Source organism: Mesorhizobium sp. C432A (genome assembly GCF_030323145.1).
GTDB lineage: Bacteria > Pseudomonadota > Alphaproteobacteria > Rhizobiales > Rhizobiaceae > Mesorhizobium.
Window position 1 is genome coordinate 3,774,862 of the sequence record NZ_CP100470.1, and the last position, 109,350, is coordinate 3,884,211.

Here is a 109,350-nt window from a genome sequence, read left to right on the forward strand (position 1 = left end):
GTCTTAACTTCAGTCTTGGTCATGGTGGCGTTCCTTCGCGGGAATCAGGTGACGTGAACAATCACCAGCCTGCCATGACCGCCCTCTCTCAGCGAATTTGCAGAACTCTCAGCACACTACCCCCTTCGCGTCGCACGGTGGACTAAGTACAAGAGGCCATTACGGCGCGTCGCCAAAGCGGAATATACACAAATGTCTTCCGTCTGGATGGCAGCTGCAGAGCAAGTTCGGCCCACGCCCGCAAAGCCAGGCGAACAATGCCTTTACCGGATTAACTTGGCGTATCCGGAAAGCAGGTTCATCCGGAAGGGCAGGGTGTTCTGGAAGGGTGGGTTCACCTGCACGGGTAGGTTCATCAGGAAGCTTAATATCTTGAGCGTCTATGCAATGTCGCTCTCTCAAAACCGGGGAACCGCTTTTGAGCGACACGCATTGGGTGAGCACAGAAAGACGATCGGCTCCGTCACTTCTTCCTGTTTCGGCTCGCAGATGCGGGCAAGCGTGTACTTGTCGACGTTGTTCGCATACGGCTTCGATATCGGCGTAGGTGCCGTGTCACCGTGCCGCGATAAGGGTTCACAGCGGTCGAGTTGACGATAGCGTTCTCAGCGAAGATGTCGGCGGTTCGAGCCCGTCATCGCCCACCATATCCGGCCCGCATATCCCGAATGCCGGGCGCGGCCGCAATGAGCCGCACCCGCCGTTCTTTCCTGGCGCGCTAGTCTATCGCTTGACGTAGCAGTTCTTCTTCACGCGGCGGATGGGATCCTCGCCAAAGGCGTCGACGCTGCATGTGACGCCGTTCCTGAATACGCCCTGGACGTACTGGCCACGCGCCCCGTATCTCACCACTTTGCGGCCACGGAACTCGCAGAACCGCCCCTCCGAGGCGCAGGCCACCCATCTGCCGCGGCCCTGGCCGTAATCATTATCGCCGTAATTGTCATCATTGCCGTAATTGTCGTCGTCGTTGTCACCATAATCATTACTGCTATCGCGCCTCGCAATATAGCAGGCCTTGTCGCGGCCGGGCGCCGGGTCGCCGAAGACGCGATTCGAGCAAGGCACGGAACGACGATCGAAGAAGCGGGAGGTGGTCTGGCCGCGCGCGCCGTAGACCACTTCCGAGGGGTAGGGCAGGCGGCAGATTTCGCCTTCGTCGGCGCATCGCTGCATCCGCTGGGCGGATGCGGTGGCTGGAAAAAGAATAGAGACGGACGAGGCCAGGCCGACCAGGCAGATGAATGTAAACGTCATCCGGATCAAAGCATTGAAGGTTTTTGACACGATTTGTCTCCCGTTCGATTCGACCAGCATGGTACAGCAGCCTTGTTAAATACACGATGAACGAAAGCCCTCCGGGAAGGCAGGACAATGATGGATCATCCAGGGCGCCTGATGCTGCGGTTGCTGTTCGCATTGGCAATCTCTGGTATTGGGCGCTTCGCCTATGCGGGGAATGTGGGCGACGGCGTCGACCAGCCCGCCGCCAAGGCAGCCTTGCTCAAGGCCTATCCCGGCCTTTTCACCATTTCGGGCAATGTCCTGACCTGGACCGACGGCACCACCATGGTGTGGAACGACGGCAAGGCGCGCGACGCCGACGCGTTGCTTGAGAGCCCCGACATCGAAGACATGTTTCGCTACGTCTATCCCAGAGCAGCCGAGGGCGCGCTGGTCCCGGCGGAGGATTTCGATCCCGGCCGTATCCGCAATGAACCTTTCTTCGAGAAGCTCTACGGGGCAAGTGCCGCCGAGGTGGGCAAGCACATCGCCAACGTCAAATGGTTGCCGAAGCTCGGCAAGAAGACCGTGCAGGTCACCAGGATTTTCGGCATCAACGACCGGCTGGGCAAGGTCTCCGCTGCGCTTGAGGCGATGCCCGCGGAACTGAGCCGTTACGGGCTCAAGCCCGGCGGCGGCTTTGTCTGGCGGCCGATCGCCGGCACCGACCGGTTGAGCGTTCACTCGTTCGGAGCGGCCTTCGATATCAATGTCGGCTTCTCCGACTATTGGTACAACAACAGGAACAAAACCAACCCGAAGGCCCACATTCCCTTCAAGAACCGGATTCCGCTGGAAATCGTGGAATTGTTCGAGAAAAACGGCTTCATCTGGGGCGGGCGCTGGTATCACTACGACACCATGCACTTCGAGTACCGGCCTGAGTTGCTGCTGTACAAGAAATCCGGCTGATCACGGCGGCAGCAGCCGGAAATCCTTGCCTTCGGGCAGCAACTGGCCGCCGTCGACGACGATGGTGGTGCCGGTGATGTAGCTGGCATCGTCGGAGGCGAGGAACAGGAAGGCGTTGGCGACGTCGCGCGGACTGCCGAGGCGTCCGAGCGGGATCGAATCCTCCATGTTCTTGATGTAGGCGGCGCCGCGATGCAGCTCGATCGCTTCGGTCAGGATGTTGCCGGGCTCGACGCCGTTGACGGTGATGCCGTAGCCCGAAAATTCCAGCGCCGCCGAGCGGATGAAGCCGTTGATGCCGGCCTTGCTGGCGGCATAGTGGCCGTGGCCGGGGCTGGTGACGTGCGGACCGGTGATCGACGAGGTGTAGAGCATGCGCCCGTAACCTTGCGCCTTCATCGGCGCCAGCGCCGCCAGCGTGGCGTTGAACGTGCCGCGCAGATTGACCGCCATCACCCGGTCCCAGTCGTCCGGGCTGGTGTTTTCGATCAGCTGCCAGGGATAGATGCCGGCATTCTGCACGACGATGTCGAGGCGGCCATGGCGGCTCAGCGCCAGCGCCACCGCAGCTTCTGCATCGGCCATTTGCGAGATGTCGGTGCGAATGAAATCCGCGCCGAGCTCGTCCGCGGTCGCCTGGCCGGCTTCGGCCTCGCTGTCGGCCAGGACCAGCCTTGCGCCTTCTTCGGCAAAGCGCTGGGCGATGCCCTTGCCGATGCCGCGCGCGCTGCCGACGATCAGCGCGACCTTGCTTTCGAGCCGTCCTGTCATGCCAGCCGTCTCCTATGCCAGTCTTTGGCGAATGGTTTGCTTGAAGGCGTCGAGCAGCACGGCGGCGAGCACCAAAAGGCCGTGGATCACCTGGGTGAAATTCGCCGGCAGGCCCATCAGATTGATCGCCGTGTTGATAGAGGAGAGCAGCAGCACGCCGGCATAGACCCCGGGCAAGGTGCCGACGCCGCCTTTCAGGCTGACGCCGCCGATGACGACGGCGGCAAAGGCGTTGAACAACAGCCCGGTCCCGAGATTGGCGGTGGCGCCCGAGGTGCGGATGGCGAGCAGCCAGCCGGCGAGGCCGGCGATGGCGCCAGCCAGCACGAAGGCGATGATCAGGTTGCGGTTGACGCGGATGCCGGCGCGGAAGGTCGCTGTCTCATTGCCGCCGATCATTACGAGGTGGCGGCCGAACGGCGTCTTGGCCATGAGCAGCGAGAACAGGACGAAACAGGCGACGGCGATCCAGGCGGTCAGCGGCAGGCCGGCCATTCGCTGGATGCCGAACCAGCGGATGGCCGGCGCCAGATCCTGTGCCGAGCGGCCGCCGGAAATCACCAGCACCAGGCCGCGCACCCAGATGTAGGACGCCAGCGTAATGATAAAGGCGCTCATCTTCACCTTGACCACGAGATAGCCGTTGAAGGCGCCGATGAGGCCGCCGACGGCCAGCGCAACCAGCAGCGAAACCGGAACCATCAGCCATTGCGGATTGAGCTGTATGCCCATGCCGATGCCCGATGAGCAGAACAGGATGCCGACCGCCATGGCGCTGAGTGCGGCCACCGATTCCACCGACAGGTCCATATGGCCGGCAATGATGACCAGCGACAGGCCGATCGACATCACGCCGAGAACGCTCGAGGCCTCGATGATGTTGGCGAAGATGCCGAGCTGGAAGTAGTTGGGGACGAAGACGGAAAAGACAACCAGCACAAAGATCAGCATGAACCAGACGAGGTTGTCGAGGACGAACTCCAGGGCTTTGCGGCTGCGCGGGTTCATGGGCTGATCCGGTTGGCGCCCCCGAGAAAATCAGGCTGAGAAATCAACTCGATTTCGTCGGGTTCAGGCGCGGTTTAGGTTCGCCACGGTGTCCTGGGACGCGGCGTCGTGAATGGGCAGGCTCCGGGCCGCAATGGCCCGGAGCGCTTCGCTAGGCGACTATTCGACAGACTTGATCGTGTCCGTCGGCGGCTTCTGGTTGCCCCAGAAGGCCGGATTGTCGACGTTTTCCTTGGTGATGGCGGCGCCCGGGATCTTGATGTTGGGGCCCCAGCTCTCCTTGGTCACGGTCGACTTCAAGCCGAGCACGTCATACTCGCCAGGCTTGATTTCCTGCTTGCCGGCGATCTTGTCCATGAACATCGCCACGGCCGCGGCCTGCGCGTAGAGCGGCTGCTCGACTTCGACATTGAGCCAGCCCTTGCGGATCAGGTCGAGACCGACCGGAGCGCCGTTCGAGCTCATCAGCATGACGTCGCCCGGCTTCTTGCCGGCGGCCTCGAGCGAGGCGACGGCTGCGACCGACAGGTGCGCGGCATGGCTGAAGATCAGGTCGATGTCGGGGTTGGCGAGCATCTGGTCGGCAACGATCGTGCCGGCGTTGCTGGCTTCCCATTGCATGGCCGGCAGCGAGATGATCTTGACGTCAGGAAACGCCTTCAACTTCTCCTCGAAACCCTTCTGGATGTCGAGCGTGTAGGGATCGCCGGGATCGCCGAGCACCTGCAGGATCTTGCCCTTCACAGAACCGTTCTTGGCGGTCAGAAGCTTTTGCGCCTGCTCGGCGGCGACGTAGCCGATCTCGACCGTGCCCGCCACCGAGGTGAAATCGGACGGGGTCGAGGTGATCTGGCGGTCGAACTCGACCACCGGGATGCCGGCTGCACGCGCCGCTTCGATGGACGGCTTCAGCGCGTTGAAATCGACGGCGGCCAGGATGATCGCCGCCGGCTTCAGCGCAATGACGTCGTTCATCTGCGATTGCTGCGCGTCGGTCTTGTTGTCGGCGTTGAGTGTTTTCACCTCATAGCCGACCTGCTTGAGGAACAGCTCCAGCGCGCTCACCGAGCCGGTCTGGAATTCATCGAGCAGGGTCGGGACCATATAATAGACGGTTCCCTTGGTCTGGGACATTGCCGGCGTGAGCGAGGCAAGAGCCAGTGCCAGGATACCGAAGACAAGAACCAGTATTCGCTTCATGTCGTTCGCTCCTCTTTTATACCGGACCCCTCTTTTGTCCCTCAACCAGCCGGTCCGGCACCGGCAAGCGTCTCACCGGTGATCATGTTGATCACCGCATCGGGACTTGTTTTGTTGCGTGCGACATCGCCGGCCACGACGCCTTGCCGGATCACCACGATCCGGTCGGCGACCTGGAAGGCCTGTTGCATGATGTGGGTGATGATGACGACGCCGATGCCCTGGTTGGCCACCTGGCGGATCATCTCGAGACCGCGCCGCGTCTGCTCGACGCCGAGGGCCGCGAACGGCTCGTCAAGCAGCACCAGCTTGCCGCCCCAATGGACGAAGCGGTTGAGCTCGATGGCCTGGCGTTGGCCGCCCGAGAGATGCTCGACATTGGTGCGCAGCGACGGGATGCGGGTGCCGGCACTGGCCAGCGCCTTGCCGACGACGGCCTCCATGGCGCGCTCGTCGAGGATGGGGATACCGAGAACCTTGCGGGTGATTTCGCGGCCCATGAAGAAATTGGCGACGACGTCGACATTGGTGCAGAGCGACAGGTCCTGGTAGACGGTCTCGATGCCGGCAGCCTTGGCCTCGGCCGGCGTCTTCGCCAGAAACTCCTTGCCCTCGAACAGCATGCGGCCGGAGCTCGGCTCGAGGCCGCCGGCAATGATCTTGACCAGCGTCGACTTGCCGGCGCCGTTGTCACCGAGCAGCGCCACGACTTCGCCCTTGCCGATCGAGAAGCTGATGCCCCTCAGCGCATGGATGGCGCCGTAATTCTTGGTGACGTTTTCGAGTACCAGCAGCGGTTCGGTCATGCCGCCACTCCCTTGCTGTGCATGAGGTCGGACCGGCGCTCGCGCTCGGCAATGAACATCTGGCCGAAGCGCGGCGACAGCACGCCCGAAACGGCCAATGCGGCAGCGCCGCGCAGCACCGAATGCTTGCCGCCGGTCGCCACCGTCACGCGCGGTGTCTTGCGGTCGCGCCGCGCCGAGACCGAATTGGGAAGCTGTCCCGCCGCGCCGACCAGCTTTTCGAGCAGGTCGGTGGGCGCAAGCCCGCCGAGGATGACGGTTTCCGGGTCGAACACATTCTCGATGGTGACGATGGCGTTGCGGAAGATCGGCGCGATCTCGGCCACCCAGGCGGCGTCGCTGATGTTGCGGCGGCGACGTGCTTCGAGCGAGAGATACCGTTCGAGGCAGCCGCTGTTGCCGCATGGGCAAGGCTCGCCGCCGGGAACGGCAGGGATGTGTCCGATTTCGCCGGCATTGCCCCAGGCGCCGCGCATCACCGCGCCGTCATGCACGATGACGCCGCCGAGGCCGACGCCGAAATAGAGGTAGTAGTATTCGGAATAACCGGAGCCGAGACCGTAAAGCCGTTCGCCCATGGCCGCCGCCGCCATGTCGGTTTCGAAGAAGGCCGGCAGCCCGGTCGACGCCGCCAGCCGTTCCGGCAGCGCGACATCCTTCCAGCCGGCCATGGTCGTCGGGCCGACGAAGCTCATCGACTCCACGCCGAACGGTCCAGGCAGCGCCATGCCGATGCCGAGCACGCGCCCGCCGGGCCGCAGCGCAGTCAACTCGGGCACCATCGCGCCGATCAGCTCGAAGGCATGGTCGGGCGTCGCATGCGGCGCCTCGCGATGCATGCTCTCGATGACATCGCCGCTGAGATTGATGAGCGCCGCGTCGATCCCCAGCGGGGTGAGGTGGACGCCGACGGCGTAGCCGCCCTCGGGGTTGATCCTGAGCGTCGCCGGCGGCAACCCGCGTCCGCGCGGCTCTTCGCGCAGCGACAGCACATAGCCATGCTCTTCGAGTTCGCGAACGATGGTCGATACGGTCTGGACGGTGAGGCCGACCCGGCTGGCAATGTCGCCGCGAGCTATGGGACCGTGAAGGCGGATGGACTCCAGGACGATGCGCCGGTTGTAAGGCCGCCCGAACTCCTGATTGGTCCCCCGTAGTGCCATGTCCGCGCCCCTTAGGAAGGCCAAGACTTGCACAGGCAATTTATTCAGTCAAATGGAATTCAAAAATAATTCGCGACGGTTCCCGGGCGCGGTGCAGGACCTGTCCCATTCGTCGCGCTGGCTGATTGCAGCCGGGCTGAAACCACCGCAATGGTGAATGACGTCAGGCGGGCGTGGGGCTCGCCGGCCAACAATCCAGCAGGAAAACCGATGATCGAATTGCCTTTTGCGCGCGATGAGTACCAGCGGCGGCTCCAGAAGATCCGCGCCGAGATGGCGGCGCGTGGGCTCGAACTGCTGGTCGTCAACGATGTCGCCAACCAGCATTACATCACCGGCTATGACGGCTGGTCGTTCTACACGCCGCAGATCGTGCTTGTCCCGATCGAAAACGAGGCCGAGCCGGTCTGGATCGGCCGCGCCATGGATGCGGCAGGCGGCTTGCTGACGGCCTGGATGAAGCCGGAGAATGTGGTCGGCTTCCCCGAGGACCACGTGCAGCGCGCCGATCGCCATCCGATGGACTGGATAGCGGCCTGCATCGTCGCCAAGGGCTGGGGCGCGAGACATATCGGCATCGAGCTCGAAGCCTATTATTTCTCGCCGAAGGCGCATGCCCGGCTCGTCGCCGGCCTGCCCAATGCGAAATGGCACGACGCCGATCTGCTGGTGAACTGGATCCGCGCCGTCAAATCCGCGCCCGAAATTGCTTATCTGCGCAAGGCGTCGACACTTGCCGAATCGGCGGTTTCGCGGGCCTTCGAAGTCATCGCGCCAGGCGTGCGCGAATGCGATGCGATTGCCGCGATCCAGGCGGCGCAGATTGCCGGCAGTCCAGACTTCGCCGGCGACATCACGGCACTGCCGCCGACCATCCTCGGCGGCGAGAATGCATCGGCTCCGCACATCATGTGGAGCGATCGGCGCTTCGGCAAGGACGAAACGATTGCGCTCGAACTTGCCGGTGTCTGCCGCCGCTATGCCGCAGGCCTCGCCCGAACGATGCAGCTCGGCAAGACGCCGGCCCGTGTCGCCGACACCGCAAAGGCGGTGATCGAAGGCATGGATGCGGTGCTCGACGCGGTCAGGCCGGGGACCACAGCCGAAGCGGTCGAGGCCGCATGGCGCAAGGTTATCCAGCGCTACGGGCTGAAGAAGGAATCGCGCATCGGCTACTCCATCGGCGTCGCTTATCCCCCGGATTGGGGCGAGCACACGATCAGCCTGCGGCCCGGCGACAAGACCGCGCTGCAACCCGGCAACGTCCTGCACTCCATTCTTGGCATGTGGATGGATGGCTGGGGCATCGAGATCAGCGAGACCATTCTGGTGACCGAGACCGGCCATGAGACGCTGACCAAATTCCCGCGAGACATCCATGTCAAATCCTGACCGGTCGGCAGCACCGGGCGGTGCCGCGCCCCCGCATCGATGCCGGAATTCTCGATCGGATGGTCGAGATCCGCCGTCATCTGCACCGCCATCCCGAATTATCGAACCGAAAGATTGGGACGGGAGCTTATCTCAGGCCGATGCTGGCCGGGCACGGGATATCAGACATCCGCGACGTCGCCCGCTACGGCCTGGCCGTCGATATCGTCGGCTCCGCGAGGCCGTCAATCGCAATGTGGCGATAAGGTGATGCATGCCTGCGGCCATGACGCCCATGGCTCGATGGGCTTCGCAGTGGCCGTGCATCTGCCTCAGCCCAGGGACAGTTTTGTCGGCACGGGTCCGCGCTTGGTGCGACCCTGGATCGCGGAACCAGCGGGCAGGGCGCGGCGAAGTTGGGCAGCAACCAGCCTGGCTTGACCCTACAGATACTGCTCGACCTTCTTGCCGACGGTCAGGAAGCGCAGCGGGTCGATGGCCTCGCCATTGTGGCGGACTTCGTAGTGCAGGTGCGGGCCGGTCGAACGGCCGCTGCTGCCGGTTTTGCCAATGATGTCGCCGGCTGCGAGTTTTTGGCCGACGGCAACGTCGATCTCGCTCAGATGGCCGTAGCGCGTGGCAAAGCCGTTGCCGTGATCGACCTCGACCATGCGGCCATAGCCGCCGTTCCAGCCGGCCTTGGTAACGATTCCGGCCGCCGTGACCTTGGCTGCCATGCCGACCGGCGCGCGGAAATCCATGCCCGAGTGCAGGGCAGCGGTGCCGAGGATGGGGTCAGTGCGCACGCCGAACGGGCTGGTGACGGAGTGGCCCGGCGCCGGGTTGGCGAGCGGCAGCCGCCGCGCCTCTTTCTTCAACTGGTCGAGCGTATCCAGCGCCTCGTCCAGTTCCTTGACCTTGCTGTCGAACATCATCGAGCTGTCAAGCGGGATCAGCGGTCCGCCGACATCGCTTTCGTTTTTGCCGAAATCACTGTCGACCGGCAGACCGGCCGCTTCCAGCGCCTGGGTGATGGCATCGGCGTTCTTGTAGGCGTTGTCGGCCAGGGTTTCGATGCGGGTGAGTTGCTGGCTTTCGATAGCCTTCAGTGAATCATTGATCGAGACGAACATTTGTCGGCACGGTCCGCAGCCGTTTCGCTGGGCAGCGGATCGGAACGTGTCGACCACAGCGAGAATGGCCTGGTGTCGCCCGAACCAAGGCTGGCGACCGAATAGGCGAGTGGCTCGCCGCCAGTCAGTTCGGCATGTTCGTCGGGTTTTGTTGTCGCTGCAGCATCAGCGGTTGGCAGCGTCCCGACTTCGTTTCGGCCCGCTCGAGAATCGGGCCGAGGCGGCCATGGCGCTGGCTGAGCTGGCTCTGCCGCTCGATCAATTCGCTGACCTTGGTTTCCATCAGTTTTTGGTCGAGAAGCTGGCGGCTGGTGATGCGGTCGACCTGCGCGCGCAATGCGGAAATGCGATCTTCATAGGCCTGCTGCATGCGCGCCTGCCGGGCCGTGGTGGCGCCGATCAGATCGTCGCGCAGTACGAGATAGGAGGTCGCCAAGAGATAGCCGATGGCGATCGCCGCCAGTGCCGAGCCGAGAAAGGCGACGAGCCACGGCCGGATGGTGAAATGCCGTATTTCATTGCCCCGCGCAATGATGACCGTATGCGGCTCCTTGCGCCTGCCGAAGACCGCTGACTGACCGGTTAGGTTCACGGGACCAAGCTTTCGTTACGACACCAACGAAGCCCGATTACACATTATTAGGGTTAACAAAGTTTTGCCGTCGCGGGCGCTCTAGTGACCAACGGTGTCAGCCAACCGCATATATGTCTTATGCCCCTAATGCACTGCGCGGCGTTGGCCAGATCGGTGGCGCCTCAGAGCGCGCGGACCGCCTCCAGCACTGCTTCGGCATGGCCTTTCACCCGGACCTTGCGCCAGATCCCGGCGATCCGCCCGTCCTTGCCGATCAGGAACGTCGCCCGCTCGACGCCCATATAGTTGCGGCCATACATCGTCTTTTCGACCCACAGATTGTAAGCCTCGATCACCTTGCGCTCCTCGTCGGCAACCAGGTCGACGGTGAGATCGTATTTGGTTTTGAACTTGTCGTGCTTCTTCACGCTGTCCGGCGACAGGCCGATCACCACGGCGCCGGCCTTTTCGAACTCCGGCTTCAGCTGCGAAAAGCTGATCGCCTCATTGGTACAACTTGTGGTGTCGTCCTGCGGATAGAAATAAAGTACAACGGGCTTCCCCCGCATCGAGGCAAGGCTGATCGAGCCGCCGCCGTCGCGCGGAAGATCGAATTGCGGCGCAACGTCGCCAACGTCGAGATCAGCCATATCGATGCCCTTGTTTGAGGTTACGCGGCCCTAAATCAAAGAGATAGAGCATGATGTCTGGACAAACGGAAACCGTTTGTCCGAGAAAACCGCCTCACACTTTTCGGCATCATGCTCTAGCCTGCGTCGTTATAGTGTCGGGCGGGGATTCGTCCACGATCGAATTCGCACAACGGAAAATTGCGTGGATCAGGAAGAACCGCAGCACGAGAAAATCCGGTTCAGGCGTGACGAGATCACCGACCTGGGGGCTTTCCCGTCCGCTTGCCGCGTGCCGCCGCTCGGCAAGGCACGGATCGGCCGCGGCTTTCGCATCCTTGCCCGGCTGTTTGCCGGCATTGGAGCCCTTGTGCTGCTGGCGGCGGCCGCCGTCTACGTCATCGGCGCCACCGGCATCGGCAGCGAACGGCTGCGGTTGGAAGCCGAAACGGCGATCGAGAAACTGGCCGGTTTCGACGTCAAAGTCGCCGTCGGTCCTGCCAGCCTGACACTTGACGGATCGAGCTTCATTGCGCTGCAGGTCAAGGATGTCAGCGTCGAGACGGCCGACGGCAAGCCGATGGCCGATGCCGGGCGCGTCCGCTTCGGCATCCGGCTGGTCCCGCTGCTTTCGGGCGAGGTTCGGCTGACCAGCGCCAGGATTTCCGACGCCCATATCGTCACCGCGGCAATGCCGTCGGGTGGTGACTGGATAGCGCGCCTGCGCAATCAAGACGGTCTCATCGATCCGGAAAAACTGGCCGCCGTCGTCTTCAGTGACGTCAATCGTGCACTCGATGCCGTGCGCGAGGATTCGATGCGCCGCATCGATCTCAAAAATGTCGCGTTCGAGCTGCCCGAGGCCGGATCGGTCAAGCTGGTCACGATCGCCAACGCCACGGTGCTGCAGTCAGGCCCCGGCAGCATGGAGTTCTCGTCCGAGGCGGATGTCGATGGCCGCGCGCTCACCGTCACGGCCACCGCCACCCGCGATACGAGCTCGATGCGCGTTACCGCCTTGAACGCCGCCATCGACATGGCGGATGTCGCGGAGACAACGCCGGCGGCCGGCGGGCGAACCGGCGCGATGGCTTTGAAGCTCACGGGATCCGAAGGCTCGGGCGAGACCGATTCGCGGCTGACGGGCTCGCTGTCGCTAACCGGCTCGGTGCTCGACCTCGGCACACGCGGGCTGTTGCCGGCCGATGTCGATGTCGACGCCGCCCTTGTCTCCGGCTCCAACAAGATCGATGTCGGCAGGCTGGTTCTAAAGACCGGGCGCTCGGCGTTCAATTTCGCCGGCTCGATCGGGCCAAAGCCGTCGACCGGCGCGGCCGGCGAGGAGCCTTCCTATCGTTACGACCTGACCAGCGACGGCTCGACGCTGGCGCCTTCGGAATCGCCCGAGCCGGCGCTGAATTTCTTCGCCCGCATCGCCGGCGTCTATCAGATCAAGAGCCGCAAGCTTGTCGCCGACCAGATCGGCATCAGGTCGGGATCGGGGAGCGAAGTGCTGGGAACCGCTGCGGTTTCCTTCATCGACAACGGACCGCCGGGTATCTCGGTGTCGCTCAACGTCCACGACATGGCGGTCTCGCACGTCAAGCAATTGTGGCCCTGGTTCTCGGCCAAGAACGCGCGGCTGTGGGTGCTGCAGAACCTGTTTGGCGGCCGCGTCGTCGATGCCAGCCTGCAGTTCCAGGTCGTGCCGGGGCGTCTCGGCAACGGCGTGCCGCTTTCGGCCGACGAGGTGTTCGGCCGCTTCCAGGTCGAGGGCTCGCGCTTCGACACCGCCGGCCGCATCCCGCCGATACGCGATGCCGTCGGCGTCGTTTCCTTCCACGGCAACGATGTCGACGTCGCGCTGTCCTCCGGCAGCGTCTATATGCCGAGCGGCCGCACCGTGGCGGCAAGCAATGGCACACTGTCGGTAAAGGCGGCAAACCACCCGCCGGTGATTGGCGCGCTCGACATCGACGTCGCCGGCGAGGCGCCGGCCATCGCCGAACTTGCCTCCTACGAACCGATCAACGCCATGCGCCATGTCGGCATCTTGCCGGACGACCTGTCGGGCACGGTGACCGGCCACGTCAAGGCCGACATTCCGTTGCAATCCGGCGTCGACACGTCGAAGCTCGATTGGCTGGTATCGCTCGACTACAAGGACCTGTCGCTCGCCAAGCCGTTCGAAGGCCAGATGGTGACCGATGCCGACGGCTCGATCGAAGTCGGGCCCGACAAGGCGGTGATCTCTGCCAAGGCGCGGCTGAACGGCATTCCAGCCGAGCTCGATCTGGTCGAGCCGCTCAGGGATGACGGGCCGCCGCGCAGCCGCAAGGTGGCGCTTGTGCTCGACGAAAAGACGCGCGCCATGGCCATGCCTGGCCTGTCGCCGCTGATTTCCGGCACCATCAAGGTGGCAATCGACAAGAGCGGCGAAGGCGGCAGCCAGAACGTCGACGTCGACCTGACGAGCGCCAGGCTGGACATTCCCTGGGCAGGCTGGAGCAAGGGGCCGGGCATTGCCGCCAATGCCACTTTTACCATGACCAAGTCCGGCGATACCACGACGCTGTCCGACTTCGACCTCGACGGAAAGAGCTTTTCGGTCGAAGGCAATGTCGTCCTGGTCAAGGGCGCGCTGTCGTCGGCCCGCTTCAGCAAAGTCGCCTTGAACCGGGGCGACGATGTCGCCGTGACGGTGAAGCGGTCGGGCAAGGGCTTCGCAGTCGATGTCAGCGGCAACGCGCTCGATGCCCGCTCGCTGATCAAGCAGTTCACCTCCGATGTCGATACCGCCACCAAAACCACCGGCACGGACGCGGTTTCGGTTAGCGCCGACGTCAATTCGCTAAGCGGGTTCCATGACGAGGTCCTGTCCAATTTGAAGCTCGACTACAGTGCCGCCGGCTCCAGGGTGAACAGGCTCAAGGTCAGCGCCGCGGCAAGTTCCGGCGCCGCCATCACCATCAGCAATACGGCAGGCAATGGTGCTCGCGCGCTCACCATGAAGTCGGCCGACGCAGGCGCCATATTGCGCTTCCTCAACATCTACGAGCATATGGAAGGCGGATCGATCACGCTGGCGCTCAGCGGCGCAGCCGACGGCCCGATGCGTGGACAGGTCGATTCGAGCAACTTCTTCATCGTCAATGAACCGAAGCTCGCCTCGATCGTCTCGACCACGCCAACCGGCGACAGCCGCAGCCTGAACGAAGCGGTCAAGGGCAAGATCGACACTTCGCGGGTAAAGTTCGAGCGCGGCTTTACCGAGATCGACAAGGGGTCGGGCTATTTGAAATTGGCGAATGGCGTGCTGCGCGGCCCGCGCATCGGCACCACCTTCCAAGGCACGCTCTACGACCAGAACAACAATATGGACATGACCGGAACCTTCATGCCGGCCTATGGCCTCAACCGCATCTTCGGCGAGTTGCCGCTGGTCGGCGCGCTGCTCGGCAATGGCCGCGACCGCGGGCTGATCGGCGTCACCTACCGGCTTAAGGGCAACGCCAACAAGCCGGTGCTGGACATCAACCCGCTATCGGTAATCGCGCCGGGCATTTTCCGCTCGATCTTCGAATATCGCTGAGGATCCCAGAAGACGGGTCAGACCGGCCGCACCAGAACGTGTTTTTTCTTGCCCACTGAAAGCTTTGCGACGTTTTCCGGACTCAAATCCTGAGGCGTCACCATCCGCCGGTCGTCCGCCACCGGCTGGTCGTTGAGGCGCACGGCGCCGCCCTGGATATGCCGGCGCGCCTCGCCGTTCGACCCGGCAAGGCCCGCGGTGACCAGCAGCGACAGGATGCCGATGCCAGCTTCCAGCGCTGCGCCATCCACCTCGACGCTCGGCAGGGTTTCGGCCGTCACGCCTTCCTCGAACGTCTTGCGCGCGGTTTCCTCGGCCGCGAGCGCCGCCTCGCGGCCGTGCACGATGGCCGTGGTTTCTGTGGCCAGCACCTTCTTGGCCTCGTTGATCTCCGAGCCGCCAAGGGCGGCCAACCGCGCGATCTCCGAAAGCGGCAGCCGGGTGAAGATCTTCAGGAAGCGCTCGACGTCGGCATCCTCGGTGTTGCGCCAGTATTGCCAGAAATCATAGGGCGAGAAGAGGTCGCCGTTCAGCCACACCGCGCCCTTGGCCGATTTGCCCATCTTGGCGCCCGACGATGTCGTCAGCAGCGGCGTGGTCAGCGCATAAAGCTGCGGCGTGCCCATGCGGTGGCCGAGATCGACGCCGTTGATGATGTTGCCCCACTGGTCCGAACCGCCCATCTGCAGCCGGCAGTCGTGGCGGCGGCTGAGCTCGACGAAATCATAGCCTTGCAGGATCATGTAGTTGAATTCGAGGAAGGACAGCGACTGTTCGCGCTCGAGCCGCAGCCTGACGCTGTCGAAGGTCAGCATCCGGTTGACCGAAAAGTGGCGGCCGACATCGCGCAGGAACTCGACATAGTTGAGCTTCATCAGCCAGTCGGCATTGTTGACCATGATGGCGTCATTGCCAGTGTCGCCGAAGCGCAGGATGCGGCCAAAAATTCGCTTGATGCCCTCGATGTTGGTGGCGATCGCCTCGGGCGTCAAAAGGCTGCGCTGGTCGTCACGGAAGGACGGGTCGCCGATCATCGAGGTGCCGCCGCCCATCAGTGCGATCGGCCGGTGGCCGGTCTCCTGCATCCAGTAGAGCATGGTCGCCGATATCAGATTGCCGATGTGCAGGCTGGTCGCCGTGGCGTCGTAGCCGACATAGGCGGTCACGGTTTCCTTCGCGAAAAGTTGATCCAGCCCGGTCTCATCCGAAATCTGGTGGATGAAGCCGCGCTCGCTCATGACGCGCAGGAAATCGGACTTGAAGGCGGGCATTGTTTCTTCCTGAAAGCGCCGGGTCCGAACGGCCCGGCATGGCCTGAACGCGGGCGTTTAGCATCCAAGCGCGTCAAGCAAAAGTGGTTTCCGATTTTGCGCCGGCATGGACAGGCTATTCTGCACTGCCGCGCATGCTTGCTTCATCCTGTCGGCTGGCGTAATGAGGCGCCGCGCCAACGGGTTCGATCCGCTGGAACGGCACCGCACGGCATCCACCGAATGCCATATCTTGTGACAGAGCCCGACGCGATATGCCGGACGCATTGATATCCATCGTCATTCCCTGCCGCAACGAGGCGGCGAACCTGCCGCTGCTGATCGACGAGATCGAGGCGGCGATGACCGGGCGCGACTTCGAAATCATCGTCGTCAATGACGGTTCGACTGACGACACCGCTTCGGTGCTTGCCGCTGAAGCCGCCACACGGCCGTTTCCGCTTCGGCAGCTTCGGCACGAAAAATCCGCCGGCCAGTCGCTTTCGGTGCGCTCGGGCGCCTGGGCGGCGCGCGGCTCGATAATCGCCACCATCGACGGCGACGGCCAGAACGACCCGCAATATATCCCCGTGCTGGTCGATGCGCTGCGTCGGGCAGGGCCCGATTTCGGCGCCGCGCAGGGGCAGCGGTTGAAGCGCCGCGACAGCAAGATCAAGCAATTGGCATCGCGTTTCGCCAACTGGCTGCGCGGCGCGATCCTGCATGACGACACCCGCGACACTGGCTGCGGCTTAAAGGCGATCCACACCGATATCTTGCGCAAACTGCCGTTTTTCGACGGTACGCATCGTTTCGTTCCGGCGCTTGTCATCCAGGAAGGCTACCGCGTCGTCCATTGCGACGTCGTCGACCGCTCCCGCCGCCACGGCAAGTCGAATTACGGCATCTTCGATCGCGGCCTGCAGGGCGCGCTCGATCTCGCCGGCGTCTGGTGGCTTCGGCGCCGGCGCCGCAGAATGCCAAAGGTAGAGGAAATCACGCATGGCTAACGTGTTTCAGGAATTGGCGACCTGGCTGCACCAGGTTTTCGTCAAGCAGTTCGACGCCTGGGTTCTGCTCGGCTTCGTTGCCCAGTTCTTCTTCACCATGCGCTTCCTGGTGCAGTGGATCGCTTCGGAAAAGGCCAAGCGCAGCGTCGTGCCGATCGCTTTCTGGTTCTTCTCGCTGTTCGGCGGCGGGCTGCTGCTGGTCTACGCCATCCAGCGTGAGGATCCGGTGTTCATCGCCGGCCAGGCCATGGGCATGGTGATCTATGTCAGAAATTTATGGCTCATCGCCAATGAGCGCAAGGCGGCGATGACCAAGGTCGACTGAGCCACCAGTCCCGCCAAATCCAGTCTGTCCGGTGTCGAAATGAGCAGGAACTACATCTTTCTCTTCCTGTTCAGCCTGATGATGACGGCGTCGGGACTGGCCTCTTTGCCGCCGCTCGACCGCGACGAGCCGCGCTTCGTCCAGGCGACCAAGCAGATGAGGGAGACCGGCGACTATGTCGACATCCGCTTCCAGGACGCGTCGCGCTACCAAAAGCCGATCGGCATCTACTGGCTGCAATCGGCGGCGGTGACGCTGAGCGGCGAGGGGGCACAGGCGCCGATCTGGATCTACCGGCTGATCTCGGCGCTGGGCATCGCCATCGCCGTCGTCGCAATCGACTGGACCGGGGCCAATCTGTTCGGCGCCAATGCCGGTCTTGCCGCCGGCCTGGTCATGGCGGCGATTTTCGCCACCGCCTTCGAAGGCCGCGACGCCAAGACCGACGCGATGCTGCTTGCCTGCTGCGTTCTGGCGCAAGGCGCGCTGGCGCAGATTTATCTGGCATCGCGCCGCGACGAGCCGGTCGCCGGCCATCTGCCGTGGATTTTCTGGGCGGCGCAGGGGGCGGCGATCCTCATCAAGGGGCCGATTGCACCGCTGCTGTCGGCGCTGACGGTGCTCACGCTGGTTGCCTTCGAGCGCGATTGGTGCTGGCTGACAAAGCTGAAAGCGGCGCGAGGGCTGGCTCTGGTTCTGCTCATCGTGCTGCCTTGGCTCGCCCTCATCACCTGGAAGAGCAACGGCGCCTTCCTGCAGCAGGCCGTCGGCAAGGATATGCTCGGCAAGGTCGCGCAAGGCGAGGAGTCGCACGGCGTTCCGCCGGGCTTCTACGTGCTGACCTATTGCCTGTTCATGTGGCCGTTCGGCCTTGTGGCGCTCGGCGCTGGACTGCAGGCGCTCAACCGATTGCGCGACGATCCGCGCCTGCGTTTCTGCCTCGCCTGGTACGTTCCGTTCTGGCTCGTCTTCGAATTGATCCCGACGAAACTGCCGCATTATGTGCTGCCGGCCTATCCCGGCATGGCCCTGCTCATCGGCTGGCTTTTGACGCTGACGCCGCAAGAGGCAAATGCGCCGCTCAGGCGCTGGCAGACATGGCTGTGGTGGGCGACCGCATTCGGCACCGTTCTGGTGACAGTCGGTCTCGCCGTGCTTTGCGTCGGTGCGCCGATCTATCTCATGAAGACATTTTTATGGTGGAGCGTTCCGGCCGCCGCGGCAGCATTGGGCGCCGGCTACCTCGCTGTTTCGCGCCAGACGCTGGTGCCGCTGGTCCGCATCGGCGGGGCTGCGGTTTGCGCCGGTATAACCTACGCCCTGCTGTTCGGTGTCATCGTGCCGTCACTGAAACCGATTTGGATGAGCCGGGAAATCGAGGCGGCGGTTCGCGCCGATCGTCCCTGTGAGATGAGCGTGCTCGCCTCCGCGCAATATCACGAACCGAGCCTGGTATTTCTGGTGGGTACAAAGACGGTACTGACCGATGTCGATGGGGTTGCGCAACATCTGCTTGGCGATCCGGCCTGCGCTTTGGGCCTGGCGCCGGTCGGCGATGAAAAACGGCTGGATGACCTGCTGGCAGGGCAAGGCAAGAAGGCCAGCCGCGTCGCCGAGATCGACGGCATCAACTATTCGTCAGGTGATAAATTGTCGCTCGGCCTGTACCGTGTGGCGAACTGATATCTCTTCGATGATCGCTTCGAGCTCCGCATGTTGACGAAGTCGCCATCACCGGCGCGTGCCGCTATGCCTGCCATGCTCCGGCAGTCTGTCGATAATTTCCGCGATACTTTCGGGATTGTACGGCATCGCCTGGCGACGCGCCCGGCGCGCTACCCGAAAATCCTGTGGTCGGTCTGGGTCGTGGCCTGGCTTTTGCTGACGATCGCGGTGTCGCTCCGTTTCGACCATCTTGCGGGCACCATGGCGAGGCAGTGGGCTTTAGGCTCGACCAATGTCTTCCGCATCGCCGAGTTTTTTACCTTCTTCGGCCTAGGCGGCTGGTATCTTGTCCCGTCGGTACTGGTGCTGATTGCTGCGAATCTGACGGATTGGCGCAGCCTTTCCCGGCGCGCGCGGATGACCTTCTACAACTGGACCTGCTTTGCTTTCATGGTGCTGGGTTCGATCGTACTCTCGGCCATGGTCGTCAACGTGCTGAAATATGGCGTGGGCAGAGCCAGGCCAATGAATTTCGACAAGCTCGGCGATCTGTCGCTGCATCCTTTTTCCATGGAGGCGCGCTTTGCCAGCTTCCCATCCGGCCATGCCACGACCATGGGTGTCATTTTCGGCATTGCGCTGCTGTTGTTGCCCCAGCGCAGATGGGTGCTGCTGGCTGCAACCTTGTCGGTCGCATCGACCCGAATCTTTATCGGCGCGCACTATCCGAGCGACACTGTCGCCGGATTCGGCCTTGGCTGTGCTGTTGCCATCGTCTGCGCGATGGTGCTTGGCCGGCTGGGATGTATCTTCCGCTACACGGCGTCGGGGTTGCCGGTGGCAAAAACTACGTTCCGCCTATTCCGTCGGGCTCGCAAACCAAACCAAAACGATGCGCCGAGACAGACGAATTTCCGCATTGGAGCAGCGCCGGCAGGCAACTGAATTGCTGACGCCTTTGGAACCATCTAAGACCACCCCAGCTAGCTGTCGATGCCACCCCAGCTCCGCACCAGCCGAGCCATGTCGGGCGCGCCGGCGCCGTCCTTCTCCAGCCCTTCGGCGACACCGACGCGGTCGGCGACAGGCCGGTTCTGGCTGACTTTCCACTTGCCGCTGATTTCGGCGATCTCGATCTCAAGCCCGACAATGCCCTTGATCTGCGACTGGATGAAGGTCGGCGGCGCATCGGTCACCGCCCAGGGTGCCTCGCGGGCGCCTTCCTGTGACAGCGTCAACTCGGTGATCTGCTGTGCGATCCAGGCGGAATCCTCGATCACTCTGACGGTTCCTCGCACCTGGACAATGGCGTAGTTCCAGGTCGGCACGACCTTGCCGGTCTCGCGCTTGGTCTCGTACCAGGACGGCGTCACGTAGGCGTCGGCGCCCTGGAAGACGACCAGCACCGGCGATGTCGGATCGTCGGCCAGCTGACGCCATTGCGGGTTGGCCCTGGCCAGATGGGCGCGCAGCCGGCCATTCGGCCCAACCTCGGCATCAAGCAGGAAGGGAATGGCATTAGCGACCGGGCCATCGGCGCCGTTGGAGATCAGCAACCCCAGCGGATGCGTCCGGATCAGCCCGTGCAGGACGTCCGGCCGCGTTTCCTGGAAATGGGGAGGCTGGTACATGATCGGTCATGCTCTTCCGCTGGCTGAACCGGCATTGTGCACCGTTCAGCCGAGCCGCGCCACATGTCAGGCTGGCTTCACCGTTTGGATCAGCCGAAATGGCACAGTCGCGCCCATGATGGGCACGACTGTGCACGGCATCGGACCGGGAGTTTTTGTTTTGACGCAATTCCGGACGGAAAACCCGTTTACACTTTTCCTGGAATGCTCTTAGCGCAGCCGCTTCGGCCGCGGATCGGACAATTCGCCGGCCAGCCGCCGGTCGAGATAGTCGGCGCATTCCTCGAGCAGCAGATCGGCGTCGTTGGCGAAGAAGTGGTTGGCGCCTGGCAAGGTCTTCTGCGTGATGGTGATGCCCTTTTGCGTGTGCAGCTTGTCGACCAGGCCCTGCACATCCTTGGGCGGCGCCACTTTGTCGGCATCGCCATGGATGATCAGACCCGATGACGGGCAGGGCGCCAGGAACGAGAAATCATAGGTGTTTGGCTGCGGCGCGATCGAGATGAAGCCCTCGATCTCGGGCCGGCGCATCAGAAGCTGCATGCCGATCCAGGAGCCGAAGGAATAACCGGCCACCCAGCAGCTCTTGGAATCCGGATGCAGCGACTGCACCCAGTCGAGCGCTGCGGCGGCATCCGACAATTCGCCGGTGCCGTGGTCGAATTCGCCCTGGCTGCGGCCGATGCCGCGGAAGTTGAAGCGAAGAGTGGTGAAATCGCGCTTCTGGAACATGTAGAAGAGGTCATAGACGATCTTGTTGTTCATCGTGCCGCCGAATTGCGGGTGCGGATGCAACACGATGGCAATCGGCGCGCTCTTTTCCTTGGAAGGCTGGTAGCGGCCCTCCAGGCGGCCAGCCGGACCGGTGAAAATGACCTCAGGCATGAAATACTCCAAATGGCATACGAATGCGCGGCGCCCGGAACAACTCTTTACTCCAGCCCCAGCCCTTCCGGGCCTTGACGCAGGGCAAGCGTCTTCTTAGAAGCTAGTTTAGAATTGTTCAAAACTGGATAGCCAGCCGTGACGGCCCGGCCATCCTCGCCGCAAGCCGCGTAAATAGGACGTCTTGCCTTGCAATTTCAAGGAAATAACGCGCTATCCTTGCGGAAAGGGTCTTGACGGGATCGATTGGGTGAAAATGGCCGCAGCACGCGCCTATCTCGACTACAATGCCAGCGCGCCGCTCATTGCCGAGGCGCGCGAGGCGATGATTGCCGCGCTCGATCTCGTCGCCAATCCGTCGTCGGTGCATGCCGAGGGGCGCGCGGCGCGGCGCCTGATCGACACTGCCCGGCGCGATGTGGCGGCACTTGTCGGCGCCAAGGCCGAGCATGTCGTCTTCACCTCCGGCGCGACGGAAGCCGCATCGACGCTGCTGACGCCGGATTGGCGGATGGGCCGTGGCACGGTGCGCATGAGCCGGCTCTATGTCTGCGAGGCCGACCACCCTTGCCTGTTGAACGGCGGCCGCTTCCCGGCAACACAGGTTTCGCGGATCGGCGTCGACGCCGATGGCATCGCCGACCTCGCTCAGCTCACAGCCGCTCTGGCCGCGCATGACAAGGCCGAAGGCCTGCCGTTGGTCGCGATCCATGCGGCCAACAACGAGACCGGCGTCATCCAGCCCATTGAAGCCATCGCCGCGATCGTCAAGGCGGCGGGCGGCATTCTGGTGGTCGACGCGGTGCAGGCTGCGGGCCGTGTTCCCATCGATATGTCAGCGGCTTACGCCGACTATTTGATTCTGTCTTCGCACAAGATCGGCGGCCCCAAGGGTGTCGGCGCCGTCGTTGCGGCAGCCGATCTGATGATGCCGAAGCCGCTGATCAATGGCGGCGGCCAGGAAAAGGGCCATCGCGGCGGCACCGAAAACCTGGCGGCCATCGCCGGCTTTGGCGCCGCGGCGCGGCAGGCTTTGGCGGGACTGAAAGACGTCGAAGCGATCGCGCAACGCCGCGGCGAGGTCGAGAAAACACTCAAAACGCTGGTGCCGGACGCAGAAATCTTCGGAACCGGCGCGCCAAGGCTTGCCAATACGACATTCTTCGCTATTCCCGGCATCAAGGCCGAGACGGCGCAGATCGCGTTCGATCTGGCTGGCGCGGCGCTGTCGGCGGGATCGGCCTGTTCGTCGGGCAAGGTCGGGCCGAGCCATGTGCTGAAAGCCATGGGTTACGGCGACAGCCTGGGCGCTTTGCGCGTGTCCATCGGCCACGCAACGAGTGCCGGGGATATCGAACTGTTCCGTGCTGCGCTGGCCGGAATTGCCCAGCGCCGGGCGGGCAGGGAACAAGCCGCCTGAGGCGGCGACAAAGATTCAGGCCTCGCGGCCTGGTAGAGCCGTGCGTTTGCAAGTGGCCGGGTGAATTCCCGGCCGAGACGCACTATATGAAACTTACGCCGCCTTCGGCGCCTCATGGGCAGCCCTCGGCGATGCCATAGTTTGAAAACTGTCGGGCCTTGACCCCGGCGTGGATGGAGAACGCTTATGCCTGCTGTGCAGGACACGATCGATCGGGTCCGAAAGATCGACGTCGACCAGTACAAATACGGATTCCAGACAGAGATCGCGATGGACAAGGCCCCCAAGGGCCTGAGCGAAGACATTATTCGCTTCATCTCGGCCAAGAAGGATGAACCGTCCTGGATGCTGGAATGGCGTCTGGAAGCCTATCGGCGCTGGCTGACCCTGGAAGAGCCGACCTGGGCGCGCGTCCATTATCCGAAGATCGACTTTCAGGACCTCTATTACTACGCGGCGCCCAAGAGCACGCCCGGCCCGACCTCGCTGAGCGACGTCGATCCCGAGCTGTTGAAGGTCTACGAGAAGCTCGGCATTCCGCTGAGGGAACAAGAAATCCTCGCCGGCGTGCAGAAAACCGACGTCTCCGATCTCGAGGAGCCCAGCGACAACGTCTACAAATCGGGCCGTGTCGCCGTCGACGCGGTGTTTGATTCCGTTTCCGTCGTCACCACGTTTAAGAAGGAGCTGGCGCAGGCCGGCGTCATCTTCTGCTCGATCTCGGAGGCCATCCGCGAGCATCCGGAGCTGGTGCAGAAATATCTCGGCTCGGTCGTGCCGACCTCCGATAATTTCTACGCCACGCTGAATTCGGCTGTCTTCACCGACGGCTCGTTCGTCTTCGTGCCCAAGGGCGTGCGCTGCCCGATGGAGCTGTCGACCTATTTCCGCATGAACGAGAAGAACACCGGCCAGTTCGAGCGCACGCTGATCATCGCCGAGGAGGGGGCTTACGTCTCCTATCTCGAAGGCTGCACGGCGCCGCAGCGCGACGAGAACCAGCTGCATGCCGCCGTCGTCGAACTGGTGGCGCTCGACGATGCCGAGATCAAATATTCGACGGTGCAGAACTGGTACCCCGGCGATGCCGAGGGCAAGGGCGGCATCTACAATTTCGTCACCAAGCGCGGCGACTGCCGCGGCCACCGTTCGAAGATCTCGTGGACACAGGTCGAGACCGGTTCGGCGATCACCTGGAAATATCCGAGCTGCATCCTGCGCGGCGACGATTCCTCCGGCGAGTTCTATTCGATCGCCGTGTCGAACGGCTACCAGCAGGTCGACAGCGGCACCAAGATGATCCATCTCGGCAAGAACACGTCGAGCCGCATCATCTCCAAGGGCATCGCCGCCGGCTTCTCGCAGAACACCTATCGCGGCCAGGTTTCGGCGCACCGCAAGGCGACCAACGCCCGCAACTTCACCAATTGCGATAGTCTCCTGATCGGCGACCAGTGCGGCGCGCACACCGTGCCCTACATGGAAGCCAAGAATTCGACGGCGCAGTTCGAGCACGAAGCGACGACGTCGAAGATTTCCGAGGACCAGAAATTCTACGTCATGCAGCGCGGCATTCCCGAGGAAGAGGCGATCGCGCTGATCGTCAACGGCTTCGTCAAGGATGTCATCCAGCAGCTGCCGATGGAGTTCGCGGTCGAAGCGCAGAAGCTTATCGGCATCAGCCTCGAGGGCTCGGTCGGCTGACCGGACAATATATATCCAGGAAAGAAAAAATGCTTGAGATCAAGAATCTGCATGCCCGCATCGTCGATGACGGCACCGAGATCATCCGCGGCCTGAACCTGACGGTGAAAAACGGCGAGGTCGCCGCCATCATGGGCCCGAACGGCTCGGGCAAATCGACGCTGTCCTACATCCTCGCCGGCCGCGAGGACTATGAGGTCACCGAAGGCGACATCCTCTATAACGGCCAGTCGATCCTCGAAATGGACCCGGCCGAGCGCGCCACCGCGGGCATCTTCCTCGCCTTCCAGTATCCGATGGAGATACCGGGTGTCGCGACCATGGAATTCCTGAAGGTGGCGATGAACGAGCAGCGCAAGGCGCGCGGCGAGGAGCCGCTAAAAATTCCGGAATTTTTGAAGCGGGTGAAAGAGGCGGCAGCCTCGCTCTCGATGGAGATGGCGATGCTGAAGCGGCCGCTCAATGTCGGCTTTTCCGGCGGCGAGAAGAAGCGCGCCGAGATCCTGCAGATGAAGCTGCTGGAGCCAAAACTTTGCGTGCTCGACGAGACCGATTCCGGCCTCGACATCGACGCGCTGAAGATCGTCTCTGACGGCGTCAACGCGGTGCGTTCGCCCGACCGTGCCATCATCGTCATCACCCACTACCAGCGCCTGCTCGAGCACATCGTGCCCGATAGCGTGCACGTCCTATACAAGGGCCAGGTGATCAAGTCCGGCGACAAGTCGCTGGCGCTCGATCTCGAAGCCAATGGCTATGCCGGCGTGATCGGCGAAGCCGCGTGAGATGCCAGGTCATTTTGTACCAAAAGACAGGGCCAAGCTTATGAACATGCATTCGACACCCCAGCGCACCCAGGCTGAAACGGCGTTGATCGACGCTTTCGGCGAGCGGCTGTCGCTGCTGCCGGGCGACGGTGCGGTGATGCTGAAGCGCGACGACGCCATCGAGGCGATCAAGCACGGCCTGCCGACGCGGCGCATCGAATCCTGGCATTACACTGACCTGCGCCGGCTGTTGACCGCGGTGCCGGCGTTCGATCCGACAGCCGCCGCCAAGGGGCTGGCGCCCATCGTCGAAGGTTCCGCCGTGCTGGCGGTTCTGAACGGCGTCTCGAGTGCGAAATTCCCCGCGATCGAGGGCGTGACGATCCAGCGCCTGTCGGAAAAGCTGACCGACGGCTCGATTGCACCCGGCCTCGACCCCTATGGCAGCGATGACGCCATCGGCGCGCTGAACACTGCTTTCGTCGCCGACGGCTATTTCGTCGACATCGCCGATGGCGCAGCACTGGAAAAGCCGATCGAATTGCAGAACCTGCAAGCCGGCGGACAGACCCATGTGCGCTTTCCCGTGCGTGTCGGCGCCGGCGCCAAGGCTGCGATCGTCGAGCGTCAGGCGGGCGAGGGCGCGGCTCTGGCCAGCTCCGTCAGCCAGCTGGTGCTGGACGAAGGCGCCGAGGTGACCTGGCTGATCATTCAGGAACAGCCGGAGACGGCCACCCATCTGGCGCAGTTCAAGGCGCATCTCGGCAAGAATTCGAAACTGACACTGTTTTTCATGAATGCCGGCGGCAAGCTTGTGCGCCAGGAGATCGTGGTGAAGACCACGGGCGAAGGCGCCGACTTCAAATTGCGCGGCATCAACCTGCTCGCCGGCGACACCCATACCGACGTGACAATGGTGCTCGACCATGCCGTGCCGCATACGACGTCGACGGAAGTAATCCGCAATGTCGTGACCGGCAAGGCGCGCGGCGTCTTCCAGGGCCGCATCAACGTCCACCAATACGCGCAGAAGACCAACGCCAAGATGGCCTGCAACACGCTGCTTCTGTCGGATGATGGCGAGTTCTCGACCAAGCCGGAGCTCGAAATCTTCGCCGATGACGTCATCTGTGGCCATGGCGCGACCGTCACCGAGATCGACCACAACCATCTGTTCTATCTGATGGCGCGCGGCATCGACGAGAAGAGCGCCCGCGGCCTGCTGGTCAAGGCGTTCGTCGCCGAAGTGATCGAGGAACTGGACGACGAAACCATCGTCGAGGCCCTGGAAACAAGGCTCGACGACTGGTTTGTGGCGCACGGGTAAGCGCCTCTTTCCCTTCTCCCCTTGTGGGGTCCGAAGGACGGGCGAGGCAAGTGACTCGCCCCGGGCGATGGCCGAGCGAAGCTCGGTCGGATGAGGGGTGCGTGACGAAGTGAGGCGGTGCCTCAAGAGAGCTTGTAATGGACCAGAAGATCGAAACCACCCCATACGACGTCGAGGCGATCCGCCGCGACTTCCCGATCCTGTCGCGCGAAGTCTACGGCAAACCGCTGGTCTATCTCGACAATGGCGCCTCGGCTCAGAAGCCGCAGGTGGTGCTGGATACGATCCAGCACGCCTATTCCCAGGAATACGCCAACGTCCATCGCGGCCTGCATTTCCTGTCCAATGCCGCGACCGACGCGTACGAAAAGGCGCGTGAGACGGTGCGCCGCTTCCTCAACGCGCCGAGCACCGACAACATCATCTTCACGTCGAACACGACAGCCGCGATCAACACGGTTGCTTACGGCTATGGCATGCCCAACATCGGCGAGGGCGACGAGATCGTGCTGTCGATCATGGAGCATCACTCCAACATCGTGCCGTGGCATTTCATCCGCGAGCGGCAGGGCGCCAAGCTGGTGTGGGTGCCGGTCGACGATCTCGGTGTCTTCCACATCGAGGACTTCGAAAAGCGCCTGACCGACAAGACCAAGCTCGTCGCCATCACCCAGATGTCGAATGCGCTGGGCACGGTGACGCCGATCAAGGAAATCGTGCGCATCGCCCATGCACGCGGCATTCCGGTGCTGGTCGACGGCAGCCAGAGCGCCGTGCACATGCCGATCGACGTCCAGGACCTCGACTGCGATTTCTTCGTCTTCACCGGTCACAAGGTTTACGGGCCGTCCGGCATCGGCGTGCTTTACGGCAAGAAGGATATTCTCTCGGCCATGCGCCCTTTCATGGGCGGCGGCGAGATGATCGAGGAAGTGGCGGAAGACGTCGTCACCTACAACGAGCCGCCGCACCGCTTCGAGGCCGGCACGCCGCCGATCGTCCAGGCGATCGGGCTGGGCGCAGCATTGGAATACATGGAAAAGATCGGCCGCGAGCGCATCGCCGCGCACGAGGCCGACCTCAAGACCTACGCGCACGAGCGGCTGCGCGCCATCAACTCGCTGCGCATCTTCGGCGACGCGCCGGACAAGGGCGCCATCATTTCCTTCGAGTTGCAGGGCATTCATGCCCATGACGTGTCGATGGTGATAGACAGGCAAGGTGTTGCCGTCCGCGCGGGCACCCATTGCGCCCAGCCGCTGTTGAAACGCTTTGGCGTAACCTCCACATGCAGGGCATCGTTCGGCATGTATAATACCAGGGCCGAAGTCGACGCTTTGGCCGATGCGCTGGAAAAAGCGCGCAAGTTCTTCGGGTGACAGGTTCTTTGGATGACGACCATGGATGATGCGAGCCACACCACCGCGCCGGAAGCAGCCATCAATCCGCTGGTTTCCGCCTCGGCCATTCCCGCCGACGAACTGGCGCGGCTGACCGACGACATCGTCTCGGCGCTGAAGACGGTCTATGACCCGGAAATACCGGCCGACATCTATGAGCTCGGCCTCATCTACAAGATCGACATCGAGGACAACCGCGCGGTCAAGATCGACATGACGCTGACCGCGCCCGGCTGTCCGGTGGCCGGCGAAATGCCCGGCTGGGTGGAAAACGCCGTCGGCGCCGTCGAAGGCGTCTCCGGCGTCGAGGTCAACATGACCTTCGACCCGCCCTGGTCGCCCGACCGCATGTCGGAAGAGGCGCAGGTGGCGGTGGGCTGGTACTAGGTTGACTGAGGTTGGTGCACTTGCACCAGTGGTAAAACTTCACCATTTTAGGTGAGGAATCATTCGGCAGGCCTTGAACCTGCATGGAATGGAAGAGGAAAAAGAATGGGACGCTTCGCCGTCATCACGATGACCGAAAAGGCAGCCGACCGGGTGCGCGAGATCGTCGCTACGCGCGACAATGCGCATGGCATTCGCCTCGGCATCAAGAAGGGCGGCTGCGCCGGCATGGAATACACGGTCGACCTGGTGACCGAGCCCAACACCAAGGACGACCATATCGAGCGCGACGGCGCGCATGTCTATGTCGCGCCCGAGGCTGCGCTTTTCCTGTTCGGCACCGAGATGGATTTCGAGCAGACGACGCTGCGCACCGGCTTCACCTTCCACAACCCGAACCAGAGTTCGGCCTGCGGCTGCGGCGAATCCGTCGAACTCAAGCCCGCCGACCTGAAGGCGCTGGCTGAGGCGCGCGCTTCCGCCTGATCTTCCTTCTCCCCGTTCACGGGGAGGTGAGGAATGGTCCGCGCAGCGGGCGAAAAGCCAATTGGTTGGCTTTTCGAATGACGAACGGCCCGAAGGGCCGGGTGAGGGGCAGCGCTAACCATCGGAAGTCGCGCTCCGAGCCCTCACTTCACCCACATCTTCGTCCGCTTGTGCCAGTCGGCGATCGATTCCTCGGGATAGACGTCGAACGCCTTGTCCTTTTTGCCGATCACCGGCTCGACCCAACTCGCCTTGTATTTCAACATCAGATGCACCTTCTCCGGCGGCTTCGGCAGCTCGCTGTCGATTGCCGAGGCGAAGGGGTGGACCAGGTCCGGCCATGTCGGATCGTAGAGCCAGAGCGCCGAACCGCACTTCTTGCAGAAATTGCGCTCGCCCGTCGAAATCTCACACTTTGGATGCTCGTCGTCCGCGATCTCTGCCTGGTAGACGCCGAGATTGCGCTTGCCCTTGATTTTCAGCGTCTTGTAATCGGCGCCGAGATTGATGGCGAAGCCGCCGCCGCCCTGCTGCTTGCGGCAGATCGAGCAGTAGCACAGCATGAACGGCACCGGCGTGTTGCTCTCCACCTCGAAATGGACGGCATCGCAGCGGCAGGATCCCTTGAGCAGCAGCGGCATGACAAAACTCCGACGGATGGCTCTCAACTTGCCAGCATGGTTTTTGGTTGCAGCCATGGCAAGCCCGGTGACATGATTGCGGCATGGACAATGAACGCATCGAAGAACTGTTCGAAGGCCTCGGCCCGGTCAGTATCCGAAAACTGTTCGGCGGCAAGGGTATCTATTTCGACGGCGTCATCGTCGCCATCGTGCTGCGCGGCGAATTGCTGCTCAAGGCTGACGAGCAAAGCGCGCCCGACTTCGAAGCCGCCGGCTGCAAGCAATGGACCTATACCGGCACCCGCCACGGCAAGCTGGTTGCGATGCCGTACTGGAGCATTCCCGACGACGCGTTTGATGATCCTGACGAGATGAGGGTGTGGGCGCGCCGGGCTTATGAGGCGGGACGAAGGGCGGGGAAGTGAACCGGGACCGCCGCGTTTCTTCCCACCCCCCTCTGTCCTGCCGGACATCTCCCCCGCAAGGGGGGAGATCAGTTGTCACATTGGCCTTCGCCAATCACCAACGTTGAAAATGGGAGCCTGCGGCTAAGCTGTTAATCTCCCTCCTTGCGGGGGAGATGGCCGGCAGGCCAGAGGGGGTGCTGTCCCGCCGACGTAGGCGATCCTACAGCGCCTTCGCAATCCTCGCCGCCAACCGCGCATTGTTCTCGACCAGCGCGATGTTGGTCTTCAAGCTCCGGCCGCCGGTCAGTTCGAGGATTTTGCCCAACAGGAACGGCGTCACCGCCTTACCGGTCACATTCTGCACTTCCGCCGCCTTCTGCACGGCCTCGATATAGCCGGCCATCTCGTCGGCCGGGATTTCATCGTCCTGCGGCACCGGGTTGGCGATCAGCATGCCGCCGACCAGGCCAAGTGCCGCCCTGGTCTTGTAGAAATGCGCGATCTCTTCCGGTCTGTGCAGGGTCAGCGGCGCGCGGAACGGCGAATGCCGCGACCAGAAGGCCGGCATCGTCTCGCAGCCATGGCCAATCACCGGCACGCCGCGCGTCTCCAGCACTTCCAGGGTCTTTTCGATGTCGAGGATCGCCTTGGCGCCGGCCGAGACGACGATGACCGGGGTGCGCGCCAACTCGTCGAGATCGGCCGAGATGTCGAAGCTTTTTTCCGCGCCCTTGTGGACGCCGCCAATGCCGCCGGTGGCGAACACCTTTATCCCGACCATGTCGGCCGCGATCATGGTGGCGGCGACCGTGGTGCCGCCGGTGCGGCCTTGCGCCACCGCAAAGCCGAGATCGGCGCGCGACAGCTTCATGGCGTCGCCGGTCATCGCCAGCGACTCGCGCTCGCCGTCGGAAAGCCCGATCTTGATGCGGCCGGCGACCACGGCGATCGTCGCCGGCACCGCGCCATTGTCCAGGATTATCTTTTCGACATTGGCGGCCATGGCGCCATTGTCGGGGTAAGGCATGCCATGGGTGATGATGGTGCTTTCCAGCGCCACGACGGGGCGGCCAGCGGCGAGCGCCTCGGCCACGGGCGCGTGGAGGTCGATGAAGGGGCGGGCGCTTTGCGGTGTCATGATGGTCTCCGATCCGGAGATCCGCGCGTCCGCTTGGACGTCGCGCTCCGGCAATGGCAATTGGCCGCCCTCATGCCATTTCCTGCGCGTCGGGCACAAGAGCCAGTGCCTCGGTGAAGGTCGCAATCGTGAAGGCCGGAACCGCGTCGGCGCTTTCAATGGCCAGCGTGGCGGCGGCAACGCCCTCGCGCAATGCCTGGCGCAGGGGCAGGCCGCGCAGCAGGGCAGCGATGGTGGCGCCGGCCAGCGCGTCGCCGGCGCCGGTGACGTCGGCGACTTTTCTCGGCGCCGGCGGCAGGATAGAGAAGGCGCCGGCTTCGTCGAATCCCAGCACCGGGCCGTCGCCCGCCGTCACCACGCCACTGGTGAGGCCGCTGCAGCGCAGTCCGTCGACGGTCTCGCGCTCGGTGGCATTGGCATCGACGCCGGCCAGCACCATGGCCTCGCGCCGGTTCATGAAGACCTGCGCGAGTTCCTTCAGCACCGGTATCAGCCGCACCACCTTGGCCGGCGAAATGGCGATGGCGAACACCGGCTTGCCGGCGGCGAGCCCCACCAGCCGCTCCAGCGCCGTTGATGGCAGATTGGCGTCGCAGAGCACCGCATCGGCCTCGGCGACCACCTCGCGCACCTTGGAGCGGCGGATCTGCTTGGGGAACGCCAAATCGTAGAGCGCCATATCGGCAAAGCCGGTGATCAGCTCGCCGTCGCGATCGATCAGCGCCGTGTAGCTCGGCGTCGTGCGGTCGAGGAAAACCGCCGACAGGTCGGCAATGCCGGAGTCGGCGATGGCGCGCGCAACCGTCTCGGCCGAGGCATCGCCGCCGCGCACCGACAAAAGCGAGGCCGAGACGCCGCGCCGCACCAGGCTGCGCAGCGCGTTGAAGACGCCGCCGCCGACATCCTCGCGCATCGTGCCGGGGTTGGACGCCGCGGGCACGTACGTGCCCGACACCTGGCCGCGGCGATCGATATGGGCGCCGCCCACCGCCAGTATCTTTGCTGATTTCACCATGCCGGCGATATGACCTTTGTTATTCGAGCCGCACAAGCGCTACGCTGTGCGGCGGAGCTTCGCAGGCAAGCCGGCGATTCGGCCGATCGAAACAGCCGGCGCGTCTGGCCCAATGGTGGATACATCCGGAAACGAAACCATGAGACAAAAAAAGAACAAATCCGGATAAAGGTTGCTTTTCAGATATTTGACCCCTCTTGCCAAACGAGAACAAAAGTAGTACAAAATGGGCAGGGATTACGGATTGTCCGGCCTTCATTGACGACCAAGGGGTGATGTATCATGGCTCAGAATTCTTTGCGGCTTGTAGAGGACAAAGCGGTGGACAAATCAAAGGCTCTGGACGCGGCGCTGTCGCAAATCGAGCGCGCCTTCGGCAAGGGCTCGATCATGCGGCTTGGCGCCAACGAGCAGGTCGTCGAGATCGAAACCGTGCCGACCGGATCGCTGGGCCTCGACATCGCGCTTGGCGTCGGCGGCCTGCCGCGCGGCCGCATCGTCGAGATCTACGGGCCGGAAAGCTCGGGCAAGACGACACTGGCGCTGCACACAGTTGCCGAAGCCCAGAAGAAAGGCGGTATCTGCGCCTTCGTCGATGCCGAGCACGCACTCGATCCGGTCTATGCCCGCAAGCTCGGCGTCGATCTGGAAAACCTCTTGATCTCGCAGCCGGACACCGGCGAGCAGGCGCTGGAAATATGCGACACGCTGGTGCGTTCAGGCGCCATCGACGTGCTGGTCGTCGATTCGGTGGCGGCGCTGACGCCGCGCGCCGAAATCGAAGGCGAGATGGGCGATTCGCTGCCCGGTCTCCAGGCGCGTCTGATGAGCCAGGCGCTGCGCAAGCTGACCGCCTCGATCTCGCGCTCCAACACCATGGTCATCTTCATCAACCAGATCCGCATGAAGATCGGCGTGATGTTCGGTTCGCCCGAGACCACGACCGGCGGCAACGCGCTGAAATTCTACGCTTCGGTGCGCCTCGACATCCGCCGCATCGGCTCGGTCAAGGACCGCGACGAGGTCGTCGGCAACCAGACCCGCGTCAAGGTGGTCAAGAACAAGCTGGCGCCGCCCTTCAAGGTGGTCGAGTTCGACATCATGTATGGCGAGGGCGTCTCCAAGACCGGCGAACTGGTCGATCTCGGCGTCAAGGCCGGCGTGGTCGAGAAGTCCGGCGCCTGGTTCTCCTACAATTCGCAGCGTCTCGGCCAAGGTCGCGAAAACGCCAAACTGTTCCTGCGCGACAATCCCGACACGGCGCGTGAGATCGAACTTGCGCTGCGGCAGAATGCCGGGCTGATCGCCGAGAAATTTCTTGAAAATGGCGGCCCCGAGCGCGGCGAAAGCGACGACGGCTTCGAGGAAGAATCCGGCGCCATGTAGGGCACGGCCAGAGTTCGGCCATAAAAATCCAGTCTATTATCCGATGCTTAAGTAACCGAGTTCTTTAGTATTGCGTTTCAAACCGCCGGCCTTCGCGCCGGCGGTTTTCGTTTTTGGGCAGCGTGAAGCCGGCTTGGCAGTTGCCGGGATGGCCCAATTCCGTGTTTCTGGACAGGGTGGGGCGTGCCCGCTAAAAGGCCAAGTCGATCTTCTAAAAAGCAGAGACCAGTGTCCGCCGGCCGTGCCGGCGGTTTTCGCGAAAAGGCAGCAGTCATGAGTGGCGTGAACGAGATCCGGTCGACATTCCTCGACTATTTCCGCAAGGAGGGCCACGAGGTCGTGGCCTCGAGCCCGCTGGTGCCGCGCAACGACCCGACGCTGATGTTCACCAATGCCGGCATGGTGCAGTTCAAGAACGTCTTTACCGGCCTGGAGAAGCGGTCCTATTCGCGCGCCACCACCGCGCAGAAAAGCGTCCGCGCCGGCGGCAAGCACAACGACCTCGACAATGTCGGCTACACCGCGCGCCACCTGACTTTTTTCGAAATGCTCGGCAATTTCTCCTTCGGCGACTATTTCAAGGAGCGCGCCATCGAACTGGCCTGGAACCTGATTACCAAGGAGTTCGGGCTGAACAAGGACAAGCTGCTGGTCACCGTCTATCACACCGATGACGAGGCGGCCGGCTTCTGGAAGAAGATCGCCGGTTTCTCCGACGACCGCATCATCCGCATCCCGACCTCCGACAATTTCTGGGCGATGGGCGACACCGGACCGTGCGGGCCGTGCTCGGAAATCTTCATCGACCGTGGCGAGCACATCTGGGGCGGCCCTCCCGGCAGCCCGGAGGAGGACGGCGACCGCTTCCTTGAATTCTGGAACCTGGTGTTCATGCAATATGAGCAGGTCACCAAGGATGAGCGCATCGACCTGCCGCGGCCGTCGATCGACACCGGCATGGGCCTGGAGCGCATGGCCTCCATCCTGCAAGGGGTGGAGAGCGTCTTCGAGACCGACCTGTTCCGTCATCTGATCGATGCGGCCTCGTCAGCGCTCGGGCAGGGCCCGGACAAGGAGACGGTCGCCTCCTTCCGCGTCATTGCCGATCATCTGCGCTCGTCCTCCTTCCTGGTTGCCGACGGCGTGCTGCCGTCGAACGAAGGCCGCGGCTATGTGCTGCGCCGCATCATGCGCCGCGCCATGCGCCATGCGCAGTTGCTCGGCGCCAAGGAGCCGTTGATGTGGAAACTGGTGCCGGCGCTGGTGCGCGAGATGGGCCAGGCCTATCCCGAACTGCTGCGCGGCGAACAGTTGATCACGGAAACGCTGAAGCTCGAGGAGACACGCTTCCGCAAGACGCTGGTGCGCGGCCTCGGCCTGCTCTCGGAGGCGACGGATACGCTGCACGCCGGCGACATGCTGGACGGCGAGACGGCGTTCAAGCTCTATGACACGTACGGCTTCCCGCTCGATCTGACGCAGGACGCACTGCGCCAGCGCAACATCTCGGTCGACCTTGCCGGATTCACCCATGCGATGGAGCAGCAGAAGGCCGAAGCGCGCAAGCATTGGGCTGGCTCCGGCGACGCGGCCACCGAGACCATCTGGTTTTCTATACGCGAGAAGGCCGGCGCCACCGAATTCCTCGGCTACGAGACCGAACAGGCGGAAGGCCTCATCCAGGCGCTGGTCAAGGACGGCAAGACCGTCGATAGCGCCGGCAAGGGCGACGTGGTGGCGGTGGTCGTCAACCAGACGCCGTTCTATGGCGAGTCGGGCGGCCAGATGGGCGACACCGGCATCATCTCCGGCGAAGGTTTCTCGATCGAGGTTTCCGACACGCAGAAAAAGGCCGACGGCCTGTTCGTGCATCTGGGCAAGGTGACGAACGGCACGGTCAAGCCAGGTGCAGCCGTCGAGCTGAAAGTTGACCATGCGCGCCGCACCCGGCTGCGTGCCAACCATTCGGCAACGCATCTGATCCATGAGGCGCTGCGCGAGGTGCTGGGCACCCATGTCGCGCAGAAAGGTTCGCTGGTCGCGCCCGAGCGCCTGCGCTTCGACATCTCGCACAACAAGCCGATCTCGGCCGAAGATCTCGAAGAGGTCGAGCGCATGGCCAACGAAATCGTCGTCCAGAACAGCCCGGTGACGACGCGGCTGATGTCGGTCGACGACGCCATCGCCGAAGGCGCCATGGCGCTGTTCGGCGAAAAATACGGCGACGAGGTGCGTGTCGTCTCGATGGGCACCGGCGTGCATGGCGCCAAGGCCAATAGACCCTATTCCGTAGAACTTTGTGGCGGCACCCATGTCCGGGCGACCGGCGATATCGGCCTGGTGCGTGTCGTCTCCGACAGCGCGGTCGCCGCCGGCGTGCGCCGCATCGAGGCGCTGACCGGCGAAGCCGCACGAAAATATCTCGACGAGCAGGACAGACGCCTGAAGGCAACTGCGGCCGTGCTGAAGATCTCGCCGGCCGACGTGCCGGCGCGTGTCGAGGCGCTGCTCGAGGAACGCAAGAAGCTCGAGAAGGAACTGAGCGAAGCCCGCAAGAAACTGGCGCTGGGCGGTGGTGCTGCGGCCGATGCTCCGGCCACCACCGAAACCGTCGCCGGTATCGGCTTCCTCGGCAAAGCGGTTTCCGGCGTGTCGCCGAAGGATTTGAAGCCGCTGGCCGATGCCGGCAAGACTTCGCTCGGCTCAGGCGTCGTCGTCTTCGTCGGTGCGGGCGAAGACAACAAGGCAAGCGTCGTGGTCGCAGTGACGGACGATCTCGTCGGCCGCTTCAGCGCTGTCGATCTTGTGCGCGTTGCCTCGGCCGCATTGGGCGGGCAGGGCGGTGGCGGACGGCCCGACATGGCGCAAGCCGGCGGCCCGGACGCCTCGAAGGCCAATGATGCGATCGCCGCGGTGAGGGCGGCGCTGGAGGCAGCCTGAAAGCCACCCTATGCCTTATCTGGTTTTGTGTGCGGCTTTCCGGCCTTCGCCGCCGTGCTTGCCATTCTGTGGCTGATAGTGGCAAGCCGGCAATCAGCTCTTAGACGGTCCGTCTAGCTAGTTCTTTTCGCCGCCTTCAGGGCGCGCGTCATTCTGCTGGAATCGCCCCAGGTGGACAGCCAGATCAGCACGTCCGTGGCGATCGAAATCAGCGACCGTAAAAAGTTCAGCGCCGGGCCGGGCGATTTCAGCTGCTCTTCGGCGTGATGGAGATGGGCGAGCTCTTCCTCGCGGATCGCCAGGATGATGCCGTGCAAGTCGTGGTCGCGATTGGCGAGGAAAAACAGCTGATCGTCCAGATGGCGATGCACCGCCGCTTCAACCGCCGCCGTGCAGGCCCAGATGCCTTGCGGACCGAGCAGGGCGGTGACAAAACCCAGCACCCAGCCACCCCAGCTCCAGCATCACCCGGCACGGTCGCGACCGCCGCGCCGGCATGGCGGCGCGGAACGCAGCGCAATGCGTGCGCTCGTGCCCAAGCATCTCCGACAAGGATGGCACGCAATCCGGCCATAAGCGCCTGGCGACAAGAATCTGCGCCGAATAGATCCTGATCGCACCGAACTCACCGGCGTGGTTGACCCTGACAATTCTGGCGACGGTGAGCGCGTCCTGGCGAGATGGGTCAGCCATGGCCGAACCCATATCAGCCTGCCGCCAGGCTCGGACGTTTTGCGATGCCCTCCCACCAGGCCTGGATGTCGGCGAACGCCGCAAGCAGCTTTTGCCCGTCGGCGACCTTGACGAAATAGGCGATGATGGATGCCGCATGCAGGTCGGCCAGCGTCAGCTGGTCCCCGAGCAGCCACGGCCCGGGAGGCTTGAGTGCGGTGAGCACCCGCAGCACCGTTTCCGCCTGGCGCAGCCCGTTGGCGACCAGTGCCTCGTCTGGCGCTTCCTTCTCAAGCCGCTCGACGGCGACGTCCCAGACCATCGATCTGTAGGCATAGGCGTCGAGCATGCCGATGATCTGGTTCATCGTTGCGCGGGTGCGGGCGTCTTTTGGCTGCAGTGCCGGGCCGTCGCACGCCTCGTCGACATAGCGGGCGATTGCGCTGGTTTCGAACAGGCGAAACCCGCCGTGCTCGAAGGCCGGAATGCGGCCGAAAGGGTGATGCTCGAAGTACCAGGCGGGAGTGCCCTCGGCGGCAAAGACATCGACCGGCACAAGGTCGTAGTCGATGCCTTTTTCCGCCAGCACGAGGCGGACGATGCGCACATAGACGCTGTAGTCCGCCCCGTAGACGACCGGCTTGGCCATGGCTGCCGGCTTACGCCATCGCCTTCTGCAAATTCTCGTCGATCTTGTCGAGGAAGCCGGTGGTCGACAGCCATGGTTGGTCGGGACCGATCAAGAGCGACAGGTCCTTGGTCATGAAGCCGCTCTCAACCGTCTGGATGCAGACCTTCTCCAGCGTGTCGGCAAATCGCTTCAACTCGGCATTATCGTCGAGCTTGGCGCGGTGGGCGAGGCCGCGCGTCCAGGCGAAGATCGAGGCGATCGAATTGGTCGAGGTTTCCTCGCCCTTCTGGTGCTGGCGATAGTGGCGCGTCACGGTGCCGTGCGCGGCCTCCGCTTCCACCGTCTTGCCGTCCGGCGTCATCAGCACGGAGGTCATCAGGCCGAGCGAGCCAAAACCTTGCGCCACCGTGTCGGACTGGACGTCGCCGTCATAATTCTTGCAGGCCCAGACATAGCCGCCAGACCATTTCAGGGCGGAGGCCACCATGTCGTCGATCAGCCGGTGCTCGTACCACAGCTTCTTCGCCTTGAACTCGGCCTCGAATTCAGCCTCGTAGACCTCCTGGAAAATGTCCTTGAACCGGCCGTCATAGGCTTTGAGGATGGTGTTCTTGGTCGAGAGATAAACCGGATAATTGCGCAGCAGGCCGTAATTCAGCGAGGCGCGGGCGAATTCGCGGATGGAGTCGTCGAGATTGTACATCGCCATGGCAACACCGGCGCCGGGTGCGTCGTATACGTCGTGCTCGATCACCTTGCCGTCCTCGCCGACGAACTTGATGGTCAGCTTGCCCTTGCCGGGGAAGCGGAAATCGGTGGCGCGATACTGGTCGCCGAAGGCATGACGGCCGACGATGATCGGCTTGGTCCATCCCGGCACCAAACGCGGCACGTTCTTCATGATGATCGGTTCGCGAAAAATCGTGCCGCCGAGAATGTTGCGGATGGTGCCGTTGGGCGACTTCCACATCTTCTTCAGCTTGAATTCCTCTACGCGCTGCTCGTCGGGCGTGATCGTCGCGCATTTCACGCCGACGCCCCATTTCTTGATGGCATTGGCCGAATCGATGGTCACCTGGTCGTTGGTGGCGTCGCGGTGCTCGACGCCGAGGTCGTAATATTCGAGCTTCAGGTCGAGATAAGGGTGGATCAGCTTGTCCTTGATGAACTGCCAGATGATGCGGGTCATCTCGTCGCCGTCGAGCTCGACGACCGGGTTCGCCACCTTGATCTTCGCCATGAAAAGAATGCCTCGCTTTTGGGGAACTAAACGGCCTTGCCCGCATGGCTTCGGCCGGGGATGCGGAGCGTATATCAAAGCCTATTTGGCCGCGCAAACGCCGATCCGTGCAGAATGGGTCGTCTGTGCCGCGACCGGTGTTTTGCAAAAGCTTCATTTTGCCGAGCGGATGTGGCAGGGAACGCTGAAATGCCGCAAACAGCAGTTCATTGAGATCATGTCCGCCGTCGATCATCCTGAAAACGCATCCGCCGCCGGGCCGGCGATCATCCTGGTCGAGCCGCAGCTCGGCGAGAATATCGGCATGGTTGCGCGCGCCATGGCCAATTTCGGCCTTGCCGAACTGAGACTGGTCAACCCGCGTGACGGCTGGCCGAGCGAGAAGGCGCGCGCCGCCGCCAGCCGCGCCGACCATGTCATCGATGCCGTAACAGTGTTCGGCGACCTGGCGTCCGCCGTCGCCGACCTCAATTTTGTCTTCGCCACCACGGCGCGCGAGCGCGACGGCTTCAAACCCGTGCGTGGTCCGGTCGAGGCGGGCAGGGCGCTCAGGGCGCGTCAGATGGCCGGCCTGCGCACCGGCATCTTGTTCGGCCGCGAGCGTTTTGGGCTCTACAATGACGAGGTCGGGCTGGCCGACGAGATCGTCACCTTCCCGGTCGTCCCCGGCTTTTCGTCGCTCAACATCGCCCAGGCCGTGCTGTTGATGTCCTATGAATGGATGAAATCCGGCCTGGAGGACGAGACGGCGACCAATTTCTCCAGTCCTGAAATGAAGCCGGCGAGCAAGGAAGAGTTGCACGGCCTGTTTGCCTATCTCGAAGGCGCGCTCGAAGCGCGCGGTTATTTCCGCCCGGCGCCCAAGAAACCCAAGATGGTCGACAATCTGCGCGCCGTCTTGACGCGCGCCGGTTTCGCCGAGCCGGAACTGAAAGTGCTGCGTGGCATCATCTCGTCGCTCGACCGGTTTTCGCCGGCCATGCCGCGCGGTGACGGCTCGCCGGGAGACGATCCAAGGCGTTTGCCGGCCGCTGCGCGAAAACGCCAGGCAGACAAAGAAGATTAGAAATCGCTAAGCTTCGAACGGCTGAAGTAACCGAATTTTATTTGCCTCTCGTCCATTGTTGTCAAAACGGTGGGGTGGCAAATGTTCACGTCCAAAATCGGCCGTATGCGCTTCTTCTTCTATTCGCTCGGCGTAGCCCTGCTCGAGGCCGTTCTTGCTGTGCTGTGCATCGTTGGCACGGTCGGCTTTGAGGGGCTGGTCAACTCGGCGCCCGGTCCATTGCGGCAAGGGATGGCAGGCGCGGTTCTGGTCGTTTCCCTCCTGGCCGTGGTCATGCGTGCCAACATCGCCTGGCGACGCAGCCGCGACGCCAACGGCAAAGCCTGGATCCTGTGGTCCTACATCGTGTTCTGCGCCATCTACGCCTTTCTGCAGGCAGGCACGCTGCTGGTCATCGATTTCAACAATCCGGAAAGCACGTCCAGCGGTTTGAACCTGCTTGCGCTGTCGATCTTTGGCCTTTGGTGCACGATTCTGGTGGCTAAGCCGGTGGCGGGCATCAATATCGACGAACTGACATCGGTTTTCGATTTCGATGGCGATACGCCCATGCCTGCGGCATCCGGCCGGATGGCCAGCAGCACGGCACAGTCTTCTATGCGCAACGCCACACCGGCCACGCGCTCGGTGCCGTCCGCCCAGCCTCTGGGCCGTCCGCGGCCCGCCGGCTTCGGCAAGCGCGGGCTCTAGAGCAACCGAGGCAAGGTCGTCTTCGCCGGCTTTGCATGGAAGTTGCTAACATTCGCCACTTCAAGGCCATGATGGTTGCAGATAGAACGGCATTGGCCAATGACCGCCAAGCCTTCTGATCCAGCCTCTTTCATGGTCCGTTATCAATGAGCCACCGTCCGATCCTGATGTTCGATTCCGGCGTTGGAGGATTGACCGTGCTGCGCGAAGCGCGCGTGCTGATGCCTGACCGGCGCTTCGTCTACGTCGCCGATGACAAGGCCTTTCCCTACGGCGCCTGGGAAGAGCCGGCGCTGCAGGCCCATATAGTCGAGCTCTTCGCCAAGCTGCTCGACCGTTTTGATCCGGAAATTTCGGTCGTCGCCTGCAATACCGCTTCGACGCTGGTGATCGATGCGTTGCGGGAAAAATTCCCTGGCCATCCCTTTGTCGGCACCGTGCCGGCAATCAAGCCGGCGGCCGAGCGCACCCGGTCCGGGCTGGTCTCGGTGCTGGCGACGCCGGGCACGGTGAAGCGCCAGTACACGCGCGACCTGATCGGCAAATGGGCGCAGAAATGCCATGTGCGGCTGGTCGGCAGCAACAATCTCGCCGGACTGGCCGAGGCCTACATGCGCGAGGGCTTTGTCGACGAGGAGGCCGTGCGTGCCGAGATCGCACCGTGTTTCGTCCAGCATGACGATTTGCGCACGGACATCATCGTGCTCGCCTGCACGCACTATCCGTTCCTGGCCAATCGCATGCGCAAGACCGCGCCCTGGCCGGTCGACTGGATCGACCCGGCCGAGGCGATTGCGCGGCGCGCTCTGTCGCTGCTTCCGGCTGTCGACGGGCCATTGCCGCAAAGCGAGCCCGACATCGCCGTCTTTACCTCGGGAAAGGCGGACTTCGCCATCGGCCGGCTGATGCAGGGTTTTGGATTGAGCGCGCGCTAATGCATGTCGCCCAAAAGTGCGCAGCGGTTTTGGGACAACGACATGCATAAAACGAAAAAACTAAAGCGCGTCGCCGACGCGCTTTAGGCAGGCTCGAAGACAATGACGCGCCGATCCGGATCGGCCGAAACAAGCCTTAGCGTCAGGCCATCGCCCTGCCTGAACCCTGAGGCCTTCACATTCGCAACGACAGGCATGTCCGAGAGCTGAACGCGCACACGCTGATCACCGACGTCGGTGACGACGGCTTTGAATGTTTCACCCATGCGCCCCCTCAGCATCACCGCCTCGGCAAGGTCGATGGCCGCGTGGTTGATCTGCGAGGCGCGGGCGCCTGCGCGGCCCATCACCTTCGGCAGTCTGGAAAACGCCTCGGTAACGGCTTGCGGCACCGGCTGGCCGTTGACGATGGCCAGCACGCAGCGCACGACATAGCGATCGGCCAGCCGCCTCAGGGGCGCGGTGGCGTGGGCATAGGTCGCGGCCATCGCCTCGTGCCAGGGGACAACGCCTTCTTCATAGGGTTGGTAGGAGGCACCGGAGCCGGCGCGGCGGATTTCCAGCATCAGCGCTGCCTGTTGCATGTTCGTCGGATCGAGGGTTCGCTGATAGTCGGACAGGCTGATCGAAGGAGGCCAGGACAGGCCTAAGGCCCGTGCCGCGCTGCGCAGTCTTTGTACTTTGGAAGCATCGGGCGGCGCCATCACCCGGAACAAGCCGGTCCGGTGTGCCAGCATAGCGTCGGCAATCGCCATGTTGGCGGCCAGCGAAAGTGCTGCGTTGTCTTGCTCGGATTGCAGCAGCGGTCTGAACGCAAGCTGGAACGTGCCATCGGCAAGCTGTTCCACCTCCTGCTCGGGCGGGTCGACGCGCGAAGCACCACGACGCTCTTCGGCCGCCGCCATGCGCCGCGCGATTTCGGCGAAGCCGACTGGGACGTCGGCGGCCTGCACGCTGTCATAGGCGAGCTTGGCGCGGCTTTGAATGATTGCCCGCTCCGCGCCATCCAGCCTTACCGCTCCGTCGTCGGCGATCCGGACCGTGAAGATGACAGCCGGACGCGGACCGCCGGGCAGCAAGCTCGCGGCGCCCTCGGCAATCACCCGGGGATAGAGCCCGGCCTTGCCGTCCGGCAAATACAGGGTTTCGCCCCGCGCCCAGGCTTCGCGATCCACCGCGTCGCCGTCCGCGACGAACCAGGCTACGTCGGCAATCGCATAGTGCAACAGAAGGTCGCTACCGCTCGCTTCGATCGAAAACGCTTGGTCAAGATCGGTGGAAGCCGCGGGATCGAGCGTCACGAAGGGCATCGCCGTGCGGTCGGCATGCTGGTCGGGCACGCGCCTGGCCGCCGTTTGTGCCATGGCCATTACATCAGGGGGAAATCCCTCCGGCACATGGAACTCGGTGCGGATTTTCGCGAGGCCGGTAGCGAGTGCCTGCGAGGGATCGTTCAACGATTTCATGGCGCCGTCCTACACCGGCGTTGCGGGCACGGGAAGGTGGTTTTGCCGGCAGTGCCGGCCGACCATGGGCTGGCATGAGCGCGGAACGGAAGTTGACCGCCAGCGCTGGAACCGTCGCCGGAGCGCAACGTTTCTTCCTCTGGCAGCAAAGGAGGAGCCGATATGCCTGCAACCTCAAAAGCACAGCAAAAGGCCGCTGGCGCAGCCCTGTCGGCCAAGCGCGGCGAGACCAGGAAGAGCGAACTTCAAGGCGCGTCGAAGTCGATGTACAATTCGATGAGCGAAAAACAGCTCGAGGAATTCGCAGAGACCAAGCGCAAAGGCCTGCCGGAGAAGAAATCGGCAGACTGAAACCTTGAACCGAGTCGATAAACAAAGCCCGTGGCCGAAACCACGGGCTTCTTCGGTTCAGGCCAAGCCCGAAACCCCTGACGTCACCAGCAGCGCTTCACCTTGTAGCGGATGACCTTCTTGTGGCCATGCCGCCAGATGACCTTCTTCTTCACCACGACATGGCAGGTCTGACGATGCTTGTGGCCCTGCCAATGCTTGGCCATCGCTGGCTCGGGCACGGCGATCGACATCGTCCCGGCCAGGACGGCCGCACCGACCAACGAGAGGAAAAACTTCTTCATGCGACTTCGGGCTCCTTTGGCTCCAGTCCCTTCCTAAATGCCGTCGGCGCAACAACCTCCCGCCGCATCCGGCACGGCACTCAACGCCAAAGACGTGATATGGTTGCCGGGCCCAGCGCCAGCGACGCGCTTGACTCTGCTCAAATCTCCGTTTAACGAGCGCACCAACACCGGGCCGCAATGCCCGGTTGTTTCTTTTGCATGGCAAGCCCGGGGAAGCAGGTTTATCGTTTCCTGGGTTTTGTCTAGACTGACGTGTCCCGTGGGTTTTCCGCCGCGTTGCGTGGGAAAACCCTGTCAGGCCTCGAAAACGGAGGCCAGAGGAGGGCGCGTTTCCTTCACCCGGACCATGAGGCTCCGGGTGGTTTGTTTTGAAAGGGAATGCGATGAGCAAGCGCGAATCCGCGAAGTACAAGATCGACCGCCGTCTCGGCGAAAACATCTGGGGCCGCCCGAAGTCCCCGGTCAACAAGCGTGAATACGGCCCCGGCCAGCACGGCCAGCGCCGCAAGGGCAAGCTTTCCGATTTCGGCCTGCAGCTGCGCGCCAAGCAGAAGCTGAAGGGTCACTATGGTGATGTCTCCGAAAAGCAGTTCCGCAAAGTCTATGAAGAGGCTGATCGCCGCAAGGGCGACACCTCCGAGAACCTGATCGGCCTGCTCGAGTCGCGTCTCGACGCGGTCGTCTACCGCTCCAAGTTCGTGCCCACCATTTTCGCGGCTCGCCAGTTCGTCAACCACGGCCACGTCAACGTCAACGGCAAGCGCGTCAACATCGGCTCGTACCGTTGCAAGCCGGGCGATGTCGTCGAAGTGCGCGAAAAGTCGAAGCAGCTGGTCATCGTGCTGGAAGCGGTCGGCCTCGCCGAGCGCGACGTGCCGGACTATATCGAAGTCGATCACAACAAGATGGTCGCGACCTTCTCGCGCATCCCCGGCCTGGCCGATGTTCCGTTCGCCGTGCAGATGGAGCCGAACCTGGTCGTCGAATTCTATTCGCGCTAAGCGATCGCTTTTCTGCGATACTGGAAAGGGCCGCCCGTCGAGGCGGCCTTTTCTTTGTCGGCCATGTCCGCTAATCCGGCACTCTCGGCTATGGAAAGCGACAAGCCATGAACATGCTGGCAGACATCGAAACAGTTGAACCGATTGCTGAAGGCGGCTTCCATCCGCTGTTTGCCGAAGTGCCGTCTTCCGTCGAGTTCAACAAACTGCGTAAGCGGCTGTTGCGGTTAACCCGTCAGGCGGTCGAGGATTTCGCCATGGCGAGGCCCGGCGACCGCTGGCTGGTGGCCTTGTCCGGCGGCAAGGATTCCTACGGGCTGCTGGCCGTGCTGCTCGATCTCAAATGGCGCGGGCTGCTGCCGGTCGAGCTGCTGGCCTGCAATCTCGACCAGGGCCAGCCGAATTTTCCGAAGCACATTTTGCCCGACTACCTCGATGCGCATGGCATTGCCCATCGCATCGAGTATCAGGACACCTATTCGGTGGTCACCGACAAGCTGCCTCAGGGCAGCACCTATTGTTCGCTGTGCTCGCGGCTGCGGCGCGGCCATCTCTATCGCATCGCGCGCGAGGAGGGCTGTTCGGCGCTGGTGCTCGGCCACCACCGCGAGGACATTCTCGAAACCTTCTTCATGAATCTGTTCCATGGCGGCCGCCTTGCCGCCATGCCGCCAAAGCTGCTCAACGACGACGGCGACGTCATGGTGCTGCGGCCGCTGAGCTACTGCGCCGAGGTCGATCTGGAAAAATTCGCCGCCGCTATGAAATTCCCGATCATTCCCTGCGATCTCTGCGGCAGCCAGGAAGGCCTGCAGCGCAACGCCATGAAGGCGATGCTGGACGATATGGAAAAGCGCATGCCGGGCCGCAAGGATACGATGCTGCGCGCGCTGTCCAACACCAGGCCGTCGCATCTGCTCGACAGAAAGCTGTTCGACTTTGCCGCCCTCAATGGCAGCCTCAGCACAGGACAAGACATTTCCGATGATATTTGACGACCAAGCGATCGACTGGCTGGCCGAGCTTCTCGCCGATGCAGCCAGGGCCGAAATCATGCCACGCTTTCGCCGGCTGGGCGAGGGCGACATCAGACAGAAGACCTCGGCTGCCGACCTGGTGACCGAGGCCGACATCAACGCCGAGCGGCTGATCACGGCCAGGCTGCGCGAGCGCTATCCCACGGCGATGATCGTCGGCGAGGAAGCCTGTTCCGACAATCCGGCGCTGCTTCAGGGGCTCGGCGATGCCGACCTCGCCTTCGTCGTCGACCCGGTCGACGGCACCTTCAACTTCGCCTCCGGCGTGCCGCTCTTCGGCGTCATGCTGAGCGTCGTCGTCAAGGGCGAAACCGTCGCCGGTATCATCCATGACCCCGTAGGCCGGGACTGGCTGATCGGCGCCAAGGGCGCCGGCAGCCATATCCGCCATGCGCATGGCGCGCTGGAGACGGTGCACGTCGCCGATGCCGTGCCGATCTCGCAGATGACCGGCTCCGTCTCCTGGCAATATCTGGCGGAACCGCAACGCTCGCTCCTGGCGCGCAACCAGACCAAGACCCTGTCGCAGTTCGGCTATCGCTGCGCGGCACATGAATACCGTCTTCTGGCCAGCGGCCATGCCCATTTCGTCGTCTACAACAAACTGATGCCGTGGGACCATCTGGTCGGTGTGCTGATCCACGCCGAGGCCGGCGGCTACACCGCGCGGATCGACGGTAGCGCCTATCTGCCCTCGCATATCGACGGCGGCATTCTTGTCGCCCCGGACAAGGAAAGCTGGCAGGAGTTGCGCAGGGAACTCTGGGCGCAATAGTCGGTCCAACTGCCGGTAGACGCTTTCGTCAAGTATATTGGCTCTGTTATAGTGGTCCAATCTCTCGCGAAGCCGGAGCCGCGAAATGAAACATCGGTCCGCAATTGTCGCAACGGCACTTGCACTTGCCCTGGTCGCCTGCGCCACTGAGGCACGATCGCAGGAGCGCGCGTGTCGTAGCCCCGATCCCATCGACACCATCGACGAAATGTTCGACGCGATCTTTGCCTGTTGGCAGCCGCCGCCTGGAAGTGCTGGCCTGACCCTGACGCTGAGTTTTTCAATTCGCAAAAACGGCACGCTGATGGGCAAGCCGCGCGCCACTTTCTCCCATATGGGAGATGATGCCTCGCTCAACCGGGTCTTTGTGTCATCCGTGCTCGAAGCGCTCGACAAGGCTCTGCCGATGCCGCTGTCGGACAGCATGGGTGGCGCCATCGCAGGGCGCCCGCTGTTCCCTCGTTTCACGGCAGTGATTGGCGGCGCATCCTGAAACGCGTCGCATAAAGGTGGATGCGGTTTTGAGACCAACAATCTCAAGGCGCGTCGCTCAATGCAGGTCGGTGACGTGCCCTGAAATGGGTGGGTTGTGCGGCTGGAACATCTTGCCGCGCTCGGCGATCAGGATCATCAGCAGGGCCGCGACCGAGACGCTGCAGAAGCCGGCGGCAAGCGGCGTCACCGTGCCGTTGAAGGCCTGGCCGATCAGCGTGCCGAGGATGCCGCCGAGAAAAGTCTGCATGAAGCCCAGGATGGACGACGCGGTGCCCGCCAGTTGGCCGAGCGGTTCCATCGCGAGCGCGTTGAAATTGGCGCCGAGCGCGCCGAACGGGAGCATCGCACTGGCGAAGAAGGTGATGAACAGCCAGAGTGGCATCTTCATTTGAAGCGAAACGGTGAGCCAGGCAAGGCTGATCACCAGGAACAACAGCAGTGCGCTCTGCGACAGGCGGCGCATGCCGATGCGGCCGACCAGGCGCGAGTTGAGGTAGTTCGAAAAAGCGAGAACGCCGGCGACACCCGCGAAGATGACAGGAAACAATTCGCCGACATGAAAAATGTCGACATAGATCTGCTGTGCGGAGGCGATGAAGCCGAACATGGCGGCGAAAATGAAGGTGCTGGCAAAGGCGTAGCAAAGCGCCATGCGGTTGGTGAGCACGATGCGGAAACCACCGACGACGGATGAGACTGTCAGCGGCCGGCGGTACTCCGGATGCAGCGTCTCCGGCAGCCGCAGCAGCGACCACGCCGACACGATCAGCGCTCCGACGGCCATGGTGACGAAGATCCAGTGCCATGTTGCGAACAGCATGATGAACTGGCCGATCCCAGGCGCGATCACCGGGATGGCCATGAACACCATGAAGATCAGAGACATCACCTCGGCCATGCGCCGACCGTCGAACGTGTCGCGCACGATCGAGACGGCGATGACGCGGGTCGCCGCCGCACCGATGCCTTGCACCAGCCGGCACAGCAGCAGGACGGCGAATGACGGGGCGATGGCGGCAGCTGCCGCCGCCACGACATAAATCGCCAGCCCGGCAACGAGTGGCGCGCGGCGCCCGAACCGGTCCGAGATCGGTCCGAAGAAAAGCTGTCCGCCACCGAAGCCCAATATATAGGCGGTGATCACATACTGGCGGTGGTTTTCATTCTCAACGCCAAGCGTGGCGCCGATTTGCTGCAGTGCCGGCAGCATGATGTCGATGGCCAGCGAGTTCAACGCCATCAGTGCCGCGCAAAGCGCGATGAATTCCCAGCGCGGAATAGGCAATTTGCGTGCCTGTTGCGGCGCTTTTGCTGGCTGGTCCACGGCGGGTCCGATCTTCAAAACGAATATGCGCCGGCATGCCGGCGCATAAGTTCGTCCTCACTCCGATAGGGGGAGGTAACATTTTGCCGGGGCGGGGCTGCCCCGTCTCAACTCAGAATCAGGCTGTCGCTTTGACGCTGACGCCCTTGTCGACGAGCAACGTCTGCAGCTCGCCCGCCTGGAACATTTCGCGGATGATGTCGCAGCCGCCGACGAATTCGCCCTTGACGTAAAGCTGCGGGATCGTCGGCCAGTTCGAATATTCCTTGATGCCTTGGCGCAGTTCGGCCGAGGTCAGCACGTCGACGCCCTTGTAGTCGGCGCCGATGTAATCGAGGATCTGGACGACCTGGCCGGAAAAGCCGCACTGCGGAAAACCGGGCGTGCCCTTCATGAAAAGGACGACGTCGTTGCCCTTCACTTCGCTGTCGATGTAGTCGTTGATGCCGCTCATGAGATATCCTTTCACGCCTGTGGGAGTCAGGCTCGAAGCATAGCCATCAAATAAACCCATAGATGGGCCGAAACAAGATGTTTGCGCCGCCGTCGCGGAAATGGCGCAAAGGATCGCCTGTCTTGGGCCAAGCATCCCTGCCGATTGCAGCCTCCGGGACATGATGAAAAGACGATATGGCGCCGCCCTTCTGATCGCCATCCTGCTGGCCGCGATTGCCGTTGTCTGGTGGCCGAGACGCCCGGAGCCGCCGCCGCTGGTCATTGGCGGTGACCTGCCCGCGCCTTGCCGGAATGTCGCCTTCGAGGCGGTGACCTATGTCGTCTGCACGGTCGACCTGCGGACCTACAACCTCGCTGTCTTTCACGTCGGTGCCGACGGCAAGCCCTTCGGCTCGCTGGAGGCCTTCGGCAAGGCGGTTGCGGGCGAGGGGAGGCCGGTGCTGCTCGCCATGAATGGCGGCATGTATCACGAGGATTTGTCGCCGGTCGGCCTGCTGGTCGAGAACGGCAGCGAAAAGTCGCCGCTCAACCTTGCCGATAGCGAAGGTAATTTCTTCCTGAAGCCGAACGGCGTCTTTCTGGTCGGCAAGGACGGCAAGGCGGCTGTCATGGAAAGCAACGCCTATGCCGCCGCCAAACCCGATGTCGCCTTCGCCACGCAGTCGGGCCCGATGCTGGTGATCGATGGCCAGATTCATCCACGCTTCGAGCCGAACGGAACCTCGCGCTACGTCCGCAACGGCGTCGGCGTGCGCGATGAAAACACCGTTTTGCTGGCGATCTCGCGGTCTGAGGTAAGTTTCGGCAGCTTTGCGCGGCTGTTTCGCGACGCGCTACAATGCCGCAACGCGCTGTTCCTCGACGGCGCGGTCTCCGCGCTGTCGGATGGCGACAGGATGATTGTCGGCGGAAGATATCCGGCAGGGCCGATCATTGCCGTGTTGGCAAGCCAGCCGCCGACGCGCTAGGCCAGCCTGGCGTCAGTCCGGCACACTGGTCTGCAACGCCAGCGCGTGCAGCACGCCGCCCATATTGCCCTTCAGCGCATCATAGACCATCTGGTGCTGCTGGACGCGGCTCTTTCCGCGGAAGCTTTCGGCCACCACTTCGGCTGCATAGTGATCGCCGTCACCGGCGAGGTCGCGGATCGTCACCTTGGCGTCCGGAATGCCGTCCTTGATCAGTTTTTCGATGTCGTGGGCATCCATTGCCATGGCAAAATCCTGTTCTGGGCGGCTAGGCACGAGTGACTCGGACGGCAGCCTAAAGCCTTTCTGGTCCGGGTTGAAGCCGTTCTGTCGGCGACGCAGTGTCTAAGGGCCATCCTGCCGCGGGTGAACCACACCATCTTCTGTAATGTCGTCGCGGGTCGAGAACCCCCGGCCAAGGCTGAACACCAGGACATAGAGCGGGATGTTGAGCGCCAGGGTGATAATCGGGAGATAGCTGGTCATCTGCCACAAGGGCGAAAAGAATGGTTGGCCATAGCCGTCGCAGATCAGCGATGACCCGTATTCCCACAGCGCGCCGGTAATGACCGCAATGGCAAATAGCTTGATGCAGGTGGCGACATGCCTTGCGCGCGCCGGGTTCGGCAAAAGGCGGCTCCACAGCACCAGGCAGACGATGGGGATCGCATAGATCAGACTTTGCAAGGCCAGCATCTGCAGTGTGCCATTGGCCGCCTCAAGGAACTGGTCACGCCTTTCCAGCAGCGGACAGACCTCGCTCGAGGTCGTCGACAGCAGGAAAAAGACGAACGGCCCGAGGAACCAGAAGAAGAACAGCGACGGCCAGAAGACGACTGCGATCAGCGTCCGGGCTGCCAGGCTGGTCAACTGGACTTGTCCATGAAGTTCGGGAACCAGCCTTCGTGGGCAGCGGTCAATTCGCTGACCGGGATCGCCCTGGCATCGCCGAGCTTCACTTCGTTTCCACCGGTCGAGCCGATCCATGGCGCAAAGATGCCGAGCCTGCTCTGTTCGTCGCGGATGGCGTCCCATTCCTTGCTCTGCGGATCGACGGACAGCGTCAGGAGGTAGCGGCCCTGGTCCTCGCCGAACCAGACCGGGATCGGGTCGGTGCCGGCGAGCCCCGGAATGGTGGCGCCGATGCCGGACGCCATCGCCATTTCGGCCAGGGCTATCGCCAGGCCGCCATCGGAAAGGTCATGCGCCGCGGTCACGACGCCCGACGCGATCAGCGCGCGCACGTGGTCGCCGACGCGCTTTTCATGGGCGAGGTCGACGGGTGGCGGCGGCCCGTCGGTCCGACCGTGAATGTCTCTGAAATAGGCGGACTGGCCGAGATGGCTGCCCCAGCTTGGGGGCGCGCCGACCAGCAGGATCATCTGGCCCTCGGCGGCAAAGCCGATACGGGTCATCTTCGACCAGTCGGCAATCAGCCCCACGCCGCCGATGGTCGGCGTCGGCAGGATACCTTGGCCATTGGTTTCGTTGTAGAGCGAGACATTGCCCGACACGATCGGGAAGCCGAGCGCCCGGCAGGCATCGCCAATGCCTTTCACCGCGCCGACCAGTTGGCCCATGATCTCAGGCCGTTCCGGATTGCCGAAATTGAGGTTGTCGGTGGCCGCCAGCGGCAGCGCGCCGGTGGCGGTGAGGTTGCGCCAGCATTCGGCCACCGCCTGCTTGCCGCCTTCGTACGGGTCGGCCTCGCAATAGCGCGGCGTGACGTCGGAGGAGAAGGCGAGCGCCTTGGTCGGATGGCCTTCGACGCGCACCACGCCGGCGTCGCCGCCGGGAAGCTGCAGCGAATTGCCCTGGATCAGCGTGTCGTACTGCTCCCACACCCAGCGGCGCGACGACAGGTTCGGCCCGCCGAGCAGTTTCAACAGCGCATCGGCAACGTCGGCCTTCGGCGCATCGCCGGCTGCGAGCGCCGCCGGCTTCTTCGGCTCGACCCAGGGGCGGTCATATTCCGGCGCCTTGTCGCCAAGGTCCTTGATCGGCAGATTGGCGACCTCGTCGCCCTGATGGATGACGCGGAAACGCAGATCGTCGGTGGTCTTGCCGACGATAGCGAAGTCGAGGCCCCATTTGTGGAAGATCGCCTCGGCTTCCTTTTCCTTCTCGGGGCGCAGCACCATCAGCATGCGCTCCTGACTCTCCGACAGCATCATCTCATAGGCGCTCATGCGCTCTTCGCGCACCGGCACCTGGTCGAGGTGAAGCTCGATGCCGAGGTCGCCCTTGGCGCCCATCTCGACCGCCGAACAGGTGAGGCCGGCCGCACCCATGTCCTGGATGGCGATGACGGCGCCAGACGCCATCAGCTCAAGACAGGCTTCGAGCAGGCATTTTTCGGTGAAGGGATCGCCGACCTGCACGGTCGGGCGCTTCTCGTCGATCTTGTCGTCGAACTCGGCCGAGGCCATCGTGGCGCCGCCGACGCCGTCGCGCCCGGTCTTGGCGCCGAGATAGACGACCGGCAGGCCGACGCCCTTGGCTTCCGACAGGAAGATCGCATCGGTCTTGGCGAGGCCCGCGGCAAAGGCGTTGACCAGGATGTTGCCGTTGTAGCGGGCGTCGAAATTGACCTCGCCGCCGACGGTCGGCACGCCAAAGGCGTTGCCGTATCCTCCGACGCCGGAAACCACGCCGCTGACCAGGTGCCTGGTCTTGGGATGGTCCGGTGCGCCGAAGCGCAAAGCGTTCATCGCCGCAATCGGCCGCGCGCCCATGGTGAAGACGTCGCGCAATATGCCGCCGACGCCGGTCGCCGCACCCTGGTAGGGCTCGATGTAGGAGGGATGGTTGTGGCTCTCCATCTTGAAGACGACGCAGTCGCCGTCGCCGATATCGACCACGCCGGCGTTCTCGCCCGGACCCTGGATGACCTGCGGCCCGGTGGTCGGCAGCGTGCGCAGCCATTTCTTCGAGGATTTGTAGGAGCAGTGCTCATTCCACATCGCCGAGAAGATGCCGAGTTCGGTAAAGCTCGGTTCGCGCCCGACCAGATCGAGGATGCGCTGGTATTCGTCGGGCTTCAGCCCATGCGCGGCTATGAGTTCCGGGGTGATCGGCACGGAATTGGAAATGGTCATGGGCGGCGATTGATGTCCATGGGAGAGGGGAATTTGAGTCCCCTCATATCGCAAGCTTTGGCGTGATACACCCCATTGGATGACGAAAAACGCCGGAAAACCACAGGGCGACGATGGTAGCGGGGAGCCGCTGGGGAACGCTATGGCATCCCGGCCGTTAGGCCTCAAACCAATCAGGAGATTTCGACATGGCCACCAAGCAAGGCAAGAAAGACAATCGCCTCTCCGACAAGGAGGCCATGCATATTGCCGAGACCACCGACGTTTCGCCCAAGCAGGCCAAGGACCTGGCCGAGAAGCACGGCAAGGACAAGGGCGCGAAGGAAGCCAAAAACTTCAAGGCAGAGGGCTGAACCCGAAGATCGGGATACAGGAGGACCCAGTCAGGACGAACTGTCGTAGCCGGCGCGGCCTTCCTCCAGCAGCCGCCGGATCACCGCGACGCCGCCGGTGATGTCCTCGCGCCGCCTTGGCTGCGAGACGCCGAAACGCACGCCGTGAAAAACCTGCTCGGAACGCCCCGCCTTGAACTCGTCCTCGTCGTCGAGGAGCACGCCATTTTCGAGGCATGCGCTCCTGAACGTGCCGGACAGCCAGGGATCGGGCAGCGTCAGCCAGACGAAGGGCACGCTGCCGTGTGACTTGAAGGCGAAACCCGCCAGTGTCTCGCGCACGATGGCGATGCGGGCGGCAATTTCGGCAATGCTGCGTTTGCGGATATCGCCAGCCTGCCCAGACAGCACCAGCCGCGCATTCACCTCCGCTAGCAGGAACGGCATCCCGCCGGTCATCATCTTGTGGGCGACGCGGATGCGATGGCGATAGGCGGGCGGGCAGGAGAGCCAGCCGCCGCGAACACCTGCCGCGACCGATTTCGACAGACCGCCGGCGACAATGGTGCGCTCGGGTGCATATTCGGCGATGAGCGGCGTCGGATCTTCGGTCAGGCCGCCATAGAGATCGTCCTCGATGACGATGACATTGTACGCGCGCGCGACGCGGGCGATCGCCTCGCGGCGCGAAACCGACAGGATCGCCAGCGTCGGGTTCTGCACCGTCGGCATCAGGAAAATCATCTTCGGGTGCTTTTGCGCGCAGACGCGTTCGAAATCCTCGGGATCGAGACCTTCCTCGTCCGATGCGACAAGTGCAATGCGCCGCCCGATCAGCCCGGCGCTGCGGGCGATCTGCGAATAGGTGAGGTGCTCGAAGGCGACATAGTCGCCCGGCGTGGTCAGCGCCGCGATCGCCGCCATCACCGCGGCATGTGTGCCAAGCGTGGGAACGATGGTTTCAGCAGCCGGACGGAACGAATTGCGCGACAGCCAGCGGGCGCCGGCCTCGAACCAGCGCTCCGGAAAATCCCTGGTGTAGCTCGATATTTCGTGCGGGTGATCCTGCACCGTGCGCGAGAGCATGTCGGCGACAATGGCGCCCTGGCCGATGTCGGGCGCGGCAGTGCTGTCGAAACGCAGCTTGCCGGGCGGCGCATCGACATAGCGCGTGCCTTGCACGGCAGGCTCGGCGAATTCGGGTGACGCTTCCGATTGCTGCGCAAGCACATAGGTCCCGCGTCCGACTTCGCCGCTCACCAGCCCGCGTTCGCGCAGCAGCTGATAGGCGCGGCCGATCGTGCCGACCGTCGTGCCAATGTCATAGGCGAGATCGCGCTGCGGCGGCAATTTTGCCCCGGCATCGATAACGCCCTTGTCGATGTCCGACTCAATGCTGTCGGCAAGGCGCTGGTAAAGCGGGCCGGAACCGATGGTGAGGTCAGGGAGCCAATTTGTCATGGTCACAATTCTGTATATTGCACCAGATCGGGTGTCAATGCATATCAGAACCGTACCAAGATGGGTACAATTTGCGAGGTTGGCAGAAGACAATGGATACAATTGAGACAATCCGCTGCGCGGGCATTGAATTGGTCGGGCCGTCCAGCCGGCGAGGCTTTGTCGGCCGGATCGTGCATGTGGTCAGATCGCTGGCGCGATGGATCGAAGCGTTGATCGAGCGCCGTCGCGGCCGCCTGGCCTTGCTGGAAATGACCGACGAGCAGCTCAGGGATATCGGTGTTTCGCGTGGCGACGCCTACCGTGAAGGGATCCGACGGCTCTGGGACTGACCCGGAGCCGGTTCGTCAACGACGGGTGCGCGGAGCCCTGAGGCGTGAGACGCCCTTATCGGCAAGCACAGCGAGGATGCACAGCACCAGGAAAACACCGGTGACGGCCAGCGCCGCAAGGGCGACGTTGGCCGCGCCGTTTTTCGCAACGTCGAGGAACGGGTAGGGCACTTCGCCTGCGATCGGTGCGCGCGCCAGCGCATAGGCGAGATAGGCGATCGGATAGGCCATCCACCAGGAAATGTCGCTCCAGCGTGTCCTGCCGTCAGCGCCTGCAACAAGCCACCACAGCACGAACAGCACCGGCGTCACATAGTGCAGCAGCACGTCACAGAGCAGGAACAGCCCCTGCGGCTGCCAGAGCTGCGCCAGAACTGTCGCGTAGACGATGAAGACCAGGGCGATGGAAGCCGCCACGCCCGCCCGCATCCGCGGCCCGGCAAAGGCCGGCAGCCAGGCGTAGCCCGAAGGCGACAGCAGCGAGACATGGACCAGCACTGCACCGATGTTGGTCAGGATGGTGAAGAAGCTGAACAGAAAGACGATGGAGCCGAGAAAACTGCGGCCGGCTTCCATCGATGCCGGGATGGTGATGCACGCTTGCAGGACAAGCCCGGCCAGACCGATGATCAATCCCGCAAACTGCAGGAAGCGGCCCATGGCGTCAGGCGGCCGCGTTGCAGGAGGGGTTGCCCGTTTGCCAGCGCGCAATGTCGGATCCGATGCGCGCGCCGAGCGGATCGTCCATGAGCGGACCGAACACGTCGACGCGGCTGGAATTGCCTTGCGCCTGGACGACCAGCAGCGGCTTGCCGCCATAATGCTTGGCCGGCACCAGCAGGAAGCGGGGCGTGCCGCTGAACGAATTCAGCTCATTGGCCATCTGATAGGATTTGAAGGCGGGATCCTTGCTGGCGATCCAGCATTTGTGGGCCGATATCGCTACCTGTTCCATGGCCAGCAGCGAAGCGCTCTTGCCCGTGGGGACCGGCGCGCTCTTCGGGCTGGACTGGCAGGACGCCAACGCCAAGCCGGCAGCAGCCAGGGGACCTAGGCGAACAATCGTCAGTCTCATGGTCAACCGCCCCCGCGTTTTGAAAGGAATTCGAAGAGATATCAGGCGGCGATGCCGAGTGCGCCTTCGAACAGCGCCCGGCCGTCACTGCCGCCATGCGCGGCCTCGATCAGGTTTTCCGGATGCGGCATCAGGCCGAGCACATTGCCCTTCTCGCTGATGATGCCGGCAATGTCGTTGATCGAGCCATTGGGATTGGTGCCTTCGGCATAGCGGAACACAACCTGTCCTTCGCCCTCGAGGCGCGCAAGCGTGTCGGCATCGGCGAAATAATTGCCGTCATGATGCGCAACCGGCGTGCGGATGATTTGGCCCGGCTGATAGCGGCGGGTGAACATGGTGTTGGCGTTGGCGATCTGCAGCTTCACCTCACGGCAAACGAATTTCAGCGAAGCATTGCGCATCAGCGCGCCGGGCAGCAGGCCGGCCTCGACCAGAATCTGGAACCCGTTGCAGACGCCAATGACCATGACGCCCTTGGCGGCCTTTTCAGCGACTGCCCGCATCACCGGCATCCGCGCGGCAATCGCGCCGCAGCGCAGATAATCGCCGAAGGAGAAGCCGCCGGGAATGGCGATCAGGTCGACATCGGGGATTTCGGTGTCGGTCTGCCAGACGGTCGCCGGCGCCTGCCCGGAGATCTTGGTCAGCGCCGCAATCATGTCGCGGTCGCGGTTGAGGCCGGGGAGAAGAACGACAGCTGATTTCATATCAAGCGATCTCCACCGCGTAATTCTCGATCACTGTGTTCGCCAGCAGCTTGTCGCACATGGCTTTCAGATCGGCTTCAGCCTTGGCCTTGTCGGTCTCCGAGAGCTCGAGGTCGAAGACCTTGCCCTGCCGCACCTGGCCGACGCCGCCGAACCCCAGTCCGGACAGAGCGTGCTCTATGGCTTTTCCCTGCGGGTCGAGCACGCCGTTCTTGAGGGTGACGGTGATGCGGGCCTTGATCATGCTGGACAGGTTCCTGTTCGAAGACTTAGCAATTCCAGGAAAAGTCTGAAGCGGTTTTTCGTCCGGAATTGCGTCAAGAAATGAAGACTTAGTGCGGCTTGCCTTTGAGGCCATCGGTCGAGGCGACGAGCACCGGGCCGGTCGGGCGCGGCGGCTCGTTCTCGTTCATGATGCCAAGGCGGCGGGCAACTTCCTGATAGGCTTCGACGAGGCCGCCCATATCGCGGCGGAAACGGTCCTTGTCGAGCTTGTCCTGCGTTGCCACGTCCCACAGCCGGCACGAATCCGGCGAGATCTCGTCGGCAACGACGATGCGCATCATGTCGCCCTCGAACAGGCGGCCGCATTCGATCTTGAAATCCACGAGTTGGATGCCGACACCCATGAACAGGCCGGAGAGGAAGTCGTTGACGCGGATGGCCAGCGCCATGACGTCGTCGATCTCCTGCGGGCTTGCCCAGCCGAAAGCGGTGATGTGCTCTTCCGACACCATCGGATCGTCGAGCGCATCGGCCTTATAATAGAATTCGATGATCGAGCGCGGCAGAACGGTGCCTTCCTCGATGCCGAGGCGCTTGGACAGCGAGCCGGCGGCGACATTGCGCACCACCACTTCGAGCGGAATGATCTCGACTTCCTTGATCAACTGCTCGCGCATGTTGAGCCGGCGGATGAAGTGGGTCGGAATGCCCATGCGGTTCAGATGGTTGAAGATGTACTCGGAAATGCGGTTGTTGAGCACACCCTTGCCGTCGATGACCTCATGTTTCTTCTTGTTGAATGCGGTCGCATCATCCTTGAAGAACTGGATAAGTGTGCCCGGTTCCGGTCCCTCATAGAGGATCTTGGCCTTGCCTTCATAAATGCGGCGGCGATTTTTCATCTGATTTTTCTCTGGATTTGCGGGCAGGCGGCAAGCGACCAGTTCCTGTCCGTCTGCCTAAATTGGTGCGGCGACGGGTGGGGTTCAATGCCGGGTCTATCCCAATCACAGCGTTTGCTCAATCGGCAAATCCTTTCCATCGACCGCTTTCAGGAATGAAATGCCGCAGCGCAGCAAGCGATGTAGCATATTGACCGGCCCGCGCCCTTTTGGTTTGTGCTGCGGCAGCACACATATCCATCACCAACGCGAATCGATTTCATCGGAGGGAAGCCATGAGCAGCATGAAAGACCGCGAAGAGGGTTTTGAGCGCAAATTCGCCTTCGACGAAGAACTTCGCTTCAAGGCTTCGGCACGCCGCAACAAGGCGCTTGGCCTGTGGGCAGCCGAAAAGCTGGGCAAGTCCGGCACTGACGCTGACGCCTATGCCAAGGAAGTTGTGGTTTCCGACATCGAGGAAGCTGGCGATCACGACGTATTCCGCAAGATCCGCAAGGATTTCGACGCCGCCGGCGTCGACCAGTCGGATCACCAGATCCGCCGCACCATGGACGAACTGATGGCGCAGGCGATCGAGCAGATCAAGAACACCTAGAGCGAGTAGCGCTGGACCAATCGACCGCCCGGTCCAGCCGGGCGGTTTTTCTTTGCCTTTTCAGCCTTTTCCGGCTGAAACTGTGCGTAGGCCTGTTACAAGGCTCTACCCAACGAGGAAAGCACCCATGTCCCTGAAGTCACGCCTGGCCGCGGATGAAACGCTGTTCACCGCCTGGTCCGGCGTTCCGGACGCTTTGACGGTCGAAATCATCGCCAAGCAGGGTTTTGACGCCGTAACCCTCGATATGCAGCATGGCGGACACCACGAAGACTCGGTCTTGCGCGGCCTGGCGCCGGTGCTGGCCGCCAACAAGCCGGCGCTGGTGCGCATTCCGGTCGGCCGCTTCGACATGGCCAGCCGCGCCCTCGATTTCGGTGCCGAGGCGGTGATTGCACCGATGGTGAATTCGGTGGCCGATGCAAAACTCTTTGCCGCGGCGATGAAATATCCGCCGATGGGCGAGCGCTCCTGGGGCCCGACCTATGCTTTTCCGCGCCATGGCAAAGGCGACCACGCCGAATGGCTGCGCGACACCAATCAACGCACCATGGCCTTTGCCATGGTCGAAACGCGTGCCGCGCTCGATGCGCTGGACGGCATTCTCGATACGCCGGGCATTGACGGCATCTTCCTCGGCCCATCGGATTTCTCCATCGCCTGGTCGAATGGCGCCACCGTCAATTCGACGCTGGAAAGCATGATGGAAACCGTCGCCTCCATCGCCGAGCGGACGCGCAAGGCGGGCAAACATGCGGCGATCTACGTCGTTGAGCCAGTGATTGCCGGCCGCGTGGTGGCGATGGGCTACCGGCTGCTGGCGATGGGCTCGGACCATGCGCTGATTTCGCTCGGCGCAAAGACACTCATCAAAAGCATGAACGATTCGATCAAGGGCTGAGGCGTGGTGCCTTGCCCGGTCAGGCCTTGAGGTCGGTCAGGAACTTGGCGAAGGTCATCGACCCTTCCGGCCACGGGCCGAAGCCGGCATCCTCATTGAGGTGACCGGTTTCGCCGGCATCGATGAACAGCGAACCCCAGGCAGCGGCAATGTCCTCGGCAACCTCGAAGGCGCAGAACGGATCGTTGCGGCTGGCGATAACGATGGACGGGAAGGGCAGCGGTTCGCGCGCATAGGGGCCAAAGGTCATCAGGTGACGCGGCCTTATCTCCGGGTTGGCGACGTCGGGCGGCGCGACAAAAAACGCGCCGGCGACCGGCTTCCTGAACTGCGGAATGGCCTGCACCGCGGCCGCCACGCCCAGGGAATGGGCAACGATCACCACCGGCCGTTCGGCCTCGTTGACAGCGTTCGCCACGCTCGCCGTCCAGTCTTCGCGCACCGGCTTCGACCACTCCGCCTGTTCGACCCGGCGCGCGGTCGACAGTTTCGATTGCCAGCGTGTCTGCCAGTGTTCGGGGCCGGAATTGGTGTAGCCCGGCACGATCAGAATATCTGCGTCTTTGACTTTCATGGCGCTGAGATAGCGAGCGGCCGTGTCTCGTGCAACCCGCGCTGACGCATGCGGTGCATCACAATCGTGAACAACCTGTTCGATTCTTTCCATCTTGTGTGAACGATCAGGATCGACGATTTGAGGCAGGAAGAGATGGACAACAGAATAGACTGGTGGCGCGGCCTGGGATAATGCGCTGAACGGAGAGTTTTATGAGCGAACTGCCTTTTGCCGCGACGACCCCCGTCAGCGTGTCACGCGTGGGCCTGAAGGCGCGCGACGCCGAAGGACTTGCCGATTACTACCGGGCTGTTGTCGGCCTGCAGGAATTGAGCCGCGCCGATGGCGCCATCACGCTGGGCGCTGCCGAGCGCCCGCTGCTGGTCATCGAGCCTGACGCAGCGGCCAAGCCCGACGATCCGCGCAGCGCCGGCCTTTTCCACACCGCTTTCCTTCTGCCCAGCCGCGCCGATCTCGGCCGTTGGATAAACCATGCCGCCGCCAACAAGATCCGCATCGAGGGCGCCTCCGACCATCTGGTCAGCGAGGCTTTGTACCTGACCGACCCCGAAGGCAACGGCATTGAAATCTATAGGGACCGTCTGCCGCAGGAGTGGAAGTGGAACGGCGACAAGATCGCCATGGCGACCGAGCGGCTGAATCTGGCCGCCGTGGTTGGCAGCGTGCCGGCCGGTGACGCCGGCTGGCAGGGCGCGCCGCAAAACAGCATTATCGGCCATGTCCATCTGCGCGTCGGCCGGCCGGAAGATGCCGAGGCCTGGTGGCACGACGAATTTGGCTTCGACACGGTCGCTAAGTATGGAGAGCAGGCGGTGTTCCTGTCGTCGGGAGGCTACCACCATCATATCGGTGGCAATTCGTGGCACAGCGCCGGCGCCGGGCGCCGCGATCCGTCCCGCTCAGGGCTGGCCTGGGTCGAGATGCGCTCGGACAAGACAACCGCTGACATCACACGGGAAGATCCGTGGGGCACGGTGATCCGCACCGTGCCAGGCGCCCCAGGCTGAGCGCCCGCTCGGTTCTTACAAGGAATTGGCGGCGTAGCCCGTCAGCAGCCCATGCGCCCAGCTGTCGAAGCCGGTCGCCGTGGCGCGGCCGGATGCTTCGGTCCAGTCATAATTGACCGTATGATGGCTGAACGACCATTGTGTGTCCTTGCGCGTGGCAAGGGCATAGCGGGCATCCGGACTGCCGGTCACAGCCAAACCTGGGAATGCCGACACTGCCGGGATTGAGGATTGTCCGGTTGTCCGACAAGCGCACAACGCGCGGCGTATGTGTATGGCCGCACAAGGTCAGCCCGGCGCCGGCGCTGCCCAGCTTGTGCCTGATCTGCTTTTCACTGGAGGGGTGGAAGTGGCTGCCTCCGTCTTCCTCGAGCAGGAACACGTCGTCGTCACTGGGGCTGCCATGGCAAAGCAGGATGTCCGGGGCAGGCGACAGGGTGACCGGCAAGGCCGAGAGCCAGGTCAGGGATGTCTCAGAGAGGCGTTGGTGGGTGAAAGCATCGACGTTTTCAACCCGGAAGCAGGCGGCTCGATCAGCACACGGTCGTGATTCCCGCGCACGGTCGGCCAATTCTGCGCCATCAGATATTGCGCGGTTTCTTCAGGCCATAGCGGCCCGGAGAGACAATCGCCCAGATTGACGATGATGTCGGGAGAAGCGTCTTTGATCTGCGCATGAACCGCCTCAAGCGCGCGCAGATTCCCATGGATGTCGGAAAGGACGGCCAGCCGCATCGAAAACCTACCCGAAAACCCGCTTGAAGATCGTGTCGACATGCTTGGTGTGATAGCCCAGGTCGAATTTTTCGCGGATCTCGGCTTCGGGAAGCGCTGCGGTGACTTCCCTGTCGGCCAACAATTCCTCAAGGAAATCAGCGCCATGTTCCCATACCTTCATGGCGTTGCGCTGCACCAGGCGGTAGGCATCCTCGCGGCTGACGCCGGCTTGCGTCAGCGCCAAAAGCACGCGCTGCGAATGCACCAGGCCACGGAACTTGTTCATGTTCTTCAGCATGTTGTCGGGATAGACCAGCAATTTGTCGACGACGCCGGTCAACCGCGACAGCGCGAAATCGAGTGTTACCGTGGCGTCCGGGCCGATCATACGCTCGACCGAGGAATGCGAAATGTCGCGCTCGTGCCAGAGCGCCACATTCTCCATTGCCGGCAAGGCCATGGACCGCACCATGCGGGCAAGGCCGGTGAGGTTTTCGGTCAGCACCGGGTTGCGCTTGTGCGGCATTGCCGACGAGCCCTTCTGGCCCGGCGAAAAATACTCTTCCGCTTCCAGCACCTCAGTGCGCTGCAGATGGCGGATCTCGGTCGCCAGCCGCTCGACCGACGAGGCGATGACCCCGAGCGTGGCAAAGAACATGGCGTGGCGGTCGCGCGGGATGACCTGCGTCGACACCGGCTCCGGCTTCAGCCCAAGCTTTTTCGCCACATGCTCTTCGACATAAGGGTCGATGTTGGCGAAGGTGCCGATCGCGCCCGAGATAGCGCAGGTGGCAATATCCTCTCGCGCGTGCACCAGCCGCTCGCGGCAGCGTGAGAACTCGGCATAGGCCTGCGCCAGCTTGACGCCGAACGTGGTCGGCTCGGCGTGGATGCCGTGGCTGCGGCCGATGGTGACGGTGTCCTTGTGCTCGAAGGCCCGGCGCTTCAGCGCGGCGAGCAGGCCGTCGAGGTCGGCCAGCAGGATATCGCTGGCGCGGCCGAGCTGCACCGCAAGGCAGGTGTCGAGAACATCTGACGAGGTCATGCCCTGGTGGATGAAACGCGCATCCGGCCCGACGAATTCGGCCAGATGGGTGAGGAAGGCGATGACGTCGTGCTTGGTCACGGCCTCGATCTCGTCGATCTTGCCGACGTCAAATTTTGCCGCGTTGCCCTTTTCCCAGATGGTCTTGGCGGCTTCCCTGGGGATGACGCCGAGCTCAGCCAGCGCATCGCAGGCATGGGCCTCGATTTCGAACCAGATGCGGAAGCGGGTTTCCGGCGACCAGATGGCGACCATTTCCGGCCGGGAATAGCGAGGGATCATCCGTCAGTCCTGATATGTCGGTGGTTAAGTGCGCCTCCTATCAGAGGCGGACCGAATGCTCAACGCTGCTGGCGTGCAAACCACACGCTGGCGGCGGCAAGCGCGATGAATCCGAGCGGAAAATAGAGCCTGATACCCAGCACCACGAACTGGTAGAGCGCCGTCAGCGAGGTGAAGACCAGTTCGAACGCCCACCGGGCGGTGAAGGCCTCCGCGTGCCATTCGGCATAATAGGAGCGGTATTGCAGCGCAAACAACCCGCCGGTGAAGGCGAGCGTCGTGGCAAGCAGGCAGACGAAGGCGGCGGCGAACGCCACCTCCCAGTGCCGGTCCAGCGAGACCAGCCGCGCCGCGAACAACCCGACGGGAAAGGCCAATGCCGCGCCGGTCGCAAACAGCAGGGCGACGAAGCGGATCTTTTCCGGGGTCTCCCAATTGTCGAGCCAAAGACCGGTCAGCGCGCTGGCGCCCATGGCCATCGCCCACAGCAAGGCGCCGACAAGCGCCGTGCCCGTCGATGGCATGGCGCGGCTGAGGCGATTTCCGGCGCGCTTGCGCCAACTGGATTGATCGAGCGATGTCACAGGCGTCCGGTCACGGCGATCCAGCGAAAATCCGGCCCTTCGAAGCCGTATTGGCGCACCGCGATCAGCACCGCATAGGCGCTGATGCCGTCCATCGAAAATGTCTGCACCGCGCCGATCCGGTAGCCGTTCGGGCAGCCACGGCTTTTCGGGATCGATTTATCCTCATGCAGCAGATGGGTCTGGCCGCCATCCCTGGCCTCGATCCGCAGCAAGCGAAAACCGTTGACCTCGCCTTGGCTCTGGCAGCTTTCGGTGTCGTTCATGCCGATCTCGTCGAGCCGGAATTCCAGCGGCGGGTCGACCGGCGAAAAGATCGGCCGTGGGTTGACCACCATGCGGAACGGGTCGGCCGACAGTTCGGTCACCGGGTTGAAGCCGGCGGTGATGCCGCGGTTGGCGGTAAGCTCGACCTGGGCAATGATTGCTTCGCCTTTTTGCCTGGCTTGCTGACGGGCCGTCTCGAGCGAGGCGGTCTCATCCTCTAGCCGGACCCGGATTGGCGTGCCCTTCAGGAACGTGTCGTCGGCGGTGTCGATGTAGTAGCGGTTGGCATAGGGAAAGCCCGAACCGTCTGCCACACCATATTCCTCGAAGGCGAAGACGCCGCCATCCTTGCTGAAGCCGAGGATTTCAAGCTCGGCGACATCGCCCGCTCGGGCGGCCATGGCGGATGCCAGATGGACCAGCAGGCAAACGCCAATCAGGACGAGATTTCGCATCGGGGTTCCGCTCCGCCTGCCGTGGTTCGATCGTTCCCTATCACGAGACAGTCAAAACATCGTGCTATTCGAAAGGCGATGCATCCAATTCCGCCTCTGTTTGTTATCGTCGATCGTTTTCAAAAGGAGAACACCCCATGACTGAGGCCAGCAAGATTCGCGAGCATATGGAAGTGGTCGGCGCCGACGGCGTTCACATCGGCACCGTCGACAGGGTCGATGGCGAGCGGATCAAGTTGACCAAGGCCGACAGCGGCGAGGGCGCCCATCAGGGGCATCACCACTACATTCCCTTGAGCCTGCTTGCCGAGGTCGAGGGCCAGAAAGTCTGGCTGTCGGCGAATTCGGATGTCGCGGTCAGCTTCGAGGAAGAGGAGTCCGACCCGACCTGACTGAAAGTCAGCGCGACGACCACACCGGAAACAGATCGCCATCGGCCGGCGTCGCGGCATGGATGCCGCGGCTGATGGCGCGCGCCATGGTGGCGCCGGCGGCGGCAAAGAAATCGATGGCATCGTCGGCGCTGAGTTCTGTGCCGCTCTTCCCCGTCGCCAGCGCGAACACCAGATCGCCGTCAGCCGGCGTGTGCACGGGCCAGATGGCGCGCACGAAACCGTCATGCGCTGAAATGGCCAGCCGCTTGGCTGCCGCCTTGGTCAGCACGGCGTCGGTGGCGATGACGGCGATAGTGGTGTTGCCACCGGCCTCGGCTTGTCCACCGACACGCTTGTCGCGGTGTTTCAACAGGATTCGCCTGGCGTCGTCCGGCATCGGCGAGGGATAGCCGAGGCCTCCGAATTCATCGCCGATCTCGAAGGGTGCTGCCCAGAAATAGCGGGTCCGCGCGATCGTTACCGAGCCGGTCGGGTTGGCGGCGGCCAGTGCGCCGATGGTGACGCCGCTGTCGAGCACAGTCGAGGCAGAGCCAAGGCCGCCCTTCAGCCCGGAACTCAGCGCCCCGGTGCCGGCGCCGATTGTGCCGAGCGGAAAGTCGACTGTTGCCGCCTGGGCGGCTTCGTAGCCGAGGTCGCGGTAGGGAGGATAACGGCCCCAATCCTTGTCGCCGCCATTGCGCAGGTCGAACAGGATCGCCGCCGGCACGATCGGCACGCGAAAGCCGCCAACATCGACGCCAATGCCTTTTTCGCGCAGCGCTGCCTGAACGCCGGAGGCGGCGTCGAGGCCGAAGGCCGAGCCGCCCGACAGCACGACGGCATGAACCGCCTCGATGGAATTGTGCGGTTCGAGCAGGTCGGTCTCGCGCGTGCCCGGCGCGCCGCCGAGGATCTGCACGCCACCGACCGCCGGTTCGTCGCACAATACGGTGGTGACGCCCGATTTCAGCTTGGCGTCCGACGCGTTGCCGACGCGCAGGCCGGCGACATCGGTGATCAGATTGCGCGGCCCGGTGCGAAACATCAGTTCGTCTCCGCCGGCACGAAACGCGTCCCGTCGAAGCGGAAGGCGCGATAGAGGTTTTGGCTCAGATCGCCTTTGTCGTCGAACCGCAGCGGGCCGATCGCGGTGGTGAAATCATGCCCGGTTAGCGCGTCGGCCAGCCCCTTGCCCGAGGTCTCGGGCGCGGCCGAGGCCGCCTTGGCAATCTCCACCGCCGCGTAGGCCGGCAAGGCATAGCCATCCGGCGCGATGCTTTTGGCCGTAAACGCCGCCAGCACCTTGGGATCGGCGACATCGGCCCATTCCGGCGGCGCGATCATCAGCGTGCCGATGGCGTAAGGCACATCGCCGGGTGGCGTGCGCAAATTCTCGCCGCCGGCAAAGACGATGCCGGCCTCGAGCTGGCCGGCGTCGCGGCCCATAATGGCGATGTCGTCGCCGTCGCCACCGGCAAAGACATGCGTCGCGCCTGATTTCTTCAGCCGGCCGATCAGCCCGATCTGGTTGTCGAGCTGGGGCCGGAACGTGTCTGTGAAGACCGGCTTCAGCGCCGCCTGTTCGGACGCTGCGCGCAGCGTCTCGGCGATTTCGCGGCCATAGATGGTCCCGTCATCGACGATGGCGAACAATTCGCTCTGCCACAGCCGGGTCAGGATGCCGGCCACGGCATTGCGCTCGTCGTCGCCGCGTGGCCCCAGCCGGTAGACCGGCCAGCCGGTTTTGGCGCGGCGATCGGTCAGGCTTTCGGTGCGCACGCCAACGGTGATGACCGGTATGTTGGCGTCCTTGAGGATCGGCAGCGCCGCCTGGATCGCCTCGGTGCAGAGGAAGCCGACGACGATATCGACCTTCGCAGCGGCGAATTCCCTGGCGGCGGCAGCCCCGCCATCGGCGGTGCAGGCATCGTCGACCGTCTTGATCTCGGCGCCGTTGGCTTCTGCTGCCAGGGCAGCACCCGCCTCGATCTGCTTGCCCAGGATCGCCGACGGACCGGACAGGGGCGCGGCGACGCCGACAAGCAGCGTCTGCGCGCCGGCGCTTGCCGGCAGCAGCCAGAGCAGTGCCGCTATTACAGCTGTTGGGGGTCGCATTCTGACGACGAATTCCTCCGTGCCGGTCGCATGCTTCCAGCGTCTCTTGTGCCAAGACCTAAAGGCTGCCCGCCCCAGGCGCAACACGGGAATTGCGGATTGGCGTCAACCACTTCGCTTGTGGCCTATTGTGTGCCGCCATATATAACGCTTGGGTTCCCGCTTATGGAAAATCATCGGTGTTGAAGTTGAACGACATAGGGCCTCAGGCCTATCGCGACGCGATGGCGCATTTTGCCGGCCACGTCCATGTGGTGACCACCGACGGGCCCGCCGGCAAACGCGGCACGACGGTGATTGCCGCCTGTTCGGTGTCGGACACGCCGCCGACGGTTCTCGTCTGTCTCAACCGCGAGAATGCCAAGAACGAGCTGTTCGTGCAAAACGGCCGGTTTGCGCTGAACACGCTGGCTTCGCACCAGCAGCCCCTATCGGTGGCGTTTTCAGGCCTGACCGGGCTGTCGGCCGATGAGCGTTTCGCGCTTGGCGAGTGGGATGTCATATCGACGGGCGCGCCTACCCTGAAGGGCGCTCTTGCGGTTTTCGACTGCGAATTGATCGACACCAAGGATCTCGCCACCCATCGTGTGCTTTTTGGCAAGGTGACAGGCCTGCGCATGGGCGATAATTTGCGGCCGCTGATCTACCACGCCCGCGACTACCACGTGCTGCAGAGCGGAGCAGAGGCGGCAACGGAGAAAGAATGACCGAGCTGAAACCGCGCCCCGAGCCGCGGACGATCGACGAAACGCTCGATCTCCTGACCAGCGCGGACTACGTCCCGGACCGCTCGCTGGCAACGGTGCTGTTCCTGTCCCTGCGCATGCAGCGGCCGCTGTTCCTTGAAGGGGAGGCCGGCGTCGGCAAGACCGAGATCGCCAAGGTGCTGGCGCAGGCACTCGGCCGCCGGCTGATCCGCCTGCAATGCTATGAAGGGCTCGACGTCTCGTCCGCTGTCTATGAGTGGAATTACGCCGCGCAGATGATAGAGATCCGCATGGAGGAGGCGGCAGGCTCGGTCGACCGCTCCGACATGGAGCGCAATGTCTTTTCCGAAAAATACCTGATCCGCCGCCCGGTGCTCGATGCGCTGACCGGCATGGCGGGTGCGGCCCCGGTGTTCCTGATCGATGAGCTCGACCGCACCGACGAGGCTTTCGAAGCATTCCTGCTCGAAATCCTGTCCGACTTCCAGGTGACGGTGCCTGAGCTCGGCACCATCAAGGCGGAGGAGCCGCCGATCGTCATCATCACCACCAACCGCACCCGCGAAATCCACGACGCGCTGAAGCGGCGCTGCCTCTATCACTGGGTCGACTATCCCAATGCCGAGCGCGAGCTGGAGATCGTGCGCCGCAAGGTGCCGCAGGCCAACAGCCGACTTTCCGCGGAAGTGGTGTCGTTCATCCAGAAGCTGCGCCGGGTCGAGCTGTTCAAGGCGCCGGGTGTCGCCGAAACCATCGACTGGGCCGGCGCGCTGACCGAACTCGACAAGGTGGCGCTCGATCCCGAAACCGTCTCCGACACGATCGGCGTTTTGTTGAAATACCAGGACGACATTGCCCGCATCGGCGCGGGCGAGGGCCGGCGCATCCTCGATGAGGTCAAGGCCGAACTGGCGGCTGCGGAGTAGGGCAGTGAAGGCGCCGGGTGCTTACCCCAAAGAGACCGACCCCAGAGAGGCGACGGAAGACGGGCGCATCGCCGACAACATCGTCTATTTCGCCCGCACCTTGCGCAAATCCGGCATGCGGGTCGGGCCGGCTTCGGTCAAGGATGGGATCGAGGCGGTGCTGGCAGCCGGCATCGGTTCGCGCGACGATTTCTACTGGACGCTGCATGCCGTGCTGGTGTCGCGGCACGAGGATCACCCTGTTTTCGACGAAGCCTTCCGGCTGTTCTGGAAATCGCGCGAGCTGATCGAGAAACTTCTGGCGATGTTCTCGCCTGTGGCGCCCGACACCAGGGAGAAGCAAAAGCCGCGCGCGGCAGAAAATCGCGTCAGCCAGGCCATGTTCGAAGGCCACGAGAAGAATCGGCCGGTCAGGGAAATCCCGGAGATCGAAGTCGACGCCCGGCTAACCTTCTCCGGGAATGAAGTGCTGCGCGGCAAGGACTTTGCCCAGATGAATGCCGACGAGATGGCAGACGCCAAGAAGGCGATTGCCCGGCTGCGGCTGCCGTTCGACATGGTCCGTACCCGACGCTTCAAGGCAGACCTGCATGGCCGCCGTATCGATCCACGCGCCATGATGCGCTCGGCCGCGCGCACCGGCGGCGAACTGATCCTGCCGAAATTCCGCTCAGCCCGCGAAGTGCATCCGCCGCTGGTGGTTCTCGCCGATATCTCCGGTTCGATGAGCCAGTACACGCGCATCTTCCTGCACTTTCTGCATGCGCTGACCGAAAAACGGCGGCGCGTGCACACCTTCGTCTTCGGCACGCGACTGACCAATCTCACGCGGCAGATGCGCCATCGCGACCCCGATGCCGCCCTTGCCGACTGCTCGGCGGCGGTGAAGGACTGGTCGGGCGGCACCCGCATCGGCGATACGCTGGCGGAGTTCAACAAGCACTGGTCACGCCGCGTGCTCGGGCAGGGCGCGGTGGTGCTGCTGATCACCGACGGGCTGGAGCGCGACGATGTCGCCGGCCTGTCGGAGGAGATGGATCGCCTGCACAAATCCTGCCGGCGGCTGATCTGGCTGAATCCCCTATTGCGCTTCGACGGTTTCGAGGCCCGCGCCCGCGGCGTCAGAGCGATGCTGCCTCATGTCGACGAGTTCCGCTCGGTACACAATCTCGATGCGCTGGCCGACCTCTGCGCCTCGCTGGACAAGAAATCCGCCGCTTCGGTCGATCCGCGTCGCTGGCTGGACGCTGGTGTCAGGCGCGCCGCATAGCCATATTGGATTCCGAAAACAGGCTCCCAGAGAAAACAGACTTTGAGGCAAGCGATCATGGACAACAGCATCTATCTCGATGAGGCCCGCGACCCCTTGATCATCGCGGAAGGTTGGATGAAGGACGGCAAGGATGTTGCCGTCGCCACGGTGGTCGAGACCTGGGGTTCGGCGCCGAGGCCGGTCGGCAGCCACTTGGTCATCGACGCCGAAGGCAATTTCCACGGCTCGGTCTCGGGCGGCTGCGTCGAGGGTGCTGTGGTGAGCGAGGCGATGGACGTCATCGACTCGGGGAAAGCGAAGATGCTGGAGTTCGGCGTTGCCGACGAAACCGCCTGGCAGGTCGGCCTGTCCTGCGGCGGCCGCATCAAGGTCTATGTGGAGCGGCTTGGTTAGGCATGGATCCCTACGCTCTCAAAACGCTCAATGCCGAACGCCGGGCCCGCCGCGCCGCGATCCTGGTCACCGATCTCGGCGACGGCCGCGACCGCATCGTGCGCGAAGGCGACCAGGTTGCCGGGGAACTCGGGCAAGCGATCGCCAAGGCATTTCGCACCGGCAATTCCGGTTCGGTCGAGGCGGAAGGGCGCACCTTCTTCCTCAACGCGCATTTGCCGCAGCCGCGCCTGGTGGTAGTCGGCGCCGTCCATATCAGTCAGGCGCTGGCGCCGATGGCCAGGATCGCCGGCTATCCCTTGGAGATCGTCGATCCGCGCACCGCCTTCGCCACCCCGGACCGTTTTCCCGATGTAGCCCTGCATGCCGAATGGCCGGAGGATGTGCTGAAGCGCCAGCCGCTCGACAGCTATACGGCGCTCGCCGCCGTCACCCATGATCCGAAGATCGACGATTTCGCACTGAAGGCCGCGCTCGACGCCAACTGTTTCTATGTCGGCGCACTCGGCAGCCGCAAAACACACGCCAGGCGCGTCGAGCGCCTGCTGGCGCTCGGCGCCAGCGCCGACCAGATCCCCCGCATCCACGCACCGATCGGTATCGACATTGGCGCGGCGAGCCCGGCCGAGATCGCCGTCGCCATCCTGGCGCAGACGATCCACGCCTTTCGCTCGCGCGGTCTCGAAGCCAAAGGCGCAGCGGCGTGAAGTTCGGGCCGATCCCGATCAATCAGGCGCAAGGCGCGGTGCTGGCGCATGCCACGACGGCGGGCGAGCGGCGTTTCCGCAAGGCGCACAGGCTGAGCACGCAGGACGTGGCGGTGCTGAAGGCGGCCGGCATTACCGAGATCGTCGTGGCGGTGCTTGCCGCCGATGACCTCAGCGAGGATGCGGCGGCCGAAAAGATTGCTGCCAGCATGGCCCACCGCAACATCGAGGCAAAACCGGCCGCGACCGGCCGCGTCAACCTCCATGCCAAGGCCGCCGGTCTCTTCACCGTCGATGCCGCCATGATCGACGCCATCAATGCGGTCGACCCGACCATCACCATCGCCACGCTGGCGCAGCACGCGCCGGTTGAGCAGGGCCAGATGGTGGCGACGGTCAAGATCATCCCGTTCGCCGTTGCCTCGGCCCTTGTCGATGCGGTGACAAAGATCTGCGCCGGCGGCGAGATCTTCGCCGTCAACGCCTATCGGCCGGTGCGTGTCGGCGTCATCCAGACGGTGCTGCCCGGCATCAAGGCGAGCGTGCTCGACAAGACGCTACGCGTCACCGAAGCGCGGCTGGCACGCTCCGGCGGCCGGCTGACGACGGAGCGCCGCACGCCGCACGAAATTGCGCCCGTCGCCGAGGCCGCCGCCGCGCTGGCGCGCGACAACGACATGGTGGTGATCTTCGGCGCCTCGGCGATGAGCGATTTCAACGATGTCGTTCCGGCGGCGATCGAGGCAGCAGGTGGCACGGTGATCCGCGCGGGCATGCCCGTCGATCCCGGCAATCTGCTGGTGCTGGGCACGCTCGACGGCAAGCGCGTCATCGGCGCGCCCGGTTGCGCCCGCAGCCCCAAGGAGAACGGATTCGATTGGGTGCTCGACAGGCTGATCGCCGGCCTCGACGTCACCGCCAAGGACATCGCCGGCATGGGCGTTGGCGGCCTCTTGATGGAAATCCCGACCCGGCCGCAGCCGCGCGAGCCGCTGCCGGCGAGAGCCGGGCTGAAGGTCGAGATCGTGCTTCTGGCCGCCGGTCGCTCCAGCCGCATGGGCGGGCCGAACAAGCTTCTGGCGCTGTTCGACGGCAAACCGCTGGTGCGCCGGACAGTCGAGCGCGCACTGGCCTCGAAGGCAACCAGCACCGTTGTCGTCACCGGCCACCAGCGTGAGCGGGTGCACCAAGCCTTGACCGGCCTCGACGTGATCTTCGCCGACAATCCGGATTTTGCCGACGGCCTGTCCTCGTCTCTAAAAGCCGGCATTGCCCGCGTTGGAGCCGAGGCGGCCGGCGCCATGATCGTCCTCGGCGACATGCCGGGTATCTCATCGGCCGATCTCGACCGGTTGATCGAGGCCTTCCGTAGGGACGGCGGCCGCTCAGTGGTGCGTGCCGCCCATGACGGCCGCCGCGGCAATCCGGTGCTGCTGCCACGCGCGCTGTTTGGAGGCATCGCTCACCTCGAGGGCGACACCGGCGCCCGCCATCTGGTCGAGGCCGAGGGACTGGATGTCATCGACGTCGAGATCGGCGACGGCGCGTCGATCGATGTCGACACCCGCGAGGCGCTGGAAGACGCCGGCGGCGTGCTGCAGGATTGACAAAGCGAAGCCGAAAAACGCATGCCTTTAGCATGGCTCTCTCTTTACTTGCCTCAGCGCTTCTACCCCCCTCTGGCCTGCCGGCCAGGCCGGCAGCCCAGAGGGGGGCGGCCGCGCTCCATAGCCTGCTGATTTCGCTCTTTTTCCTGTTCTCTGCCGCCCACGCCGACGCGCTCGAACTAAAACCCTACAAGGATGACCTCTTCGCCTATCCGGCGACGCTCTCGTCCACGGACAAAGGCGCCTACACCGTCATCGACTATCGCGAGATGCGCGACATCAACGACCGCGACGAAGTGCCGGAAAAGCGCGTGCATGCGCAGTATACCGACACCGGCGTGCGCAAGGTGCAGCAGGATTTGATGCTGAAAACCGATGCCGGCGATGTCAGGCATGTCGCTGTCGGCAAGACCGATGGCGCCGGCATCATCGTGCTTTACCTGCACGGGCAGGGCGGCAGCCGCAAGCAGGGTGTCGACGACTTCACCTTCGGCGGCAATTTCAACCGCATCAAGAACCTGATGGCCGGCAATGGCGGCCTTTATCTCTCACCCGATTTCACCGATTTCGGCGACAAGGGCGCGGCGCAGATCGCAGCCCTGATCGGCCACTATGCCGAGGCCTCGCCGGACGCGAAGATTTTCGTCGCCTGCGGCTCGATGGGTGGTGCGCTGTGCTGGAAACTTGCCGGCCGCGACGATACCGGACGGCGCATCAGCGGGCTGCTGCTGCTCGGCTCGCTATGGGATGACAGCTTCCTTTCGAGCCCGGCTTACAGGCGTCACGTGCCGGTGTTTTTCGGCCAGGGCAGCAAGGACCCGGTCTTTCCCGTGGAGAAACAGGAAGCCTTCTTCCGCTCCATCATCGCGAAGTCGAAGGCCTATCCCTATCCGACACACTTCGTCCGTTTTGAAACGGGCACCCACGGCACGCCGATCCGCATGGTGGACTGGCGCCAAACGTTGAACTGGATGCTGTCAAAAGCGCCCTGAGGCATATGGCCCAGAGGTGCCCGTTGGTTTTGGCGATCATGGTTCGGCCGATATCCTTACTGGGGTAGGCTGATATGATCCAACAGATCGGAAGCACAGCGATGGACGCTCACCCCTTCAAGATCCAAATTCCGAACGAACAACTTGAAGATCTCCAGCGCCGGCTTAGCGCAACACGATGGCCAATTCCGCTAAGCGAAGCGGGCTGGAGCGATGGGGCCGACCTGCCGTTCATCAAGCGTCTTGCGGATTACTGGCGAGACCGCTTCGACTGGAGAGTGCAAGAGGCGCGGCTGAACCGGCTGCCGCAATATCTGACGAGGCTGAACAACCTAGATGTCCACTTTGTCCACCAGCCAGGCAACGGACCGGCGCCGCTGCCGCTGATCATAACGCATGGCTGGCCCGGCTCCTTCATCGAAATGGAACACGTCATTCCATTGCTGACAGACCCAGCTGCCCATGGTGGTGACCCGGCCGACGCTTTCCACGTGGTAGTTCCCTCTTTGCCCGGATACGGCTTTTCGCAGGCGCCGACGGAACCAGGCTTCCATTCCGGCCGCATCGCGGAGTTATGGGTACAGTTGATGCGCGGGCTCGGCTACGACCGCTTCGCTTCCCAAGGAGGCGACATCGGCGCGGGCGTTTCCGCCTGGATGGCACGGCTCCATTCCGAAAGCGTGCTTGGCGTCCACGTCAATTACATTCCCGGGAGCTATCGGCCACCTTTGGGTGCAGGTCTGCCATCTGTCACCGTTGAGGAGCAGGCCTTTCTGGAAAAGGCCGCGGCCTGGACGGCAACGGAGGGCGCCTATGCCCATCTGCAGGGCACGAAGCCTCAGACGCTTGCTTATGCTCTGACAGACTCGCCGATCGGTCTCGCAGCCTGGATGATCGAGAAGTTCCGTAGCTGGAGCGATTGCGACGGTGACGTGGAGCGCACCTTCGGCATGGACACGCTCCTTACGGATGTTTCGCTCTATTGGTTCAGCAACGCGCTCACCTCGTCCTTGCGGCTCTACAAGGAGAATCGACTGTTCCCTCTTGCGTTCGAGACGCTGGAACGCGTTTCGCCGCCATTTGGGGTAGCGCTTTTCCCTCGCGAGTTGCCGATGCCGCCTCGATCCTGGGTGGCGCGGGTCTTTGACGTTCAGCGATGGACATCGATGCCGCGAGGGGGCCATTTCGCTGCGCTGGAGGAACCGAGTCTTCTGGTCGAGGACATTCGCGCCTTCTTCCGGCCGATGCGTTCCCGGCCTGAAACGAGAAGGCGAATGTGAAGGACTGCTTGAGCGCGGCGGTTCCTGGTAAGATCCCTACGGCGCGGTGTTGTAGTCGACCACCGTCTGCGGGTTCTCCTCGCCATCGTAAGACGCGTCCACATCATATTGGACGAGGGAAAAATCGCCGTTACGGAACAGGTATATCCCCTTGTCCGAGGCGTCGCCGATGCCGCGCCATTTGTTGAACGTGGTCAGCGTCTTGGCGTCTTCGTCATATTCGGAATTGGCCGCCCAGCCGGATGTGCGGAAGCCGATGATATCCATGCCCAGCAGTTTGCCGTCGCTGTCATTGTTCTCGTAACGGATATCCATTTCGGGCTCGGTGAACTGCAACTGCCGCACGCCCGATACTTCGTCGGTCATGTAGTAGACCGAACTTGCGTTATAGGCTGCCGCTTGGCAGTAGAACTCGAAAAGCCGCGTTTCCTTGTCGGGATCGCTGGCAGCCGCGTCCTTTGCCTTGTATTTGATCGAAAAGATGTTCGGCTCCTCGCCGAGAAATTGCTTGTCACACTGATCGCCATAATCGGCGGCGAACAGTTTCTTCACCTGCTCGAGTGCGGTGTCCTTCTTCGGCGGCGGCGGCCCGTCACCACAGCTTGGCGGCAGCGCCTCCTCGAAATCGGCCTTGGACGGCTTCAGCGCGCCCTTGTCGATAAAGATCGGGCGGAATGGCGGGGCCTGGATCTGAGCGCTGACCTGGCGCAGCGTGTAACAGCCTGCGAAGACCGCCTCGTTGCCGTCCTTGCCGGTGGCGCGGATGGCGACCGGAACGCTGTAATAGATGCTGCCGGCCGCGCCCTCATCGGAAACGGCGCCGGTTTCGGCATCGACCTTGTCGGTGCCGTCATAGCCCTTGACGAATGTGTCGAAATCCTTTGCCGGCTTTGTATCGCCGTAGTAAGCCCAGGCGCGGGCGAATTCGTGCCGGTTGATGGCGCTGTAGAGCGAGCGGATGACGGCTGCGGCATCCGACCTGTCATCGACGTAAGGGGCTTGGTCATCGGCTGCCGGTTCATCGTCGGCGAACACAGCCTGGCCGGATGCGGCAAGGGAGCAAAAGGCGGCCGCTGCCAGAAAGACGCGTCTCATCGGAGAATCTCCACCACGAAGGAGTCTATCATAGAGATTGCGGCGACGTGGTGACGCTTGAAAAATCCTCCGGGAAGGCGCTACGTCCCGCCGTCGGCGCTTCAGCCGCAATGGAGATTTGAACGTGACACTATCAATGTACGAGGCCTCGGTGCCGGTGTTTTCGGCCAGGCTGAAGGCGCTGTCCGGCGTGCTGTCGGCGGCCGAACAGAATGCAACTGAACGCAAGATCGATCCGCAAGTCTTTTTGACCGCAAGGTTGGCGCCCGACATGTACGCGCTGGTCCGGCAGGTGCAGGTCGCCACCGACCACGCCAAGGGCGCGCCGTCGCGGCTGGCCCGCCGCGAAGTGCCGAAATACGAAGACAATGAAGCCACCTTCGCCGACCTTCAGGCGCGCCTTGCCAAGACGCTCGAGCTTTTGGCGTCGTTCTCGGCCGCCGAATTCGATGGCTCGGATGACAGGGTGGTCGAACTGAAATTTGGCCAGCGCGAGGCTTCGATGCCCGGCATGCAGTATTTGCTGCATGTCGCCATGCCCAACTTCTATTTCCACGTGACCACGGCTTACGACATCCTGCGCCACAATGGCGTGCCGCTGACCAAGGGTGCCTATCTCGGGAATCGTTGACGAATTCGGCATTCCGAGGTTTCCCGGTCGCTGCCGGGAAACCTCGTCTCGCGCTGGTTCAGCGCACGGACATTTCGCGGGCTATGCGCGGGAAGTCGGCCGGCTTGATGCCGATGTCGGCGCGGTCGGCATTGCTCATCGAATGCAGCAACGCCAGTGCGGAACGATAACGCAGATGCTCCTGCGGACGCGGACGGGCAAACATTTCAGTGAAGAACCCCATGATTCGGCCCCTTGTTGATCCTCCACGGCGCCGAGTATAGGAAAATTGTGAAGATTGTGCAGTGCAGCATTTGCATGGCAGCCATTCCAAGCGAATTTTTTTCGGCACAATTGCCGCGTGCGCTGAAACTTGTGGCGCATCCCCACCGTATGCATAGACGCTGGCACATGGCCGGCTTTTCCTCGCCACTCCTGGCGAATTTCCGGACTGCATGCAAATGCAGTCCGGCTTTTTGTTGGGTCTTGCACATCGCCAACCGGGCCCGCGCAAGCCTCGCAAACGCCTAAACTGGTTAAGATCAGCGGCATTCATTTTTAACGAGCCGGTTCTATGCTGCGACCGGCTCTGTTCGCACGCTTAAACGAGGGGGAGGCTGACATCGGCGCGAAGCGGGATTTCGCTTCCTTGCTCGACGATCTGTTCGTTGCCTCCGACAAGGATGAGGCGGCGGAAGAGACGAGCGCCCGGCCGTCGATCCCGTTCGACTATCTCTCCGTGGCCGACGAGCTTCATTCCGGCCGCATCAAGGTCTCGGGCGAAACATTCGCCGCCGAATACCGCGAGGCGGGAGCCGATCTGGCCGCAGAATTTGCCGCCCTTCTCGATCATGCCAAGCTGGCGCTGGCCGGCGAGGAGGCAAAGCCCGAGGAAAAGCTGCCGCCGATCGACCCTGACGCGATCGCCGTCGAGCTCGGCCTCGATCATCCAGTCAAGAACGCCGATCTCGGCCGCATGCGCCGCAGCTTCGCCTTCGCCAACCACCCCGACCGCGTCGCGCCGCATCTGCGCCAGCGCGCCATGATCCGCATGCAGGTGGCCAATATGCTGATCGATGAGGCCAAGCGGCGCGCGCTGGCCGGCGTCCGGCGCTGACTTTTCCAGGGTTCACGCAAAAGTCGGGTTCCCTGAGGGTTGGAGAGCGGCGCCGCTTTCCCTATACATGCGGCTTCCTTCCCGCGTAGCCGCGCAAACCTCCCGCCGGAGAAACCCCATGCACAAACGCCGTCTCGGTCGGACCGATCTTCTTGTTACCCAGATCTGCCTGGGGTCGATGACCTGGGGCCAGCAGAACACCGAGGCCGATGGCCATGCGCAGATGGATCTGGCCTTTGCGCGCGGGGTCAATTTCATCGACACGGCCGAGCTCTACCCGATACCGCCCAAGGAGGAGACGCAGGGGCGGACGGAGAAGTTCATCGGCAGCTGGATGAAGGCCAAGGGCAATCGCGACAAGGTCATCCTGGCCTCGAAAGTGGTCGGCCGCACCGCCAACCGCTGGTTTCGTGGCGACCGGCCGTCAAAACTGGTGCGCGCCGACATCTTTGACGCCATCGACAAATCGCTTGCCAAGCTCGGCACCGACTATCTCGACCTCTACCAGATCCACTGGCCGGAGCGCGACATCCCCTGGGGCGCCAACCCGACCCGCGTGGGTGCTGTGCCGCGCCGTGCCGATGCCGTTGGCGCGCCGCCCGGCGAGACGCCGATCGCCGAGACACTCGCAGTCTTCGAGGAACTGGTGAAGGCGGGAAAGATCCGCCATCTCGGCCTGTCGAACGAAAGCTCCTGGGGCGTCATGCGCTTCATCGCCGAGGCCGACAAGGGCGTCGGCCCGCGCATCGTTTCGCTGCAGAACGCCTACAATCTGGTCAACCGTACCTTTGAGGTGAACCTGGCCGAAGTCTGCGGGCGCGAGGATGTCGGCTTCCTCGCCTATTCGCCGCTGGCGCAGGGCTATCTCACCGGCAAATACGACCATGGCGCACGGCCGCAGGGTTCGCGCTCGCAGTTGTTCAACCGCGGCCAGCGCTACGAGACGCCAAATGCGGCGGAGGCGCAGCTCGAATACAACGAACTGGCGCGCTCCTTCGGCCTCGAACCGGCGCTGTTCGCCAACGCCTATGTCGCCAGCCGACCCTTTGTTACCTCCAGCATCATCGGCGCGACGACGATTGCCCAGCTCGAGATGGCGCTGTCTTCAGTCGACGTGACCTGGACCGACGAGATGCAGAAGGCCGTCGACGCGATCCACCAGCGCGTGGGCAATCCTTGTCCGTAAGCGGGCACTCCGGGCGGAATTCCGTAGAAAACACAAGGGGAAGGGGACAGCAATGGATTTTCCGATCGAGACCGTCAGGGGAAAATTTCCGGCGCTGGACCTGACCGACAAAGGCCGCCGGCGCATCTATCTCGACAATCCGGCCGGCACGCAGGTGCCACAGGCGGTTGCCGATGCGGTGGCGCGCTGCCTCCTCACCACCAACGCCAATCTCGGCGGCTATTTCGAAACCACGCTTGCCGCGCAAAAGGTGTTCGACGACGCCCATGAGGCGATGGCCGATTTCCTGGGTGCAGCGAGCGCGGAGGAAATAATCATCGGCGCCAACATGACGACGCTGACCTATCACATGTCGCGCACGCTCGGCCGCGGCTTCAAGCCGGGCGACGAGATCATCGTCACCCGCATGGATCATGAGGGCAATGTCTCGCCCTGGCTGCAACTGGCCGAAGATCTTGGCCTCTTGGTGCGCTTCCTGCCTTTCGACGAGAACAGCTGGCAGGTCGAGGAGGCGGCGCTCAGCGCTCTGCTTACCGACAGGACAAAACTCGTTGCGCTGAACTATGCCTCGAACCTCACCGGCTCGATCAATCGGGTGAAAGCGCTGACGGCCATCGCCAAACAGGCCGGCGCGGTGGTCTATGTCGACGCCGTGCAGTTCGCGCCGCATGGGCTGGTCGACGTGCAGGATCTCGGCTGCGACTTCCTGATCTGCTCGGCCTACAAATTCTTCGGCCCGCATATGGGCATATTGTGGGGACGCCGCGACATCATCGATGCGCTGCAACCCTACAAATGCCGTTGCTCTTCCAATGGCCTGCCGGAGCGCTTCGAACTCGGCACGCCGCAGATCGAACTGATGGCCGGGCTTACCGCAGCGGTCGATTACTTCGCCGAACTCGGTGCTGCGGCCGGCGAGGGCGGTTCGCGAAGGCAAAAGATCGCAAAGGCATACGAAGTGTCGATCGCCTACGAAAACCCGCTGGCGCTGAGGCTGATCGATGGGCTGTCCGCCATTGAGGGCCTGACCATCCGCGGCATCACCGATCAGAAGCGTGTCATTGAGCGCGTGCCGACCGTGTCCTTCACCGTCGACGGCATCGTGCCAGAGACGATCGTGCGGCAGATGAATGCCGAGAACATTTTTCTATGGTCGGGTCACAACTACGCCTGGGAGATCGTCCACCATCTCGGCATTCCGGCCGAGCAGGGCGTCGTGCGCATCGGTATTGCGCACTACAACACGGCGGCAGAGATCGACGAGACGTTGGAAAGCGTGCACCGGGTGATCGCCATGCTGAGGCAGCAGCGCTAGTCAGCTATCGCTGTTTGCCGCCGAAACCGGTGAGGAACGCCGTGAGATTGTCGCCGAGCGCGTCGCAAAGATAGCCGCCTTCCTGGACGATAACCGTCGGCAGGCCGAGCTTGGCAATTGCCTCGCCGATCCGCGAGAAACCGGGCGTGGTCACCGAAAGCCCGCCGAACGGATCGCCCTCGAACGCATCGAGACCGAGCGCCACGACCAGCGCGTCCGGCGAAAAGGCGCGGATACGCTGGAACGCCACTTCGAGGGCCTCCAGAAACGCCGCGTCGGCTGATTTGCGCGGCAATGGCAGGTTGAAATTATAGCCGAGGCCCGGACCTTCGCCGCGCTCATCGGCATGGCCCCAGAAGAACGGATAGAAGCGCACCGGATCGGCGTGCAGCGACACCGTCAGGACGTCGGAACGCGTATAAAAGATGCCTTGCGTGCCATTGCCGTGATGCAGGTCGACATCGAGGATCACCACCCGCGCTGCCTGCTTGCGCAACACCTGGGCCGCGACCGCTGAATTGTTGATGAAGCAGAAGCCGCCGGCGACATCGGCAAAGGCATGGTGCCCGGGTGGCCGGCAGAGCGCATAGGCGGCGGGCGCGCCAGCCATGACGGTTTCAGCCGCCTCGACCGCGCTCCAGGCGCTCCACAGCGCGCTCTGCCAGGTCTCGGCCGAAATCGGGCAAGCGGTGTCGGCCATGTGGTAGCCGGCCTGGCCGACCGCCGAGGCCGGATAGGACCCTGTGCGGGCCAGTGGATGGATGTTGGGGATGACTTCCGCGGATGCGCTCTCGATGCGCTGCCAGCGCGCAAAAATGTGTTCGAGGAAGGCGAGATACTCCGGCGTATGCACGGCCGCCACCGGGCCTAGGCCATGTTCCCTGGGCCGCTCGATCATCAATCCGGCGGATTTTGCGCCGGCTAACAATCGCTCTACCCGCTCCGGCTGTTCGGGATTGGGCTGCGGCGTACCGCTGGACAGAAAGGCCTTCGGGTCGTGGCGTTTCTGCTCCTCGGCAAAGAAGGCTTTCATTCCGCGTCCCCATCCTGCGCTGCATCGGCAAAGGCGAAAAAGGCATCGCCAACAATCTTCTGCGTCTGCTCGTAGCTCGACCAGGCGATGCCCAGCCGCTCATAAAAAGCCTTGGCGCCGTCATTGTCGGTGTCGACGGACAGCCTGAGATAGGCGCCGCCATCCCGGCGGCAGTCGCGCGCGACCCGGCGCAGCAGTCTTTCGCCGATCTTGCGGCCGCGAAACCGGTCCTCGACATAGAGGTCCTGGATATAGACGCCGGGCCGCCCCATCCATGTCGAGAAGATCGGGAAATGCAGGCAGAGCCCCGCAAAATCGCCGCCGATCTCGGCGATCACGGTGGAGAAGGCGGGTTTGTCGCCAAAGCCGTAGCGGCGGAGATCGTCGGCAGTGGACGTGATCTCCTGATGCGCGCCGATATGGGTGCCGAGCTTGAGCAGCGCGGCATGGATGGTGTCGACGTCGTCGATGGTGCCGGGGCGGAGGGTGACTGTACTCACGATAGGCAAGGCGCCCAGGCACCCCCCTCTGTCCTGCCGGACATCTCACCCTCAAGGGGGGAGATTGGCAGCTTTGGCGCTGCCATCCATTTTGCAACGATTGAGATTGGCGAAGGCCGCAGTGACATCCGATCTCCCCCCTTGAGGGGGAGATGGCCGGCAGGCCAGAGGGGGGTGTGCCAGAACGCCATCATCGCAGATCAATCATCTCAAAACGCCACCCTATCGCCACCCTTCAGCGCCAGCATCTCGCGCGCCTCGGTCGGCGTTGCGACTTCCAGCGACAGGCCGTCGAGAATGGCGCGTATCCTGCGCACCTGATCGGCATTGGATTTCGCCAATTGCCGTCCATCGTAGAGACTGTCCTCCAGCCCGACGCGGACATTGCCGCCCATCGCCGCCGCGATCGAGATCAGCGGCATCTGATGGCGGCCGGCGGCGAGCACCGAGAACTGGTAGCTGTCGCCGAACAGCTTGTCGGCGATGCGCTTCATATGGATGAGATTGTCGGGATCGGCGCCGATGCCGCCGAGAATGCCGAGCACGAACTGGATGAACAGCGGCCCCGACACCAGCCCGCGGTCGCGAAAATGCGCCAGCGAATAGAGATGGCCGACATCGTAGCATTCGAACTCAAAGCGCGTGCCGCAGCCCTTGCCGAGCTTTTCGAGCACGCCTTCCATATCGGCAAAGGTGTTCTTGAAGACGGTGTCGCGCGTGGCTTCGAGCAGCTTTGGTTCCCACTCGTGCTGCCACTCCCTTGGCTTGTCGAGCATCGGGAACAGCGCGAAATTCATCGAGCCCATGTTGAGCGAGCACATTTCCGGCTCGGCCCGCAGTGGTGCCGCCAGCCGCTGGTCGAGCGTCATCAGCGACGAACCGCCGGTGGTGATGTTGATCACCGCATCGGTCGCTTGCTTGATGCGCGGCAGGAACTGCATGAACACCTCAGGATCGGCGGTCGGCCGGCCGTCTTTGGGATCGCGGGCGTGGAGATGCAGGATTGAGGCGCCAGCCTCGGCCGCCGCGATGGCGTCGGTCGCGATCTGGTCCGGCGTCACCGGCAGATAGGGCGACATGGACGGGGTGTGCACCGAGCCAGTGACCGCGCAGGTGATGATGACTTTCCTCGGCGCCATTCTTTAGCCCTCAGCCTTCGACCGGCAGGTCGAGTTCGGCGGCCAGAACTTCCAGCGAATCGCCGATGATGGAAATGATCTCGCCGACCTCTTCAGCCGTGACGATCATCGGCGGCGCCACCATGAAATTGTCGCCGTCGACACCGCCCTTGACCCTGCGGCCGTAGATGATCAGCCCGCGCTCGTAGGCGAGGTCGAGCAGGCGCTGCGTGGCTTTCTTGCCCTGTTCGATCGGCCGTAGAGTTTCGGGATCGGCAACCATCTCGGCGCCGGTGAGCAGGCCTTTGCCTCGGACATCGGCGATGAACGGAAAACGCTTCGCCAGCCCTTTCAGCCCGTCCATCAGCACGTCGCCCATCGCGGCGGCATTGGCGATCAGGTCGAGGCGGTCCATCTCGCCGAGCACGGCGAGCCCGGCCGCGCAGGCGAGCGGATTGCCAGCATAGGTGTGGCCATGCTGGAAGCCGCCCGACGCCAGCAGCGGCTCGACCAGCCGCATCGGGGCGGCCAGCGCGCCGAGCGGCGCATAGCCGGAGCCAAGCCCCTTCGACAGCGCGACGATGTCGGGCTTGCAGTTCCAATGGTCGCCGCCAAGGAATTTTCCGGTGCGGCCGGCGCCGCTCATCACTTCATCATGGATGAGCAGGATGCCGTAGCGGTCGCAGATCTCGCGTATACGCGGATAATAGCTGTCCGGTGCGACGAGGGCCGAAGTCGCCGCACCGCCGATCGGCTCCATGATGAAGGCGAGCACGCTGTCCGGGCCCTCGGCCTGGATCTTCTCCTCCAGCATGTCGGCATAGCGGACGCCGCGCTGCTCCATCGAAAGATTGTCGCGGTCGCGCCATGCCGTCGGCGCCGGCACGGTCGGCATCACCCGCATCATCGGTGTGAACGTTTCGGCCAGCGCATCGTCGCCGGTTATCGAAAGCGAACCCAGCGTGCCGCCATGATAGGAGGGAAAACGCGTGATAACCTTCCAGCGCTTCGGCTGGCCGGTCGCGACCGCCCATTGCCGCGCCAGCTTGATGCAGGATTCCGTCGCCTCCGAACCGCCGGAGACGAAGAAGATTCGGTCCATGCCCTCCGGCAGTTTGCCGGCGAGCTCCCGCGCCAGTTCTTCCGCCGGTTCGTTCTCGAAATGCAGCCGGTAGGCGAAGGTGGCGCGGTCCATCTGCCGCTTCATGGCATCGAGCACGTTGCGGTTGGAGTGACCGATATTGGCGACCATCGGCCCGCTCGATCCGTCGATGAAGCGGCGGCCGTCCTGCGTCCACATATAGATGCCTTCGGCGCGGTCGATCAGCGGCCGGCGCAGGCTGGAGAGGTAGAACAGGTGCGATGGCGCGCGCGTTTCTGAACCAGTTGATGAGGGCTTCTGCATGTCAGGACTTTCCGAGGTAGCGATCGATTACATTCCTGGTCACGCGCTCGACCATCGGATCCTGCCTGAGCAGGCCGGCCACCCATTCGCAGCTTCCGGCGTGGAAAACCTCGCCCTTGCCGCGCGGGAAATTGACGATCATGCCGTTGCCGCGTTTGACTTTTTCCAGATTGGCGTCGGTCGCCTCGCCAAATAGCGTTTCGGCCGTAAAGCGGCCATCCTCGTCGGTGAGAAACTGGTCCTCGATCGGGATGTCGGCGCTTTCCTCGACCTGGCTCGCCATGCCGACGGCCAGCACCTGCAGCCCGTCAGGCGCACCGCTGTCCGGTGTCGGATAGGGCAGGCCGCCGCGGATCTCGAAATCGAGCCCGTCGACCTCATAGCCATAGACATGACTGTCGGCGCCAAGCAGGTCGCCATAGTACATGCCGGTGCCGGCAAAGGCCCAGTGCTCGGGCCGATAGACCGGAAAGCCGCGCATGCCGCGCGGTGCGCATCCGCCCCAGCCGGCATAGACGCCGCGCGTCGCGTTGAGGCCGAACGTCATTGCGCCGGGACGACCGATCTCAGGCGCTTCCCAGGAGTTGGTGGCGCGGGTGACGTCGCCGCCATAGGCCGGGTCTTCGGCGCGCGCCCGGTATTTGTAGCAGACCTGCCGCCGGCCTTCGTCCTCGAGCCTGGTCTGCCACATGAAATTGCCGGCAAAGCGCGCCGCATGACCGCCGCGCTCGACGTAGCTGTCGACGGCGTCTCGCATTTCCCAGGTCCAGTACTCGTCATGGCCGACGAAGACCACACAGTCGTAGCCGTCGAGAATCTCGGGCGAGAAGTGCAAATCGTGCTGGCTGGCGAGATCGACGCCATAGCCGGCCCGCTCGGCAAAGCGGAAGAAGTGGCAGTCATAGCTCGCCCAGCCGGAGGAGGTGTATTTCTTCGAATGTCCGGTGGCGTACGCCCATTCCATGTGCGGATAGCGCGGCACGGCTTTCGGCGGCACCGCGACCTCCAGCGGCACGCGCGGCGCATCCTTGGGCAGCACGACAAAGCCGCGGCACCAGGGCCGCTGGGTCGACACCATGCGCGCATATTGGTCGCGGCCCGGGCCGGTGATGCCTTGATAGGCGTTGGAGCCGCCCCATGTGTTGTAGGACAGCCAGGTGCCGGTCCCCGCCACCTGCAGCACGCGACCGGGCTTTTTGCCGGGCAGGGGCGCGACGATGATGAGGTGGTGGCAGTGGATCGGCTTGCCGTCGCCGCCGTCCGCCGTCAGCGTCAGCCGGTAGGCGCCGGACGGCCAATCCTTGCCGATGCTGAATTGAAACGACGCCTCCCAGCCGCAGCCTTCGACCGAGCACTGGTCGGGCGTATCCTGCCAGCGCGCCGATAGCCCCGTTTGCTCGAAGACCTTTGTCTCGCTGCCGCCGTCGCGGACAATGACAATGCTGAAGCGCGGCGCCGTCGAGCTGACATGCAGCGTCACGGTCTCGCCGGCGCGGTAGGAAAATCGATCAGAATAGCACCAGATCTCGCCCCGCTCGCCGTCCATTCCCGGCCATTCATAGTAATGGCCGCGCACCGCCTCGCGGCGCTGCTCGGGCGTCAGTCCGAAATCGGGAAATTCGGTTGGCAGATGGGTCATGAACACCGGAAAAGTGACAGGCCGCCATTTCGGCCATCTGCCGGCCAAGCGTCAAATGGAAACGATCGGGCCAGCAATTGCATACGACACAATTGCTTGGCCGCTCTTGGCCGCACCCGGCAAACCGACTATCTCAGGCGAGGCGGCATTTTCCGCCTCGGGAGCCGGCATGCTGAGAGTGCAAAAGGTCAAGGTCGATGACATCTACGTGCCGACGGCGCGCAAGAAGACGCTGCATCCCGAAACGGTCCGGCACCTGGCCGAAGACATACTGGAAAACGGCATGAAGACGCCGATCCAGGTTCGCAATGACGGCAAGCGCCACATCCTGGTCGAGGGCCTGCACCGGCTGGAAGCCGCCAAATGGCTCGGCGAGACCGAGATCGACGCCTATCTGGTGCAGGCCAAGCGCCACTGAGGCGCGCGACCCGATCGAAAACAGCCAAACCGGTCATTCTTCCGCGGATTTTTTCGCAGGGCATGTCGGCATGCGGCGTGCTCGCTCGTCCTTGGGGCGGAACCCGAGGAGACCGACATGTCCAGACCAATCTATTTCGCCATTCTTGCCTCGGTCGCTGCCTTGTTTGCAGCGCCCGGCCCAGCCAATGCAGTGGAGACCAAGCCCGCCATGACCACCGGAGCAACAGCCATGCCGAAGCCGGAAAAGTCCGGCCTGCTGCCGATCGACGGCCTGAATTACTACTATGCCGTCTACGGCAAGGGCGAACCGCTGCTTCTGCTGCATGGCGGCCTTGGCACGTCGGACATGTTCGCGCCGCTGCTGCCGAAGCTGGCGGAAAACCGCACCATCATTGCCGTCGACCTGCAGGGCCATGGCCGCACCGCGCTCGGCGAGCGACCCTTCAGCCTGGAGGGGATGGGCGACGACATGGCTGGTATCGTCAAGGCGCTCGGCTATGACAAGGTCGACGTGCTTGGCTATTCGCTGGGCGGCGGCGTCGCCTTCCGCATGGCCGTTCAGCATCCCGAGACGGTGAGACGTCTGGTCCTGGTCTCGACCGGCTTCGCCGCCAATGGCTTCTATGACGAGATGCGCGGCCAGCAGGCGCAGGTCAGCGCGGCCGCCGCCGATTTCATGAAGGACACGCCGATGTACAAATCCTACGTCGCCGTCGCCCCACGTCCCGACGATTTCCCCAAACTGCTCGATGCGCTGGGCAATTTCATGCGCAAGGATTACGACTATTCCGCCGATGTGGCGAAGCTGAAGATGCCGGTCATGCTGGCCTATGGCGACAGCGACATGTACAAGCCCGAGCACGAGATCAGGTTCTACCAGATGCTCGGCGGCGGGCTGAAGGATGCCGGCTGGATGCGTGAGAACCTGTCGCAGAACCGGCTGGCCATCATTCCCAACCGCACCCATTACGACGTATTCTTCGCACCGGAACTGACGGCCGCGGCACTGCCCTTCCTCAATGGCGAAACCAAGGTGAAGACCTGGGACGAAGTCCTCAGCGAAACGAAATAGCTTGCCTGAAATACATGCCGGCCGTCTCGAAGAGGCGGCCGGCTTTTTTGTGCCTGCGAAACCCCGAAACCTTGGCGCAGCCATTGGTCCTATCGGCGCAATCGATGGCGCCATCAGGGCTTTTCAATTGACCGAAAGGTACCTGTCGATATCTTCAAGAGACATTCAGTGCGATGGGTTCGAATGATGACGAAATACCAGGGCGGATGCCATTGCGGGGCAGTGCGCTACGGCACCGAGGCGGCGCCGCTCAACCAGCGCGTCTGCCACTGCCGGCGCTGCCAGAAGGTCATAGGCGCGGCGTTCAACGCCCGCCTTTTGTTTCGCATCGACGATGTCACCGTCGAGGGAGAGGTGGCGATGGTCAACACCTCTCCGGACCTCAAGCGCGGCTTTTGCGCCGCTTGCGGCACCACGCTGTTTTCCCGACGCGACTCCGCCGGCATCGTCGGCATCACCACCGGCTCGCTCGACGATCCCTCGCTGTTCAAGCCGGAAATGCATATGTGGACCGCCTCGAAGCAGCCCTGGCTGCAGCTCGATGACGGCCTGCCGCACCATGAAGGCGCGCCGCCTCCGAACTGACGCCGGCCTTACCGGAATTAATCCCGAAACCACGACATAGCCGGCAAAGCGTCATTGGCGGGCCATGATTGCCTGCCTATCTGTCCTCTGCGGGCCGGTATCGAGGAGACGACCGATGAGCGACAGAATCAGCACCCTGGACGAGCTTTTGAGCGATCCGATGGTCCTCCTCGTGATGGAGCGTGACCGCGTGCGCCCCGAACAGGTTCGCCTGCTGCTCGAACGTGCCCGCCGCCCGGCCGCCGACGCCGTGCCACCGGCGCATGTGGTGGCGAAAAGCTGCATGCAGCAATGGCTGGGAAGGTAAGGCTATGATCCTTCGTCCGGCCAATTCCTAATAACTTGATTCAAACTTTGTTGGTAATTTCTCGTTAGTAATCGAGGCCGGTTTGTCCGGCGGCGTCTGTTTGCCTTCGGTCTGTTGTGTTTTGCGTACAGGTCCAGATGCGGATTTCAGGCGTCGTCAGTTTCATGTTGGCATCGCTGTGGCTTGCCGGCTGTTCGTCCACAGCGGGCGTCGATGGCTTGCAGCCGTCGAACGAGACGACCAGTTCGGTCGTGCGTCCGAGCGCGCCGGTCACAGCGGCTCCGGCGGAGACCGCCGACCTCGCGCCGATGCGGTCCGACATGGTGGCCGACAACGCTGTGGCCGACAATGCGCCGCCCTTTTCCATGGTCGAGGAAGAAGAGGCCATCGTCGCGGGCACGCCGCAGGGGAGCACCAGACCACAGCTCGAGCCCGCCGCTCTGATGTCTGCGCCGAAGCGGTTGACGCGCGCTGCGCCGGCCATGCTGGCCTCGCCGGTCACCCGCTACGGTTTTCGCGACGCCAAGCCGATCAATTTCGGCAAGGCTTCGCCACGCTACCTTGCCGTCCACGGCGTCGACGTCTCGCGCTGGCAGGGCAATGTCAACTGGGGCAAGCTGCGCGCCCAGGGCGCCAACTTCGCCTACATCAAGGCGACCGATGGCGGCGACCATCTCGACCCGATGTTCATGAAGAACTGGCGCAATGCCGACGCCGCCGGGCTGAAGCGCGGCGCCTATCATTTCTTCTACTGGTGCCGCACCGCGGGCGAGCAGGCCGACTGGTTCATCCGCAATGTGCCGAGGGTCGAAGGCGCGCTGCCACCGGTAATCGATGTCGAGTGGAACGGCGAATCTTCCTGCAAGCGGCGGCCGTCGCGGGCCACCGTGCTGGAAAAGATGAAGGTGTTCATGGACAAGCTGGAGCGCCATTACGGCCAGCGGCCCATCATCTACACCGCACCGGATTTCTATCGCGACAATCTCAAGGGTGCGTTTCTCGATTATCCGTTCTGGCTGCGCGCCGTGGCGCGGCATCCCTCAAAAGTCTATCCCGGCCGCAAATGGCTGTTCTGGCAGTACTCCGGCTCCGGCCTGTCGCACGGCGTGACCGGCCGCATCGACCTCAACGTCTTCCATGGCGACGAGCGCGCCTGGCGGGCATGGGCAGGCGGGCAGACGACCGTCGCCGACGCCGACTGAACGTCAGGCCGGTGCCGGTGCGCCTGCGCTGCCTGCCGCTGCGCCTTGGGTTGAATTTTCAGCGTCTCGCTAACGATCCGCTCACTGTGTCCTTTAGCGGTATCGCAACAGCCTTCCGGTAACGTGCCCGTGATCGGGTTTTCGGAGGGATCCATGCGCAATCCAGTTGTGGCTGTCGCACTTGCCGCCGCCGTCGGCTACGGGTTTTTCAGTTCGCTCGGCCACATGCCGGGCGGAAGTGGCGCTTCGCTGGCGGAGTCGAAGCAGAACGTCGTGTCCTATTCCACCGAGGACAAGGCGATGCAGGCCGCCAAGGACAGCGGCCGCTCGACCCTCAAGCGCTTCCACGAACTGATGGACGCCGGCACGCCGGGCACCTACACGGTAAAATTCCCGCTGACCCAGAACGGCGCCACCGAGCATATCTGGCTGCAGCTGGTGGGCTACAGCGAAGGCTCCTATATCGGCCTGCTTGCTGACGTGCCGGTCAATGGCAACAAGTACAAGATGGGCGACAGGATGACGGTAACCGAGGCCGACGTCGAGGACTGGATGATCAAGAACGGCAAGGTGATCTACGGCGGCTACACCACGCGCCAGGCGCTTGCGGATATGCCGAAGGAGCAGGTTGCAAAGTACGGGTTGACCTTCAAGGATTGAGCGCTTCTTCCTTCTCCCCTTGTGGGAGAAGGTGGCCGAGCGAAGCTCGGTCGGATGAGGGGTGTTCCAGCTTGGCAATGACGGTACTCCGTCACGCACCCCTCATCCGTCTCGGCGCTATCGCGCCGATCCACCTTCTCCCACAAGGGGAGAAGGGAAAGTCTAGCGCTTTTCGCGTTCGCGTATCTCTGCCGTCTGCGCCAGCACCCAGTCGCGAAACACCTTGATTTTGGGCGCGTTGCGGCGGCTCTCCAGATGCACCAGCCAATAGCCGTCGCCGTCCGATCCAAGCACGCCGAATGGCTGTATCAACTGGCCCTTTTCCAACAGGGCGCTGTAAAGGTTTTTGGTCAGGATCGCGGCGCCCTTGTCGGTCAGCGCCGCCATCGCATCATAGGCCTGCGTACCCAGTTTCGGGCCAGCGATGACGCGATCGGGCTCGAACGGCACGCCGGCAGCCTTGAACCAGATTTCCCACCAGGGATCGTCGGCACAGCATAGCGGCAGTTGGTAGAGATCCTCGGGGCGGTGGATGCCGCCGACGCTTTCGGCGAGTCTCGGGCTGAGCATCGGCGTATAGTCCGCCTTGAACAGATAGTGAGCCGTCAGGCCCGGCCATTTTCCACTGCCGGTGCGAATGCCGACATCCATGCCGCCGCGCGTGAAATCGACCAGCCCGTGCGATGTATTCACCTTCACGGCAAGATCGGGATGCATCAGCTGGAATGTTCCAAGCCATACGGCCAGCCAGTTCGATGCGAAGGTTTCCATGGTCGTCACCGACAGCACGCCGGTCGCTCCACCCTTGGTGGCGACCCATGCGTCGGCCAGGGTCGAGAACGCGCCTGTTGCGTGCGGCGCCAGCTGCTGTCCGGCCTCGGTCAGCGCGATCTGCCTTGTTTTTCTTATGAAAAGCGGCGTTCCGGCACGTTCTTCCAGCACCTTTATCTGATAGCTGGCAGCTGATTGGGTCATGCCGAGTTCTTCGGCTGCCTTGGTGAAACTGCCCAGCCGGGCCGCGGCTTCAAAGACCCTGATGGCTCCTAATGGTGGTAGTTCCCAGCTCATGACGCATCAATCCCGCTGATGCATACTACGCGACGTTCGATTGGAAACCAAGCCCGGAAAACGGCATGCTGCATTCATCGGATCAAACCCTGGAGGATACGGCAATGACCACCACCATCGCTCTCTACAACACGCTTCGCCGGCCGATGCTCGACCTCTTCACCGCGCCGTTCAGGCCTCGCAAGCACGGCATGCTCGACCGCCGCTCGCTGTCGGATCATTTCCTCAGGGATATCGGTATGCTTGACGGACGCGTGCCTCCCGGCACCATTGGCTAAGCAAGCTCTTTGACCAGGGGAGGGAAAGATGACTGTGTTATCCGAGGATCTGGCGAAGAGCCGACAAACGATCAACGCCTATGAGGACTATGCCGAACGCTACGACGCTCTGGTGCGGCACGTTCCGAACCAAAGAGAACAGAAATGGCTGAAGCGCCTGGTGAAGATCGCCGGCAAAGGCGGCCGGATTCTGGAAGTCGGTTCGGGACCCGGATACGATGCGGACTTCGTCGAAGGGCTCGGTGTCCAGGTTCGGCGCACAGACGCAACGAAGGGGTTTCTTGAGTTGCAGGCCGCACGCGGCAAGCATGGTGAGTTTCTCGATCTCATCACCGACGATCTCGGCGGCCCCTACGACGCGGTGCTCGCATTGTGCGTCCTGATCCACGTGCCGCGCGAGCAGGCCGACCAGGTGCTTGCCAAGATTGCCGGGTCGCTGCGGCCGGGCGGCGCCTTCCTCGTCTCGATGCGCATTGGCGATGGCGAGAAGAGCGGCGAATATCATACGGTCTACTGGCGCAGGGACGACTTCGCGGCCCGACTCGAAAACGCCGGGCTGGTTCTTGTCGGAGACGAATTCAACGTCGGCCGCGATCGCGAGGAATGGACCACCTTCCTGGCTGTGAGGCCGTCATGACGCGCCGCGGACTGCCAGGCAATCGCCGTCAGAAATAAGGTCGCAGGTTCTCGCGAATGCGGTCCAGCACCGTCTTTCCCGAGATATCGGCGGTGAAGGTCTTGCCGGTGATGGTCTCAAAGGCCTGCGTATAAACCCGCGATGTCTGCTCGATGAGCTCGGCGGGGATTTTCGGAATACGATCCTTGTAGGGATCGCAGCGCGCGGTCACCCAGGCGCGAATAAAGTCCTTGTCGAAACTTTGCGGCCGCTCGCCTGCCTTGAAGCGCTCCTCATAGCTTGCCGCAAGCCAGTAGCGGCTTGAGTCGGGCGTATGGATTTCATCGGCAAGGATGATGGTGCCATCCTTGTCCGTGCCGAACTCGTATTTGGTGTCGACCAGGATCAGGCCGCGCTTCGCGGCCAACGCTTTGCCGCGCGCAAACAGCGCCAGCGCATAGCGCGAGACGGTGTCCCATTGCTCTTCCGACAGCAGGCCGCGCGTCAGGATCTCGTCGCGCGTCAAGGGCTCGTCATGACCGCCATCGAGCGCCTTGCTGGTCGGCGTGATGATGGCCTGCGGCAGCTTCTCATTGTCGCGCAGCCCGTCCGGCAGGCGGATGCCGTACATATCGCGTTCGCCGTTCTTGTATTTCGTCAGCACCGAAGTGCTGGTGGTGCCGGCGAGATAGTCGCGAACAACGATTTCCACCGGCAGAATGTCGAGCCTGGTGCCGACAACGACATTGGGGTCGGGATAATCGAGCACATGGTTTTGGCAGATGTCCGCCGTTTCCTCGAACCAGTAGCGCGCCGTCTGGGTCAGCAGTTCGCCCTTGAGCGGGACAGCGGTCAGGATCACATCGAAGGCGCTCAGCCGGTCGGTGGCGATGATGATGCGGCGGCCATCCGGCAGATCGTAATTCTCGCGGACCTTGCCTTTATAGTGGTTCGGGAGTTCCGGAATGAAGGCATCCGAGAGAACGCGCAGTGCTGTCATCCTGGTCTCATGGCTCCTAACAGTTTGGGCGACTCTTAACAAAGTTGGCGGGGCTTCGATACCCGAGGAAGGGCGGTTCGTCCTTTGCGAATAATCAAGACATTGCCTTCGCCCTGCTATCTATTTGCAGCTTCCTGCACTCCTGGGGGACGCGGTGGACGTAGAGCTCAAATTTCTGATTGTCGGATTTGCCTGCGCGATCGCGGGTGGTCTGTCGTTCATCACCTTCGTCAAATGGCGCGAGGTGCAGGCGATGAGCCACTGGCTGCCGGCGCCGGGCAAGATCATCTCGTCGCGCGTCGAGGCGCGTGAAGTCAGAAGGTCGGGCGTCGGCTCGGACAGCAGCGACACCACCGAGATGCGCAATTTTCCGGCGATCACCTTCGAATACAAGGTCGGTAAAAAGAAATATCAAAGCTCGCGCTACAGCGTGAAGGAGAATCTGGGGAATTTCGAAGTCACCGAAACCCTGGCGCAGTTTCCCACCGGCGCTGAAGTGACCGTCTTCTACAATCCGGCCGATCCGGGCAAGGCCGTGATCGAACGCACCCTGCCGGACGGCGCCTTCAAGTTCATGGTCAAGCTCTCGGCCTGGCTGGTGATCGGCACGGTGGTGTTGGTGTTTTCGCTCGGTGGCGTGCTGGAGGCGATCCGGCCGCACCTGCCCAAGCCGCAGAACCTCGGCGCCGGAGCGCTGCTGCTGTTCATGGGCCTGATGATCCTGCGCATGGCCTTCGTCCAGAAGTCGCTTGCCGAGCAGGCGGCAAAATGGCCGGTCGCGCCCGGCCGCATCGATTCCTCCGGTCTGCAGGCGCTGCGAAACTACAGCGGCCATCGACGCTGGAGCACCGTCTTCAAATCCCGCATCGTTTACAGCTACGGCGTCGCCGGCCAGCGCTACACCTCCGATCGCGTAACCTTCGGCGCCACGGTCACCGCTTCAATGCCCGGCCTCGTCAGCGGCCAGGGGCGCAGCTATGTCGAGGGCAGCAAGGTCGACGTGCATTACGACCCAGCCAACCCCGCCTCGGCAGTGCTCGAATGCAGGGTGCGCGGGCTTTGGCTGCTGTGGGTCTGTTCGGCCGCGTTGCTGGGCGGCGCGGCGTGGCTGGTCGGTTTTATCTGAGGCGCCCACTTTCATGACAAGACATCCAATGATCGTCCGCAGGCTGGCTGTCGTTTCCCTGGCTCTGCTCGGCGCCGTGCAGGCAGCGAGCGCAAGAGAATGTCTGCTCAGCCATGCCACCTACCGCGAGCCGCGTTCGGGCGCGGTGATGCAATTCCGGCCGCTGAACAATGAGCCGGCGGCACTGACGGCCGAAGTGTTTTCGGTGACTGTGCCCAACACCGGCACGCGCTTGCCGGCCGACATCACCTGGACCAATGGCAAAAATTCGCTTCCGCTCGGCACCATCCACCACGCCTGCACCGACGACGACCGCGAAGCGGGGCTGGAGGATGGCAGCGGTCTCTGCCGGATATGGATGGGCCAGGTCTATGCCTTGACCGGAGGCGGCGCCGAGCAGCTGAATTCGCGCGAAGCGACACCGGCGCCGAAAGGGCTGTTGCTGCCCGATTTCGGCGCGGGCTTCACCGAATTTGCCGATTTCGCCAATGCCAAATCCGGACGGCTCGGCGTGGGACGCCTTCACATTGACAGGATGCAGCGATGAATAGCGCCATGAGATCAATTGTCTGGATTTGCGTGCTGTTTGCCGCCGCGGCGATATCAGCCGCTGCATATGCGGACGAGCCGTCGCCGTCGCGCCCGCCGATCGACAAATGCGTCTGGGAAAAACTGACCGACAAGACGGTCGGCCTCGCCGCCTGGGTGCAGCGATGCGATTTCGGCTTCCGCCAGATCCATTTCGAATTCGTCGGCGGCGCACTCGCCATCAAATACAGCGATGGCGGCGCGCCCGATCCGCTGGTCGAGGTGTTCGACATCAAATCGGGCGAAACCGCCGAGGCCGCGGTGCTGCGCCTGTTGCTGGAAAAGACCGACAAATCAGTCAGCGCCCGCTGCGTGCTGGCGCCCTACACCGAGGGCACCGTGCCCGCCGGCGTCAAACGCTACACATTCAGCCCTGATGCTGCCTATGCCAAAGAGCTGAAAGCGGTGGTGAGTGATGACGTTCCCGAACCACCCTGCGGCGACTGGGGCGAAATGCCCGACGGCATCCAGTACTTCGAGGTGCCGGCGGGCGAGGGGCACAAGCTGCTGTTTGTGCGTGCGGGGCAGGACGAGCCGTTGTTTGACGAGCAGACGCTGCGGGTGCCGGGATAGGATGTTGTCCTGAAGGCTACCGCTTATGCCTCTACATATTCCGCGAGACTGATTCCTTTGGGTACCTCCAGCCCATCGGCGCGCAAGCCCTCGATGTGAAAGCGTATAGCGTCGCGAATTTCGATTTCTACTTCTGGCACGGTAGCACCAGTTGCGATGCAGCCGGGTAGGTCCGGCACATAGGCAGAGAAATTGTTGCCTGCTTTTTCAATCACCACCGCGTAACGCATACAATCACTCCTTCAAACCGGACTGCTTGAGGATGCTGTTCAGTGTTCCTGGCGCAACCTCTTCAGACGGTTTGCCGGCCACGGTGACGCGGCCGGCTTTGGTTTTGTGCTTATATTGGCGATGGCTGCCCTTGGTTGCAACCAGATATTAACCGTCGGTCTCCAGCAGGCGAATGACTTCGCGGACTGTAAGCCGAGGCGGCATGAGTTCTCAGCTGCACCCGCTCGTCGAGCCGCAGGTATCGCACTTCTCGCAGGTGCCGTTCCGCACCATGGTGAAGTTGTGGCATTCCGAGCATTCGTTGCCGGTGTAGCCTTGCATCAAGGATTGCTGACGGCGCGTGGAGGCAAGCGCCTTTGCCTCGGCCGCTTCTTTCGCTGCTTCGTCGGTGAACAACCCGGTGGGGTCGGCAGCCTCCTCGGAAACAATATCTTCGACCAATTCCTTGGCTCGCTCCTCATAGTCGCGCTTGTAGGCGATGGCTTCGTCGCTTGCTGGTTTAAGCGCCAGCACATTGGAGCCTGAGAACGCAGTTGGGGTGACCCGGGCAGGGGCCGCGGCAGGTGATCCGGCAAAACCCTTGGGTTCGCCACCTAGGCCAGACACCAACTTGACCGGCGAGGCGCCGCGGGTAAGGCCCTTCGAGAACGGCGTCGCCTTGCCTTCGTTGATGCCGCGTCCGAGCGCCGTCTTGTCGAAATCCGACTGGTCGACATGGGCGAGGTCGTGGCGGCCGAGGTAGGACACGGCGAGTTCGCGGAACACGTAGTCGAGGATCGACGTCGCATTCTTGATCGCGTCGTTGCCCTGCACCATTCCGGCCGGCTCGAACTTGGTGAAGGTGAAGGCCTCGACGAATTCCTCGAGCGGCACGCCATATTGCAAGCCAAGCGAGATGGCGATGGCGAAGTTGTTCATCATCGCCCGGAAAGCCGCGCCTTCCTTGTGCATGTCGATGAAGATCTCGCCGATGCGGCCGTCATCGAATTCGCCCGTGCGCAGGTAGACCTTATGGCCGCCGACCACCGCTTTCTGGGTGTATCCCTTGCGGCGGTTCGGCAGTTTTTCACGATCGCGATAGAGACGTTCGATGACGCGTTCGACGATCTTCTCGGTCACTTGCACGGCGCGCTGTGAAGCGGGCGCAGCGATCAGCTGCTCGACCGCGTCGTCCTCGTCATCCTCGCTGTCGGCGAGCAGCGACGAATTCAGCGGCTGCGACAGCTTTGAGCCGTCGCGGTAGAGCGCGTTGGCCTTCAGCGCGAGCTTCCACGACAGCATGTAGGCGCCCTTGGCGTCTTCCACCGTCGCATCGTTGGGCATGTTGATGGTCTTGGAGATGGCGCCGGAGATGAAGGGCTGTGCCGCCGCCATCATCTGGATGTGGCTGTTGATGGACAGCGAGCGCTTGCCGATCTTGCCGCACGGGCTGGCGCAATCGAACACTGGGAGGTGTTCGGGCTTGAGGAAGGGCGCGCCTTCCAGGGTCATGGCACCGCAGACGTGGATGTTGGCGGCCTCGATGTCCTTTTTGGAGAAGCCCAGCGCCGGCAGCATCTCGAACGAGAAGTCGTTGAGCTGCTCGTCGGTGAAGCCGAACGTCTCCTTCACCCAGTCGGCGCCGAGCGTCCACTGGTTGAAGACGAACTTGATGTCGAAGGCCGACTTCAGTGCTGCGTTAAGCGCCGCGATCTTGTCGTCGGTAAAGCCCTTCGCCTTGAGCGAGCCGGGGTTGACCGCCGGCGCCTGGTTCATGTTGCCGTGGCCGACAGCGTAAGCCTCGATCTCGGCGATCTGGCTTTCTGAATAGCCCAGCGTGCGCAGCGCTTCCGGCACGGCGCGGTTGATGATCTTGAAATAGCCGCCGCCGGCGAGCTTCTTGAACTTCACCAAGGCGAAGTCGGGCTCGATGCCGGTGGTATCGCAATCCATGACGAGACCGATCGTGCCGGTCGGCGCAATCACGGTCGCCTGCGCGTTGCGGTAGCCATGCTCTTCGCCGAGTTCGATGGCGCGGTCCCAGGCAGCCTTGGCGTGCGCGGCCAGTTCCTGCTGCTTCAGGTCGGACGCGACCAGCGGCACCGGATTGACGGCGAGCTTCTCGTAGCCCTGCTTTTCGCCATAGGCGGCACGGCGATGGTTGCGCATGACGCGCAGCATGTTCTGCGCATTGCGGTCGTAATCGGCGAAGGCGCCGAGCTCGCCGGCCATCTCGGCCGAGGTGGCATAGGCAGTGCCGGTCATGATGGCGGTGAGCGCTGCGCAGATGGAGCGGCCCTCGTCGGAATCATAGGGAATGCCCGACGTCATCAGCAGGCCGCCAATGTTGGCATAGCCGAGGCCGAGCGTGCGGTATTCGTAGGACTGCTTGGCGATCTCCTTCGACGGGAACTGCGCCATCATCACCGAGATTTCCAGAACGACGGTCCACAGCCGCACCGTGTGCTCGTAGGCGGCGATGTCGATCGTGCCGTCGGCATTGCGGTAAGGCAGCAGGTTGATCGAGGCCAGGTTGCAGGCCGTGTCGTCGAGGAACATGTATTCCGAGCACGGATTGGAGGCCCGGATCGCACCGGCCGAAGCGCAGGTGTGCCAGTCGTTCATCGTCGTGTTGAAATGCAGTCCCGGGTCAGCGGACGCCCAGGCGGCGTAACCGATCTTTTCCCAGAGGTCGCGTGCCTTCAGCGTCTTCAGCACCTTGCCGTCCTTGCGGGCGGTCAGGTGCCAGTCGGCATCGTTCTCGACGGCGCGCAGGAAATTGTCCTTCAGCGACACCGAATTGTTCGAGTTCTGGCCCGAGACCGTGAGGTAGGCATCGGAATCCCAGTCGGTGTCGTAGGTCTTGAACGACATCGAGGTGTAGCCCTGCTTGGCGAACTGGATGACACGGTAGATGTAGTTCTCCGGCACGGCCGACTTCTTGGCCGCCTTGATCTCGCGCTTCAGCGCGGTGTTCATCGACGGGTCGAAGCAGTCGTCATCATGGCCTTCGCAATTGATGCAGGCCTTCATAATCGCTTCGAGATGTTTTTTCACGATCTTGGAGCCGGTGACCAGCGACGCCACCTTCTGCTCTTCATTGACCTTCCAGTCGATGAATTCCTCGATATCGGGGTGGTCGGCGTCGACGATGACCATTTTCGCCGCGCGACGCGTGGTGCCGCCCGACTTGATTGCGCCCGCCGCGCGGTCGCCGATCTTGAGGAAGCTCATCAGGCCGGACGAACGGCCGCCGCCCGACAGCTTTTCGCCTTCGCCGCGCAGCATGGAGAAATTGGAGCCGGTGCCCGAGCCGTATTTGAACAGGCGCGCTTCGCGCACCCACAGGTCCATGATGCCGCCTTCGTTGACAAGATCGTCATGCACGCCCTGGATGAAACAGGCATGCGGCTGCGGATGCTCGTAAGACGACTTCGACTTGGTCAGCTTGCCGGTAAACGGGTCGACATAATAGTGGCCCTGGCTCGGACCATCGATGCCGTAGGCCCAGTGCAGGCCGGTGTTGAACCATTGCGGCGAGTTCGGCGCAACGCGCTGGGTGGCGAGCATATAGGCGAGTTCGTCGCGGAAGGCGCTGGCGTCTTCTTCCGACTTGAAGTAGCCGCCCTTGTAGCCCCAATAGGTCCAGGTGCCGGCCAGCCGGTCGAAGACCTGGCGGGCGTCGATTTCGGAACCGTAGCGCTCGGCTTCCGGCAGCTTGGCAAGCTCGGCCTCGTCGGCGACGGAGCGCCACAGGAAGGAGGGGACGTCGTTCTCCTCGACCTTCTTCAGGCGCGCGGGCACGCCGGCCTTGCGGAAATACTTCTGCGCCAGGATGTCGGCGGCAACCTGCGAGAACTGCGCCGGCACATCGATATTGTCCAAGCGGAACACCACCGAGCCGTCCGGATTCTTGATCTCCGAAAGCGCCTTGCGGAATTCGATCTCCGCGTAAGCTGATTGGCCTGGCTTGGTGAAACGACGCTCGATGCGCATTGGTCCGGTCCCTTTTGTCTATATATAGCGCTTTTCCCCGGGGATTTCTGCCCCCAATGCGAAACGCGCATGTCCGCCGTCTGCCGGCGTTCGAAAACACCGGCTCTCCTTGTGGCAGTCTTCGTCGCCTTGCTGGTCGAGCTTCTTACGAAGCCGCTGTTCCAACTCTGCGCCGAACCCTGCGGGTCCCTCAAAACTGAATTTTTCCTCGATTCCCTCGACCGAGGGAAATTCACACTATCTAGCGTCGAACCTGCCTGCAAACACTAAATATAGTGTTAACAGACAATTTATTCCAGTCCGACAAATCTCCCTTTTCGCTCCCGAAGCCCCCACGATCCAACGCTTCCGCCAGCCTCGTAAACAGGCGGAAATCATGGCCAAAACGCACAAAATCCGGGAAAAATGACCGGGCTCGAAACTCTCCGGTCGCGCCCTCAACAAGAGCACATGGCACATAAAAGGCGACTCGGTTTGCGTCGTCAAGGATTCGTTTGCGTAGCTTTTGTGACCCCAACATCTTGTGTGTCACATATGTGGATAACGGGGACAAAAAGCGGCTGAGGAAAGCCCGATTCTGCCGGCGTGGACCGCTGGTGAGCGGTTCACCCGAGGCAGGCCCGGCCGGATTCTGGCTCACAGCCTTTTCATTTTAGCTGGCGTGCATTATGTCTTTGGCCTCGCGCGGGGGCGCGTCTTGTCAATTCCAAGAGCATCCGTTACGCCCCGCCCATGACAGTTACCGTCCGTTTTGCCCCCTCACCAACCGGCCGCATTCATATCGGCAATGCCCGCACCGCCTTGTTCAACTGGCTGTTTGCCATGAACAACAAGGGCCGTTTCATCCAGCGCTTCGACGACACAGACATTGCCCGCTCGAGGCAGGAATTTTCCGACGCCATCCTCTACGACCTGCACTGGCTGGGGATTTTCCCCGATGCCACCGAATACCAGTCGCGGCGCTTCGAAACTTACGACGCGGCAGTGGAGCGGCTGCAAAGGGCCGGCGTTGTCTATCCCTGCTACGAAACCCCCGAAGAACTCGACCTGCGCCGCAAGGTGCGCCGCACGCGCGGCCTGCCGCCAGTCTATGGCCGCGAGGCGCTGGCGCTTTCGCAGCAGCAGATCGCCGAATACCGGTCGGACGGGCGCCGGCCGCACTGGCGCTTCCTGCTGCCGAACTTCACCAGCGATCCGCTGCAGCCCGAGCGCACCGAAGTGCACTGGAACGATCTGGTGCGCGGCGAGGAAACCGTCGATCTGGCCTCACTGTCCGATCCGGTGCTGCGGCGCGAGGACGGCACTTATCTCTACACGCTGCCTTCGGTCGTCGACGACATCGAGATGGGCGTCAGCCATGTCATCCGCGGCGACGACCACGTCACCAACACCGGCGTGCAGATCGCGCTGTTCAAGGCATTGGGCGCCGAGCCGCCTGTCTTCGGCCACCACAATCTCTTGACCACGGCCTCGGGCGAGGGCCTGTCGAAGCGCAGCGGTGCGCTGTCGATCGAAAGCCTGCGCGAGGAGGGCATCGAACCGATGGCTGTGGCTTCGCTGGCCGTCCTTGTCGGCACCTCGGAAAATGTCGCGGCGGTGCATGACATGCCGGCACTGGCCGCGCGCTTCGATCCCGCCGCCACGTCGAAATCGGCGGCCAAATTCGACCCGGACGAGCTGTTCGTGCTCAATCGTGCGCTCATGCACCACATGCCGTTTTCCGAGGCGCGGGATCGGCTGATCGTGCTCGGCATCTCCGGCGACAAGGCCGAGCCGTTCTGGCTGGCGGTGCGCGGCAATCTCGACCGGCTGAGCGACGCGGTCGGCTGGTGGCGTATCCTTGCCGACGGCCCGCGGCCGGCGCCGGAATTTTCCGACGAGGATCGCGACTTCCTGCAGCAGGCCTTCGACCTGCTGCCGGAAGAGCCGTGGACCGGCACGGTCTGGAAAGACTGGACGGCCAGGATCAGGGAAGCCAGCGGCCGCAAGGGCAAGGCGCTGTTCATGCCGCTCAGGTTGGCCCTTACCGGACTTGCTTCCGGGCCGGAGCTTGCAGATCTATTGCCGCTGCTGGGTCGGGAAGGAACGCTGGCCCGACGACCCTGACCTTGCGCTGGTCCGGCGGGATCAGCGACACCGGCGACACCACCGGCTTGACGGCAAGGCGCTTGATGGCGGCGCGGTCGAGCCCGCCTTGTACGTTCGCCAGCGTCTCCGGATCCGCGCCCGGATCGGGTTTGGCCGCCGGCACCGGAATGAATGGCGTTGTCTCGGTATCAGGCTGCGATTGCTCGGGCGGTAGCGGGTTGCCGCCGATGATCTCGAAATTTCCGGCCTGCGCATTGCAGCCACAAGCCAGCGGCCGCGACATGTTGGGCTGTTTGTAGAGATAGGCGGTCGGCAACTCGCTGTAGGGCCTGCCGGTCGCCGACGACGTCATGTTGGCCGAATCGTCTTCCATGCCGCGCGAATAGAACACCTGCATTTCGGTGCCGGGGCAGCTCGATTCGCAGTTCTTCTGGTCGCGCTCGAAATCGCCGAGCGAAGCCGAGTTCGACATCGGGAAGAAATAGCCGTCGCAGGTGCGCACGCAGCTCGTATGGAACTCGCCGCCGACCGTCGGGAAATCCGGCACGCCGGGCTGATTGAGCACCCGGCGCACATTGCGCTCCTCGCCGGGATCGTCGGGCTGATCGAGCGTGTCGATCTGCCGGTTGCCGCCGAAAAGCTGGTCGAACAGATTGCCGTCGTCGGGTTCGCGGCTGGCTTCCTGCAGCGGCTCCCGGCGCGGCGCGGGCTCGTCACGGCAGCCATTGGCGTCGAGCGCGGCCAGGATGCGGCCGCGGTCGCGCCGCGAGCCGCCGCCGGCAAGCTGCGCGCGCTTGGCTTGCAACGCATCGAGATTGGCGTTCATGCGATCGATGCTGCTGTTCAGCGCGGCACATTGGCTGACATTGCGCGAAAACAGCGAAAACCCGCAATTCGCATCGCTCGCACGACCGCGCACCTTTGATAGCTGTTCGAACTGGCGGGAGATGGCCTTGTCATACTTCCGCACCATGCTGGAATTGCCGCCGCCATTCGATGAAGAAGCAAGCTCGGCTTCCAGTTGACGGCAAACGCGGGAGGCGGCCTGCGGTTCAGTGGTGGCGACGGCCGAAAGCACAAGCGCGCCGAGCAGCGCAGCCAGATGCTTCAGCCTCCATCGTCCGCCCGTCATTGCCCGAAACCCCGCTTGCCTGCCTGTCTACCGGATTCGCGGTTAACCGTTCCCTCAATCTACAACCAAAGATGGTCTTAGCCCATAGACGCGTTGCAGGAGGGGTTTGGTTAGAGCGGCAACTGTGCGGTCTCACCGCTGCATGAAAAAGGCGCAATCGCCCCGGAATTATCCCACGATCCAGCAATGCCCCGGGGAGCTGGCATGATCGCGATTACCGGTCGAACCGCGCTGCAGTTCGGTCTGTTGTGCCTGGCGGCGCCCGCAGCCTTGGCGCAGGAAAATCCAGCCGCTCCGGACTGGCGCAGCAAATTGGTCGAAGCCGCGCGTGAGCAGATCGGCGTCACCACATTCTACGACCCGACCTATGTCCGCCTCGGCTATCCCGGCGGCGACGTCGCGCCGGATAGGGGCGTGTGCACGGATGTTATCGTGCGGGCCTATCGCCGCGCCTTCGAGCTCGACCTGCAGAAGCTGGTTCACGAGGACATGGCGGCCAATTTCGCCGCCTATCCCAAGACCTGGGGTCTGAAAGCGACCGACCGCAACATCGACCACCGACGGGTCGGCAATCTTGCCGCAATTTTCGGGCGCAAGGGAGTTTCCTTGCCCGCCAGCGAGTATCCTCCCGACTTTCAGCCGGGCGATATCGTCACCCAGATGCTGCCCGGCAACCTGCCGCACATCGTCATCGTCTCATCCGAACGCTCGGCTGACGTGCCGGAACGAGCGCTGGTCATCCACAATATCGGGTCGGGCGCCCGCGAGGAGGACACGCTGTTCGCCTTCAAGCAGACCGGGCATTACCGCTTCGCGCCTGCGTGGGAAACTCAGCCGAAATGAACCACCGCCTGCGCCTTGTGCGCCGCCTCGACCACTGCCAGCGCCGTCATATTGACGACGCCGCGCGACGTCACCGACGGCGTCAAGATATGCGCCGGCTTGTCGGTGCCAAGCAGGATCGGCCCGACATGCAGCGCGTCCATCATCGTGCGCAGCGCGGTCAGCGTGATGTTGGCGGAGTCGAGGTTGGGGAACACCAGGAGATTGGCTTCGCCCTTCAGCCGCGAATGCGGATAGACGCGCTGGCGCAGATGCTCCGACAGGGCTGAATCGGCATGCATCTCGCCGTCGCATTGCAGCTCGGGCGCAACGCGCGCCAGGATCGCCGCCGCCTGCCGCATCTTCAGCGCGCTGGGGGAATCGCGCGAGCCGAAATCCGAATGCGACAGCAGCGCTGCCTTCGGCTCGATGCCGAACCGCTGGATTTCCTCCGCCGCCAGAATGGTCATTTCGGCGATCTCCTCGGCCGTCGGGTCGACCGAGACATGGGTGTCGGTGAGGAAGATGATGCCGCGTTGCGAGATCAGCATCGACAGCGTCGACAGGTCGCGGTCCTTGACGCCTGCGCGTGGTCCGATGACCAGCGTCACATTGCGCAGATGCCGCTCGAAGCGGCCCTCGAGGCCGCAGATCATGGCGTCGGCATCGCCGCGCTTCAGCGCCAGCGCGGCAATCACCGTATTGTCGGTGCGCACCATGGTGCGCGCGGCCTCCGTCGTCACGCCGCGCCGGCCGGCAAGCTCGATCAACAGGTCGACATAATGGCGGTAGCGCGGATCGTCTTCCGGGTTGATCAGGCCGAAATCTACGCCCGGCTTGATACGCAGGCCGTAGCGCTTCAGCCTGACCTCGATGACATGCGGGCGGCCGATCAGGATCGGCTCGGCAATGCCTTCCTCCAGCACCACCTGGGCTGCGCGCAGCACGCGCTCGTCCTCGCCGTCGGCATAGATTACGCGCTTGGCGGTCGACGCCTTGGCCGACGAAAACACCGGCTTCATCACCAGGCCGGAGCGGAAGACGAAGCGGTTGAGCTGGTCGATATAGGCGGCGAAGTCGGTGATCGGCCGGGTCGCGACGCCGGTGTCGCAGGCAGCCTTGGCCACCGCCGGCGCGATGCGCAGGATCAGGCGGGGATCGAAGGGCGAGGGGATAAGGAAGTCGGGTCCGAAGATCGGCGTCTCGCCGGAATAGGCGCGGGCGGCGACGTCGGATGGTTCTTCGCGGGCAAGCGCGGCGATCGCCCGGACCGCGGCCATTTTCATCTCCTCGTTGATGGCGCTGGCGCCGCAATCCAGCGCACCGCGGAAGATGTAAGGAAAACAAAGCACGTTGTTGACCTGATTGGGGAAATCGGAACGGCCGGTGCAGATCATCGCGTCGGGACGAGCGGCGCGCGCGACCTCCGGCATGATCTCGGGATTGGGGTTGGCCAGCGCCAGGATCAACGGCTTAGGCGCCATATGATCAAGCAATTCCGGCTTCAGCACGCCGGCGGCCGACAGGCCGAGAAAAACGTCGGCGCCAGGGATCACATCGGCCAGCGTGCGCGCCTCGGTGTCCTTCACATAGGGGTCTTTCCAACGATCCATCTCGTCGGTGCGGCCCTTGTAGGCGACGCCGAAGCGGTCGGTGACCCAGATGTTCTCTACCTTGGCGCCAAGCGAGACCAACAGGTTGAGGCAGGCGAGCGCTGCCGCACCGGCGCCTGAGGTGACGATCTTGATGTCGGAAATGGTCTTGCCGGCGAATTCCAGCCCGTTGAGCACGGCGGCGGCGACGATGATGGCGGTGCCATGCTGGTCGTCATGGAAGACGGGAATGCCCATGCGGGCCTTCAGCTGCGCCTCGACCTCGAAGCATTCGGGCGCCTTGATGTCCTCGAGATTGATGCCGCCGAATGTCGGTTCCAGCGCCGAGATCGTCTCGACCATGCGCTCTATGCCCGGCGCGTCGATCTCGATGTCGAAGACGTCGATGCCGGCGAATTTCTTGAACAGCACCGCCTTGCCTTCCATCACCGGCTTGGAGGCGAGCGGGCCGATATTGCCGAGGCCGAGAACGGCCGAGCCGTTGGAGACGACGCCGACCAGATTGGCGCGCGCCGTGTAGTCGGCGGCGGTCGCCGGATTGTCGCGGATTTCGAGGCAGGGGGCGGCAACACCAGGCGAATAGGCCAGCGCCAGATCGCGCTGGTTGCCGAGTGGCTTGGTCGCCTGGATCTCGAGCTTTCCCGGCCTTGGATGCTTATGGAAGTAGAGGGCGGCTTCGTCGAGGTCCGAACGTGCCGTTTTCTTGTTCTCGCCTTCCATGCGGCCGCTCCCTCAAACCTGCTTTGCAGCCTTTTAGCACGCAAAAATGGTTTTTCGCGACGCCAAATGACGCAAGGGCGGCTAAAACAACCGGGGCCGGAGATATCGAACTATTTCAAACAATTGCGCTGAAATGCTGCCGATTATCCATCGAGCCCTTTAGAACGCGCTGACATAGAGGCCGCCATCGACCGGGATGTTCTGACCGGTGAGATAGCCGGCATGGACCGAGCACAGAAAGGCGCAGATCTGGCCGAACTCTTCCGGCGTGCCGAGCCGCTTGGCCGGAACGTCGGCGCTGATGCGGGTCTTGCGCGCTGCGGCCGCTGCCGGGTCTTCCATCGTGCCGGCCTCATGCGGGCCGCGCAGCCGGTCGGTGTCGAGCTTGCCCGGCAGCAGGCTGTTGATGGTGACGTTGCGGTCGATCACCGTTCGTGCCACGCCGGCGAGGAACGAAGTCAGCCCGGCTCGCGCGCCGGACGACAGATCGAGGCCGGGAATCGGGACGTAGACCGACAGCGAGGTGATGTTGACGATGCGGCCGAAGCCGCGCTTGGCCATGCCGTCGATGACGGCCTGCACCAGTTCGATCGGCGTCACCATGTTCTGCGTCACGCCTTCGAGGATCTTTGCGCGGTCGAGTTCGCGGAAATCGCGCAAGGGCGGGCCGCCATTGTTGTTGACCAGGATATCCGGGTCGGGGCAGGCGGCAAGGAGCGCGTGCTGCACGTCGGGTTTCGAGACGTCGCCGACGATCTCGGTCACCTTCACGCCGTAGCGTTCGCGCAGTTCGGCTGCGGTTTTTGCCAGCAACTCGGCATTGCGGCCGTTGACGACGAGATCGCAGCCGGCCTCGGCCAGCGCCATGGCGCAGCCGCGGCCCAGCCCTTTGCTCGATGCGCAGACGATGGCCTTCTTGCCCTTGATGCCCAGATCCATGACGATTTTCTCCTGTGAATGGCGCGGCACGCTAGCCCTTTGGCTGGCCCAATCGCAACCGTCATACGGTTGTTGCATGAATCGGGGCATAGCCTGCGCGAAAGCAACGGTGACGATCTGATGTCCGGTACAGAAACCCGCACTTTCCGCAGCATGTTCATATCCGACCTGCATCTCGGATCGAAGGCGGCCAAGGCCGAGTTCCTGATCGATTTCCTGCGGTATCACGACGCCGATATCATCTATCTCGTCGGTGATATCGTCGACGGCTGGCGGCTGCGGCGCAGCTGGCATTGGCCGCAGAGCCACAATGACGTCGTCCAGAAACTGCTGCGCAAGGCGCGCAAGGGCACCTCGATCACCTATATCGCCGGCAATCACGACGAATTCGCGCGCCAGTTCCAAGGCGTGCATTTCGGCGGCATCGTCGTTGCCGACCGCGCCATCCACGAAACCGCCGATGGCAAGCGCCTGCTGGTCATCCATGGCGACCAGTTCGACACCGTCGTCCACAATGCACGCTGGCTGGCCTATCTCGGCGACTACGCCTATGACGCCGCGATGGTGGTCAACCGCGTGGTGACGAGGCTCCGCCATTTGCTGGGTCTCCCTTACTGGTCGTTCTCGTCCTGGGCCAAGGTCAAGGTCAAGAAGGCGGTGAACTTCATCGGTTCGTTCCAGACGGTGCTGACCGAGGAGGCCCGCCGCTCGCATGTCGACGGCGTCATCTGCGGCCACATCCATCACGCCGCGATCGAGACTTATGAGAATGTGCAGTACATCAACACCGGCGACTGGGTGGAGAGCTGCACGGCGGTGGTCGAACATTTCGATGGCAAGATGGAGATCATCCACTGGGCGCTGGTGCTGCCCGAAGCACCGGACGAGCCGTTCATCCCCTTGCTGATCGAAGACAGGGTCGTCGAAGCGGCATAACCCTCCTGTTAATCGACTGGTCCAGGCAGTTTCGGACCGCTTTCGCGCATGTTAAGGGATCGATCTGCGTTGCAGCCCTTTGTGCAGCGTAATTGGATCGATTCATGTCGCTGCCGCCGCTCTCGCCCGAACAACTCGTCAAGCCGCGCCATTTCGAACTGCGCATGAGTCTGATCTTCGCGACATTATTCGTGTCGCTGGGAACGCATGTGCCTTATTTCCCGCTGTGGCTGCATGCCCAGGGTTTCCACGCCGAGCAGATCGCCATCATCCTGGCGGCGCCGATGTTCCTGCGCGTGGTGACAACACCCCTGCTGACCGCGCTGGCCGACCGGGCGAAGGACAGGGCGGATGTCTATATCGCGCTGGTGGCCGCGACGATGGTGCTTTCCGCCGGCTATTTCCTCAACCCGACCTACGCCATGGTGCTTGCCGTATCGCTGGCGCTGACGGTGGTGTGGACGCCGCATTCGCCGATCGCCGATTCGCTCGCGCTGTCGGGTGTGCGCCGCTTTGGCTCGAACTACACCGCGATGCGCAAATGGGGCTCGATATCCTATCTCTGCGCCAATGTCGCAGGCGGCTTTATCCTCGCCTGGACGAGCCCGCAGGCCGTGCCGGTAATCATCTTTGCGGCATTGTCTGCCGCGCTCGTCGCCGGATTGCTGGCGCCGCGGCTTGGCCGCCCGCGCCGGGCTTCGCCGCTATCTGCCGCCGACATCCAGCATCAGGCGCCGAGCCTTCTCAATCCGTATTTCCTGTATTTCACCCTCGGCGTCGGCATCATCACCGCCAGCCATGCCTTCCTCTACGGCTTTGTCTCAATCTACTGGAAATCGGTCGGCATCAGCGATTCCGTCGTTGGCCTGCTGTGGGCCTGGGGCGTGGTGGCCGAGGTCTGCATGTTCGTGTTTTTCAACCGTATTTTTGCCTCCGTCTCAGTCGTCAAGGTGATGCTGATCGCCGGCGTCGGCTCCATCGTGCGCTGGATCGCCTTTCCGTTGATCTGGCCACTCGGGCTTGGCGTTGCCGGTTTCTTCGGCGTCCAGACCCTGCATTCGGTGTCGGTGGCGATGGTGTTGATCGGCCTGCAGAAGATGATCGGCGAAACGGTTTCGGAAGAACGCACGGGTGCGGCGCAAGGCATTGCCTATTTCTTCAACGGCTTCTTCATGGCGGCGGTGACGCTGGCGTCCGGCCCGCTTTATGAGCGCTACGGCGTCGACGGCTTCCTGGCGATGATCCCGATCGCCATCATCGGCCTGGCGCTGATCGGGCTCGCCGCGCGTTCAGCCCCACAGCATCCTGTCAGGCGGTAACACCAGCGACCCCTGGTACACGAGGCCGGGCTGGCGGTCGCGGGCAAGCAGCAGCGGACCGTCGAGGTCGACGAAGTCGGCGCCTTGCGCCAAAAGCACTGCCGGCGCCATCGCCAGCGACGTGCCGACCATGCAGCCGACCATCACGCCGAATCCCAGCTCCCGGGCGCGGTCGCGAAGGGTAAGGGCGGCGGTCAGGCCGCCGGATTTGTCGAGCTTGATGTTGATGGCGTCATAGAGGCCGACAAGCGCTTCGAGGTCCTTCGCCTCGTGGAGGCTTTCGTCTGCGCAGATCGGCACCGGATGCGCGATGTGGCGCAGGATGGCATCATGGCCGGCGGGAAGCGGCTGTTCGATCAGGGCTATCCCATGTTCGGCGGCGAAAGCGAGATTCTCGATGATGTTGGCATCGGTCCAGCCTTCATTGGCGTCGAGGATGATGCGGCTGTCGGGCGCCGCTTCGGTCACGGCGCGGATGCGGGCCATGTCGTTGTCGCCGCCAATCTTGACCTTGAGCAG

The 109,350-nt window shown here is 63.0% G+C and carries 114 protein-coding genes and 2 pseudogenes (2 of these 116 cut by a window edge); 59 read left to right on the plus strand and 57 right to left on the minus strand.

Translation table 11 applies throughout. The features are described 5' to 3' along the window. A pseudogene (locus tag NLY33_RS18225) lies at window positions 1-23 on the minus strand (IS256 family transposase); its annotated part reaches 640 nt to the left of the window's first position; the annotation flags it as partial. 700 nt (window positions 24-723) lie between these two features. Beyond that, window positions 724-1,317, minus strand: a complete 594-nt coding sequence (locus NLY33_RS18230; RefSeq protein ID WP_023708653.1) for a hypothetical protein — start codon at window positions 1,315-1,317, stop codon at window positions 724-726. Between the two features lie 57 nt (window positions 1,318-1,374). Between NLY33_RS18230 and NLY33_RS18235 the strand changes: the two genes are divergently transcribed. After that, window positions 1,375-2,196: a M15 family metallopeptidase gene (locus NLY33_RS18235; RefSeq protein WP_023750780.1), complete on the plus strand. Its 822-nt coding sequence runs from the start codon at window positions 1,375-1,377 to the stop codon at window positions 2,194-2,196. Here NLY33_RS18235 and NLY33_RS18240 read toward each other — a convergent pair whose 3' ends face one another. The 5 genes from NLY33_RS18240 to NLY33_RS18260 all read right to left on the minus strand — a co-directional run bounded on the left by NLY33_RS18240 (window position 2,197) and on the right by NLY33_RS18260 (window position 7,144). Then, window positions 2,197-2,967, minus strand: a complete 771-nt coding sequence (locus NLY33_RS18240) for an SDR family oxidoreductase (protein ID WP_023706421.1) — start codon at window positions 2,965-2,967, stop codon at window positions 2,197-2,199. A 12-nt stretch (window positions 2,968-2,979) separates the two neighbouring features. Then, window positions 2,980-3,975 carry an ABC transporter permease gene (locus NLY33_RS18245; protein ID WP_023706422.1) on the minus strand — a complete coding sequence of 332 codons (996 nt, stop codon included), beginning with the start codon at window positions 3,973-3,975 and terminating at the stop codon, window positions 2,980-2,982. A gap of 159 nt (window positions 3,976-4,134) precedes the next feature. Continuing rightward, window positions 4,135-5,175, minus strand: coding sequence for a sugar ABC transporter substrate-binding protein (locus tag NLY33_RS18250; RefSeq protein WP_023684845.1), 1,041 nt, complete (start codon window positions 5,173-5,175; stop codon window positions 4,135-4,137). 41 nt (window positions 5,176-5,216) lie between these two features. Continuing rightward, window positions 5,217-5,981: an ATP-binding cassette domain-containing protein gene (locus tag NLY33_RS18255; RefSeq protein ID WP_023706423.1), complete on the minus strand. Its 765-nt coding sequence runs from the start codon at window positions 5,979-5,981 to the stop codon at window positions 5,217-5,219. Then, window positions 5,978-7,144, minus strand: a complete 1,167-nt coding sequence (locus NLY33_RS18260; protein WP_023697545.1) for an ROK family transcriptional regulator — start codon at window positions 7,142-7,144, stop codon at window positions 5,978-5,980. The genes NLY33_RS18255 and NLY33_RS18260 overlap by 4 nt, the downstream gene beginning before the upstream one ends. A 210-nt stretch (window positions 7,145-7,354) precedes the next feature. Here NLY33_RS18260 and NLY33_RS18265 point away from each other — a divergent pair, with 210 nt between their 5' ends. After that, the gene (locus NLY33_RS18265) at window positions 7,355-8,536 is read left to right on the plus strand and encodes a M24 family metallopeptidase (protein ID WP_023706424.1); all 1,182 of its coding nucleotides are present in this window, start codon (window positions 7,355-7,357) and stop codon (window positions 8,534-8,536) included. A gap of 422 nt (window positions 8,537-8,958) precedes the next feature. Here the strand turns inward: NLY33_RS18265 and NLY33_RS18270 are convergent. Next, window positions 8,959-10,240: pseudogene (locus NLY33_RS18270) on the minus strand (M23 family metallopeptidase). Between the two features lie 164 nt (window positions 10,241-10,404). Then, complete coding sequence (locus tag NLY33_RS18275) at window positions 10,405-10,872, minus strand: peroxiredoxin (protein ID WP_023706427.1); 468 nt, start codon at window positions 10,870-10,872, stop codon at window positions 10,405-10,407. 184 nt (window positions 10,873-11,056) lie between these two features. Here NLY33_RS18275 and NLY33_RS18280 point away from each other — a divergent pair, with 184 nt between their 5' ends. Beyond that, window positions 11,057-14,443: a YhdP family protein gene (locus tag NLY33_RS18280; protein WP_023706428.1), complete on the plus strand. Its 3,387-nt coding sequence runs from the start codon at window positions 11,057-11,059 to the stop codon at window positions 14,441-14,443. Between the two features lie 17 nt (window positions 14,444-14,460). Here NLY33_RS18280 and tyrS read toward each other — a convergent pair whose 3' ends face one another. Next, the gene (tyrS, locus tag NLY33_RS18285; protein WP_023706429.1) at window positions 14,461-15,714 is read right to left on the minus strand and encodes a tyrosine--tRNA ligase; all 1,254 of its coding nucleotides are present in this window, start codon (window positions 15,712-15,714) and stop codon (window positions 14,461-14,463) included. A 254-nt stretch (window positions 15,715-15,968) separates the two neighbouring features. Here tyrS and NLY33_RS18290 point away from each other — a divergent pair, with 254 nt between their 5' ends. From NLY33_RS18290 to NLY33_RS18305, 4 genes are read left to right on the plus strand one after another with little or no spacing between them, the layout of a single operon-like run. Next, window positions 15,969-16,703: a glycosyltransferase family 2 protein gene (locus tag NLY33_RS18290; RefSeq protein WP_023694104.1), complete on the plus strand. Its 735-nt coding sequence runs from the start codon at window positions 15,969-15,971 to the stop codon at window positions 16,701-16,703. Beyond that, window positions 16,696-17,028: a lipid-A-disaccharide synthase N-terminal domain-containing protein gene (locus NLY33_RS18295; protein ID WP_023669132.1), complete on the plus strand. Its 333-nt coding sequence runs from the start codon at window positions 16,696-16,698 to the stop codon at window positions 17,026-17,028. The genes NLY33_RS18290 and NLY33_RS18295 overlap by 8 nt, the downstream gene beginning before the upstream one ends. Before the next feature lie 39 nt (window positions 17,029-17,067). Then, entirely contained in the window at window positions 17,068-18,711 is a 1,644-nt protein-coding gene (locus NLY33_RS18300; RefSeq protein WP_023706430.1) for an ArnT family glycosyltransferase, read from the plus strand. 30 nt (window positions 18,712-18,741) lie between these two features. Continuing rightward, the gene (locus NLY33_RS18305; protein ID WP_023706431.1) at window positions 18,742-19,638 is read left to right on the plus strand and encodes a phosphatase PAP2 family protein; all 897 of its coding nucleotides are present in this window, start codon (window positions 18,742-18,744) and stop codon (window positions 19,636-19,638) included. 38 nt (window positions 19,639-19,676) lie between these two features. On the opposite strand, the gene NLY33_RS18310 is transcribed toward NLY33_RS18305, so the two are convergent. Together NLY33_RS18310 and NLY33_RS18315 are read right to left on the minus strand one after the other, a co-directional pair. After that, window positions 19,677-20,324 carry an FMN-binding negative transcriptional regulator gene (locus NLY33_RS18310; RefSeq protein WP_023706432.1) on the minus strand — a complete coding sequence of 216 codons (648 nt, stop codon included), beginning with the start codon at window positions 20,322-20,324 and terminating at the stop codon, window positions 19,677-19,679. A gap of 210 nt (window positions 20,325-20,534) precedes the next feature. Beyond that, window positions 20,535-21,209, minus strand: a complete 675-nt coding sequence (locus tag NLY33_RS18315) for an alpha/beta hydrolase (RefSeq protein WP_023669128.1) — start codon at window positions 21,207-21,209, stop codon at window positions 20,535-20,537. 256 nt (window positions 21,210-21,465) lie between these two features. Between NLY33_RS18315 and NLY33_RS18320 the strand changes: the two genes are divergently transcribed. The 7 genes from NLY33_RS18320 to sufA all read left to right on the plus strand — a co-directional run bounded on the left by NLY33_RS18320 (window position 21,466) and on the right by sufA (window position 28,700). Next, entirely contained in the window at window positions 21,466-22,629 is a 1,164-nt protein-coding gene (locus NLY33_RS18320) for a cysteine desulfurase family protein (protein ID WP_023706433.1), read from the plus strand. A 186-nt stretch (window positions 22,630-22,815) separates the two neighbouring features. Beyond that, window positions 22,816-24,333, plus strand: coding sequence for a Fe-S cluster assembly protein SufB (sufB, locus tag NLY33_RS18325; protein WP_023706434.1), 1,518 nt, complete (start codon window positions 22,816-22,818; stop codon window positions 24,331-24,333). Between the two features lie 29 nt (window positions 24,334-24,362). Then, window positions 24,363-25,118 (plus strand): Fe-S cluster assembly ATPase SufC, encoded by a 756-nt coding sequence (gene sufC / locus NLY33_RS18330; protein ID WP_023706435.1) that lies wholly within the window; start codon window positions 24,363-24,365, stop codon window positions 25,116-25,118. A gap of 40 nt (window positions 25,119-25,158) precedes the next feature. Beyond that, window positions 25,159-26,427, plus strand: coding sequence for a Fe-S cluster assembly protein SufD (gene sufD, locus NLY33_RS18335; protein ID WP_286438816.1), 1,269 nt, complete (start codon window positions 25,159-25,161; stop codon window positions 26,425-26,427). A 137-nt stretch (window positions 26,428-26,564) separates the two neighbouring features. Then, window positions 26,565-27,806 (plus strand): cysteine desulfurase, encoded by a 1,242-nt coding sequence (locus tag NLY33_RS18340; RefSeq protein ID WP_023706437.1) that lies wholly within the window; start codon window positions 26,565-26,567, stop codon window positions 27,804-27,806. A gap of 21 nt (window positions 27,807-27,827) precedes the next feature. Further along, on the plus strand, window positions 27,828-28,214 hold the full coding sequence (locus NLY33_RS18345; RefSeq protein WP_023709315.1) for an SUF system Fe-S cluster assembly protein: 387 nt from the start codon (window positions 27,828-27,830) through the stop codon (window positions 28,212-28,214). 105 nt (window positions 28,215-28,319) lie between these two features. Then, window positions 28,320-28,700 (plus strand): Fe-S cluster assembly scaffold SufA, encoded by a 381-nt coding sequence (gene sufA / locus NLY33_RS18350; RefSeq protein WP_013532156.1) that lies wholly within the window; start codon window positions 28,320-28,322, stop codon window positions 28,698-28,700. Window positions 28,701-28,843: 143 nt separating this feature from the next. Here the strand turns inward: sufA and NLY33_RS18355 are convergent, their stop codons facing one another. After that, window positions 28,844-29,341: a GFA family protein gene (locus tag NLY33_RS18355; RefSeq protein WP_023706439.1), complete on the minus strand. Its 498-nt coding sequence runs from the start codon at window positions 29,339-29,341 to the stop codon at window positions 28,844-28,846. Between the two features lie 83 nt (window positions 29,342-29,424). On the opposite strand from NLY33_RS18355, the gene NLY33_RS18360 reads away from it, so the two are divergent. Further along, window positions 29,425-29,748 (plus strand): TfoX/Sxy family protein, encoded by a 324-nt coding sequence (locus NLY33_RS18360; RefSeq protein ID WP_023669120.1) that lies wholly within the window; start codon window positions 29,425-29,427, stop codon window positions 29,746-29,748. A 202-nt stretch (window positions 29,749-29,950) separates the two neighbouring features. On the opposite strand, the gene NLY33_RS18365 is transcribed toward NLY33_RS18360, so the two are convergent. Together NLY33_RS18365 and NLY33_RS18370 are read right to left on the minus strand one after the other, a co-directional pair. Next, on the minus strand, window positions 29,951-30,868 hold the full coding sequence (locus NLY33_RS18365; protein ID WP_023709316.1) for a pseudouridine-5'-phosphate glycosidase: 918 nt from the start codon (window positions 30,866-30,868) through the stop codon (window positions 29,951-29,953). Between the two features lie 70 nt (window positions 30,869-30,938). Beyond that, the gene (locus NLY33_RS18370) at window positions 30,939-31,883 is read right to left on the minus strand and encodes a carbohydrate kinase family protein (protein WP_023709317.1); all 945 of its coding nucleotides are present in this window, start codon (window positions 31,881-31,883) and stop codon (window positions 30,939-30,941) included. Window positions 31,884-32,165: 282 nt separating this feature from the next. Between NLY33_RS18370 and recA the strand changes: the two genes are divergently transcribed. Then, on the plus strand, window positions 32,166-33,269 hold the full coding sequence (gene recA / locus NLY33_RS18375; RefSeq protein WP_023669117.1) for a recombinase RecA: 1,104 nt from the start codon (window positions 32,166-32,168) through the stop codon (window positions 33,267-33,269). Between the two features lie 273 nt (window positions 33,270-33,542). Continuing rightward, complete coding sequence (gene alaS, locus NLY33_RS18380) at window positions 33,543-36,209, plus strand: alanine--tRNA ligase (protein ID WP_286438817.1); 2,667 nt, start codon at window positions 33,543-33,545, stop codon at window positions 36,207-36,209. A 113-nt stretch (window positions 36,210-36,322) separates the two neighbouring features. Here alaS and NLY33_RS29670 read toward each other — a convergent pair whose 3' ends face one another. Genes NLY33_RS29670 through NLY33_RS18395 form a run of 4 tightly spaced genes read right to left on the minus strand, consistent with a single transcriptional unit; the run spans window position 36,323 to window position 38,752 of the window. Then, window positions 36,323-36,652 (minus strand): demethoxyubiquinone hydroxylase family protein, encoded by a 330-nt coding sequence (locus NLY33_RS29670; protein ID WP_023706446.1) that lies wholly within the window; start codon window positions 36,650-36,652, stop codon window positions 36,323-36,325. After that, window positions 36,588-36,914 carry a demethoxyubiquinone hydroxylase family protein gene (locus tag NLY33_RS29675; RefSeq protein ID WP_502882061.1) on the minus strand — a complete coding sequence of 109 codons (327 nt, stop codon included), beginning with the start codon at window positions 36,912-36,914 and terminating at the stop codon, window positions 36,588-36,590. Before NLY33_RS29675 ends, NLY33_RS29670 begins: the two co-directional genes overlap by 65 nt. 1 nt (window position 36,915) lies before the next feature. Next, window positions 36,916-37,530 carry a glutathione S-transferase family protein gene (locus NLY33_RS18390; protein WP_023706447.1) on the minus strand — a complete coding sequence of 205 codons (615 nt, stop codon included), beginning with the start codon at window positions 37,528-37,530 and terminating at the stop codon, window positions 36,916-36,918. A gap of 10 nt (window positions 37,531-37,540) precedes the next feature. Further along, window positions 37,541-38,752 (minus strand): NADP-dependent isocitrate dehydrogenase, encoded by a 1,212-nt coding sequence (locus NLY33_RS18395; protein WP_023669114.1) that lies wholly within the window; start codon window positions 38,750-38,752, stop codon window positions 37,541-37,543. Between the two features lie 217 nt (window positions 38,753-38,969). Between NLY33_RS18395 and NLY33_RS18400 the strand changes: the two genes are divergently transcribed. From NLY33_RS18400 to murI, 3 genes are all read left to right on the plus strand, one after another. Further along, window positions 38,970-39,818 (plus strand): RNA methyltransferase, encoded by an 849-nt coding sequence (locus NLY33_RS18400; RefSeq protein ID WP_023669113.1) that lies wholly within the window; start codon window positions 38,970-38,972, stop codon window positions 39,816-39,818. A gap of 81 nt (window positions 39,819-39,899) precedes the next feature. Next, window positions 39,900-40,508 carry a DUF805 domain-containing protein gene (locus NLY33_RS18405; RefSeq protein ID WP_023706449.1) on the plus strand — a complete coding sequence of 203 codons (609 nt, stop codon included), beginning with the start codon at window positions 39,900-39,902 and terminating at the stop codon, window positions 40,506-40,508. Window positions 40,509-40,654: 146 nt separating this feature from the next. Continuing rightward, a complete protein-coding gene (murI, locus tag NLY33_RS18410) occupies window positions 40,655-41,443 on the plus strand; it encodes a glutamate racemase (protein ID WP_023708642.1) in 789 nt (262 codons plus the stop codon). Window positions 41,444-41,526: 83 nt separating this feature from the next. Here the strand turns inward: murI and NLY33_RS18415 are convergent, their stop codons facing one another. Next, entirely contained in the window at window positions 41,527-42,909 is a 1,383-nt protein-coding gene (locus NLY33_RS18415; RefSeq protein ID WP_023709319.1) for an RNB domain-containing ribonuclease, read from the minus strand. A gap of 162 nt (window positions 42,910-43,071) precedes the next feature. Between NLY33_RS18415 and NLY33_RS18420 the strand changes: the two genes are divergently transcribed. Further along, window positions 43,072-43,260 carry a DUF3008 family protein gene (locus NLY33_RS18420; protein ID WP_023684876.1) on the plus strand — a complete coding sequence of 63 codons (189 nt, stop codon included), beginning with the start codon at window positions 43,072-43,074 and terminating at the stop codon, window positions 43,258-43,260. Window positions 43,261-43,343: 83 nt separating this feature from the next. Here the strand turns inward: NLY33_RS18420 and NLY33_RS18425 are convergent, their stop codons facing one another. Continuing rightward, a complete protein-coding gene (locus tag NLY33_RS18425) occupies window positions 43,344-43,544 on the minus strand; it encodes a hypothetical protein (RefSeq protein WP_023690200.1) in 201 nt (66 codons plus the stop codon). Window positions 43,545-43,930: 386 nt separating this feature from the next. Here NLY33_RS18425 and rpsD point away from each other — a divergent pair, with 386 nt between their 5' ends. The 4 genes from rpsD (at window position 43,931) to NLY33_RS18445 (ending at window position 46,853) form a co-directional block, all read left to right on the plus strand. After that, a complete protein-coding gene (gene rpsD, locus NLY33_RS18430) occupies window positions 43,931-44,548 on the plus strand; it encodes a 30S ribosomal protein S4 (protein ID WP_023669107.1) in 618 nt (205 codons plus the stop codon). A 107-nt stretch (window positions 44,549-44,655) separates the two neighbouring features. Further along, window positions 44,656-45,543, plus strand: coding sequence for a tRNA 2-thiocytidine(32) synthetase TtcA (ttcA, locus tag NLY33_RS18435; protein WP_023706452.1), 888 nt, complete (start codon window positions 44,656-44,658; stop codon window positions 45,541-45,543). Further along, entirely contained in the window at window positions 45,533-46,360 is an 828-nt protein-coding gene (locus NLY33_RS18440; RefSeq protein ID WP_023684879.1) for an inositol monophosphatase family protein, read from the plus strand. The genes ttcA and NLY33_RS18440 overlap by 11 nt, the downstream gene beginning before the upstream one ends. Before the next feature lie 85 nt (window positions 46,361-46,445). After that, entirely contained in the window at window positions 46,446-46,853 is a 408-nt protein-coding gene (locus NLY33_RS18445; RefSeq protein WP_023706454.1) for a UCP034077 family protein, read from the plus strand. 57 nt (window positions 46,854-46,910) lie between these two features. Here NLY33_RS18445 and NLY33_RS18450 read toward each other — a convergent pair whose 3' ends face one another. Next, window positions 46,911-48,179: a multidrug effflux MFS transporter gene (locus tag NLY33_RS18450; protein ID WP_023684881.1), complete on the minus strand. Its 1,269-nt coding sequence runs from the start codon at window positions 48,177-48,179 to the stop codon at window positions 46,911-46,913. A 118-nt stretch (window positions 48,180-48,297) separates the two neighbouring features. Then, entirely contained in the window at window positions 48,298-48,633 is a 336-nt protein-coding gene (gene grxD / locus NLY33_RS18455) for a Grx4 family monothiol glutaredoxin (protein WP_023669102.1), read from the minus strand. Between the two features lie 160 nt (window positions 48,634-48,793). On the opposite strand from grxD, the gene NLY33_RS18460 reads away from it, so the two are divergent. After that, window positions 48,794-49,603, plus strand: coding sequence for a phosphodiester glycosidase family protein (locus NLY33_RS18460; protein ID WP_023706456.1), 810 nt, complete (start codon window positions 48,794-48,796; stop codon window positions 49,601-49,603). A gap of 12 nt (window positions 49,604-49,615) precedes the next feature. Here NLY33_RS18460 and NLY33_RS18465 read toward each other — a convergent pair whose 3' ends face one another. From NLY33_RS18465 to purL, 3 genes are all read right to left on the minus strand, one after another. Then, entirely contained in the window at window positions 49,616-49,849 is a 234-nt protein-coding gene (locus NLY33_RS18465) for a BolA/IbaG family iron-sulfur metabolism protein (RefSeq protein ID WP_010909092.1), read from the minus strand. Window positions 49,850-49,948: 99 nt separating this feature from the next. After that, window positions 49,949-50,473 (minus strand): hypothetical protein, encoded by a 525-nt coding sequence (locus NLY33_RS18470; RefSeq protein ID WP_023706458.1) that lies wholly within the window; start codon window positions 50,471-50,473, stop codon window positions 49,949-49,951. Further along, window positions 50,470-52,701 (minus strand): phosphoribosylformylglycinamidine synthase subunit PurL, encoded by a 2,232-nt coding sequence (gene purL / locus NLY33_RS18475; protein ID WP_023706459.1) that lies wholly within the window; start codon window positions 52,699-52,701, stop codon window positions 50,470-50,472. The genes NLY33_RS18470 and purL overlap by 4 nt, the downstream gene beginning before the upstream one ends. Window positions 52,702-52,889: 188 nt before the next feature. Here purL and NLY33_RS18480 point away from each other — a divergent pair, with 188 nt between their 5' ends. Further along, a complete protein-coding gene (locus tag NLY33_RS18480) occupies window positions 52,890-53,054 on the plus strand; it encodes a hypothetical protein (RefSeq protein ID WP_023669098.1) in 165 nt (54 codons plus the stop codon). Between the two features lie 30 nt (window positions 53,055-53,084). On the opposite strand, the gene NLY33_RS18485 is transcribed toward NLY33_RS18480, so the two are convergent. Then, complete coding sequence (locus NLY33_RS18485) at window positions 53,085-54,494, minus strand: aminotransferase-like domain-containing protein (RefSeq protein ID WP_023690194.1); 1,410 nt, start codon at window positions 54,492-54,494, stop codon at window positions 53,085-53,087. Between the two features lie 92 nt (window positions 54,495-54,586). Between NLY33_RS18485 and NLY33_RS18490 the strand changes: the two genes are divergently transcribed. Continuing rightward, window positions 54,587-54,826: a DUF1127 domain-containing protein gene (locus tag NLY33_RS18490; RefSeq protein ID WP_023706460.1), complete on the plus strand. Its 240-nt coding sequence runs from the start codon at window positions 54,587-54,589 to the stop codon at window positions 54,824-54,826. Between the two features lie 15 nt (window positions 54,827-54,841). Here the strand turns inward: NLY33_RS18490 and NLY33_RS18495 are convergent, their stop codons facing one another. The 5 genes from NLY33_RS18495 to purC form a co-directional block, all read right to left on the minus strand. Beyond that, window positions 54,842-55,486, minus strand: a complete 645-nt coding sequence (locus NLY33_RS18495) for a Pr6Pr family membrane protein (protein ID WP_023708640.1) — start codon at window positions 55,484-55,486, stop codon at window positions 54,842-54,844. Window positions 55,487-55,490: 4 nt separating this feature from the next. After that, a complete protein-coding gene (locus NLY33_RS18500) occupies window positions 55,491-55,901 on the minus strand; it encodes a hypothetical protein (RefSeq protein ID WP_023669094.1) in 411 nt (136 codons plus the stop codon). A gap of 41 nt (window positions 55,902-55,942) precedes the next feature. Beyond that, complete coding sequence (purQ, locus tag NLY33_RS18505) at window positions 55,943-56,611, minus strand: phosphoribosylformylglycinamidine synthase subunit PurQ (protein ID WP_023684888.1); 669 nt, start codon at window positions 56,609-56,611, stop codon at window positions 55,943-55,945. A 1-nt stretch (window position 56,612) separates the two neighbouring features. Further along, window positions 56,613-56,855 carry a phosphoribosylformylglycinamidine synthase subunit PurS gene (gene purS, locus NLY33_RS18510; protein ID WP_023669092.1) on the minus strand — a complete coding sequence of 81 codons (243 nt, stop codon included), beginning with the start codon at window positions 56,853-56,855 and terminating at the stop codon, window positions 56,613-56,615. Between the two features lie 88 nt (window positions 56,856-56,943). Then, the gene (gene purC, locus NLY33_RS18515; RefSeq protein ID WP_013532127.1) at window positions 56,944-57,738 is read right to left on the minus strand and encodes a phosphoribosylaminoimidazolesuccinocarboxamide synthase; all 795 of its coding nucleotides are present in this window, start codon (window positions 57,736-57,738) and stop codon (window positions 56,944-56,946) included. Between the two features lie 275 nt (window positions 57,739-58,013). On the opposite strand from purC, the gene NLY33_RS18520 reads away from it, so the two are divergent. Further along, window positions 58,014-58,334 (plus strand): DUF1476 domain-containing protein, encoded by a 321-nt coding sequence (locus NLY33_RS18520; RefSeq protein WP_023669091.1) that lies wholly within the window; start codon window positions 58,014-58,016, stop codon window positions 58,332-58,334. Window positions 58,335-58,461: 127 nt separating this feature from the next. Further along, window positions 58,462-59,235 (plus strand): HpcH/HpaI aldolase family protein, encoded by a 774-nt coding sequence (locus tag NLY33_RS18525; RefSeq protein WP_023708638.1) that lies wholly within the window; start codon window positions 58,462-58,464, stop codon window positions 59,233-59,235. 19 nt (window positions 59,236-59,254) lie between these two features. On the opposite strand, the gene NLY33_RS18530 is transcribed toward NLY33_RS18525, so the two are convergent. Continuing rightward, window positions 59,255-59,809, minus strand: a complete 555-nt coding sequence (locus tag NLY33_RS18530) for an RBBP9/YdeN family alpha/beta hydrolase (RefSeq protein ID WP_023708637.1) — start codon at window positions 59,807-59,809, stop codon at window positions 59,255-59,257. 194 nt (window positions 59,810-60,003) lie between these two features. Between NLY33_RS18530 and NLY33_RS18535 the strand changes: the two genes are divergently transcribed. Next, window positions 60,004-60,819 (plus strand): VOC family protein, encoded by an 816-nt coding sequence (locus NLY33_RS18535; RefSeq protein WP_023708636.1) that lies wholly within the window; start codon window positions 60,004-60,006, stop codon window positions 60,817-60,819. A gap of 15 nt (window positions 60,820-60,834) precedes the next feature. Here the strand turns inward: NLY33_RS18535 and NLY33_RS18540 are convergent, their stop codons facing one another. Genes NLY33_RS18540 through NLY33_RS18560 form a run of 6 tightly spaced genes read right to left on the minus strand, consistent with a single transcriptional unit; the run spans window position 60,835 to window position 64,169 of the window. Then, window positions 60,835-61,011, minus strand: coding sequence for a hypothetical protein (locus tag NLY33_RS18540; RefSeq protein WP_023708635.1), 177 nt, complete (start codon window positions 61,009-61,011; stop codon window positions 60,835-60,837). Then, window positions 60,926-61,390, minus strand: coding sequence for a metallophosphoesterase family protein (locus NLY33_RS29520; RefSeq protein WP_084565859.1), 465 nt, complete (start codon window positions 61,388-61,390; stop codon window positions 60,926-60,928). The genes NLY33_RS18540 and NLY33_RS29520 overlap by 86 nt, the downstream gene beginning before the upstream one ends. Further along, on the minus strand, window positions 61,282-61,554 hold the full coding sequence (locus NLY33_RS18545; protein ID WP_023708634.1) for a metallophosphoesterase family protein: 273 nt from the start codon (window positions 61,552-61,554) through the stop codon (window positions 61,282-61,284). Before NLY33_RS18545 ends, NLY33_RS29520 begins: the two co-directional genes overlap by 109 nt. A gap of 7 nt (window positions 61,555-61,561) precedes the next feature. Continuing rightward, window positions 61,562-62,863: an adenylosuccinate lyase gene (gene purB / locus NLY33_RS18550; RefSeq protein ID WP_023709321.1), complete on the minus strand. Its 1,302-nt coding sequence runs from the start codon at window positions 62,861-62,863 to the stop codon at window positions 61,562-61,564. Window positions 62,864-62,922: 59 nt separating this feature from the next. After that, window positions 62,923-63,387, minus strand: coding sequence for a hypothetical protein (locus NLY33_RS18555; protein WP_023709322.1), 465 nt, complete (start codon window positions 63,385-63,387; stop codon window positions 62,923-62,925). 56 nt (window positions 63,388-63,443) lie between these two features. After that, complete coding sequence (locus NLY33_RS18560) at window positions 63,444-64,169, minus strand: DUF2259 domain-containing protein (protein WP_023708631.1); 726 nt, start codon at window positions 64,167-64,169, stop codon at window positions 63,444-63,446. 137 nt (window positions 64,170-64,306) lie between these two features. On the opposite strand from NLY33_RS18560, the gene NLY33_RS18565 reads away from it, so the two are divergent. Further along, the gene (locus NLY33_RS18565; RefSeq protein WP_023669083.1) at window positions 64,307-64,561 is read left to right on the plus strand and encodes a DUF2171 domain-containing protein; all 255 of its coding nucleotides are present in this window, start codon (window positions 64,307-64,309) and stop codon (window positions 64,559-64,561) included. 7 nt (window positions 64,562-64,568) lie between these two features. Here the strand turns inward: NLY33_RS18565 and NLY33_RS18570 are convergent, their stop codons facing one another. Both NLY33_RS18570 and NLY33_RS18575 read right to left on the minus strand, forming a co-directional pair. Continuing rightward, a complete protein-coding gene (locus tag NLY33_RS18570; RefSeq protein WP_023708630.1) occupies window positions 64,569-65,588 on the minus strand; it encodes a P1 family peptidase in 1,020 nt (339 codons plus the stop codon). Next, window positions 65,588-66,658, minus strand: a complete 1,071-nt coding sequence (locus NLY33_RS18575) for a branched-chain amino acid ABC transporter substrate-binding protein (RefSeq protein WP_023708629.1) — start codon at window positions 66,656-66,658, stop codon at window positions 65,588-65,590. Before NLY33_RS18575 ends, NLY33_RS18570 begins: the two co-directional genes overlap by 1 nt. 179 nt (window positions 66,659-66,837) lie before the next feature. Between NLY33_RS18575 and NLY33_RS18580 the strand changes: the two genes are divergently transcribed. From NLY33_RS18580 to NLY33_RS18615, 8 genes are all read left to right on the plus strand, one after another. Next, window positions 66,838-67,365 (plus strand): flavin reductase, encoded by a 528-nt coding sequence (locus NLY33_RS18580; RefSeq protein ID WP_023690179.1) that lies wholly within the window; start codon window positions 66,838-66,840, stop codon window positions 67,363-67,365. Next, window positions 67,362-68,291: an AAA family ATPase gene (locus NLY33_RS18585; protein WP_023706472.1), complete on the plus strand. Its 930-nt coding sequence runs from the start codon at window positions 67,362-67,364 to the stop codon at window positions 68,289-68,291. The genes NLY33_RS18580 and NLY33_RS18585 overlap by 4 nt, the downstream gene beginning before the upstream one ends. Window positions 68,292-68,295: 4 nt before the next feature. Continuing rightward, complete coding sequence (locus NLY33_RS18590) at window positions 68,296-69,561, plus strand: vWA domain-containing protein (RefSeq protein WP_023708627.1); 1,266 nt, start codon at window positions 68,296-68,298, stop codon at window positions 69,559-69,561. A 57-nt stretch (window positions 69,562-69,618) separates the two neighbouring features. Then, window positions 69,619-69,957, plus strand: a complete 339-nt coding sequence (locus NLY33_RS18595) for an XdhC family protein (protein ID WP_023706476.1) — start codon at window positions 69,619-69,621, stop codon at window positions 69,955-69,957. Window positions 69,958-69,959: 2 nt separating this feature from the next. Beyond that, window positions 69,960-70,664: an XdhC family protein gene (locus NLY33_RS18600; RefSeq protein WP_023706477.1), complete on the plus strand. Its 705-nt coding sequence runs from the start codon at window positions 69,960-69,962 to the stop codon at window positions 70,662-70,664. Beyond that, window positions 70,661-72,271, plus strand: coding sequence for an NTP transferase domain-containing protein (locus NLY33_RS18605; protein WP_023706478.1), 1,611 nt, complete (start codon window positions 70,661-70,663; stop codon window positions 72,269-72,271). Before NLY33_RS18600 ends, NLY33_RS18605 begins: the two co-directional genes overlap by 4 nt. A 32-nt stretch (window positions 72,272-72,303) precedes the next feature. Next, window positions 72,304-73,263 (plus strand): alpha/beta hydrolase family protein, encoded by a 960-nt coding sequence (locus tag NLY33_RS18610; RefSeq protein ID WP_023706479.1) that lies wholly within the window; start codon window positions 72,304-72,306, stop codon window positions 73,261-73,263. Between the two features lie 74 nt (window positions 73,264-73,337). Continuing rightward, a complete protein-coding gene (locus NLY33_RS18615) occupies window positions 73,338-74,543 on the plus strand; it encodes an epoxide hydrolase family protein (protein WP_023708626.1) in 1,206 nt (401 codons plus the stop codon). Window positions 74,544-74,579: 36 nt separating this feature from the next. Here the strand turns inward: NLY33_RS18615 and NLY33_RS18620 are convergent, their stop codons facing one another. Further along, window positions 74,580-75,638, minus strand: a complete 1,059-nt coding sequence (locus tag NLY33_RS18620) for a DUF1176 domain-containing protein (RefSeq protein ID WP_023706481.1) — start codon at window positions 75,636-75,638, stop codon at window positions 74,580-74,582. Window positions 75,639-75,762: 124 nt separating this feature from the next. On the opposite strand from NLY33_RS18620, the gene NLY33_RS18625 reads away from it, so the two are divergent. Beyond that, the gene (locus NLY33_RS18625; protein WP_023709324.1) at window positions 75,763-76,269 is read left to right on the plus strand and encodes a DUF1993 domain-containing protein; all 507 of its coding nucleotides are present in this window, start codon (window positions 75,763-75,765) and stop codon (window positions 76,267-76,269) included. 58 nt (window positions 76,270-76,327) lie between these two features. On the opposite strand, the gene NLY33_RS18630 is transcribed toward NLY33_RS18625, so the two are convergent. Further along, complete coding sequence (locus tag NLY33_RS18630; RefSeq protein ID WP_023706483.1) at window positions 76,328-76,492, minus strand: hypothetical protein; 165 nt, start codon at window positions 76,490-76,492, stop codon at window positions 76,328-76,330. Window positions 76,493-76,897: 405 nt separating this feature from the next. Between NLY33_RS18630 and NLY33_RS18635 the strand changes: the two genes are divergently transcribed. The 3 genes from NLY33_RS18635 (at window position 76,898) to NLY33_RS18645 (ending at window position 79,866) form a co-directional block, all read left to right on the plus strand. After that, entirely contained in the window at window positions 76,898-77,365 is a 468-nt protein-coding gene (locus tag NLY33_RS18635) for a hypothetical protein (protein WP_023697588.1), read from the plus strand. Between the two features lie 118 nt (window positions 77,366-77,483). Then, the gene (locus NLY33_RS18640) at window positions 77,484-78,551 is read left to right on the plus strand and encodes an aldo/keto reductase (protein WP_023690168.1); all 1,068 of its coding nucleotides are present in this window, start codon (window positions 77,484-77,486) and stop codon (window positions 78,549-78,551) included. A gap of 52 nt (window positions 78,552-78,603) precedes the next feature. Then, window positions 78,604-79,866 carry a cysteine desulfurase-like protein gene (locus tag NLY33_RS18645; RefSeq protein WP_023690167.1) on the plus strand — a complete coding sequence of 421 codons (1,263 nt, stop codon included), beginning with the start codon at window positions 78,604-78,606 and terminating at the stop codon, window positions 79,864-79,866. A 4-nt stretch (window positions 79,867-79,870) separates the two neighbouring features. Here the strand turns inward: NLY33_RS18645 and NLY33_RS18650 are convergent, their stop codons facing one another. The 5 genes from NLY33_RS18650 to NLY33_RS18670 all read right to left on the minus strand — a co-directional run bounded on the left by NLY33_RS18650 (window position 79,871) and on the right by NLY33_RS18670 (window position 85,561). Continuing rightward, complete coding sequence (locus NLY33_RS18650; RefSeq protein WP_023708623.1) at window positions 79,871-80,899, minus strand: histone deacetylase family protein; 1,029 nt, start codon at window positions 80,897-80,899, stop codon at window positions 79,871-79,873. Then, window positions 80,896-81,399, minus strand: a complete 504-nt coding sequence (locus NLY33_RS18655) for a GNAT family N-acetyltransferase (RefSeq protein ID WP_023706487.1) — start codon at window positions 81,397-81,399, stop codon at window positions 80,896-80,898. Before NLY33_RS18655 ends, NLY33_RS18650 begins: the two co-directional genes overlap by 4 nt. Before the next feature lie 209 nt (window positions 81,400-81,608). Further along, on the minus strand, window positions 81,609-82,538 hold the full coding sequence (gene kce / locus NLY33_RS18660; RefSeq protein ID WP_023706488.1) for a 3,5-dioxohexanoate:acetyl-CoA acetone transferase: 930 nt from the start codon (window positions 82,536-82,538) through the stop codon (window positions 81,609-81,611). A 10-nt stretch (window positions 82,539-82,548) separates the two neighbouring features. Next, window positions 82,549-83,922, minus strand: a complete 1,374-nt coding sequence (locus NLY33_RS18665) for an aminotransferase family protein (RefSeq protein WP_023690163.1) — start codon at window positions 83,920-83,922, stop codon at window positions 82,549-82,551. A gap of 1 nt (window position 83,923) precedes the next feature. After that, on the minus strand, window positions 83,924-85,561 hold the full coding sequence (locus NLY33_RS18670; RefSeq protein WP_023706489.1) for a N,N-dimethylformamidase beta subunit family domain-containing protein: 1,638 nt from the start codon (window positions 85,559-85,561) through the stop codon (window positions 83,924-83,926). Between the two features lie 169 nt (window positions 85,562-85,730). Here NLY33_RS18670 and NLY33_RS18675 point away from each other — a divergent pair, with 169 nt between their 5' ends. From NLY33_RS18675 to NLY33_RS18700, 6 genes are all read left to right on the plus strand, one after another. Beyond that, a complete protein-coding gene (locus NLY33_RS18675; protein WP_023694150.1) occupies window positions 85,731-85,979 on the plus strand; it encodes a ParB N-terminal domain-containing protein in 249 nt (82 codons plus the stop codon). A gap of 117 nt (window positions 85,980-86,096) precedes the next feature. After that, entirely contained in the window at window positions 86,097-87,053 is a 957-nt protein-coding gene (locus NLY33_RS18680) for an alpha/beta fold hydrolase (RefSeq protein ID WP_023708621.1), read from the plus strand. 186 nt (window positions 87,054-87,239) lie between these two features. Next, the gene (locus tag NLY33_RS18685; RefSeq protein WP_023669059.1) at window positions 87,240-87,638 is read left to right on the plus strand and encodes a GFA family protein; all 399 of its coding nucleotides are present in this window, start codon (window positions 87,240-87,242) and stop codon (window positions 87,636-87,638) included. Between the two features lie 115 nt (window positions 87,639-87,753). Beyond that, the gene (locus tag NLY33_RS18690; RefSeq protein WP_023669058.1) at window positions 87,754-87,945 is read left to right on the plus strand and encodes a hypothetical protein; all 192 of its coding nucleotides are present in this window, start codon (window positions 87,754-87,756) and stop codon (window positions 87,943-87,945) included. A 137-nt stretch (window positions 87,946-88,082) separates the two neighbouring features. Beyond that, a complete protein-coding gene (locus tag NLY33_RS18695) occupies window positions 88,083-89,147 on the plus strand; it encodes a glycoside hydrolase family 25 protein (protein WP_023684920.1) in 1,065 nt (354 codons plus the stop codon). Window positions 89,148-89,300: 153 nt separating this feature from the next. Next, window positions 89,301-89,807, plus strand: coding sequence for a DUF2314 domain-containing protein (locus NLY33_RS18700; RefSeq protein ID WP_023700830.1), 507 nt, complete (start codon window positions 89,301-89,303; stop codon window positions 89,805-89,807). Window positions 89,808-89,969: 162 nt separating this feature from the next. Here the strand turns inward: NLY33_RS18700 and NLY33_RS18705 are convergent, their stop codons facing one another. Further along, entirely contained in the window at window positions 89,970-90,875 is a 906-nt protein-coding gene (locus NLY33_RS18705; RefSeq protein ID WP_023708620.1) for a LysR family transcriptional regulator, read from the minus strand. Window positions 90,876-90,979: 104 nt separating this feature from the next. On the opposite strand from NLY33_RS18705, the gene NLY33_RS18710 reads away from it, so the two are divergent. Together NLY33_RS18710 and NLY33_RS18715 are read left to right on the plus strand one after the other, a co-directional pair. After that, entirely contained in the window at window positions 90,980-91,153 is a 174-nt protein-coding gene (locus NLY33_RS18710; RefSeq protein WP_196814128.1) for a hypothetical protein, read from the plus strand. Between the two features lie 28 nt (window positions 91,154-91,181). Then, window positions 91,182-91,790, plus strand: a complete 609-nt coding sequence (locus tag NLY33_RS18715) for a class I SAM-dependent DNA methyltransferase (protein ID WP_023706496.1) — start codon at window positions 91,182-91,184, stop codon at window positions 91,788-91,790. Between the two features lie 28 nt (window positions 91,791-91,818). Here the strand turns inward: NLY33_RS18715 and NLY33_RS18720 are convergent, their stop codons facing one another. After that, window positions 91,819-92,760 (minus strand): phosphoribosylaminoimidazolesuccinocarboxamide synthase, encoded by a 942-nt coding sequence (locus NLY33_RS18720; protein WP_023709325.1) that lies wholly within the window; start codon window positions 92,758-92,760, stop codon window positions 91,819-91,821. Between the two features lie 163 nt (window positions 92,761-92,923). Between NLY33_RS18720 and NLY33_RS18725 the strand changes: the two genes are divergently transcribed. Genes NLY33_RS18725 through NLY33_RS18735 form a run of 3 tightly spaced genes read left to right on the plus strand, consistent with a single transcriptional unit; the run spans window position 92,924 to window position 95,056 of the window. Continuing rightward, on the plus strand, window positions 92,924-93,895 hold the full coding sequence (locus NLY33_RS18725; RefSeq protein WP_023706498.1) for a DUF3592 domain-containing protein: 972 nt from the start codon (window positions 92,924-92,926) through the stop codon (window positions 93,893-93,895). 13 nt (window positions 93,896-93,908) lie between these two features. Continuing rightward, complete coding sequence (locus NLY33_RS18730; RefSeq protein WP_245261189.1) at window positions 93,909-94,442, plus strand: hypothetical protein; 534 nt, start codon at window positions 93,909-93,911, stop codon at window positions 94,440-94,442. Window positions 94,443-94,450: 8 nt separating this feature from the next. Continuing rightward, window positions 94,451-95,056, plus strand: coding sequence for a hypothetical protein (locus NLY33_RS18735; protein WP_023709748.1), 606 nt, complete (start codon window positions 94,451-94,453; stop codon window positions 95,054-95,056). Between the two features lie 23 nt (window positions 95,057-95,079). On the opposite strand, the gene NLY33_RS18740 is transcribed toward NLY33_RS18735, so the two are convergent. The 3 genes from NLY33_RS18740 to NLY33_RS18750 all read right to left on the minus strand — a co-directional run bounded on the left by NLY33_RS18740 (window position 95,080) and on the right by NLY33_RS18750 (window position 99,262). Continuing rightward, window positions 95,080-95,286, minus strand: coding sequence for a type II toxin-antitoxin system HicB family antitoxin (locus NLY33_RS18740; RefSeq protein ID WP_023669048.1), 207 nt, complete (start codon window positions 95,284-95,286; stop codon window positions 95,080-95,082). 4 nt (window positions 95,287-95,290) lie between these two features. Next, a complete protein-coding gene (locus NLY33_RS18745) occupies window positions 95,291-95,431 on the minus strand; it encodes a type II toxin-antitoxin system HicA family toxin (protein WP_245261193.1) in 141 nt (46 codons plus the stop codon). Between the two features lie 66 nt (window positions 95,432-95,497). Continuing rightward, window positions 95,498-99,262: a vitamin B12-dependent ribonucleotide reductase gene (locus NLY33_RS18750; RefSeq protein ID WP_023709327.1), complete on the minus strand. Its 3,765-nt coding sequence runs from the start codon at window positions 99,260-99,262 to the stop codon at window positions 95,498-95,500. A 732-nt stretch (window positions 99,263-99,994) separates the two neighbouring features. On the opposite strand from NLY33_RS18750, the gene gltX reads away from it, so the two are divergent. Continuing rightward, complete coding sequence (gltX, locus tag NLY33_RS18755; RefSeq protein ID WP_023706502.1) at window positions 99,995-101,368, plus strand: glutamate--tRNA ligase; 1,374 nt, start codon at window positions 99,995-99,997, stop codon at window positions 101,366-101,368. Here the strand turns inward: gltX and NLY33_RS18760 are convergent. Then, complete coding sequence (locus NLY33_RS18760; RefSeq protein WP_023706503.1) at window positions 101,286-102,482, minus strand: DUF2865 domain-containing protein; 1,197 nt, start codon at window positions 102,480-102,482, stop codon at window positions 101,286-101,288. The two genes, gltX and NLY33_RS18760, sit on opposite strands and share 83 nt — an antisense overlap. 204 nt (window positions 102,483-102,686) lie before the next feature. Between NLY33_RS18760 and NLY33_RS18765 the strand changes: the two genes are divergently transcribed. After that, window positions 102,687-103,325, plus strand: coding sequence for a DUF1287 domain-containing protein (locus NLY33_RS18765; RefSeq protein WP_023706504.1), 639 nt, complete (start codon window positions 102,687-102,689; stop codon window positions 103,323-103,325). On the opposite strand, the gene NLY33_RS18770 is transcribed toward NLY33_RS18765, so the two are convergent. After that, the gene (locus NLY33_RS18770) at window positions 103,313-105,637 is read right to left on the minus strand and encodes an NADP-dependent malic enzyme (protein ID WP_023706505.1); all 2,325 of its coding nucleotides are present in this window, start codon (window positions 105,635-105,637) and stop codon (window positions 103,313-103,315) included. The two genes, NLY33_RS18765 and NLY33_RS18770, sit on opposite strands and share 13 nt — an antisense overlap. Before the next feature lie 159 nt (window positions 105,638-105,796). Next, window positions 105,797-106,576 carry an SDR family oxidoreductase gene (locus NLY33_RS18775; RefSeq protein WP_023706506.1) on the minus strand — a complete coding sequence of 260 codons (780 nt, stop codon included), beginning with the start codon at window positions 106,574-106,576 and terminating at the stop codon, window positions 105,797-105,799. A gap of 120 nt (window positions 106,577-106,696) precedes the next feature. Here NLY33_RS18775 and NLY33_RS18780 point away from each other — a divergent pair, with 120 nt between their 5' ends. Continuing rightward, window positions 106,697-107,512 (plus strand): UDP-2,3-diacylglucosamine diphosphatase, encoded by an 816-nt coding sequence (locus NLY33_RS18780; RefSeq protein WP_023709329.1) that lies wholly within the window; start codon window positions 106,697-106,699, stop codon window positions 107,510-107,512. 104 nt (window positions 107,513-107,616) lie between these two features. Beyond that, the gene (locus NLY33_RS18785; RefSeq protein WP_023694172.1) at window positions 107,617-108,831 is read left to right on the plus strand and encodes an MFS transporter; all 1,215 of its coding nucleotides are present in this window, start codon (window positions 107,617-107,619) and stop codon (window positions 108,829-108,831) included. On the opposite strand, the gene dgcA is transcribed toward NLY33_RS18785, so the two are convergent. Continuing rightward, window positions 108,802-109,350 carry the 3' portion of an N-acetyl-D-Glu racemase DgcA gene (gene dgcA / locus NLY33_RS18790; protein ID WP_023706508.1) on the minus strand. It continues 435 nt past the right edge of the window, so only the last 549 of its 984 coding nucleotides appear in the window; its start codon lies beyond the right edge, outside the window; it ends in the stop codon at window positions 108,802-108,804. The two genes, NLY33_RS18785 and dgcA, sit on opposite strands and share 30 nt — an antisense overlap.

Excerpts from the sequence above, each read along its gene's own strand:
- NLY33_RS18230 (WP_023708653.1), bottom strand. The coding sequence starts at position 1,317 with ATGCTGGTCGAATCGAACGGGAGACAAATCGTGTCAAAAACCTTCAAT.
- NLY33_RS18235 (WP_023750780.1), top strand. The coding sequence starts at position 1,375 with ATGATGGATCATCCAGGGCGCCTGATGCTGCGGTTGCTGTTCGCATTG.
- NLY33_RS18240 (WP_023706421.1), bottom strand. The coding sequence starts at position 2,967 with ATGACAGGACGGCTCGAAAGCAAGGTCGCGCTGATCGTCGGCAGCGCG.
- NLY33_RS18245 (WP_023706422.1), bottom strand. The coding sequence starts at position 3,975 with ATGAACCCGCGCAGCCGCAAAGCCCTGGAGTTCGTCCTCGACAACCTC.
- NLY33_RS18250 (WP_023684845.1), bottom strand. The coding sequence starts at position 5,175 with ATGAAGCGAATACTGGTTCTTGTCTTCGGTATCCTGGCACTGGCTCTT.
- NLY33_RS18255 (WP_023706423.1), bottom strand. The coding sequence starts at position 5,981 with ATGACCGAACCGCTGCTGGTACTCGAAAACGTCACCAAGAATTACGGC.
- NLY33_RS18260 (WP_023697545.1), bottom strand. The coding sequence starts at position 7,144 with ATGGCACTACGGGGGACCAATCAGGAGTTCGGGCGGCCTTACAACCGG.
- NLY33_RS18265 (WP_023706424.1), top strand. The coding sequence starts at position 7,355 with ATGATCGAATTGCCTTTTGCGCGCGATGAGTACCAGCGGCGGCTCCAG.
- NLY33_RS18275 (WP_023706427.1), bottom strand. The coding sequence starts at position 10,872 with ATGGCTGATCTCGACGTTGGCGACGTTGCGCCGCAATTCGATCTTCCG.
- tyrS (WP_023706429.1), bottom strand. The coding sequence starts at position 15,714 with ATGCCCGCCTTCAAGTCCGATTTCCTGCGCGTCATGAGCGAGCGCGGC.
- NLY33_RS18290 (WP_023694104.1), top strand. The coding sequence starts at position 15,969 with ATGCCGGACGCATTGATATCCATCGTCATTCCCTGCCGCAACGAGGCG.
- NLY33_RS18295 (WP_023669132.1), top strand. The coding sequence starts at position 16,696 with ATGGCTAACGTGTTTCAGGAATTGGCGACCTGGCTGCACCAGGTTTTC.
- NLY33_RS18300 (WP_023706430.1), top strand. The coding sequence starts at position 17,068 with ATGAGCAGGAACTACATCTTTCTCTTCCTGTTCAGCCTGATGATGACG.
- NLY33_RS18305 (WP_023706431.1), top strand. The coding sequence starts at position 18,742 with ATGTTGACGAAGTCGCCATCACCGGCGCGTGCCGCTATGCCTGCCATG.
- NLY33_RS18310 (WP_023706432.1), bottom strand. The coding sequence starts at position 20,324 with ATGTACCAGCCTCCCCATTTCCAGGAAACGCGGCCGGACGTCCTGCAC.
- NLY33_RS18315 (WP_023669128.1), bottom strand. The coding sequence starts at position 21,209 with ATGCCTGAGGTCATTTTCACCGGTCCGGCTGGCCGCCTGGAGGGCCGC.
- NLY33_RS18320 (WP_023706433.1), top strand. The coding sequence starts at position 21,466 with ATGGCCGCAGCACGCGCCTATCTCGACTACAATGCCAGCGCGCCGCTC.
- sufB (WP_023706434.1), top strand. The coding sequence starts at position 22,816 with ATGCCTGCTGTGCAGGACACGATCGATCGGGTCCGAAAGATCGACGTC.
- sufC (WP_023706435.1), top strand. The coding sequence starts at position 24,363 with ATGCTTGAGATCAAGAATCTGCATGCCCGCATCGTCGATGACGGCACC.
- sufD (WP_286438816.1), top strand. The coding sequence starts at position 25,159 with ATGAACATGCATTCGACACCCCAGCGCACCCAGGCTGAAACGGCGTTG.
- NLY33_RS18340 (WP_023706437.1), top strand. The coding sequence starts at position 26,565 with ATGGACCAGAAGATCGAAACCACCCCATACGACGTCGAGGCGATCCGC.
- NLY33_RS18345 (WP_023709315.1), top strand. The coding sequence starts at position 27,828 with ATGGATGATGCGAGCCACACCACCGCGCCGGAAGCAGCCATCAATCCG.
- sufA (WP_013532156.1), top strand. The coding sequence starts at position 28,320 with ATGGGACGCTTCGCCGTCATCACGATGACCGAAAAGGCAGCCGACCGG.
- NLY33_RS18355 (WP_023706439.1), bottom strand. The coding sequence starts at position 29,341 with ATGCCGCTGCTGCTCAAGGGATCCTGCCGCTGCGATGCCGTCCATTTC.
- NLY33_RS18360 (WP_023669120.1), top strand. The coding sequence starts at position 29,425 with ATGGACAATGAACGCATCGAAGAACTGTTCGAAGGCCTCGGCCCGGTC.
- NLY33_RS18365 (WP_023709316.1), bottom strand. The coding sequence starts at position 30,868 with ATGACACCGCAAAGCGCCCGCCCCTTCATCGACCTCCACGCGCCCGTG.
- NLY33_RS18370 (WP_023709317.1), bottom strand. The coding sequence starts at position 31,883 with ATGGTGAAATCAGCAAAGATACTGGCGGTGGGCGGCGCCCATATCGAT.
- recA (WP_023669117.1), top strand. The coding sequence starts at position 32,166 with ATGGCTCAGAATTCTTTGCGGCTTGTAGAGGACAAAGCGGTGGACAAA.
- alaS (WP_286438817.1), top strand. The coding sequence starts at position 33,543 with ATGAGTGGCGTGAACGAGATCCGGTCGACATTCCTCGACTATTTCCGC.
- NLY33_RS29675 (WP_502882061.1), bottom strand. The coding sequence starts at position 36,914 with ATGGGTTCGGCCATGGCTGACCCATCTCGCCAGGACGCGCTCACCGTC.
- NLY33_RS18390 (WP_023706447.1), bottom strand. The coding sequence starts at position 37,530 with ATGGCCAAGCCGGTCGTCTACGGGGCGGACTACAGCGTCTATGTGCGC.
- NLY33_RS18395 (WP_023669114.1), bottom strand. The coding sequence starts at position 38,752 with ATGGCGAAGATCAAGGTGGCGAACCCGGTCGTCGAGCTCGACGGCGAC.
- NLY33_RS18400 (WP_023669113.1), top strand. The coding sequence starts at position 38,970 with ATGTCCGCCGTCGATCATCCTGAAAACGCATCCGCCGCCGGGCCGGCG.
- NLY33_RS18405 (WP_023706449.1), top strand. The coding sequence starts at position 39,900 with ATGTTCACGTCCAAAATCGGCCGTATGCGCTTCTTCTTCTATTCGCTC.
- murI (WP_023708642.1), top strand. The coding sequence starts at position 40,655 with ATGAGCCACCGTCCGATCCTGATGTTCGATTCCGGCGTTGGAGGATTG.
- NLY33_RS18415 (WP_023709319.1), bottom strand. The coding sequence starts at position 42,909 with ATGAAATCGTTGAACGATCCCTCGCAGGCACTCGCTACCGGCCTCGCG.
- NLY33_RS18420 (WP_023684876.1), top strand. The coding sequence starts at position 43,072 with ATGCCTGCAACCTCAAAAGCACAGCAAAAGGCCGCTGGCGCAGCCCTG.
- NLY33_RS18425 (WP_023690200.1), bottom strand. The coding sequence starts at position 43,544 with ATGAAGAAGTTTTTCCTCTCGTTGGTCGGTGCGGCCGTCCTGGCCGGG.
- rpsD (WP_023669107.1), top strand. The coding sequence starts at position 43,931 with ATGAGCAAGCGCGAATCCGCGAAGTACAAGATCGACCGCCGTCTCGGC.
- ttcA (WP_023706452.1), top strand. The coding sequence starts at position 44,656 with ATGAACATGCTGGCAGACATCGAAACAGTTGAACCGATTGCTGAAGGC.
- NLY33_RS18440 (WP_023684879.1), top strand. The coding sequence starts at position 45,533 with ATGATATTTGACGACCAAGCGATCGACTGGCTGGCCGAGCTTCTCGCC.
- NLY33_RS18445 (WP_023706454.1), top strand. The coding sequence starts at position 46,446 with ATGAAACATCGGTCCGCAATTGTCGCAACGGCACTTGCACTTGCCCTG.
- grxD (WP_023669102.1), bottom strand. The coding sequence starts at position 48,633 with ATGAGCGGCATCAACGACTACATCGACAGCGAAGTGAAGGGCAACGAC.
- NLY33_RS18460 (WP_023706456.1), top strand. The coding sequence starts at position 48,794 with ATGATGAAAAGACGATATGGCGCCGCCCTTCTGATCGCCATCCTGCTG.
- NLY33_RS18465 (WP_010909092.1), bottom strand. The coding sequence starts at position 49,849 with ATGGCAATGGATGCCCACGACATCGAAAAACTGATCAAGGACGGCATT.
- purL (WP_023706459.1), bottom strand. The coding sequence starts at position 52,701 with ATGACCATTTCCAATTCCGTGCCGATCACCCCGGAACTCATAGCCGCG.
- NLY33_RS18480 (WP_023669098.1), top strand. The coding sequence starts at position 52,890 with ATGGCCACCAAGCAAGGCAAGAAAGACAATCGCCTCTCCGACAAGGAG.
- NLY33_RS18485 (WP_023690194.1), bottom strand. The coding sequence starts at position 54,494 with ATGACAAATTGGCTCCCTGACCTCACCATCGGTTCCGGCCCGCTTTAC.
- NLY33_RS18490 (WP_023706460.1), top strand. The coding sequence starts at position 54,587 with ATGGATACAATTGAGACAATCCGCTGCGCGGGCATTGAATTGGTCGGG.
- NLY33_RS18495 (WP_023708640.1), bottom strand. The coding sequence starts at position 55,486 with ATGGGCCGCTTCCTGCAGTTTGCGGGATTGATCATCGGTCTGGCCGGG.
- NLY33_RS18500 (WP_023669094.1), bottom strand. The coding sequence starts at position 55,901 with ATGAGACTGACGATTGTTCGCCTAGGTCCCCTGGCTGCTGCCGGCTTG.
- purQ (WP_023684888.1), bottom strand. The coding sequence starts at position 56,611 with ATGAAATCAGCTGTCGTTCTTCTCCCCGGCCTCAACCGCGACCGCGAC.
- purS (WP_023669092.1), bottom strand. The coding sequence starts at position 56,855 with ATGATCAAGGCCCGCATCACCGTCACCCTCAAGAACGGCGTGCTCGAC.
- purC (WP_013532127.1), bottom strand. The coding sequence starts at position 57,738 with ATGAAAAATCGCCGCCGCATTTATGAAGGCAAGGCCAAGATCCTCTAT.
- NLY33_RS18520 (WP_023669091.1), top strand. The coding sequence starts at position 58,014 with ATGAGCAGCATGAAAGACCGCGAAGAGGGTTTTGAGCGCAAATTCGCC.
- NLY33_RS18525 (WP_023708638.1), top strand. The coding sequence starts at position 58,462 with ATGTCCCTGAAGTCACGCCTGGCCGCGGATGAAACGCTGTTCACCGCC.
- NLY33_RS18530 (WP_023708637.1), bottom strand. The coding sequence starts at position 59,809 with ATGAAAGTCAAAGACGCAGATATTCTGATCGTGCCGGGCTACACCAAT.
- NLY33_RS18535 (WP_023708636.1), top strand. The coding sequence starts at position 60,004 with ATGAGCGAACTGCCTTTTGCCGCGACGACCCCCGTCAGCGTGTCACGC.
- NLY33_RS18545 (WP_023708634.1), bottom strand. The coding sequence starts at position 61,554 with ATGCGGCTGGCCGTCCTTTCCGACATCCATGGGAATCTGCGCGCGCTT.
- purB (WP_023709321.1), bottom strand. The coding sequence starts at position 62,863 with ATGATCCCTCGCTATTCCCGGCCGGAAATGGTCGCCATCTGGTCGCCG.
- NLY33_RS18555 (WP_023709322.1), bottom strand. The coding sequence starts at position 63,387 with ATGCCATCGACGGGCACGGCGCTTGTCGGCGCCTTGCTGTGGGCGATG.
- NLY33_RS18560 (WP_023708631.1), bottom strand. The coding sequence starts at position 64,169 with ATGCGAAATCTCGTCCTGATTGGCGTTTGCCTGCTGGTCCATCTGGCA.
- NLY33_RS18565 (WP_023669083.1), top strand. The coding sequence starts at position 64,307 with ATGACTGAGGCCAGCAAGATTCGCGAGCATATGGAAGTGGTCGGCGCC.
- NLY33_RS18570 (WP_023708630.1), bottom strand. The coding sequence starts at position 65,588 with ATGTTTCGCACCGGGCCGCGCAATCTGATCACCGATGTCGCCGGCCTG.
- NLY33_RS18575 (WP_023708629.1), bottom strand. The coding sequence starts at position 66,658 with ATGCGACCCCCAACAGCTGTAATAGCGGCACTGCTCTGGCTGCTGCCG.
- NLY33_RS18585 (WP_023706472.1), top strand. The coding sequence starts at position 67,362 with ATGACCGAGCTGAAACCGCGCCCCGAGCCGCGGACGATCGACGAAACG.
- NLY33_RS18595 (WP_023706476.1), top strand. The coding sequence starts at position 69,619 with ATGGACAACAGCATCTATCTCGATGAGGCCCGCGACCCCTTGATCATC.
- NLY33_RS18600 (WP_023706477.1), top strand. The coding sequence starts at position 69,960 with ATGGATCCCTACGCTCTCAAAACGCTCAATGCCGAACGCCGGGCCCGC.
- NLY33_RS18610 (WP_023706479.1), top strand. The coding sequence starts at position 72,304 with ATGGCTCTCTCTTTACTTGCCTCAGCGCTTCTACCCCCCTCTGGCCTG.
- NLY33_RS18615 (WP_023708626.1), top strand. The coding sequence starts at position 73,338 with ATGATCCAACAGATCGGAAGCACAGCGATGGACGCTCACCCCTTCAAG.
- NLY33_RS18620 (WP_023706481.1), bottom strand. The coding sequence starts at position 75,638 with ATGAGACGCGTCTTTCTGGCAGCGGCCGCCTTTTGCTCCCTTGCCGCA.
- NLY33_RS18630 (WP_023706483.1), bottom strand. The coding sequence starts at position 76,492 with ATGGGGTTCTTCACTGAAATGTTTGCCCGTCCGCGTCCGCAGGAGCAT.
- NLY33_RS18640 (WP_023690168.1), top strand. The coding sequence starts at position 77,484 with ATGCACAAACGCCGTCTCGGTCGGACCGATCTTCTTGTTACCCAGATC.
- NLY33_RS18645 (WP_023690167.1), top strand. The coding sequence starts at position 78,604 with ATGGATTTTCCGATCGAGACCGTCAGGGGAAAATTTCCGGCGCTGGAC.
- NLY33_RS18650 (WP_023708623.1), bottom strand. The coding sequence starts at position 80,899 with ATGAAAGCCTTCTTTGCCGAGGAGCAGAAACGCCACGACCCGAAGGCC.
- kce (WP_023706488.1), bottom strand. The coding sequence starts at position 82,538 with ATGGCGCCGAGGAAAGTCATCATCACCTGCGCGGTCACTGGCTCGGTG.
- NLY33_RS18665 (WP_023690163.1), bottom strand. The coding sequence starts at position 83,922 with ATGCAGAAGCCCTCATCAACTGGTTCAGAAACGCGCGCGCCATCGCAC.
- NLY33_RS18670 (WP_023706489.1), bottom strand. The coding sequence starts at position 85,561 with ATGACCCATCTGCCAACCGAATTTCCCGATTTCGGACTGACGCCCGAG.
- NLY33_RS18675 (WP_023694150.1), top strand. The coding sequence starts at position 85,731 with ATGCTGAGAGTGCAAAAGGTCAAGGTCGATGACATCTACGTGCCGACG.
- NLY33_RS18680 (WP_023708621.1), top strand. The coding sequence starts at position 86,097 with ATGTCCAGACCAATCTATTTCGCCATTCTTGCCTCGGTCGCTGCCTTG.
- NLY33_RS18685 (WP_023669059.1), top strand. The coding sequence starts at position 87,240 with ATGACGAAATACCAGGGCGGATGCCATTGCGGGGCAGTGCGCTACGGC.
- NLY33_RS18690 (WP_023669058.1), top strand. The coding sequence starts at position 87,754 with ATGAGCGACAGAATCAGCACCCTGGACGAGCTTTTGAGCGATCCGATG.
- NLY33_RS18695 (WP_023684920.1), top strand. The coding sequence starts at position 88,083 with ATGCGGATTTCAGGCGTCGTCAGTTTCATGTTGGCATCGCTGTGGCTT.
- NLY33_RS18700 (WP_023700830.1), top strand. The coding sequence starts at position 89,301 with ATGCGCAATCCAGTTGTGGCTGTCGCACTTGCCGCCGCCGTCGGCTAC.
- NLY33_RS18705 (WP_023708620.1), bottom strand. The coding sequence starts at position 90,875 with ATGAGCTGGGAACTACCACCATTAGGAGCCATCAGGGTCTTTGAAGCC.
- NLY33_RS18710 (WP_196814128.1), top strand. The coding sequence starts at position 90,980 with ATGACCACCACCATCGCTCTCTACAACACGCTTCGCCGGCCGATGCTC.
- NLY33_RS18715 (WP_023706496.1), top strand. The coding sequence starts at position 91,182 with ATGACTGTGTTATCCGAGGATCTGGCGAAGAGCCGACAAACGATCAAC.
- NLY33_RS18730 (WP_245261189.1), top strand. The coding sequence starts at position 93,909 with ATGACAAGACATCCAATGATCGTCCGCAGGCTGGCTGTCGTTTCCCTG.
- NLY33_RS18735 (WP_023709748.1), top strand. The coding sequence starts at position 94,451 with ATGAGATCAATTGTCTGGATTTGCGTGCTGTTTGCCGCCGCGGCGATA.
- NLY33_RS18740 (WP_023669048.1), bottom strand. The coding sequence starts at position 95,286 with ATGCGTTACGCGGTGGTGATTGAAAAAGCAGGCAACAATTTCTCTGCC.
- NLY33_RS18750 (WP_023709327.1), bottom strand. The coding sequence starts at position 99,262 with ATGCGCATCGAGCGTCGTTTCACCAAGCCAGGCCAATCAGCTTACGCG.
- gltX (WP_023706502.1), top strand. The coding sequence starts at position 99,995 with ATGACAGTTACCGTCCGTTTTGCCCCCTCACCAACCGGCCGCATTCAT.
- NLY33_RS18760 (WP_023706503.1), bottom strand. The coding sequence starts at position 102,482 with ATGACGGGCGGACGATGGAGGCTGAAGCATCTGGCTGCGCTGCTCGGC.
- NLY33_RS18765 (WP_023706504.1), top strand. The coding sequence starts at position 102,687 with ATGATCGCGATTACCGGTCGAACCGCGCTGCAGTTCGGTCTGTTGTGC.
- NLY33_RS18770 (WP_023706505.1), bottom strand. The coding sequence starts at position 105,637 with ATGGAAGGCGAGAACAAGAAAACGGCACGTTCGGACCTCGACGAAGCC.
- NLY33_RS18775 (WP_023706506.1), bottom strand. The coding sequence starts at position 106,576 with ATGGATCTGGGCATCAAGGGCAAGAAGGCCATCGTCTGCGCATCGAGC.
- NLY33_RS18780 (WP_023709329.1), top strand. The coding sequence starts at position 106,697 with ATGTCCGGTACAGAAACCCGCACTTTCCGCAGCATGTTCATATCCGAC.
- NLY33_RS18785 (WP_023694172.1), top strand. The coding sequence starts at position 107,617 with ATGTCGCTGCCGCCGCTCTCGCCCGAACAACTCGTCAAGCCGCGCCAT.